The sequence below is a fragment of the Bradyrhizobium sp. LeoB3 genome (assembly GCF_055456055.1).
This window is the reverse complement of record NZ_JBVBEF010000002.1, coordinates 1-115,343: the sequence shown is the minus strand read 5'-3', so window position 1 is coordinate 115,343 and position 115,343 is coordinate 1. Positions and strand designations below refer to the sequence as shown.

Below are 115,343 nucleotides of genomic sequence, written 5' to 3'. Positions count from 1 at the left end.
GCGGAAGGTCGCCGGGTCTATGACCCTGCCTGAACTCAGTTTCTCACGAGATTGATTGCTGCGCTCAGTCAGCGGCATGTTGATCAGACTCCGCGGCCGAAGCCCCAGCCGCCGGTCGACGATACCGGGAGAGTCGCTGGTGATATCGGCCACATTTGGGGTCAGCGCACCTGCTTTTTCTTCTCGTAGATCAGAGCCTCGGTCTGCACATCCGACAGCGCACCGGCCCCCAATACTTGAACCGGACTTGTCTGATCGTAGTTGTAACTGCGCCGATTGTTCCTACGACGTTCTTCCTCCTGAGGCGGCTTTTGATCGCGTCGCGGCGTTTCCTGATCGCTCTCGCCGCCAAAGCCGAGCAGCTCGACGATGATGATCGACGGCCGGTCATTCGCGGGCTGCTGCGTCGCGTCCTTGACCGCGTCGGCCGCTGCCTTGTCCTTGGTTTCGACCGTCAGATTGACGGCCGGGGCCTGCACCTTCGGCACGCCCTTGGTCTCACCGCCAACCTTGATGTTGTCGGTGTTGAGCACATACATCGCCGCCACGGTGAAATTGCCGCTGACCCGGATTCCGGCGTCGCCCGCATCCACCGTGCCGACCGGAGCGATCAACGAGACGTCGCCGGCCTCGACACCGGTGAAGCCGATGATGGTGCCGATGCCGCTGCCGGAAATGTCAGCCTTTTCCATGACCTTCGTAACGGCGTCGGCATCGGTGGCGATTTCCGGCGCCGACGGCACGCGCGTGGTCTTGGCGCCGCGGCCGGCGTCGATATCGCCGAGCGTCGACCAGATCACCTCGTCGCCGCCGGCGAAGGTGAGGATGCGCGAGCGGTTCACCGTCACACTGTCGCGCGCAAAGATGTTGATGTCACCATAACCAAGCGTGACCAGGCCGGCGCCCGGCGGCACCACCGTGCCCAGCGCCGCCACCTGTAGTCCGCCGCCCGGTGTCAGCGTCTCGATACCGCCGCCAGCCATAGTGAGGAACGCGGTGTTGCCGATCTTGATATCGCCGCTCCAGTCCTTGCCGGGGAACAGCGTCTCGATCGCGGTGTAGCCACGCTTGTAGCCGCCGTGGATCGGCCGACCATCCGCATCGAGCGTGTTCTGATCGTCGCCGGCAGCCTTCAACTCCTGAATATACACCTGGCGCAGGAAGCGCTGCTGCGTCAGCGCAGGCAATGACTGGAAGCGCGTCCAGGCGCCGAGCGGCGACAAGGTCTCGCCGGTGATCTCCTGGATGAACGAGACCAGGCCGGACCTGACCTTGTGCGAAGATCCGCCGCGCGTTTCGAAGGCGTCGGTCAGGTAGATTGGCAGCATGACGCCATCGATCGTCGCCTTCAGGTAATCCGGCATCGCCGTGACATCGGCAGGATCGAGATAAGCTGCCGCCAGCGCATCGTAGGAGGGCTGCTTGCCTTTGAGGCCGGCCATCACGGAGATCGCGGCGCCGTCGCGCGGCAGTCCCCGAATCTCCGAGGTCTCGACCGGGCGGTTGTCGGCGTAGGCGTAGTAGTTACCACGACTGTTGATCACGAAGTTCGTGCTATAGACGTCTCGCCCCGCTGCCAGTGCAATCATGCCCGGGCCTTGGATATCGATGTTATAACCGATGATATCGTTTCCGGCCTCGAGCAGCGAAACATCAGAACGATGAACGTTACGCAGGTCGTAGCTGATATTGCGAATATCGGCCCCGGCACGGAACCAAGTCTGCTCGTTGGTGGTGACCTTTCCGAGGCGCATCACGTTGCCGGCAACGATCGGCGAGCCCGATATTGTGCCACTTCTTGCAAAGATACGGCTGGGCTCCTCGTCGCCCTCGTTAGCCAAATGATCCGGATTGCGAACGCCTTCGATATAGCTGCGATGCGGACTGTCGCTGTGACTGATCGGATTCTCGAACGTCATGGTATTGAACAGGAGAGCATGAAATCCACTGTTCGCAGGTGACTGGAAATCGAGCTCGAATGGATACTTCACGAGCTGGATAGCCGCACCTGCGCCTCCGCCCACAGGCCTGAAAGGCGAAGGCATCATCTCGAGGGTCGCCCGTGACATGGTTATTTCACCGAGCATCACATCAGTTTCGGCGAGGATACGGAGTTCGGGATGGCTTCCGGGAGCCGTGTAGAGACGATTGAGGTTGGTCACCGATCCGTTGAGAGCAGCGATGCGCGTCATTGAGGGATAGAGATTGGTCGCCATCAGACCGATGATCGAATAGTCGATATCGTCCGTGTAGACGCCGCCGCTGGACATATTGAGGTCCTTGGAGAGAAATCTCCCCTGGTTGGCCAACGTCACGTTGCCGCCTACCGCCAGCAGGTCGAGTGCCGTCCGATCAGTGTAACCGCTCATATGGGCGTTGTAGAAATCCTGACCGCCGAGCTTCAGGGAGTCGGAGCTGAGCAACAGGGGATCCATGACCGTCTGCAGGAGCAGGTCACCAGCGGTTCTGACCTTCATCGTCGCGTCGCCAAGCGCAATCACCGGTGCAATGGCATAGACATCGATCTGCGTCGCCGACTGCTGTGCAAACACCGTGCGTCCGACGGTGAATTCGCCCGCGCTGATGGTGCCGGCGCCACGTCCCACATAATAATAGCCTGCGCGGATCGCGCCGCCGGCTTCGACCTCCATCAGGCCGCCGTTGCGGATTTCGAGAAGCTTGGGCTCGCCGCTCGACATTCCGCCGCGGACGCGGCCGTTGGTGGGCAGCGCCACCAGCAAGTTGACCAGATCACCGCCCACATTGACCGACACGTTGCCGCCGCCGAGCGCACCGACGCCTTGCTGGAAATTGCCGTAATCGACCCACCATGAGCTCTGCTGGCCCGGCAGATAGACATAGCTTCCGTCGGTCGAGCCGACCTTCTTCAGCCACTCCACGAACAGCTGGTTGTCGTCCGGATTGGCCGGCAGCACCGACCCAACGCTGCCCTGCGCCGAGATTGTGAGATTACCGCCCTTGATGCCATAAGTCGCATTCACCGGCACGATGAAGTCGGCAAACGAGGTCTGGTCAGCTCGTCCCGCTGTGTAGATGACGGATTCGTTGTGCGCCAGAACCAGATCGCGGCCAGCCACGACACCGATATCACCGGTGCCGGTGCGGACGACCTTGCCGACGGCGGCATCGCCAACAATGAGCGAACCGCTGCCTGATGGCAGAGCCGCCAGCGGAGCGACCGCAAGCGCGCTTGCCGAGGTCAGATCGGCACCGGAGACGAGCCGCAGATCCCACGAGGCGGTATCCTGCAGTACACCACTCCGGTCCGCCGCCGAGAATCCATCGCTGAGATGGCCAAGGATGGTGAGATTGCCGGCCGCACGCAGCGTCAGTCCGCCGGCGCGGGCGTTGGCACCGAAGTCGGCAAACAGATTCCAGTCGGTTTCGGCGACGAGGTCGCCCGAGCTTCGGATCTCGATGCCGGGCATCACGGCAAGGCTGCCCGAGGCATTGAGGCGTGCAGCAATCGCCGCGGCACGGCCAGCGAAATTGTTGGCATCGGCAATCGCCGCCGCGCGGACCGCGTCAACCGAGCTGCTGTCATAGACGCTGACGCCTTCGAGCACGGCGGAACGTGCGCCGACAATATTGGCCTGGAGATTGCCGACCGCGATCTCGTCGTGACCGGCCGACTGCCGCGCGCGGAAGCGTACACGGCCCCCCTCGGCGCCGGAAACGTCGATGCTTCCACCGCGCAGATCCAACTGGCCGCCGCTGGCTTCCAGCGTCACGCGCCCGCCACCGAATTCGCCGTTGGCGCCGGCCTGCAGCCGGGCGGAGCTCAGCATCGTCAGCCCGTTGCCGGCGCTGACTGCGATCGTGCCGCCATATTCCGAGCGAGCATCGATCACGCCCGCCAGGGTGACTGAGCCCCGGTCAGCGACCAGCGCGAAGTCCGCGACGTTGGTGATGCCGTCGATCACCACATTGCCCGAGCGTATCCGGAACTGCCGCGACGCGGAGAAGCCCGACACGTTCAGCGTCTGGCTCATGGTGGCAAAGTCCGGCAGCGTCGCGATGTCCAGCGCAAACGAACCGCCCTTCTCGCCGACTTTCGCCTGGGCCTGGATGCGCCCGTCGAGCACCACGGTGCCGCCGTTCGATGCGGCCATCGAGAGCTTTCCTGCCGCGCCGCCATCGGCATGCGCGGCAAGATTGAGCGTTTCGCCCGAAGTCAATAGCACCGAGCCGACCGCCGTCAATGCGATGCTGCCTGCATCGGCGAACTGCGCGACGTCAAAGAACTCCTTCCTGGAGCCACCGACATCGACCAGGCCGCCTTGGCCGATCACGACATTGCCACCGGTCGCAGTCAGATTGACGGCACCTCCAAGCGCCACGATGCGCCCACTGAGATCGACGCTCGATCCTGTCAGCGAAAAGCGGGTGCCGAGGCTGAGTTCGGGACGATCGATGGCGCTATCGCCGCCGCCGATCACCCGAAGCGCGCCCTGGGTGACGATCGATTGCGATGCGCCGCCGCGCCCGGTCACCACCGGACCGGCTAACGTCACGGTCGCCATATCGGCTTCGATGCTGCCGTTGCCCTGCCCGACGATCTGGCGGCCCGCATTCAGCGTGACCGCATCGAAGCCCCGCAATACCTTGTTGCCGCCGCCAAGAACGATTTCGTCGGCGCTCAGTGTCAGCTGGAGATGACCGGCCCCGACGGGGCTGCTGAAGCTGCCGCCGCTGTTATCGAGCGCGATGCTGCGACCGCTGATCGCGATGGCACCATTGCCGTAACCAACCAGCCCGGCAGAATCCAGCGTCACCGCATTCAGACCGGCACCGCCAAGATTGACCGAGGTGTAGACGTCGATCGTGCTGTAGCTGCGCAAGGTGAGAGCCTGCGTATTGGCCAGTTGCGCCAGTGACACCGCATCGAGAACGAGGCCGGAGGTGCCGCCGCCGAAGCCGATCCGGCCGCTCGACAGTGACAGCGCCACGCCCGAAAGCTTCGCATTGCCGGCGACCAACGTGTTCTGAGTCGCATCGATCAGCAGCGCATTGCCACCCGCAAGTGTCGCATTGGCGCCGATCGTCACGATCCCGCCCGTCGTGATATCGACATTCTCGCGCAGCACCTTGACAGCATTGCCGGTGGAGACACGAAGCAGGGCACCGTAATCCCTCGACGGGCTCAACAGCACATCATTGTCGGGATTGCCATCGCTCACGCCGCCGAGGTCGCCGTAGACCGCCTTGACCTGCGGCGTCATCACGAGATCGACGCTGCTGCCCGGGGCTGTTCCGCTTGCGAGGATGACGCTGCCGTCGCCGACGCGAATCGTACCGCTCGCCGCAAAGAGGATTTCCGATCCCGTCAACGCACTCGTCGCATCGTTGCGAATGACAACGTCGCTCGCTGTCACATCGATACGCAGGCCTCTCGCGTCACCACTGCGAACGCCACCGATCAACAGACTGCCGGCGCCGAATTTGCTGAGCGCGTTCGCGTCGACCACCAGATAGCCCGTCAGATCGCCACGATCCTGACCGCTGCCGACGATCGCGATCCTGCTCCCGGCGATATCCACCAGACCGCCGCGACCGCCCGCAGCCGGTTGCGATTGCAGCAGACCTTCCAGCACGAGCTCGGTCGTCGCCTTGAACACCACCGATCCGCCGTCGGTTGGAAGCCGCGGCGTGACGATATTGACGCCGGTGAGACGGTATTGCCCAAGCTTGAACGCGTCGGATGCGAAGTAGGTGTTGGCGAAGGCTTCGTTGTACTCACTGTAGCTGCGCAAGGTCGTGCCCGACATCACCCGCCACGTCGAGCGGAGCTGCTCGAAGCCTCCGCCATAGGCATCTGCCCGGTAACCGCTCATCAGCAACGAACCGTCCGCCATCGGCACGGAATTGAGGACCTCCTTGCCCGCGGACTCCTTCACGACGGACACCGCGTACGCCCCGGGCAGCAAGGCGTAGCGCGCCGGCAGCAAGGCGTACCAGCCAGCGGCGAGGCCATTGCCCCCGGCAAGCCAGACTTGATCCTGTGAAGCCGTCGATACATTCAGCCCCGGCATGATCGCGTAAAGTCCTGCCTGGGTCAGCACGTCGTGCGAACCGCCCGGACCGGGGACATGCTCCCAAGCATAAAGATCGCCGCCACCGCGAATGTCGACAACCGAACCGGCCGCGAGCGTGACGCCGGGCGCATTGAGGACGATATTCTTTTCCGGCAGCTTGCTCAGCGTTGGCGTCGGATTGCCCGTGGTCGGCTTCGTGATCGGATCGTTCCAGAACTCGTCGTTGCTCAAGGTCCCGTAAGGGAGCACGAGACCTTCGCCGGATACCGACGTGATACTTCCTGCGCCCAGTGCGATGCTGTCCGTGGCGGTGAAGGTGATGCTGCCAAACGGCGCGCGCACCACGCCGTTCTGCGCGATCACCGGCGCCTCGAGGTTCAAAGTGCCGGCGGCTGACAGTGGCAGCCCTGTATCGCCGTTGCGCTCGATGACCAATTGCGTGCCGGCCTTGATCGAAGCAAGGATGCCGGTAGCCGGATAGACCTGCCCGACCTTCAGCTCGAGACGGCCGTCTGCATCGAGCGACGAGGTGCGGTTTGACCGCAGATCGGTCAGCAGGCCGCCCATCCGGAGATCGCGCGCCACCAGCTGCGTTTCAGCGAATCCGCTAAAGGCCGCTCTGGTGATGTCGATCAGATCGGCGGTCAGCACGACCTTGCCGACGCCGGCCGGGCCGGCTGAACCGGATCCGCCGAGGAGCGCGATATAGGGCGCGGTCAGCTTGGCCGTTCCTGCGCCGCCGCTGTTGATCGCGCCCTCGATCGAGATCGATTTTCCGAGCGACAGATTGATTGCCGGCGCAACTATGAATCCGCTGGTATTTGCCTTGAGATTGGCGAAGCCGCCGTTGTTCACGGTGTCGGCCGAAATCTTCGTGACCTTGACGTTGGCGGTCGGCAACTCCAGGCGTTGAGTGGCGTCAGGATCCGTGAAGAAGTATTTCGACAGCAGCGCGATCTGGTTGGTGAGTTGTGGCGTAACCGATGCCAGCGGCTGAGGGAGGCTGCTGGGCGTCGAGTCCGCGTTGAGATCGACGATGGCCAATCCCCCGCCGCGCGTGAGAGCGGTCGTCGCGTTCTGAAGGTCGTTTCGTACGATAGCGAACTGAAAGGCCAGGTCCGAACCGGAGCTGTATTCCGCGTAGATGTCCAGGTTCCTCCGCGGGTTGACCGCGACGATCGCCCCGGTGTCCCTGTCAACGTAGTACAGCGCCGGAAGCGTGAAGCCCGGCGTTGGCTCCGAAGAGCTTCCCACCGAGATATCGATCGTGCCTCCGACCGATCCAGCGCCGCCGGCATATCCCTGGAATGATCCTGCGACGACATCATTGGCGGCGCCGCTCAGCTTTAGTGCAATCGTACCGCCGTTACTGGCGAGGCTGTAGGTCCAGACCGCGCCCCGTCCCATCGCCAGATCGAAACTGCCGCTCGCCCCCGAGACATCGATCAGCGAACCGGCTTCGATCTTCATCACCGCCGCATCAGCGAGGCTGACACCGCCTCCGGCCAGCACCGTCCCGGAGCGCAGACCTCGCGCATCGATCTCCGTCACCGATGTGCCGCGTGCCAGCAGTTGCGCTCCTGCCGTGAGCGCGAGCTCGCCATTGGCGGACACGGAGATCGAGCCCGCCGGCGCGTCGATCACGCCACGCACGATCACGTCGCCGGGGATGGTGGTATCGGTCAGATCCTTATGACCGATGGCAGCCAGCGAGACGGAGCCGCGGACATCGGTCCGCACCACGGAGCCGGCGCCAACGGCGACGTTGTCGCCGATCAGGGACAGAGAAGTTGGCTTGCGATCCAGCCGATCCGCCGTCGGGAGCAACGCGAGCTTGCCAATTGCAGTGATCGGTGTGCCCGATGCAAAGGCGGAAACATCGACGCCGGCGAGATCGACATTCAACGGAAGCTGCGAAATCGTGGCGCCGTCCGCGACGGTAATGTTTCCCGTACTCGTCAACGACAAGCCGCGGAAGCCACGTTCGCTGTAGAGCGTCTCCGACAGCCGCAACACGGCGGGATCCGCCGGAGCGGTGCCGCCTACCTGGACCGATCCTGACGTAATAATCGTGAGTGAGCCACCCGAACCTGCCGCGTAGCCGCGCAGATCGAGTTCCGACAACTGATTGGCATCCGTGACCGACAGCGTGATGGCGCCGGCATCGCCGAGTTTCAACTTCGGCTTCGCGCCGCTCGTGTCGTACCAGCCGCCGCCGGACACGTCCAGCGTGATGCCCGGCGCGAAGTCGCCGGTGAGCTGGATCGTGCCGCCCTTGATCACGGGAAGCCGCGCGCCATCTGGGCCATTGATCCATTCACCACTGACATCGATCGCGGCGCCGCGACCGAAGGTCGCCGTCTCCGCGCCGGCAAACCAGACATTACCGCCAGCAATGCGAATGCTGCCGTCAACTCGAAAGCTGGCCGGATTTACAGTGCCAACATTGGCAATCACGTTGAACGTCGTGCCCGGCGCGAGCTCGAGTTTCTCGTCCTTGTCCAGCGTGAAACTGTTGGCGACATAGAAGGCAAGCTTCGACATGCCGGCGTCGGCCAGCACATCAGAATCGAGGTAGGTTGTCTTATCGCGAACCGATGTATCTCTATCCTGGGTGCCGTGGTACCATTTCGCATCCAACGGGCTGCTCGCGGTAAAGTTGGCAGGCAGCGTCTCCGGCTCGGCAGCGATGATGAGATTGCCCAGCAGCCACTGGCGATGCTCGTCGGCGTTGCCGCCAATCGTGAACGTGCCGGCGGTGGCGAGTTGGCCGGACGCCGCCTGCCGTTCCCCCGTGATGACCCCGCCCCAGTAGCTACCCTCGAGCACCATGGCTTCTGCAGCGAAGAACTGGATCGAACCGGCATCGCGGCCTTCGGTATAGCCCCGTTCGAACCGCGTGCCGTTGCTGCGATCCAATGGGTTGCGCCAGGTCTCGGTGATGCCGGCACGCTCATGCCTGCGAGTGAAGCCACCCGCGAGACCGACATAGAGACGATCGGGCGTCGCCGCACCGATATCGTAGACTCGACCGTCCGCCCCCAGAATCTTGGTCGTGGTGATCCAGCCGTCCGCATAGCGCACCGAGCCGCCAGAGACGTCGAGCAATGAACCTTCGCGGGTTACGATCGAGCCACTCGACTTGATGAAGATCGAGCCTGCCTTGGTGGATAGCTCACCCAGCGTTGTCTTGCCAACTCCGATCCAGCCGGAGAAATCGCCTAGCGGCGTGCCAACCCATTTGCCGGGCGAACCTGCGATCCAGTTGACGTCGGCCATGGGCCCGTCCCCGAACAAGCCGCTGACGCGCTTGTCGACGCTGACTGTCAGTCCGCGCAGCCACGAGTCACGATACAAAGGCGAATCGCGCAGTTCGTTGATACGAAATTCACCGGTGACGACGTTGCTCTCCATGGTGAGCAAGACGTCCTGCAGACCCGCGACGCTGAGATAGGCATCTTCGCCGATATACACGCGGCTGCCGTCGCGCCTCACCGGCTCCCCTGTGATGGGAACATTGCCTGACAGGGCCGATGTGCTGGCAACGATGCTGATGGTGCCGGCCGGCACGATGACGCTGGCTTGGGCCTCGATATCGATGAATTTCCCGCGCATCTCGATGCGACCGGGACTGTAACGCGTCGCCAGCGACGTCTGTTCGATGTCACTGGTATCAGTGAGGTCCGGCATCGCCGTGGTGACGCTGCCGGGGCCCAGAACCAACGTGCCAGTCGACCAGTAGCGCAGCGGCGGCCCCTCCGGCATCGAGCTGCCATAGGACATCATGCCCTCGCCCCAGGCGCGCAGCCGGATGGAGCCTTCGCGGTTGTTCAACGCGGTCGAGGCCTCGAGCGCGCCGTTCTGCACGATCTCGCGGGACATCAGGGTGATGTTGCCGTGGTCGGCCCGCACCATGCCATTGTTGACGACGTTGTAACCGACCGAAGCGCCACGCGCCGCCATCTCCGGGAACACGACGTCCTTCAGGCCCAGCGTGTAGTCGTTGTCGCCGACCCAGTTTCCCTGACCGGTCACTGTCGCCATATGGTAGTAGTCGAACATCCAGCGCATCGGCGCCGAGACGGCGACGTCGAGACCGCGAACGCCAGACTGATCGGTCGTGAGGTAGATCTGTTCGGCCGCCGCCATGATGACCTGGCCGTCGGGCGCCGAAATACGGCCGGAGTTGAGGACGTGCGGCGCAAACATCAGGGCCTTGCCGCCGCTCGCCATTGTGATCTGCGCCCCGGCCTCGATCCGCACATCGCCTGGAGCGTCACCGATGATCGCGCCTGCGACCTGGCTGGGATCGTTGAGCCCGACAAATTGGTTCGGGTTTTGTTGTCCGAGATAGCCGAATTGCGGCTTGGCAATACTGCTGCCCGATGGATCGTCGAAGACCATCAGCTGTTTGTTGATGCCGGCGCGGAACTGTTCATCCGACAGGCCCAACGACGAGGCGACGAAAGTGTTGACGTTGATCTGGCTCGATCCGCCGAAGATGATGCCGTTTTTGTTGATGACGTAGACTTGTCCTTCGGCCTTGATCGTGCCGAGGATCCGGCTTGGAGCCAGCGTCGGATCGGTGACACGATTGAGCGCAATCCAGTTGGCGGCGTCGGCACGACCGGCGGTCTGGTTGAAATACAGATCGGTCTCGCGGCCGACATTGAAGCTGGACCAGTTCAGGATTGCTTTTTGCTCGGTCTGCCTGACGGTCACCGTGGTGCGGCCTCCACCCTGGGCCTGCGTCGGCAGATCGGCGCCGGTCCAGACGCCCGGGACGGCTCCGGCCCCCGGCGCCGTCACCAGTCCTTCGGGCGTCAGTCCGTTCGGGACCATGCTTTGTGCCGCCAGCGCCGCCGCACGCACGGCGGCTTGACCGTCGCGCAGTGCCTGCAATGAAGCCGCCGCGCGCGCCATCGACTCCAGCGCCTGCTTGGCCGCGAGCGACGACTGCTGAGTGGCCAACTGCGCGGCCGTGGCAGTAGCTGCCGCAGGCGAACCCGAACCCGTGCTTGTGCTCCCCAGGCTGCGCGCCTGCGCCCCCGCAATGCTGCCGAGCAGCAGCGCAGCGGCACTAACCCCAACGAGCAAGTTGTTCTTGAGGGTGGCGCGGCGGGATCGGTCGGCGGCAGGCTGGACGGACATGGCTTGATCTCTCGGCAAAGACTTTGACGTGAAGCTGATTTCACGTGGATGACGTCACTCGAAGCGACGCTTTTCCTCTGCGTAGAGACATGCCGAAGCGCGGCACCGAAAAAAAAATAAGAAATAGTTCGAGCTCAGGAATTCCCAAGCAATCGACGGCGTTTAGCTCAGCAGGACGATGCCGCCCGGCAAGGATGTGACGGTCGCGCCAAACAGTTTCTCGACTTGCTCAAGGATCGCATCGACGTTGCGAACCCGGAAATTGGCGCTGAACAGCCGCGCGCCGAGCGCAGAATTCACGACGATGATTTTTCCGGAACGATAACGATTGATTTCGGTGATGACTTCACGTAGCGGCTTGGAGTGGAAGATCAACAGATCGTCTTGCCAGGCGGTCACGATCGCTGCATCGACGAACGCGGGCTTCCCCAAGCCTGATCGATCGTAGGTGATCTGCTCGCGGGCGCGCAACGACGCTGTCGCCGCGCCGTACGAGACGTGAACGTTCCCCTCGATGCAGGTCACGCAAACCGCGTGCCCATCATTCCGTATGTTGAATTTCGCTCCAATTCCGCTGGTTTGGCCTTGACGGGACGTCACGACAAAGGCCGGCCCCGCACCAGATGGCGTCGCGACCAGCGCCTCGCCCGAGATCAGCTCGATCCCCGCGGCCTCCTTCGCGACCTGGCGCAGCGCAATGCTGGTCTGGGTATTCATCTCGACGAAAGTCGAGTCGGCCACCACAATACGCCGCCGCTCGCCGGTGTGCGTCCGATAGTCGGCCGCCATTTCCGACCAGGATGGCCAGAGGCCGAGCGGCGGCTGCACGACGAGATATGCCGCGCTCGCAGCGATGGCGGCGGCGGCCCCGCCGCCGAGCACGGCACGACGTGACATCGAGATAGAGGCGAACGTCCGCGCGGCCGGGCGATTCCCCTCAAATACCTCGGGCCCCAAGGCCTCCCACATCCGGGTGGCCTTCATAAACGCGGTGCGATGCGCCGGATCGCGCTCGCACCACATCTTGCCTTCCCGCACGTCAGCAGGTCCTGCTTCCCCCGAGGTGAAACGGACCAGCCAATCGTGCGCTTCGCGCTCGATCCGCTCCAACTTTTCGCGTGGGCTATCGGTCATCCCTGTCATCAATACGCTTGCCGGCCCCCTGTCCATGCGATTGCTGAACGGGCTGAGGGCCGAATCTTTGCACGAGTTTCCGATCCAGACGAAGCGCGCAATGGGCTAACGCATGCTTCAACTCGATCTCAACCAGTCTTTGTGATATCTCCAACTGTACTGCAATTGCGTGCAGGGTTTTTCCTTCAACGCGCGCTGCATGCAGGATAGCGCGCCGTCGCGGGGTTAATTCCCGGATCGCCTGTTGAAAGGCTTCGAGCTCGATCTTCGCTTCCAGGCTTCGTTGGGGACCGGGCGCTTCATCGGCAATGTCGAAGGCGATCTTCGCGTCATCGAGCGAAACCGTGTATTTTTCCGAGTGCAGTTTCCTCAGGGCGATATTTTTGGCCATGCGCAACAAGTAAGAGCGCGGCCGCTGCACCGGCGGCAGATCCGCGCCCCGGCAAAGCTCCATATACGTGTCCTGCAAGGCGTCACCTGCAAGCTCCACCGAATTCAATCGACGGGCCAACCTGGCTCGCAAATCATCATAGCAGAGTGTCAAAAAACGGCGCAATTCGGCGCGGCTGCTGTGGGTCATGCGGGATCGCGACGCTGGACCCTTGTCCCGCAAGCGTCGTACGCGCCTCCTGCCTCGCGCACCGACATACTAGCGCCCGGCCTTCTGGTCGACGGGTGATGCGCAGAGCCTCGCATCGGCCGCTGCTCCCGGCAGCGCAACCATGGTGATCGGTTGCGGCATCTGCGCCGGTGGCGGTTCGGTCATGCGTGACTTGCCAAGCGTCGCCAACAGCATCCGGTGACTTGCCTGTTCGCCGGCCGATCCGTCCAGTTCTGCGTGCTGCACCAATCCCGACGAACTGATCCACAGCTTGATCACCAGCCGATAACTCACGGGACGCATGTCGGGATACCGGCACAGAATACGCAGGATATCGGCTTGCACCACAGCGAAATAGCGCTGGTATCGGCCATCCTGGGCGATCCGCGCCGTAGCGAACGCATGCGCCGCATCATCGCCGGGATGAATCAGCAAGTAGCTGTTTTCGCGCGCGCGCAGTGGGACGAGTTCTGTCCCTGCGAGCAGGTCTCTGAGAGCATCGTCACGCGTAAGGGCGCCGGTGACCGCAGAGGATCGCTGTCCGATCGCCGCTGCGCCGTCGTAATATACCTCGGTCCCGGTCGCCGCGCAGAACGCGTCTATCGCAGACGCCAGAGGTTGCGCGGGGATGTCGAAGGAAGTCGCTCCCGCCGGCGATGCATGCGACAGAGCCAAAACCATCATCAAATGCGCGACAACAACGGCAAGATCCCGTGTGATCACGCACTTCCACCAGCTGACGATGTTCATGAAATGCTGGTTCACCTTGGCAAACACGTTACTCACGGATGGCTGCGGATCGATCCGTTACGAATTAAACCGGAGGCCGGTCAATCAGAAACTCCTCCCAACTTACGACGCTGCGCAAGACGGTATTGTGACACGCCTCGACTACGGATCTGGCGTCACCAAATGCTAAACGCCGTCGTTTACTCGACAGGCGTCGTCTCATCCGAACCAATCATCGATTTGGGTGCTTGACGCGCGGCGCAGTATCAAGCCTTGCGGCGGTAAATTTGCACCTCTTGCGCGAGATATGCTGACATGATGCTGCCGCAACGGGCCTCACTGATCCCGACATGGAGCGATTGTTTGGAGCACCTTAACGACATAGCGCTGTCGTCGAGGTCTTGAAGATCGAGAGCTTCCGGCGATACGGCGAAGGCGATCGGCGAGACTCACGAAGTCAAGTGTGATCCGGCCGGGCGGATCATCAGCCGCGCGAGGCTGTCGAAAGTTGAAAGAGGAAAGCCGAACCATTCCGATCGCGGGCAAGATTGCTCGCGGGCTCGGGCTAAGCCTTTCTTCGATCGTTGGAGGCGCTGAAGCATCCGGTGACGCGATCCGGGTAGTGCCATCCAGCGCTCGATTGACGTTCGTAGACAAAGCAAACGGCTTTGAGCGCGAGTTGCCTCCACCGCCTTCAGATATTCCAGGTATCGAAGTGCTGCGCCACGAGATCGCGCGTGAAAAGGCTGGTGTAGGTCGTACACCTCGACCTCGATCCGAGACCCAACTGTGAAGTCTCAAGCAGAGGGCCGGACGCAGAATCCCACACCACGAACTGTATGAATGATTAAGAGTCTGCGGCTTGGTCATTTGACCAAGCCGCTCCATGACAATCCGATACTATTTCTTCAATGGCGCATAGAACGTTCCATCGACCTCGGCGATGTCATCCTGATCGAGCTTTCGAACCTCGAGAACAGTACGTGGCGGATAGGGCCCTTTATCCCAAAGATCTTCCTGCACCTTATTCACCACAGGGCGTAAACGCACGACATCAGATACATAGATGGTCAAGCGTACCGCATCTCTTAGTGACGCACCCTCGGCAGCGGCGACCTGCTGCATATTGACGAACATCTGGCGGATACGTGCCTCCTCGCCTTCAACGAGCTTGTTGGTGGCAGGATCGATACCGCGCATGCCGCCGACAAACACAAAATCGCCAGCGCGAGCACCTGCGCTCCACGATCCGGTCGGCTTCACACCTCCGTCGACGGACGGGATGATCTTCACTCCGTCAGCACAAGCCGGGCTTCCTATGAAAACACAAGCCAGAACGGTGGCGAGCAAGCGTGAATCAACAGTCATACATATCCTCCAGGTGAACAAAGAAAACTTGGCTTTCGCGCCTCAGCAACTGAGAACGACTGCATCGATCAATTTTCCAACCACGGACCTCGTCGTCGCTGCCAGAATGGCGCGTCAATAAAGCGCTGCTCGGAGGCATACATCGCCGTTTGTGCAGCAAGGTGCGATGCGATGCCTTGCAGGAACTGCTGCTGATACCGAACCGCTTTCGTCCCGTCGTTTTGCGTAAGAAGTCCGACAACGCTTTCGGCGGCCTGAATTCCGCTCCACAGGGCGGTAGCAAGTCCGTTCGCGCCGAGCGGATCCAACGCACTGGCAGCATCGCCAGCTCGAATGATGAATGGTTCAACAAGCTCCGACGCTGTTACGGTGCTGGCTGCGGCGAAATGCAGTTCGGGCGCCGCGGCCAGATCCATACCAAGACTCGACAAGCGCGGAGAGATCGCTGTTGTTTGCGACGCCAGGTCGGCCCACAGGCCGGCATTCTTGCGCAATCCTGCCGGCAGCAGATCGGAATCAGTAAAGAGTCCCACCAGCATACGGCCCCTGGGCAGCAACGACATATACCACCATCCTATCGCCACTGCCTCAACAAGCGTAACCGGGATGGCCTCAACGTCCTCATCAAGCGTGAAGACGCCGTAGCAGGCCACGAGCTTGTCGAGGCGACGGAGCGTCACCGCCGAACCTGCGGTCACAGCGGAGCGGCCTGAACAATCGACCAACAGCCGCGTATTCACCGATGATCCGTCAGCAAGCTCAACGGCGATTCCGGTTTCAGATCTCGAGAACTGGCGGGCTTCACAGAAGTCGCGACTTACGCCATCGGCTTCGAGTGTTTCCGCCATCCGAGCCTCAAGCCGATAACGATCGATGTGCCAGCCCGACATTTCTTCCTGGTGGAACAGACCACGACGCAGCGCTCTATTACCCCACACGGAATAGCTGCCTTGACTGACTAACGCCGTCTCTGCATCAAGCAGGCTATGCCACCCAAGTGTTTCCAGATGGGGCCCGGCCCGAAACGACAGCGTTTCGCCCCGACTGGCAACATCCGACAATGGGGCGACAAGAAGGGCATCAATCCCGCGACGCGACAGGATGCGGGCACATGCCATTCCGGCCATGCCCGCCCGCAAAATGACGGCCTGACGTTCTGTCACTACTTCAGTTCTTTGTTCGCGGCCAAATCCGTCGAACCGCGCTGCACCTCGACGAAGACTTCTGCAGGAACGCCAGGAATATCCTTGGGGCCACTGCGACGCACGACAACGCCCATCTGCGTCCAGAGCTCGATCATCCGGCGCAGGCCGTCTGTATAGCTTGCATCGACGTGCAAGCCGACGCCGGCCGCGCCGCGCGACCAGGCGACACGCGCGTGATAGAAGCGCAGGCGCTCCTCCATCGGAAGGTCGGTACGCATCATCTGCTTGTAGAACCCTTCCGGCAGAACATCGACGGGCAAAAGCGCCGGCCACCACACTGGCGTCGGGAACCCCTCGCCCGTCAGCACAGATTGGCAGCTGAACGCATCGCCCTGCCACGGAACACCCATCCAGCGCGTGAGGTCGCCAGGCGCCTGCGGTCCAACGGGAGCCCCATCCTGCGGTCGCTGCGGATCGCCTGAGAACACATTCTGCGGATTGAGTTGTAGTCCGATGTTTTGAACCAGCTTCTTCCGGTTCGAAATCGCGATACGGAACGGTAGCGACGTCTCCTTCGTCGAGCGGTAGAGCGCCGCATGACGGATAGGCCAGGTGATCTCTACGCCGGGATGGAAGGCTCCGCCGGAACATGCATCGAGCGCAGCGCGCGTCAATGCTTCCGGACGCAACGACAATGGCATGTCATCGAGCTGCTTGACGGCATCTGCTGCAGGATCATCGAGATCATTGATAAAGTCGCCCTTCGCCCAGTCGCTCAGAATTCCGTATTGGGTGGATGTAAGCGTGAGCCAACCGGTCGGGCTGCCCGGGAAATTGACGCCGTCACCGAGCATCGGAGGCAGGGCGTCCGAACGGGTATCGTCCCCACCGGGCTTACGGAACGCCGCGAGCACCTTCTCTCGGGCAGGGCGTGCCTTTGCTCCCGTATCCGCCAACGACTTGATCACCGCCGGATCCGAAAGATCGTCGAGGTCCATCCAGGCCTTGCCGAGATAGGAGGCCTGCGCGACCCACTGCATCATCCCGGAGCGCCGCAGAATAGGCAGCACGTCGCGACGGAAGGAAACCTGACCGGCGACCGCCTTCATATGTCCCGTAGCGATCATCGCTTCGCGCGCGGCATCATAAAGGCTGACGATCGGTTCGATCTGGGGAGCGAACTTCGGTCCGCAGCACAGGACCCACGCCGGTTCGCAATCGATATCTGTATCGCCGACGCGTACTGTGGCTTTCACCCAGCCATCGCACCAATCGTCGTGCCATCCATCGTTGTTGGTGAAGTCGCGCACCGGATTCTGAGCCAAAGCACTGTTGGATATTCCGTCTCCCGGGAACACCAGCAGGCGGCCTGCATCGTCAGTACGGAGATGACCGAGTTTCACCGGCAGCTTTTTCCAGAACTGACCTGCCATTTGATAGGCGGTATCCCGACCATCCGTATTCTTCGATGCGCCATCGATGCGGACTGCCCCCGCGTCAATCGCCAGCATTTGTTCGCGACGTGCCGGTTCGATGAAGGCATTGCGTTGTGCGCCGGGAATACCGGGAGCCTGCGCTCCTCCATCCATGGCATTCGAATAGCCATACCAGGCAGCCTTGGTGTTCGCGACGTGCACCGTCCAGCGCACGCCGTCGGACGCTCCCAGCTCGCGCACCACGCGTCCCTGATCGTCATAGCCGTACACGCGGAAGCGCTGGACCTGTTTCTTGATGCTGCCTGGTCCCTGCTTGAATCCTCCCGGAGGCTCGTTCATCAGACCGGGAACCTCGGGCGCCAGAAATCACTCGTCACCGTTGCCGACACGTGAGAAGCCAATCGCGGGAAAGATTGCGGCGCGAACAATGCGTGCTCCCGCGGGTGCGGCCTGCTGCGCGTCCACTGGCGATACGGCGGCCCTAAAAAGCGCAGGCGCAGCCAAACCGAAAGCGGATGCACCAATCAGAAAATCGCGACGCTTCATATATGACAGTCCTTCTATTCCATGTAGCTCGTGCAACTGCCTGCGACGGCGCGGCGACGAAATTTCGTTGCATCGCAACCGACAACGATGCCGCAACACCTCAATCAAATGCCGCAGTGATCGATCGCCTACATGAACGCCGAATTCTTTAAAATGTGATTGCCGCGAGCAGCCGAGCGGCTTTCACGACTGCTCAGCGAGAACCAACACAAAGAACTTCGCAAAGTAATTCCCAAGTAATGACCCTACATTGAAGCGCCGGAGTCACATCTTTCGTTACATTTCGTTACGTTATGTCACATTCGTTGCATTTAGCTGCGCGCGTTTGCCAAACAGCATGCGACAATTTTTCCGATAACAATTTGAGAGATGTCGCTAACGCGGCCTAATTTTCGAGGCCGCTGCTCAAAGCCGATAGCGCGCCATGACAAACCCTCTCACGCAGCGCGTATCGGCGCATTGCCGAATGGGCGCGGCAGAAACAGTTCGACGAGCTCCCTTATCCGGGCAAAGGCTGCGGTATTGGTGCTGCGGGAGTAATAAAGACAGAACTGCCCGTCATCGACGTATTGACGTGGGCCCACAACACTTCACTCGAGAACGTCAGGTTCTTCACTGGGGTCCAGCGCGCGAAACCAAACGTTGGGCACAACTGCAACCGGGCTTTGGGCCGTTAAGCGCCGCATGAATATTGGGCCTAAGGCCAGAGCTACTCGGCAGCTTTATTTGGCATAACGGAAAAATCCTTCGACCTCTGGCCGTCTACGGCTTCCGCAAATCCTTCGGCGGCCAAGCCCCGTTTGAGCAGCTCTCGGATTGCGGCGGCCCTGCTCGGCATCCGCTTTGCGAATCGCCACGTATCGATGATCCGCAGTTCCGCTGGCGTCAGCATAATTTGGAGCCGCTCGGCCCTGTTGAGCTCACCCATGTGACTTTCCCCGTCAGCCGCGTACTCCTTCAACCCATGAAGCCTAAAATAAGTTCCTAGCTCATTCTACTCACTTAATGCCGAGCGGGGATTAGACAGTCATAGCTACAAAGACTTTCTTTGAGGAAATAACCTATTGAACTTACTACAGTTTTGTTGATTTCCAACGTCCTCAGGCGCACGCTATCGTTTGGAGGACGAGAAAGATGTCAATTCTGATTCAACATGAGTTTGTCGGGCTGGCTGAGGCCGATCACCGGATTGGCAACAACTTAGCTAGCTTGAGCGGGGTTATTCGCCTTCAGCGCAACACTATCTCAAAGGGCGGCAAGACCTTTACGACTCCGCAAGTCTGCATGTTGCTCGATGACATCAGTGCGCGCATTGAGGTCATGGCGAAACTCCACAAATGCTTGGCTCTGACCATAAACAGCAACGGAGTAAGACTCGGCGATTTCTTGCGAGAAATTTCCGAAACGATCAGCACGCTTGGCTCGGAAGGAAGAATGGACCTAACGGTCGAAAACGCTTGCGACGGCGACATCGACCCGCGTCATGCGCTTCATGTCGGACTTATCACCGCAGAGCTCCTGACAAATGCCAGCAAGTATGCGCATCCGTCGGGTCTAGTGGTTAAGGTCAATGTACGCTGCGAAACGAGGAACGATGGCTCATTGATCGTTGAAGTGACAGACGACGGGGTCGGTTTCCCGGAGAATTTCGATCCGTCCACCGATGGAGGACTTGGATTTAAGCTAATGCGATCTTTAGCAAACGGGCTCAATGCAGAACTTCAATTTGAACACGACAGCCTTGGTGTTCGTGCGCGGCTGGTAAAGCCGAAGCAAATGCAATGCCAGTCCAAAAACTGATCGAGCGACTGCAAGCTTCGATCGGTTTGTCCGAGGACGACCGAAGCAAGCTAGTGAACATGCCGGAGACGGTGAAGACGTTCGCTGATAGCGAGTATGTCTTGCGCGAAGGCGAAAGAGCATTCCACTGCGCAGTCGTGATGAACGGATTTCTTGTTGGTCAAAAGATCGTGGGGACTCGAAACCAGATACTGTCAGTTTACGTGCCGGGCGATATGCCGGACTTACATACGTTGCATCTATTGCGCATGGACCATGACCTATGTAGTGCCGGCCCATCTACGATTGCCTTTGTACAGCACGATTTTCTCAGCCACCTACTGATGAATTCTCCGACGCTGACGCATGCTTTCTGGCGTGAGACATTGGTCGATGCCGCAGTCCGCCGCGAATGGGTCGCCAACTTGGGATCGCGCGACGCGTTATCCAGAGTGGCGCATGTGTTCTGCGAGCTTGCAACCCGACTCGAAGTCGTAGGGCTTTTGCAGGACGACCAGTTTCGTCTTCCGTTCACTCAGCAGAATCTCGCTGATATTTGCGGCCTTTCGACTGTGCGCATCAACCGCACCATACAGGAGCTTAGGCGTGGCGGCTTGATCGAATGGAAAGGCCGCGTCGTGACCCTGTGCCGGCGCAAGGAGCTTGAGCTCGTGGCCGAGTTCCTGCCGGACTACCTTCACCTGTCGGAGGCCAAACAACCTGAGAGTCGCATGCGACATGCGCATTCTAAGACGGGGCCAAAGCGGGCAATGCTCTGATCGAGCAGAACGTTCTGCATATCGCGGAAAGCCCCGTAAATGAACGGGGCTTCCTCGGTTCTCATTGCTTGTCGGTGGCTCCAGGCTTCGAGCCGCCGCTCTGGGAAGAGCCAGTGCCACTCAATGACGTAGGCCCGCCGGAAGTACCGTTTGCTCCGCCGGGCCCGGTGGACGAGCCTGCGGTGCCCGTTCCTTGTGAGCTGCCCGTGGTGCGGCCAGCGGAGCCAGCCGTGCCGCCCGTTCCAGAAGACGAGCCGGCAGATGCACCAGCGGAGCCGCCCCCCGCACCCCCACCACCGCCTCCGCCTCCCTGAGCGAACGCGATCGACGTTGAAAGCGCGAAAGCGGCAGCCAAACCAATTGTAGCCAACTTCATGTCGATGTCCTTTCCAGTTGATGTCCTTTCCAGTTAGAGGCGCGTCAACTGCTTGCGCATGACAGCGTTCCTAAGCGCAGCGGTCGCTAATGGTACCGCCGGCCGTTCCCCAAGATCAGATGAACGGTTTGCCGCCTGTGACTGCGATGGTGGTGCCGGAGGTGTAGCTCGACAGGGGATCGGCCAGCATTACATAGGCGGTAGCGAGTTCAGCCGGCTGCCCTGCCCGCTGCATCGGCACCTGCTTGCCGAAGTTCTTCACCGCCTCTTCCGGCATGGTGGATGGGATCAGGGGAGTCCAAATCGGACCGGGAGCAACCGCGTTCACGCGGATGCCCTTTTCAGCGAGCATCTGCGCCAGTCCGCCAGTGAAATTCTGAATTGCTCCCTTGGTCGTCGCATAGGCCAACAGCATGGGATTCGGCATGTCAGAATTCACCGACGCCGTGTTGATGATTGCGCTTCCTGCCTTCATAAGCGGCACCGCCGCCTTCGCGAGATAGAACATAGCGTGGATATTCACTTCAAAGGTGAGCCGCCACTCCTCGTCACTGATATCGCCAATATCGTTGAACGTCGCCTGGTGCGCGGCGTTGTTGACGAGGATATCGACGCCGCCGAGTTCGCTTGCAGCGCGGCTGACTACTTGCCTGCAGTGCTCCGCATTTCGGAGATCGCCTTCGACAAGGATTGCCTTGCGCCCCTCCTTCTCGATGAGTTGTTTTACTTCTTGAGCGTCTTCCTTCTCGTTGAGATAAGCGATCAGGATATCTGCCCCCTCGCGCGCGAACGCGATGGCTACCGCGCGGCCAATACCGCTGTCGCCGCCGGTTATGATGGCCTTCTTTCCCTGCAGCCGGCCCGACCCTTTGTAGGTGGCCTCGCCGTGGTCCGGAGGAGGCTTCATAGCCTGCGTGGACCCCGGCATGGATTGCTTCTGGATGGGATATGGTGGCTTTGGATAGTCGATCATGTGTATCTCCGGTCGAGGCGTGCTTGGTCCTTGAATCCAACCAGGACGATCTGTGGCGCGCTGAACTGTGGCCGCGAAATTCCGCCTTACGCGTCGCTACGATTTCGCCGTGCCCGGCTCCGCCATTTTGCGATGTTGCCGCGCCAGCACGCCAGCGGGCAGCACGTTGGCAACGGCCGATTGGATCCTGTTCTTGATGCCTGTGACGATGTCGCCCTTGCCGCTCATCATCGCCTCGAAGCCGGCCTTCGCGACCCCAGCCGCATCGTCCTTCTTGGCGGTGCCGACGCTGGTATCCATCATATCGGCGCGGCGGAAGAACTCGGTTTCGGTCGCACCCGGCATCAGGCAGGTCACGGTGACGCCGGTGCCGCGCAGCTCCTCGCGCAGCGCAAATGAGAATGAATCCAGAAATGCCTTACTGCCATTGTACACCGCCTGGAAACTGCCCGGCATGAAACCCGCGATCGAGCCGGTGATCAGGATGCATCCAGCGTTGCTGCGGCGCATATCATTGCCAACGCGGTGGATGAGATAGACGGTCCCGGTGATGTTGGTATCGATCACCCGTCTGACCCGGTTGAAATCCTGATCGAGGAACGCATGGCCGAGCCCGACGCCGGCATTCGCAAGCAACGCATCGACCCGACGCCCCTTGGTCGCTGCATAGAGCCGGTCGACGCCCTCTGTGGTCGACAGATCGGCGTCGACCGCATCCACCTTTCCACCATGGCCGCGAAGCTCTTCGGCCGCGGTCTCAATCGCGGGCTCGTCAGCCGCGATCAGGAGATCGAAGCCTGCGCGGGCGCAGCACCTGGCAAGTTCCAGACCAATGCCGGTGGAAGCGCCGGTGACGACGGCAAATTGTCCCTGAGACATGTGAACTTCCTCAACTTGCGCGTTTGCCAATCAACCACCATCGCGAACCGCCGTTCCTATTACCTCCGCAGTGCGCCCAGCCGGCTCAGCAAAAAACTGAAAGGCAGCTAGCAACCATCGTCGGTGATCCGACTTTGGAATTTCGTTCGGATACCGGAGGCAAGGCATGAGAGCGCTGGTCTGGCACGGCAAGGAAGATATTCGTTGCGACACCGTCACCGATCCCGAGATCGAGGATCCGCGCGATGCCATCGTCAAGGTCACGAGCTGCGCGATCTGCGGCTCCGATCTTCACCTGTTTCACAACTTCATCCCGGGCATGCTGCCGGGCGACATCATGGGACACGAAATGATGGGCGAAGTCGTGGAGGTCGGCCACGGCATGGATGGAAAGCTGAAGAAGGGCGACCGGATCGTGGTGCCCTTCACTATCGTTTGCGGACAGTGCGAGCAGTGCAGACGCGGCAATTTCTCGGTATGCGAGACCACCAACCGCAAGCGGCATCTGGCCAACAAGGTATTCGGTCACACGACTGCCGGCCTGTTCGGCTACACTCATCTGACCGGCGGCTATCCCGGCGGCCAGGCCGAGTATCTGCGCGTTCCCTTCGCCGACACCACGCACATCAAGATCCCCCCGACGCCGTTTCCGACGAGCAGGCACTTTTTCTGGGCGATATCTTCCCCACCGGCTGGCAGGCCGCCGCTCAATGCGACATCGAACCTACCGATACGGTGGCGATCTGGGGATGCGGCCCGGTCGGTCAGATGGCGATCCGCAGCGCGCTTCTACTCGGCGCGAACCAGGTGATCGCAATCGATTGCGTCCCCGAGCGGCTGAGCATGGCGGAAGCAGGCGGCGCGACCACCATCAATTTCGAATCCGAAAGCGTGGCCGAGCGCCTCAACGAATTCACCGACGGCAAAGGTCCGGAGAAATGCATCGACGCGACCGGCATGGAAGCGCATGTGATGGCCTCGCAGCCGGATACGCTGCTCGACCGCGCCAAGCAGATGCTGATGCTGGAGAGCGACCGCCCGCACGTGCTGCGCGAGATGATCTATGTCTGCCGGCCCTGCGGGGTGATTTCGATTCCGGGCGTCTACAGCGGTCTTTCCGACCACGTGCCGATGGGCGCCCTGATGAACAAGGGACTGACGGTCCGGTCCGGCCAGACTCACGTCAACCGCTGGACCGACGACCTGCTGCGGCGGATCGAGGAAGGTCAGGTCGATCCGTCCTTCGTGATCACCCACACCGTCGATTTGGCGCAAGGGCCCGAGATGTACAAGGTATTCCGCGACAAGCGCGACAGCTGCGTCAAGGTCGTGCTGAAGCCCTGAATATAGCGAGGCGAGAACATGTATTACGTTGCCAACATCATGCGATCCAAGGGTGACCCGAAGATCGTGCGCAGCGGCCCGAGCTCGATCGAGCCGGCCGACCGCCTCGCGCGAAGGCTTGGCTGGTTCAGCATCGGTCTTGGTGCGATGGAAGTGCTCGCGTCGCGGCGGATCACGCGCGCATTGGGGATGCGGGGAAGCGAAGGCCTCGTCCGCGCCTACGGCTTCCGCGAGCTGTTCAGCGGCGTCGTGTCGCTTTCCGTGGACAAGCGTGCCGGCATGTGGAGCCGCGTTGCCGGCGACGGGTTGGACGCCGCTACACTGCTGTCCGGGTTCAGATATGACAACCCTAAGAAGCACAATGTCGCGCTCGCGCTCCTGATGGTCGGAGGGATCGCCTTCCTCGATTACAAGGCTGTTCAGCAGACGGTGGCGCGCTCGCCGAGGCGTGGCGGGGGACGGCGCCTCTATGCCGACCGGAGTGGCTTCCCGAAGGGGTTAGAGGCCGCACGAAGTTCCGCGAAGAACCTCCTTGGCCGGGCAGCCGTCGGAGCGTCGTAGATGAAATGGGCGTGACGCCTTGCGGCAACACCCGGACGCGGACGGCACGCAGAACGAAATCGCACTGGCTCGCGGCGGCCGAACTTGGCCTGATCAGCAGCACGTTCTCGACCATCGTCAGCCAGCTGTTCGCCGCTCGCATCGGCCGCGATGCCTCGGTCGACTGGATGACGGTGGCTGCGATCCCCGCGCGAGACTGGGCGATCGGCGCCGAGCCGTCCTGGAGCGCGATCCTGGCTGGGATCGCGTTCCATCAATGGGCGGACTTCTCGTGGGCGATGGTGTTCTTCGGCCTGCTCGGGCGCTGGACGGCCGAGCTTCGGCCGCTGACCATCCTCATGCTCGCGCTACCTTGGGCACTGTTCTCGTCAGCGACGGAATGGTTCGTGCTGGTCCCACTGCTTCCGTTCTGGCAGCCGCTGTTCACGTTGCAGCAACCCTACTGGATTGGCCTGCTCGTTCATGGCGCTTCCGCCTTCATGTATCCACTGTTTGCTTGGCTGCGCTGGCCGCCGGGCGAAGCCCCCGAGAGCGATGCTCGGTTCGGCAAAGTATGGCTGAGCGGATCACTGGCGATCGTCATCGTGCTGGCCGGCATAACACTATTGTCCAGCCTCGGCCGCGAGCTGCCTTGGATCGGCCGCGACAAGGTGTCGGATCAAACCTACATCCGGCACATGACCGCCCATCACGCACAGGGCATCGAGCTGGCCCGCTTGGGCATCAAGCGCGCCCAGGACCCACATCTGCGGTCGCTTGCCATGCTGATGGTCGCGAGCCAAACCGGCGAGAACAGGATTTTCGACAATTGGTGGCAAAGCTGGTTCGACACGGCCATGCCGGGCTGCTCGGCCGAGGAGCGCTCCGACATGCCGGGCTACCTCACCTCCGTGCAGATGCAGCAGGTCAGCGCCGCTTCACCGGACCAGTTCGATGCACTGTTCGTTGAAATGATGACCCTGCATCACAAGGGCGCGGTGAAGATGGCCGATCAGCAATGGCGCAGCGACGGCGACCCGCGCCTGCGCACCATGGCGCATGCGATCCGCCACGAGCAGCAAGGCGAGATCGCGCTGATGCAGGGCGCAGCCGGCATCGCGGCCGTCACTGCGGCGTTTCGAAACATGTTCGCCGACAACGTGAACTAGAGCATTTTCTGTTCTGATTGAATCAGAACCGAAGCTCTAGATTCTTGTTTTGACGCGTTTTCTTCACGCGAACCGATGTCCACTTCGCAAAAACGCTCTAGCGTAAGGCTCCGGCTTGCGGCGCGACGGTTTGATGACCTTGTCAGTATTGCGGTCGGTATCGTCGAGCGGCGGGCCATCATCGGGCCTTGGCGGCATATGGTGGCCGCCCTGCTTCTCCTGGATGCGCTTCTGCTCCTCTTTGTCGGACATGATCACCCTCCTCACGCCGCACGCACATCGGCCCTGACCCGCACCGGAATCGACTTCGCCGCCGGCGTCTTGGCCTTCTTCTCGTGATGCCAAAGCGGCAATAGCGGATTGCATTCGGGATAGTAGCCCGCAATACACCCTTCCGGGATGTTGTAGGCGACAACCCGAAGCCCGCCGACCTCCCGCTTGACGCCGTCGTTCGCGGCCGTGGCGAGCGTGACAACGCTTCCCTCCTTCAACGCAAAGCGATCGATGTCGTTGGGATGCATCAGCACGACATAGCGCGATCCGTGGATACCGCGGAAGCGGTCGTCGTAGTTATAGATGGTGGTGTTGAACTGGCCGTTGCTGCGCAGCGTGATGAGCTGGACGATGTCGCGATCCACGGGCCGAGTATCGATATCGGTTGCAAGCGAATCCGGCGTGATGAAGTTCGCCTTGCCGGTCTTCGTGTTCCATCGGCGCTCGCGGGCGCCGAGTGGGCGATGAAAACCGCCAGGCTTCCAAAGCCGCGTGTTGAAATCGTGGAAGATGTCGGGATAGGTCGCCGCGATTGCCTCGCGAACCCGGCTATAGTCCGCCACCCATGCATCCCATGGAATGGTCGAGCGGGTGGGCGCCGCGGCCTTCGCCAATTCGGCGATGATCCTCGGCTCGGAGAACAAGTCGGGGCTTGCCGGTTTCACCTGCCCCCAGGAACCGTGCATGCAGCCGGTGGAATCCTCCATTGAGACCGCCTGCCGCCCACTCTCCTGCTCGTCGATCTCGATGCGGCCAAGGCATGGCAGGATGTAGGATATCTCGCCATGCACGAGCGCCGTGCGGTTGAGCTTGGTCAGGATGTTCACCGTCAGGCGCAGCCTGCGCCAGGCAGGCTCGACCCGTCGGTGGTCGGGAACGGAACGAACCAGGTTGCCGCCGAGCAGCACCACAGCGCGCACAGAACCGTCGATGATCTTCTCGCAAGCTTCGACTGTCGTCGTACCTTTCTGCGCAGGCACATTGATGCCGAACAATTCCCTGATCTTGTCCTTCGGCACCATGTCCGGCTTCTCGGTGATCCCGACGGTGCGCTGCCCTTGGACGTTGGAATGCCCGCGTACTGGGCAGATGCCGGCGCCAGGACGTCCGATATTGCCGCGCATCAGCGCGAGGTTGACCATGGTCTGGACGGTTTCGACGCCCCGTTCGTGCTGGGTCAGGCCCATGCCGTAGATGAACATCACTGATTTGGCATGCGCATAGACTGTGGCGGCAGCTTCCAGTGCATTGCGTGTCAAGCCAGAGCGGCGCTCGATCTCTACCCACTCGCAATTCTTCACGGCGGCGGCGAATTCATCCCAGCCATGCGTATGCTCGCGGATGAAATTCCAATCAATGACCGGATCGGAAGGGCCGGCCTTCTCGTCAAGCGCCAGCAGCACCTTGGCAATGCCGACGATTGCCGCGGTGTCGCCGCCGGTCTTGACTTGATGATATTGCGAGGTGATGCGGGTTGACGATCCCATCAGCATTTCGCCGGGCGCCTGAGGATTGACGAACTCCTCCAGACCCCGTTCTCGCAGCGGATTGAACGTCACGATCGGCACGCCACGACGCGAAGCCTCCTGCAGCTCGTGCAGCATCCGCGGGCTGGAGGTGCCGACATTCTGTCCGAAGAAGAAAATGCAGTCGGTCTTGCTGAAGTCGTCAAGCGTACAGGTGCCGACCGGTACACCAATGCTCTCCGGCAATGCCACCGACGTCGTCTCGTGACACATGTTGGAACTATCGGGCAGGTTGTTGGTGCCGTAGGCACGTGCGAACAGCCCGTACATGAAGGACGCCTCCAGTGAGGCTCGGCCGGAGGTGTAGAACACCACGCTATCGGGCTGCAGCGCCTTCAGTTCGCGGCCAATCTCGCGGAACGCCTCCTCCCAGCCGACCGGCACATATTTGTCGCGCGCAGCATCCCAGCGCATCGGGTGGGTCAAGCGGCCGGCAGCCTCGAGGTGGTGATCGTCCCAGGCCTCGAGCTCGGCGAGCGGCTTGTCGGCGAAGAATTCCGGTGTCACGCGTTTGTGCGTGATCTCCCACGTGGTCGCCTTGGCGCCGTTCTCGCAGAACTCGAACACGCGCGGATCGGCCGGCTTCGCCCAGGCACAACTGACACACATGAAGCCGTCTGGTTTGTTCTGGCGGAGCAGAACGCGCGGGCCCGTGAACGGCACGTGATCGCGCGCGAGACTCCGAGCAAGGGATCGTACCGACCCCCATCCGCCAGATGGGTGCTCATACGGCTCGACTTCGAGGTCTGCGCTTAGTTTGCGTTTGGTGGACATGGCTGTTCCTTGGCAGAAGCTTGTCTCGCGAATTTTCCATTCAAGCTCCATCGGCGAGGTTCGTTCCTAACCTCTTCACTCCCTTGGCATTTCCCGGCGTCGTTTACAGGAACTTTGCTCCACGACATCGATTACGAGTCCGAGGTTTCCTGTATTCTCAGCAGATTGAACCATGCGGATGGCCACGCTCCTGATCGGCATCGCGATAGCTGTGGCCGGATGTCAACGGGAGGAACGACAACTCCGGCTCGATCCACCGGTCGCGGAGGCGCTCGACAAAGTAGCGCTGATGCCGAACGGCATCAGCGGTGCGCCACCTAATGTGTATTTTGCGCTGGAGAAACCTTACGAGGCCAATGCCTACAATCTCAGCCAGGGCAAGCGGCTTTATTCATGGTTCGGCTGCAAGGCCTGCCACCGCAATGGCGAAGGCGGCATCGGCCCCGGCTTCCTCGACGGCTGGTGGTACTACGGCCCCGAGATGGTCTCGATCTTTGCCTCGATCCGCGATGGCCGGCCACACGGCATGCCGGCCTATCGCGACAAGATGACCACCGATCAGATCTGGCAGCTCGCGGGCTACGTGCAGACGATCGGCTCTTATGCCGGCAAGACTGCCGCCCCGAGCCGCAACGACGAGAAGCATACGCGGCCTGCGGAAAACCGCGCGCCGGCGAAAATCCTGTTCGACCCGGGACCGACGCCGCTCCATCCGGATCAAGGGCCGACGCCGTGATACGACACGCGACCAGGCTTGTATGCGTCGTTACACCTGCGCTCCTGCTGGCCGGCTGCAGCGGCTGGCAGTCGGCGCTGGATGCGCATGGCGCACCAGCGATGAGCCTGAAGCAATTGATCATCTTGATCGTAGCGGTGTGCTCCGTGGTCTGGATGCTGGTGATGATCGCGCTGATCATCGCCTTGTCGCGCAATCGCCGGGAACGTCCGTTGCCGATCGCACCGCAGCCTTCGACGCAACGGCGCATGACAATCACCATCGTCGCCGCGGTCGCGGCCACGACCGTCGTCATCAGCGGATTCACCGTCATGAGTTTCTTTGCGACGCGCGCGCTGGGCGTTACCGCCAACGACGAGTTGACGATCAAGGTGCGCGGCCTGCAGTGGTGGTGGAGCGTCGAATATTTTGGCACGAGCCCGGAGGAACGGTTCGAAACCGCCAATGAGATTCACATTCCCGTCGGTCGCAACGTACGTCTCCGGCTCGAGGGGCTCGACGTCATCCACTCCTTCTGGGTGCCTAGCCTAGCCGGCAAGCAGGACCTTGTCCCGGGCCGCGCCAACGAGCTGCTCATTCGTGCCGAAAACCCTGGCACCTATCGCGGGCAATGCGCGGAATTCTGCGGAATGCAGCATGCGCACATGGCGTTCCTGGTCATTGCGGAAAGCGAGGCTGAATTCGACAGGTGGACAAGCGCACAGCGGCAGCCGGCCATCCAGCCATCCGAAGAAGAGCTCGCCGCAGGCCAGCACGCGTTTCTCGCGAAGCCATGTGCGGCTTGCCACACGGTTCGCGGCACGACGGCATCGGGCACGACCGGTCCCGACCTGACCCATATCGGCGGCCGCAAATACATCGCTGCCGGCCTGTTCGAGACAACACGCGGATCGCTCGCGGCGTGGATCGCCGACCCGCAAACAATCAAGCCAGGCAATAATATGCCCACGGTTCCGCTCACGCCCGAGGAGCTGCGCGCGGTGTCGGCCTATCTGGCGAGCCTGAAATGAAGGCGAACATAACCGGACCGGATACGCGCGACACCGATCTCGAGCGAAGCCAGCTGAAGGCCAAGCTCGCGGAAACCTGGAAGACGCCTCGCGGATTGTGGGGTGCGCTTGGAACGGTCGACCACAAGATCATCGGCCGACGCTACATCCTGACGGCCTTCGTGTTTCTCGCACTTGGCGGCATTCTCGCCGCGCTGATGCGCATCCAGCTCGCACAGCCGGAAGCGCGCTTGATCGGGCCGGACCGCTATAACCAGATCTTCACGATGCACGGTGCGAACATGATGTTCCTGTTTGCTGTGCCTGTGATGGAAGCGATGGCGGTGTATCTGGTGCCGCTGATGGTCGGCACGCGCAACATCGCCTTTCCTCGGCTGAATGCGTTCTCCTACTGGATCTATCTCGCCGGAGGTGCGCTGCTCTGGCTCTCCTTTGCGCTCGACATGGCTCCCGACGTCGGCTGGTTCGCCTATGTGCCACTCTCCGGCCCGCAATACGGCGCCGGCAAGCGTGCCGATATCTGGGCACAGATGATCACGTTCACCGAGCTCTCGGCGCTTGCCGTGGCCGTCGAGCTCGTCGTGACGATCTTCAAGCAGCGCGCGCCGGGCATGACGCTCGACCGCATTCCCGTGTTCGTCTGGGCAATGCTGGTAACCGCGTTCCTTGTCATCATGGCGATGCCGGCGATCATGGTCGCGAGCACCAGCCTGATTCTCGACCGGCTCGTCGGCACGCACTTCTACAATCCCGCGGAAGGCGGTGACGTGCTGTTGTGGCAGCATCTGTTCTGGTTCTTCGGCCACCCCGAGGTTTACATCATCTTCCTGCCGGCGGCCGGCATGGTCTCCACGATGATCGAGCCGTTCGCCCGTCGTCCGGCATTCGGTTATCTCGCGTTGGTGATGGCCCTGATCGCAACCGGCATCCTGTCGTTCGGGCTATGGGTACACCACATGTTCGTCGCTGGATTGCCGAGGCTGGGCAACAGCTTCTTCACAGCTTCCAGCATGGCCATCGCGATCCCGGCCGGCATCCAGATCTTTTGCTGGCTCGGGACATTGTGGGATGGCAAGCCCCTGTTCGCGACGCCGTTGCTGTTCATCATCGGATTCATCGTGACCTTCGTCATCGGCGGACTGACCGGCGTGATGGTGGCCTCCGTGCCCTTCGACACCCAGGTCCACGACACTTATTTCGTCGTGGCGCATTTCCATTATGTGCTGATCGGCGGCGCCGTCTTCCCGCTGCTCGGCGCCGTCCACTATTGGTTTCCCAAGATCATGGGACGGATGATGAGCGAGACACTCGGGAAATGGTCGTTCTGGCTGATCTTCATCGGATTCAACCTCACGTTCTTTCCCATGCATATCCTTGGCCTGCAGGGCATGCCGCGCCGGATCTATACCTACCAGCCGGACATGCCATGGCATGGCATGAACCTGTTTGCCAGCCTGAGCGCAATCATCCTGGTCGCCGGTTTCCTGCTTTTCTTTCTCAATGCCATTGGCAGCGCCCGCTCCGGGGCGGCAGCTCGCGACAATCCGTGGGACGCGCCGACGCTGGAATGGGCGACGGCTTCGCCCCCGCCGAGCTACAATTTTGCGCGCATACCGGCCGTGAGCAGCTCCCATCCGCTCTGGGATCGCAGCGACATCCTTGCCGTCGCGAGCGGCTTGCGCACCGATCGGCGCGAACTGGTCGTCACCTCGCTGGTCACCGCCGAGCCGCAGGCGCGTGAGGCTTCGCCGCGGAATTCGATCTGGCCATTGTGGGCGGCGATCGCAACGACGGTGATGCTGATCTGGTCGATCTTCTCCTCTTGGGCGGTGGTCTGGGGTTCGATCCCGATCGCGATCACCCTCATCGGCTGGTTCTGGCCGAAGGGCACGCCGGAGGACGAGTCATGAAGGAGAGAGTTGCACTCGATCTCTCAAAGCTCCCCCTGCACGGCATGGGCACCGCCAGTGTCACTTGGTGGGGCACGCTCGCCTTCATGCTGATCGAGGGCACCGGCTTTGCGCTCGTCCTCGCGGTCTATCTCTATCTCATGAGCCTGGCTGCGATCTGGCCGATCGATGCGCCGAAGCCCGACCTGCTGCCGGGCACGCTGGTGACGCTGATCCTGCTGGCAAGCCTCGTCCCGAACGTCTTGATGTCACGCTGGGCGGAGCAACAGGACCTCCGCAAGATCAGGATCGGAATGGTTGTGATGTCGCTCTTCGGCGTTGCGCCGCTGATCGTGCGTATCTTCGAATTTCCCGCACTCGGGATTAGCTGGGACGCCAACGCTTATGGCTCGATCGTCTGGACGCTGCTGGGCCTGCATACGACCCACATCATGACCGATCTCGTCGATACGCTAGTGCTCGCCGCGTTGATGTTCACCCGCCACGGCAACAATGCAAGGCGGTTCGGCGACGTCCAGGACAACGCGATGTATTGGAACTTTGTCGTCGCCACCTGGCTTCCGATCTACGGCTGCATCTACTGGATCCCGCGGCTATGAGCACGTCAAGGATTGCATCCCATCTTCTGCTCTGGGCCGGCCTCTGGCTCGCGCCGCTCGTCTGGGCCGTGAACATGCAACTCGGACAAATCCTGCCCTATGCTGACTGCCGCTCGCAACTGCATGCATCCGCCATTGCCTCGTTCATAGGTTCCATGATCGCTGCCCTTGCGGGGCTTGCCTCATGGCGATCAGCGAGGCCGGCATCTGCGGAGACTGCGGCATCCGGCGAGACGGCTTCCTTCGTCGGCGTGCTCAGCAGCCTTGCCGCGCTTGTCTTCACTTTTGCCCTGCTTATGCAGGGCATCGCTTCGACGGTGCTGACCGGATGCGAAAGATAGTCTCTTCCCTGCTCATATTGCTGTTGGCAACCCCGGCGGATGCCCATGGCGTCGGGCAGTCTCTCGACGGCGCGAGCTGGACCTTCGACTGTTGGATCATTGTCCCTCTTCTCACATTCGGCGGAATGTACGCCATTGGTGCGCTTACGCTCTCGCAGCGGCGAGGATGGAACGGCGGCGCCCGGAACTGGCGCGATATCGCCTGCCTCGTCGGCTGGCTTTCCCTTGCTGCCGCCCTGGTTTCTCCGCTGCACTGGCTCGGCGAACGTCTTTTCACGTTTCACATGGTGGAGCACGAGATCATCATGGCCGTGGCGGCACCGCTGATTGCCATCGCCCGGCCGGTCGGGACATTGTTGTGGTCGCTGCCGCGACGGACACGTCTGAATATGGGTCGCCTGATGCGGCATCCAGTCACCCGTACGACATGGAACTGGCTGAGCGCTGGACGCAACGCCACCTTGCTGCATGGCGTTGCGATCTGGGCATGGCATGCGCCGGTGCTGTTCGACGCCGCGGTCGACAACCTGCTGCTGCATCGACTACAGCATTTCAACTTCTTTGTGACGGCGGTGTTGTTCTGGTGGTCAGTATTTCGCCGCAGCGAGACAGGCGCGGCGGCCTGGCACGTGTTCGTCACCATGCTGCACACTAGCTTGCTCGGCGCGCTGATGGCGCTGGCACCGCGGGTGCTCTATCAGCAGCAGACGGCCGCATCCGCGGCTTGGGGCCTGACGCCGCTGGAGGATCAGCAACTCGCCGGGATTATCATGTGGGTGCCGGCAGGTACGATCTATGCTGGCGCCGCGCTGGCGCTGATCGCGATCTGGATCAAGGGAGCGGGAAAGACTGCAGGACAAGCCGATGTCGTCGCTCCCTAGACCTCGCGTGTGGGTACTCGTACTAACAGCAATCTGCGTCGCTGCAGCTACCGCGGCTCAGCTTGCGTGGAACTCCCAACATCAGACGGAGAGGGTTGCCCGTGCGATGACCGGTGGCGATCCTTCGCACGCGCCGGAAATCATGCGCCGTTACGGCTGCACGGGATGCCACACGATCCCGGGTGTTGCCGGCGCCGACGGCCAGGTCGGCACGCCGCTCGCAGGTCTGCGTGGCCGTGTTTACATTGCCGGCGTCGCGGCGAACTCGCCCGACAACCTGGTTCGGTGGATCGTGGCGCCGCAGGCCTTTTCGCCGCGCACGGCGATGCCGGCCACCGGAATCACCGAGGCTGAGGCGCGCGATGTCGCCGCCTATCTCTACGCCCGGTAACATGAGGAAGAGTCATGGGATCGGCGTCGGCCGTGTCGGCAGCGATTTGATGTAGAACGCGATCGCCTCGCGATCGTCCTCGGGCAACATCGCTGTGTTGGTGACGACATCGGCCATCGACGACCCGACGCGGCCATGGCCAGGCGTTTTCCCGGTTCGGAGCATCTCGATCAGATCCTGTTCCGGCCACTGGTCGAGGCCTTTTGGCGTGACGTTCGGGTAATAACCCGCCCCCTCCGGATCCTGACCGCCGGCATAGCGTGTCTTTGCCTTGATGCCGCCGAACATGTCGCGCGAAGAGTGGCACTCGGCACAATGTGCGAGTGCTTCCACGAGATATCGGCCCCGATTCCATTTCTCGTCGCGAGCAGGATCAGGCGCGAGCGGACCAGGCCTGAAATAAAGAATTTTCCAGAATCCGATGAAGCGGCGAACGCTAAACAGCGAGACCAGCTCGTGCGGAGGCGGCCGCCCTTTGACCGCCGGCAACGTCCGCAGATACGCCATCAGGTCCGCGACATCTTGCGGGTGCATATGCGTAAAGCTGGCATAGGGAAATACTGGATAATAGTGCGTTCCGCCCGGGGAAACGCCGTTGAGCAGCGCGTCAGCCAAGTCCTTCGTTTGCCAATTGCCGATGCCGTCCACCGGATCCATTGAAATGTTGGGCGCACGAAACGTCCCATAGGGCGAGGCGAGAGCAAGTCCTCCGCCCAGGTGCAGTCGATCAGCCTGACCCGGGGATGCGTGGCACGAGGCGCAATCGCCCGCAGCAAAAATCACCTTACCGCGGACGGCATCCCCAGTTTTCTCCTGAAAACGGGCAAGGTCCGCGGAAGCGAAAGGCTGTGGCGCGGTGATCAACCAGGCGCCAACAGCGAGAACCACTACGGTCGCAATTCCTGCGCTAAACCATATGCGCGCGCGCATCTAACCCTTACATGATTGTCTTCCCGGCTGCACTAACGCGCCCGATTTCCTCGCCGTTCCCTGGCGTCTCGATCTGCCACTATGGCGGCACCGAAGCGATAGCCCGTTGTAGGGGTAAATTGGCCTGGACCTGTACGCCTCACCGGTAGAAAGGGAACGGCAGGTCCATATGCGCGTTCACGCTCTCGTCATGCCGCACTACTTCTTTCATATTTCGAATGGTCATCCATTCAAAGACACATCAGGCGAAGAGCTGCCGGACGACAATGCCGCTTGGCAAGAAGCGCTGAGGACCGTGCGGGATATCGAGGTGAATTTGGATCTCGATGGCGCGAACGTCTGGTCCGTTGAAGTCAAGCGCGAAGACAGGTCGATCTTTCAAATCCATGTATCCGCGCGCAGGACTGATCTTGATCCAAGTTAAAGATCGGGGTGTTGATGCAGATAGGTTGGGTCGAACCCAGCGAGCTGCTCCAATTTCTTCCGTTCTAGGAGATGGAAATTGGCCCGGTTGACAGTGAGAAGCCCCTCTTTCCGCAGATCCTGAAGCACCCGGTTGACATGCACGGTCGAGATGCCGAGGCAATCGGCCAGCTCTACCTGCGTAATCGGAAGCTCAAATCCTCCGTCTCGGGTCCGGCCTACAGCCTCGAGGCGCCGGAAAAGCTCAATAAAGAAGTGCGCCATTCTGGCAGTCGCCGATCTGCGCCCGACGTTGACGATCCATTCCCGGAAGATTGCCGCGTCGATCAATGTTTCCCGCCAAAGCGCCGACGCCACGTTCGGGCGCTCTCGGTTCAATTGCCTCAAAGCATCATGCGGAATGAAGCCGAGCTCACAAGGCGTGAGCGTTACGAGATCATGGTCCATGACCTTGAGGTGGAGGCTCTGGAGATCGGGAATCTCACCGGGAACATGCAATGACAGGATCTGCCGTAGCCCGTCGAAAGTCGTTTTCGAGCGAAATGTAAAACCTTCAGCGAGCAGGCAGCATTCTGCCGGACGCTCGCCATCGGCGACGATGATCTGACGAGCATCAAGCTCCCGGAAGCGAATCGGCAATCTCTGAATCGCCTGGATGTCCTCCCCATCCAACACGTTGGAGGTTGTCAACTTCGTGAGGAGCGCGGTCGCTACTGGTGCCATCATCAATCTGTCCAGCGAAAAGGATGTCAAACCAGGTGCACGCTAAACCTGTCTCTGGGCGGTGCCTGAGCGCAGCTGCCGCGGCGGCGGTCCCGGCCGATCTCCGACTAACGCTGGTTATGAAAGCGAGTCTTTAACTTATCATCGTTCTTTCAATCGCGAGCTCCGGGGAACTGCATCAATCTTAACATGAGTTGGAATCCGAAGGTTCCGAATGGGGGCCGGGAAGGATTTGGCCGCAGGTATCGGTCCAAAGATGCCATGGGATTGACCAACTCGCCCGTCTATTCAATCCACTTCGGAAAAAGTATGTCGCGAACATAGCGCGAGGTCGGCGTCAAGCGGGCGGCTCCCGGCTTGAGCCACGCCACTCGATCGATTTCCTTCTTGTCGCCGATCGTCAGCTTGCCTTTCGCGTTCTTGGCAATAAAGATTGCGTCGCTCATCCTCCGGCCAGACCGCTTGTTCTTGGCCTTCAGTTCTTTCCAGAGCCGCAATCTGCCGACTTTGAGACCCGGAAGCTCCTCCTTGATCTCCCGGCGCAGGCATCCTCTTTCGGTTTCGCGCGGCCGCTTACGCCCACCGGGAAACATCCACAAACCATCGGACCGACGCCTGACCAGGAGAACGCGGCCGCGCCTGGTCGCAACAAGTTTGGATGACTTCGCCATTCCCAGCTATCCCGCTCCTGCTGCGAACCGTCAATCAATTCTAGCGGGAACGCTACCCTGGAGGGAACAAGCAAAGACGAGAGCGCGAGACTTTGCGAGCGACGGCATCGACAGCCTCGACAATCGGGCGCGAAAGGCCCCAGCTCAGGAGCTGGGGCCCCAACACGGCGCTCTCGTGTGCCTAGCCTTGGATAAGACCAGACCGAGCAACCTGGCCTGCTCCGCTAAGCCACGCATTATCATTTGTTGGGTGATGAAACATCGATCCCGCGATCGAGCCGCATTCCACAGCTTTTGCTGAAGAAAAAAGCCCCCGCCGCGCGGCGGAGGCCACCACCACATAAGTTAGGCTCGATAGTTCCTTTAGGCCCACACTCAACGCCGCGGAACTACTCGATCCGGACGAGTTTGAGTCAATCGCAGCCGGAAGTTTGTTGCGTCCCCTTTGCGCCATTGCTTCTTCAAGAGGCTGCGAGAGGATCTCCGATATGAGATGGTGCGCTCGTTGCTGCAATTGCCACTGGATTTGCGAGAACCATCCGATGAAGCCGTGGCTCGGTCGACTGGCGTGCAACTGCGGCGGCCCTGGTGCGCCCTGCCCGGCTTGCAATTCGAGCGATGACGCTAGCAGGCCTGAGATGCCGGAGGGCTTCGAGGCCAGCATGATCAAAGACGACGATCACGACTGAGATCAACAAGCGTCGTTCTGCGGAGCAAAATCCGGTCAAGTGACAACGGCACAGATCCGGAGACTATCCGGAGCCGGTGGCGGGTGCCCTCCCCAGCGGCAACGGGCTGACTAGGCTGATTTGAGCTTACTCCTGAGGTGAACGAGAGCGCGACGCCTCACGTACGTTGGCGCTCCGAGCGTCGTCTTGCCGCCGCGCGCAGCCTGGATAAGCTGCTCGGCGATATATTTCCGGCTGGTGTGGTCGCCGCCATTCGGCAGTTCGGCGCAAATAGTCTGTTTTGCGCGATTGCGCCTGCGCTTGACCCCGCCTATAGCGAAACCATTCGCCAGGGCGGCAAGGTACATTCAACTATGTAAATACCCCTTAGGCGCGAAAATGTGCCACCTGGGCTGATCAGCGAAGGGGCGCGGCGCGTCCGATGTCGTTGGTCCCGATGGAAAATAGGAACTTTGATCTTCATCACGAGTCGCTTTGCAACGGACTCGTTGTTCACCTTCGGGCATCACAGGTTATCCAGTCAGCCACGAGCCGGTGCGGAACGCGGTAGTCATATGCAAACCGGATTTTCATTTTCGAAATTAGTCGACCGCCTTGCGAGCATTGTCGAACTGTCACCCGATGATCTCGACTTGCTGGCGAGAATGCCGAGCAGCATTAGCCATCTTGGCCCCCGCCATCATCTGGTCCACAGGGACTATCAGCCCGGCCACTGCCATCTGCTTCTGCAAGGCTATCTTTGCTGGCGGGATCTCGAGAGCCCCGATGGCCAGATCACGTCGATCTACGTGCCCGGTGACGTACCCGACCTTCACACCATCTATGACGGCCGGGTCGATCGCGAGCTGCTCACGCTTGGCCCGGCCGTTGTCGCATCCGTGTCTCACAGGTATTTTCGAGAGATATCTGCGCTATCATCGTCGCTGTCGCAGGCGCTGCTGCGTCTGCTGGTCACTGATGCCTCTTGTTTGCGGAACTGGATCGTCAATCTGGGCAGCCGTGACGCACTGACGCGGGTCGCGCACCTGCTTTGCGAGATCACAATCCGCCTCCGCGCGGTCGGTCTGGCAAAAGACTTCCGAATTCCTTCGCCCTTCACGCAATCGGATCTGGCCACAGCCTGCGGCATTTCCGCCGTTCATGCCAACCGGATCGTTCAAGAACTGCGCCGAAGCAATCTCCTGCAATGGCATTCCAAGACGATCACGGTCACTGACTGGAACGGCCTTGTTCGTCTGGCCAGCTTCGATCCGGATTATCTACGGCTACGCGACTACGACAGCATCGAGCAGCAGTCGGCACCGACCGTTGCCATGGACCGCATCGGGACCGACACGTTAATGACCTAAGCTCGGGGATTGGCCAAGTACGGCCGGTTTCGTTCCTTCGCGCTTGCCAGATCGGCGAGCGCGAGCCCGACCTCTTCGATGACGCCGGACCATTCTCCGGGAGCCGACTGGTGAAACAACCGAAGGCTCGGATACCAGAACGTCTTTTTGCCGAAGGCAGGCCATCGCCAGTCGCAATCGCGGTGCAGCAGCACCCAGGCGTCGCAGCCAAGCGCCCCCGCGAGGTGAGCAATCATGGTGTCGACGCAGACGACCAGGTCCAATTGCTCGATCGTTCGGCCAAGCATGCCGATATCCGGTGTACTGATGTCCACTGCACTGATGCCCGCGGCCTGCGCGGCCGCCGGACCTTGCTGCAGCGAATAGAGGTTCACGCCGTTCCCATTGAGACGCTGTAGCAAGGTGGCTGGGATCGCACGCCGCTTGTCCCACTCGCCAACTTCCCAGACCAAGCCAACCGCCAGTCGGTCGCCGGTCCGGGATATCGCTCGGCTATCACGGCCATCCGACGTCAGATAGGGCCTCCGCATCGCGATCGAGTCATATTCAGCCCTGATGGCATGGGGCACTTCCATGATCTCGATGTCGACGTCGAACTCGGCATCGGGTGTTCCATCATTGAGCGGCATGGCGCGGTCGACGCCGTCCATGCGCTCCAACAGTGTCAGCAGCTCGGGCTGGCACCAGAGCGTCACTTCACGCGCAACGGCGCGAAGCGCCGGCATGAAGCGAACGAACTGGATGGTATCGCCGAGACCGTGGTAGCAGCGAACCAGCACCCGCTTGCCGCACAGCTGCTCGCCGCGCCAGATCCGTTGCAGATGGCGCGGCCCGGTATGCTTCTCGGGCCAGATCTGGCAGAAGCGCGCCAAGTCGCGATCGTTGATCGCCCAGGCACGTTTGAAATCGGCCGCTCGCATCGCCTCGATCCAGCTGCCTTGCGCCATGTCCGCGGGCAATGAACCGGCCGCATCAATTGACGCTGCGGATGCAGAACTCATCCGGCGGAGGAGCGCCGCACGAATTTATGAAACCGGCTCGGCTTGCCGTCGCTGGTCTCGTCCTGGTACAGGAACGCCAGTTCGGACTCGTCGAACTTGCGGAAGAACTCGTCCCAGCTGATCTCGTCGAGCCCCTCATCCTTAGGGGCGAAATCGATACGCAAGATGCCGGCGTGCCCGTCCTCTTCGGTCGCCTTGACCGTCGCCGGATGGCCACCTCGCTCTTCCGCCCAGTCACGGATCACCTCGTGATCTGTGGTCGTACGCGCTTTTCCTTCCGCCGTCCTGGTATGGCTTGTAGTCATTGGCAGCTCCTCATTTGTCGAACCCGGCGGACAGGGCCGGCTTCCGCATCAGGCTGTTCGCCATGAACTCTCCGATCGCGGATTGGTTCTTCCGAGTACGCGACTGCGGCTCATCGCGGACGATGTCTCAGGATCATCTTCTTCATCTTCATCCAGGATACGCTTCGTTCCTGCGCGATCCTAATCTGGGTTAAGCTTTCTCGATTTTGTTTGACCGAAACCGTGCTCGTGTCGCACCGACAGCTTTGCGGCAGGAACGAACATACCTTTCACACGTTCGCCGACCTGCTTACGTCCGCGCCACGTAGCGGCTTGCTCCCCGGAGGATCGCGATCCATGCATTCACGTCTTCAAGACAGGCGGCGCGTTCGCGTCGGTCTCGTGGGAGTTGGAAATTGCGCAAGTTCCTTCGTCCAGGGTCTGAACTACTACCGGCATGCCAAGTCGAACGAGCCGGTCCCCGGACTGATGAACGCAGATGTCGGCGGCTATCACGTCAGCGATATCGAGATTTCTTCAGCCTTCGATGTCAACGCTAACAAAGTCGGACGCGATGTGTCAGACGCCATCCTGGCAATGCCAAACAACACCCACCGCTTTTCGGATGTTGCAAGAACCGGCGTTATCGTGCAGCGCGGTCCCGTGCTCGACGGCGTCGGCCGCTACCTGGAAGATGATATTCCGATCGCCGACACGCCTGTGGCCGATGTCGCCGACGTTCTCGCGAGATCGCGCACGGATGTTCTGGTCTCCTATCTGCCGGTCGGCTCGCAAGCGGCGAGCGAGTGGTACGCGGAGCGCGCTATCAATGCCGGCTGCGGTTTCGTCAACTGCATTCCCGTCTTCATCGCGTCCGACAGCATCTGGCAGCGCCGCTTCGAGGAAGCGGGTCTGCCGATCATTGGTGACGACATCAAAAGCCAGGTGGGCGCCACAATCCTGCATCGCGTGTTGGCCAACCTATTCCGGGACCGCGGCGTGCGGCTGGATCGCACCTATCAGCTCAACGTCGGCGGCAATACTGATTTCAAGAACATGCTCGAGCGAGAACGCCTGACCTCGAAGAAGATCTCGAAGACACAGGCGGTCACCAGCCAGTTCGAGGTGCCAATGGATGCCGACAATGTGCATGTGGGGCCAAGCGATCATGTTCCGTGGCTCACGGATCGCAAGCTCGCCTTTATCCGTCTGGAAGGCACGACTTTTGGCGGTGTTCCGTTGACCGCCGAGGTCAAGCTTGAAGTCTGGGATTCGCCCAACTCCGCTGGAGTGGTGATCGACGCCGTCCGCTGCGTCAAGCTCGCAATGGACCGCGGCCTCTCGGGGGCACTGACCGGACCGTCGAGCTATTTCATGAAATCTCCCCCCTGCCAGTTCACCGACGAGGAAGCACGCCGCCAGACGCGTACTTTCATCGATGACAAGGCGTGAGCCAATGGTGCAGACCATTCACCTTGTTCGCCACGGTCATCATGCGCTGCTCGGGCAAGTGCTTTGTGGCCGGATGGCCGGCGTTGAGCTCGATGACTTCGGCTGTCGGCAGATGGCGTGCTGCGCCGAGCTGATCCGGCACGCCCCTTCCGCGGTTCAGGCGAGCCCGCAGCCGCGCGCGCGACAATCAGCGGCTATTCTAGCCTGGCGTTTCTGCCTGCCGGTCGAGATCGTACCGGCGGTCGACGAGATCGACTGTGGCGACTGGACCGGTCAACCATTCGCGTCACTCAAAAACGATCCGGGCTGGGCGCGGTGGAATGAGAAACGAGGTGCAAGCTGTCCGCCAAACGGCGAAAGCATGCATATCATGCAGCAGCGGGTCGTCGAGCATGTGGAACAGCTCGGTCGCGACCGGACCGACGGCACGGTTGTCATCGTCAGCCACGCCGAACCGATCCGCGCCGCACTCCTGCATTATTCGGGAACTCCGCTCGATAACTTTCTCGCGATCGAGGTCGATCCTGCCAGCGTCAGCACCCTGGTCGTCGACAAGGCGGGAATCCGCATCGCGCAAATCAATCAACGGGTGCCGGCGTGAAGATCGTGATTTTCGGCCTGACGATCTCATCGTCCTGGGGCAATGGCCATGCCACGCTGTGGCGTGGCCTTTGCAAGCATCTTGTGCGATCCGGCCACACGATCGTGTTCTTCGAGCGCGACGTCCCTTATTATGCCGGCGCAAGAGACATGTTCGAGTTGCCGGGCGGGCACCTGGAGCTGTTCTCGGCGTGGGACGATATCCGTGCCAAGGCGCGTGACCATATCCTTTGCGCCGATGCGGCGATCGTCACCTCCTATTGTCCCGATGCCATCTCGGCGACCGAGCTGATCCTGGATCAGAGCCACGCTATTCCAGTGTTCTATGATCTCGATACGCCCGTCACGCTCTCCAAGCTGCAGGCGGGAGAGGCGGTACCTTATATCGGTCCGGGTGATCTCGGTAGATTTGAGCTTGTCCTGAGCTTCACAGGCGGACCCCGTGTATTGGAGGAGTTCCGCCACAAGCTAGGCGCGCGCAATGTACAGCCGCTCTATGGGCACGTCGACGCCGACGTGCATCGGCCAGTGCCGCCGCAACCGCATTATCGCGCCGCCCTCTCCTATCTCGGGACCTATTCGGAAGATCGCCAGCTCGCGCTAGAAACCCTGTTCGTCGAACCGGCACGCGCAAGGCAGGACCTTCGATTCCTGATTGGCGGCGCGCAATATCCGGACAATTTTCCGTGGTCACCCAACATCTACTTCGTTCGGCACCTGCCGCCGTCCGAGCACGCGCCGTTCTTTGCCTCGTCTCGGCTGACGCTCAACGTCACACGCCGCGCCATGGCTGAAATGGGCTGGTGTCCGTCAGGCCGCTTGTTCGAAGCGGCGGCGTGTGGCGTACCTCTGCTCAGCGATAGCTGGGACGGTTTCGAGGCATTCTTCGCTCCGGGCGAGGAAATCCTGATAGCGCATGATGAACGCGACACCGTTGCCGCGCTCGAGGCGGACGACGCGGAACTCCTGCGCATCGCCAAGCGCGCACGCGAGCGGGCGTTGGACCAGCATAGCTCCGGGAAACGCGCCAGCGAACTCATTGCGCTACTGGAGCAAACGGGGCGCCGAGGCGCACGCCAAACGGAAGCCGAGGAGACCTGAGATGTGGGGCATCGTTCCGGCCGCCGGCCGCGGCAGTCGCATTCAGCCACTGGCGTTTTCGAAGGAGTTGCTGCCGGTCGGGAGCCGGCGCGACAACGGCGCCGACCGCCCCTGCGCCGTCTCCGAATATCTGATCGAGCGCCTGATCCTCGGCGGGGCCGACAAGATCTGCTTCGTCATCTCCCCCGGCAAATCCGACATCCTTGAATATTTCGGCGACCATTACGACACCGCTCAGCTCGCCTACGTCGTGCAGCCGGAAGCTTCGGGACTTTGCGACGCGGTGTTCAGGGCGAGCACCGTCATCGGACATCATGACAGTGTCATGGTCGGGCTGCCCGACACCGTGTGGTTTCCGAAAGGGGCGCTGAAGACGCTGCCGGATGTCGATCTGTCCTTCCTGCTGTTCCCGGTCGAATGTCCCGAATTCTTCGACGCGGTGGTGCTCGACGGCGACAACGTACGGCAGATTCAGGTCAAGCAAGCCGACGCGACTTCGAACTGGATCTGGGGTGCATTCAAGATGTCAGCTACCGGATTTCGCGATCTTCGGCTGCTCTGGAAGCAGCGGAGCTGCCGCGACGAATATTTTGGGACACTGGTGAACGCCTATCTCGATGCCGGCGGGCACGGCATCGGCGTTAGATCGGGAGAGTCCTACGTCGATGTCGGCACTGTGAACGGCTACCGCGCCGCGATGGCATTGCTGGCAAACGGCGACGGGGGCGACGGCCGATCGAAACTATCGGCCGGTTCACCGAACGATGCCGTTCGATCATACGTAAACGCGAACAGTGAAGGGGTCTTATGACCAGCGACACGCTCTCTCAAGAGGAAATCCGGCGCCGCGTCGACGCGCTTGGCCCGTGGTTTCACAACCTTGACCTAAAGGGCATCAGCACGGCGCCGGCGCATTTCCTCGGCGATTACCCCGCTGTGAAATGGCGACGATTCTCCCGCGTCATACCGGAAAACCTCGAAGGAAAGACCGTACTCGATATCGGCTGTAACGCCGGCTTCTATGCCATGGAGATGAAGCGACGCGGCGCCGATCGCGTGCTCGGGCTCGATACCGACGAGGAATATCTGGCGCAAGCCCGGTTTGCCGCGGAAGTAAATGGGCTCAAGATCGAGTTTCGCCAACTATCTGCCTATGACGTCGGCCTGCTCCGGGAGAGATTCGACCTCGTGATTTTCATGGGCGTGCTCTATCACCTTCGCCATCCGCTGCTCGCGCTGGACCTGATCCATGAGCATGTCGCTAAGGATCTTATGCTGTTCCAATCGATGCTACGCGGCGACAATCGGATCGATCCCGTGGACAAGAACTACGATTTCTGGACAGCGGACCAGTTCGATCGTTCGGGGTATCCGAAATTGCACTTCATCGAGAACAGCTACGCTGATGATCCAACCAATTGGTGGGTGCCGAACCGCGCTTGCGTCGAGGCGATGCTGCGCAGCACCGGGTTCGTCATTGTAGCCCATCCCGAAGATGAGGTCTATTTCTGCCGGAGGGCGACACGGCCCCAGGACGAGGGTCCAGTCTATCCATCGCAGGGCGCAATCCGATGATTGAAGCGGCGAAGATCTGGAACGAGCCGAATAACAAGTCGCATTGGGATATCCTGATCGATCCAGACTGGGTGAAGTTCGCCGAGCTCGCTGTCGCTGCGGGTAAGGCGATCCGCGCCGTTCATCCGGTACTGCCGCGGGTGCTCGGCGGCATTTCGCCGATCGACCCCTCCTTTATGCGCAACATGCAGACGCGCGGCGTACTTGAGCATTTCGAGGCGGTCGCCGTACACGGCTTTCCGCTTGACTGGAACCTGTGGCAGATCGACGAATGGCCGAATAAGCTTGCCGAAATCAAGGCAATCGTCTCGCTGCCAGTGTGGGTGACGGAAGTCGGCGTCTCCTCGTTTGGAGCCGAGGAGGTGCAAGCCTGGGGGCTCAAGCGCACCGCGGAACTACTGATCGGCCGCGCGCCGCGGATCCACTGGTACAGCCTCTACGATCTGCCCTCCACCTGGGAGGCGACGACGCGGCACAGGGAAGCCGAAGGCTCTTCTTATTACCGGCATTTCCACATGGGGTTGCTGCGCGAGGACGGCACGCCGAAGGCAGGACTGGAGCTGTTCGCCGACTATTCGCATGCGATGGGACTATGCCAATGGTTTCACTTCAACGATCATCGCCTCCATGACGCGGTGCGCTGGATGCGCCGGCTCGGCGTCAGGCATCTGCGGACCGGCCTGTCCTGGGCTGACAGCTTTCGGCCCAACGCGACTGACTGGTTCGATTGCCAGATGGACGCGCTGGCAGAGTTTGACGTCACCCTTACCTTCTGCTTCACGCCGCAACACCGCGGCATCGCCCCGCACCATACCAGCCCGCCACTTGACCCAAACGAATTTGCCGACTTCTGCGCTGGAATGGTCGAGCGCTATGCGGCCAAGACGGGGCTCAAGACAGGGCTCATGGCTTCTCCGGCACTCATCGAAGCAAGAGAGCAGACATGCGTGCCCTGATCCTCGTGATGGACTCCGCCGGGATCGGTGCCGCTCCGGATGCGAGCCTTTACGGAGACGAAGGAGCCGATACAGTCGGCCATATCGCACACGCCTGTGCACTTGGTCACGCCGATAACGACCGACGCGAAGGCCCCCTTCGCATACCCAACCTCGTCGATCTCGGGCTCGGGGAGGCATGCCGTCTTGCGACCGGCCGTGTGCCGCCTGGGCTCGATGGCATCGACGCTTCGCCTCGGCAGTTTGGCTGCGCCAGCGAACTGTCTAAGGGCAAGGACACGCCCTCCGGCCACTGGGAGATCGCCGGCGTACCGGTGCCGTTCGACTGGGGATATTTTCCAAGGACCATCCCCTGCTTTCCTTCAGATCTCGTCGAACGTCTGTGCGAGGAAGCGGCCCTGCCCGGCATCATTGGAAACCGACACGCCTCCGGGACCGAGATCATCGATTCGCTCGGCGTCCAGCACATGCAGACCGGCGAAGCGATCTGCTACACTTCCGGCGACAGCGTCTTCCAGATCGCAGCCCATGAAGGATCCTTTGGAGTCCAGCGGCTCTACGAGGTGTGCGCGATTGCGCGTCGGCTGCTCGATCCCCTGAACATCGGCCGCGTGATCGCGCGCCCCTTTGTCGGCACGTCGAAAGGCGACTTCAGGCGAACGCCGCATCGGCGGGATTTCTCGGTTCCCCCTCCCGAACCGACCCTTCTCGACGCCTGTGTAGCAGATGGCCGTGATATCGTCTCGATCGGCAAGATCGACGACATCTTTGCCCACCGCGGCACCGGCCGGAATAAACGCGGCGACAACAACGACGCGCTGTTCTCTTGCACGTTGGACAGCTTGAACAGCCTTGCGGACGGCGGGCTTCTGTTGCCAATTTTGTCGATTTCGACACCGTCTACGGGCACCGACGCGATGTCGCCGGCTACGCGGCGGCGCTCGAGGCATTCGATGCCCGGCTGCCCGAGCTGACGGCGCGGCTGAAGAGCGACGACCTGCTCGTGATCACCGCGGACCATGGCTGCGATCCAACCTGGAGCGGCACCGATCACACGCGCGAGCAGGTGCCTATCCTGCTCCACAGCAGCACCCAAAGATCACCGATCGGCAAGCGCGTCGGCTTTTCCGATATCGGCGCAACGGTCGCGGCGCATCTCGGGCTAGCTCCGCTTCGGCATGGCCTTCCGTTTTGAGCAATCCGCCCACGATTTTCACTCATGTTATTGATCGAAGTTAGAGAAAACATTGTTTGTACATTTTTGAGGAACGAACATTCGTTGCACCGCTTCTGACTCCAAATGTGACTGGCGCGTCGGTCGATCGGCCATCGGAGCGCGCACCCACTTTCATCCCTGGCTGGTCGCAAGACCCAGTCTGACATTTGGCAAGGAAGCGAAGGCGAATGACACGAGTATTGATTACCGGTGGCGCTGGCTTCATCGGCTCCCACGCGGCGGACGCGCTGCTTGTCGCTGGTTACGAGGTCAGACTGTTCGACAACCTCTCGCCCCAGATTCATGGTGCGCAACGCGAGCGTCCCTCCTATCTCCATCGGGAGGCTGAACTTCTCGTCGGAGACATCACCGACGCGCTTGCCGTCGAACGTGCCTTGCGCGGCGCCGATATAGTCCTGCACCTGGCCTCGGCAGTCGGTGTTGGCCAGAGCATGTATGACATCGACTCCTATGTGCGGACCAACGAACTCGGCACCGCGACCTTGCTGCAAGCCTTGTCGAGACGTCCGGTCGAACGTCTCGTCGTCGCCTCCTCCATGAGCATCTATGGCGAAGGCCTTTACCGCGCCGTAGATCATCATGCCGAGCTGGCGCCGGATGAACGGCCGATTGACCAGCTCCGAAACGGTGAATGGGAATTACGCGACGCCGCAGGCCACATCCTCGATCCCGTGCCGACGCCCGAAACCAAGCCGCCCTCCTTGAGCTCGATCTATGCGCTGAACAAATATGCGCAGGAACGCATGTGCCTTATTACAGGCAATGCCTATGGCATTCCGACCATCGCTCTGCGCTTCTTCAATGTGTTCGGCCCGCGCCAGGCATTGTCGAATCCGTATACAGGCGTGCTGGCGATCTTTGCCGCACGCCTGCTCAATGGCCGCCGTCCGCTGGTGTTCGAGGATGGTTTGCAACGGCGCGATTTTGTTCATGTGAAGGATGTCGCCCGCGCCTGCCGGATCGCGATCGAGACCGATCGGATGAATGACGTGTTCAACGTCGGCTCGGGCCAAAGCCGCACGATCGTCTCGGTCGCGCGGGATCTCGCCCGGGTCATGGAACGCTCGGACATTGCGCCAGAGATCACCGGCAAATATCGCGCCGGCGATATCCGGCACTGCTTTGCAGATATAGCCAAGAGCCGCGCTCTGCTCGGCTTTGAGCCAAGCGTCAGATTTGAAGACGGCCTTGCGGAGTTGGCTGATTATCTGGCGGACCAGATTGCCGATGACCAAGCCGAGCAAGCCGCGGCGGAACTGTCGCGACGAGGATTGGTCGCATGACGAACAGAGACAACAGGCCTGTGCTGATTACCGGCGGGTGCGGCTTTATCGGCTGCAATCTCGTCGACCGGCTCGCTGACCGCGGTAATAGTGTCCTCATCCTGGACAATCTCGCCCGCGCCGGCGTCCGCGAGAATGCGCAGTGGCTCAAGTCCAGACACGGCGACCGGGTCAACATCGTCGTCGCCGATGTCCGCGATCCTATTCCTGTCATCGATGCCGTGAGGGAAGCTCGTGCCGTGCTTCACCTTGCGGCCCAGGTCGCCGTCACCGACAGCGTGGCGGATCCGGTCGGAGATTTCGAGATCAACGCCCGCGGCACCATCAATGTGCTCGAGGCCGTGCGCCTTCACAACAAATCCGCGCCGATGCTCTTTGCGTCGACGAACAAGGTGTATGGCCGGCTGATCGACGACACACAGATCATGCGAACCGGCGCCCGCTATGCGCCCGTCAGCAAAACGCTCTCGGACGGAATATCCGAAAACGCTCCGCTCGACTTTTATAGCCCCTATGGTTGCTCCAAGGGAACGGCCGATCAATATGTCCGCGACTATGCCCGCGTGTTCGGCCTGCAGGCTGTCGTCATGCGCATGAGCTGCATCTACGGACCGCGACAGTTCGGGACCGAGGACCAGGGCTGGATCGCGCATTTCCTCCTGAGCGCCATCCGCGGCACCCCGCTGACAATCTATGGCGATGGCCTTCAGGTCCGCGACGCGCTGCACGTCTCGGATGCCGCCGATGCTTGGCTGACGGCGCTGGACCGGATCTCACTGGTGCGCGGCCGCGTGTTTAATCTGGGGGGAGGGCCGTGCAACTCAGTGAGCCTGCTTGAGCTGATCGATCACATCACGCAACTGACCGGTCGCAAGACGAAATACACATTTGCGGATTGGCGACCTGGTGACCAGCCCTGGTACGTCACCGATACGCGAGCGCTCTCCACCGCGCTTGGCTGGATGCCGAAGATCTCCCTACAGCAAGGGCTGTACACCCTGCACGCATGGCTTGACAGCCGTTTTGGACAATCGATGCCGAACAGGGAGGCCTCAGCATGAGGCGTGTCGCCCTGATCAATCCAAACTGGAATTTCGACGGCAGCATCTATTTCGGTTGCCGCTCTCCGCACCTGCCCCTGGAACTCGGGATCTCCGAGCACTATCTGCGCGAAGCCGGGCATCCGACGCTATTGCTCGACGCGCACATGTTCGGCCTTTCGCTCACGGGAATCGAGGCCGAACTCCAGGCGTTCAAGCCGGATATAGTCGTGGTCACCACGGCGCCAACGTATCTGTTCTGGCGCTGCGCGCCGCCCGAACTGCGCGTTCCGCAGGAGCTTACACTTTCACTGCGGGGACTTGCACCGAAGTTGGTCGCCGTCGGGCCGCACGGCTCGATCACGCCGAGGGCGGCGCTGAAGAAGCTTGGCGTCGACGTCGTCGTGATGGGCGAGTGCGAGCACTCGCTTCTGCGGCTCGCCAATGGTGAGCGCGATTTCGCTGGGCTGTGCTTCACTGACGGCACTTCAATCCGCATCAACGGCGGACCTCAGGCGGTCAACTTCAAGGACCAGCCGTCGCTGCGCTGGCCGACCGAAATGATCCGACGGCATCATCATCACCATCATCGCTTCGAGGCGGAGCCGACCGGCCCCGGCGCCGAGGTAGAGGCATCGCGCGGCTGTCCGTATAACTGCACGTTCTGCGCCAAGGAAAATTTCCGCAACGCCTATCGCAAGCGCCCTGCCGCCGTCGTTCTGGAAGAGATCGACCGCTTGCGAAGCCAGGGCATCGAGTATCTCTATTTCATCGACGAGATCTTCCTGCCGAATGCCGAATTACTGCAGGGCCTGACTAGCCGCGGGCTCAAATTCGGCGTGCAGACACGGATCGATCTGTGGCGTCCCGAAATGCTGGAGCTGCTCGGCCGTGCCGGCTGCGTGTCGATCGAGGCGGGCGTCGAGAGCCTGACGCCGGAAGGACGGGCAGCGCTGGCAAAGAACTGCAAGATGACCACCGACCAGCTTGCCGATCAGCTGGTCGAAGCGCGCCGGCATGTGCCGTTCGTGCAAGCCAACCTGATCGAGATGCCGGAGGACGAGGATCCCGTCGTCCAGCGCTGGCGCCGCCGGATGCAGGATGCCGGCGTGTGGGCCAACGATCCGGTGCCGCTCTATCCATATCCCGGTTCGCCGGATTACCGGAAGCTTTGGGGCGAGCCTGATGATTTCGCCTGGGAGCGTGCCCACCAGCACTACCTTGCGATGTTCGACCAATTCAGCGACGTCCAGGAGGAACGTCCCGTTCCACTCGCCGCGCTCGAGCTGCAGGTTGCATCATGAGCCGATCCGCGAATCTCAGGATTCTGATGACGTCGGATACCGTCGGCGGCGTGTGGACCTATGCTTCCGCGCTTGCGACAGCGCTCGCCGCTTCCGGCGCCGAGGTTCATCTTGTGACGATGGGGCCGCGCGCGAGAGTGGACCAGCGCGCAATGCTGAAGGATGATCGCGTGCACCTGATCGAGACCGACCTTGCACTCGAATGGCAGGATCCGGAAGACAGCGATCGAACGGTCGCCCAGCGCGCCTTTGCCGAGCTGGAGGAAGAGGTCCGGCCTGACGTCGTTCATCTCAACAGCTTCCGTGAGGCGGCGTTTGAGTGGCATGCGCCGGTGCTCGTGGTGGCGCACTCCTGCGTGAAGTCATGGGGTCTCGCCTGCCACGATACCGCATGGCTCGACGGGCCGGCCTGGCGACGTTACACGGCCGCTATCGCCGCGGGCCTGAGCCGGGCGCAAGCGTGGGTCAGCCCGAGCTGTGCGTTCTATGACGTCATTTCCGATCTGTACCACCCCAGCGCGCCCGGCTTGGTGATTCGGAACGGCATCGCACCTGCTTCTCCACCAGACAAGAAGGAAGACTACATCCTTGCGGCGGGCCGGCTATGGGATCGCGCCAAGAACATCGCGACGCTGACCGACGCCGCGAAAGGCGTCCGTTGGCCGCTAAACATCGCGGGCCCCGCCGATGATGCCGCCTCAGCCAGCGTTTCTTGGCTAGGCCATCTTTCCCACGACGAGTTGCGCGCCCGCATGCAACGTGCGGCGATCTTCGCAAGTCCGGCGCTCTACGAGCCGTTCGGCCTTTCGGTCCTGGAAGCTGCCTCCGCAGGATGCGCACTGATCCTATCCGACATTCCAACCTTCCGCGAGCTATGGAGCGGCGCTGCCGTATTCGTTGATCCAACGAGCAGAAAAGGCCTACGTCGCGCCCTCGATGCGTTATGCGCGGACGACGACAAGAGAGCACAATTGCAACGCGACGCCTGGGCGCGCTCGCAGCGCTACTCCCTGGCGAGGACGGCGAGCGCCTATCTGCAACTGTACACGAATCTCGTGGCCAACGCGCGGCGGCCCGTTTCAAGGCATGAGCTGGAGATGCACGCATGAAATGCATCCTCTTCTGTCATGCGTTCACATCCTGCTGGAACAATGGCAATGCCCATTTCCTCCGCGGCATCGCCCGCGAGCTCGGCGCGCTCGGTCACGGGGTCGTGGTCTATGAACCTGCTGACGGCTGGAGCCGGACGAATGCGATCCGTGACAGTGGTTCGAATACCCTTCACGAGGTAGCGGATCTTTTTCCCAGCATCGATATCCGCCAATATGACGCCTCACTCGACCTCGACGAGGCGCTGGATGGCGCTGGGCTTGTGATCGTCCATGAATGGAATCCGCCGGAGCTGATCGAAGCGATCGGCCGCCGCCGTGCGCTCGGCGCACCCTACGCGCTTCTGTTCCATGATACCCATCATCGCGCCGTCACCGCCCCCGACGAGCTTGCGCGGTTCGACCTCAATGGATTCGACGGCGTACTCGCCTTCGGCGAAGCGCTTCGTCAGATCTATCTGCGGCTCGGATGGGCCGAGCGTGCATTCACCTGGCATGAAGCGGCTGATACAAAGCTCTATCGCCCGCTGCCGCATATCACGCGAACCCATGACGTGGTCTGGATCGGCAATTGGGGCGATGGCGAGCGCGCTGCCGAACTCAACGAGTTTCTGGTTCGGCCAGTATTGGAGTTGAGCGCCCAGACACGGATCTACGGCGTCCGCTATTCGGAAGCCGCGCACCGCGCGATTGAGCAAGCCGGCATCGAATACCGCGGCTGGCTTCCGGCGCATCGCGCGGCTGCGGCCTTAGCTACCGCGCGTTCCACCGTGCATGTGCCGCGTGGCCCCTATGCACGATCGCTGCCAGGCATTCCAACGATCCGGATGTTCGAAGCCATGGCCTGCGGCATTCCCATCGTCTCGGCCCCTTGGGACGACATTGAGAATATGTTCCCGCAGAACGCCTATCTGCGAGCCGAGAACGGAGCGCAGATGACCCGCGTGCTGGCGACGCTTCTGAACGACCAGGCGTTCGCGGCTGAAACCGCCGAAATCGGTCTCCGAGTGATCCAAAGCCGTCACACCTGCGGCCATCGCGCTATGCAGCTTCTCAACATCGTCGATGAGATTCAAGGCGCGCGTCCGTCATCGCAGCCCGCCGAACACGAGGGAGCCATCGCATGAAGATCTGCTTCTTCGGTTCGAGCCTCGTCTCGTCCTACTGGAACGGCGCCGCGACCTACTACCGCGGCATGCTGAAGGAAATCGCAGCGCTCGGGCATGACATCACCTTCTTCGAGCCCGATGCATTCGAGCGACAGGCTCATCGCGATATCGACGATCCATCGTGGGCCAAGGTAGTCGTCTATCCGGCGACGCCGGAGGGATGGCAGCGCTCCCTGGAGGTCGCCGCTCGTTCCGCGGACCTGCTGATCAAGGCGAGTGGCGTCGGCGTGTTTGACGTCGAATTGGAAAAGGCGATTGTTGAGATTCCATCAAGCGCGATCCGCATCTACTGGGATGTCGACGCGCCAGCCACGCTGGATGCGATGTCGAGCCATCCACGCCATCATCTGCGCAAAGCGATCCCGCGTTATGACATCGTACTCACCTACGGCGGCGGGGATTGCGTCGCGGCAGCTTATCGCGCGATGGGCGCCCGGGACTGCGTTCCTATCTACAATGCGCTGGATCCGGCGACGCATTTTCCGGCGCCGGCCGACACCAAATTCGAATGCGATCTCGGTCTGCTTGCCAACCGCCTGCCCGACCGCGAGCAGCGCATCGATCAATTTTTCCTCGATGTCGCGACCCGGACGCCCGGCAAGACCTTTACTCTGGGGGGATCCGGCTGGGAGAGCAAGGAGGCACCGTCCAACGTTCGCAAGGTCGGGCACGTCGGCACCAGCGATCACAACGCGTTCTTCGGCTCTGCTCTTGCGACGCTGAACGTCAACCGCAACAGCATGGCCCGTTACGGGTTCTCGCCGCCCACCCGTGTGTTCGAAGCGATCGGCGCTGGCGCGTGCCTGATCACCGACGACTGGGAAGGCATCGACCATTTTCTCGAACCGAATCGTGAAGTGCTGGTGGCAGCCAACGGCGCCGAGGTGGCAGAGCACCTGAATTCACTGAGCCCGGAACGCGCACATGCGATCGCGGAGCGCGCAAGGGCACGTATTCTCAGCCTTCATACCTACCGCCACCGGGCGCGCCAATTCGATGACCTTTTCGCGGGAATGGACAAGAGAATCGAGGCAGCAGAATGAATCTCAACATTGTGGTCATCGGGCTCTCGGTCACGTCTTCCTGGGGCAACGGTCATGCCACCACCTACCGTGCCTTAATCGACGCCATCGCGAAGCGCGGCCACCGCGTCACATTCCTCGAGCGGGATACACCATGGTACCGCGATCATCGCGACCTTGCAAAGCCGTCGACATGGACCGTCAAGCTCTACCAGTCGCTGCCGGAGCTTCCCCGACGGTTCGGCAAGCTGATCCGCGATGCCAATCTGGTGATCATCGGCTCCTACGTGCCGGACGGAATCGCGATCTCCGAATGGGTGACGACGCATGCGCGGGGAATAACGGCCTTTTACGACATCGATACGCCGGTCACGCTCGCTGGACTCGATCGAGGACTAGGCTACATCTCCGGCGCCATGATCCCGCGCTTTGATCTCTATTTGTCCTTTAGCGGTGGACCGGTGCCGAAAATGATCGAGGATGACTTTGGCAGTCCGCTCGCCCGCGTCCTCTATTGCAGCGCCGATACGAGCCTCTACCGCCCGCGGGAGGCGCAAATAAAGTGGTCGCTGGGTTACCTCGGCACCTATAGCGAAGACCGGCAGCCGCTGCTGGAGCGACTGCTGCTTGCGCCTGCCGGAATACTGCCGGATCAACGATTCGCAGTCGCGGGACCGCAATATCCAGAGCATCTCGCCTGGCGTGAAAATGTCGAACGGATCGAGCATCTCGCGCCGACCCTGCACGCACAATTTTATTCGGAGCAGCGCTTCGCCTTGAACGCCACCCGCGCTGACATGCGCACGCTCGGTTTTTCACCGAGCGTGCGGCTATTCGAAGCCGCCACCTGCGGAACGCCGGTTATCTCCGATCGATGGCCCGGCATCGAAACGATTTTCATGCCATCGACGGAAATCCTCCTGGTCTCCGAAACGCGCGAGGTGGTCCAGATCCTTCGCGAGATGCCTGAAGAACGCCGGCGGACGATCGCCGAAAACGCGCGCAGGCGCATCCTGGCCGATCACACGCCCGAACATCGCGCCCGTCAGTTGGAAGCCCATTATCTCGAGGCAACTGCGCGGCGCTGCCGCAAATCGACCCGGCCGTCCATCAGCCCGCAGATGCAGGTCACCGAGATATGAGAGAGGAGATGCCATGACGTTTCAGGTCCGCCTTCGGCCTTCCCGCCACACCAAAACCGTGCTGATCGCCGGGGGCGCCGGCTTCATCGGTTCGCATCTCTGTGATTCGCTGTTGCAGCGGGGCGCGACTGTGATCTGCGTCGACAATCTGCTCACCGGCACGGTCGACAATATCCGCCCATTGCTCAATCATCCGAACTTTCGGTTCGTCGAATGTGACGTGCGCGATCCGCTTAGTATCAATGACGACATCGATCAGATCTATAGCCTTGCCTGTCCGGCTTCACCGCGTCACTATCAGGCGGATCCGATCGGTACGATGAAGACCTGCGTCGTCGGCACCATGAACGTGCTGGAACTCGCGCGGAAGAAATCGGCCCGCGTCCTCCAGGCCTCGACCAGCGAGGTCTATGGCGATCCCGAGGTGCACCCGCAACCCGAATCCTATGTCGGCCACGTCAACACGATCGGTCCGCGTGCCTGCTATGATGAGGGAAAGCGTGCTGCGGAGACGTTGATGTTCGATTATCAACGGACCCATGGCCTCGAGGTGAAAGTCGCCCGCATCTTCAACACCTATGGGCCGCGCATGCTGGAGAACGACGGGCGCGTGGTGTCGAATTTCATCGTGCAGGCCCTGCGCGGCGAACCGATCACGATCTATGGAAAGGGAACGCAGACACGAAGCTTCTGCTTTGTCGACGATCTCATTCGCGGGCTCGAATTGCTGATGGAGAGCCCGCCCTCCATCAGCGGGCCTTGCAACCTCGGCAACCCGCAAGAAATCACCATCGAGTCCGTGGCGCGTGAAGTTCTCGCCTATACCAATTCGGCCTCACCGCTGCGTTTTGAGCCGCTGCCGAAGGATGATCCCAAACGGCGCAGGCCGGTGATCGACACTGCCGAGCGGTCGCTAGGCTGGCGTCCGCGTATCGCGCTGAAAGAAGGCCTGCAGGCAACCATCGCCTATTTTGCGTTGCGTGTTGCGACGGCGATGCCAGTGCTGGTGCCGGCAAATGCCTCGCGGAACATATCGCGTGCAGCGCGCGCTCGATTGACCATCGCTGCCCAGCAGTAACGCCGACGGCAGCTTGAACAGGTGGACGGCAACGGCCGGGGAGCAATACCGAAGACCGGACCTCGGCTGACGCGCACGTTGGGATAGGAATCATCACAGCAGCGGCCGACTGCGACTGCTCCGCCATCGGCACCTACGCCGAGCGCCGGAGCGCAAGTTGCGCTACGCCTTTCTGGACGGCGCCAATCACCTTTCCGATGATGTTGGCGGTCGTCTACCTCTCGGCTCTTCCACCAGAATAGGCGTTCAGGAACGATGTCGGTCCGCCGCGATTGAATCGGAAACGTTCTGATGCGCCATGTCCAGTATTCGCTTTCCAGATCGGCCGAGAGACAAGGCAGGTCAAGCACGAGAAGCCCGCGATCGGCTCGGAGGGCCGTCGGCGGAACAGGATCATCGCGGCCGCGGCGCGACATCTCCCTGGCAAATTCCGTGGGCGGGATGGAAGGACATCCTGCTCAGGACCTACGAACAGATCAACAAGGACAGGGTTCTCGCCGTCGCGGCGGGCGTCGTGTTCTACGGACTGCTTGCGCTCTTCCCCGCGATCACGGCAATCGTATCCTCCTATGCGCTGTTTTCTTCGCCAACGACCATCAATGACCATCTGGCCGCGTTGGCCGGCCTCCTACCTCAGGGCGCCTTGGACATCGTGCGAGATCAGGTCGATCGCGTAGTTGCGAAGGGGGATACCAAGCTTGGGTTTGCCTTTGCGTTCAGCTTCCTTCTCGCGGTGTGGAGTGCAAACGGGGGCATGAAGGCGGTCATCGATGCGCTCAACGTCGTGTATGAGGAGGACGAGAAGCGCGGCTTCTTCAAGCTGAACGCCGTCTCGTTGGCGTTCACCTTCGGCGGCATCATCGCCGCACTTGTTGCCATCAGCGGCGTGGTAGCTCTGCCTATCATCCTCGGGACATTCGGGGCGAGCTCGGTTGTCGATAACCTACTACGCATTGGCCGCTGGCCTGTCCTCGTCCTGGCCATGCTATTCGGACTGGCTATACTATATCGGTATGGGCCAAGCCGGCGTTCCCCACAATGGCGGTGGCTGACGGTCGGAAGCGTCTTCGCGACGTTGAGCTGGCTGGCCGGATCTGCGGCCTTTTCCTTCTATCTTGCAAATTATGCCAACTACGGCGCGACCTACGGCTCGCTGGGGGCAGCGATTGGCTTGATGATGTGGATGTGGATGTCGGCCATCGTCATACTGGTGAGCGCAGAGCTCAACGCTGAAGTCGAACATCAGACGGCACGAGACAGCACCGATGGTTCAGGCAAGCCGCTCGGCGCGCGAGGCGCACGCATGGCGGACACGGTGGGAGAACAAAAGACGAGCTGACATCTGCGTAGCAGCGGACGCCTCGTTGCTAGGAACCTACGACCATCGCTGGCAATCTCCTAGTCGTTACGGTCTCGGCGCCCGTGCACGGGCGAGTTCAGCGACCACCCGCTCTCGGCCGCCCGCGTCTCCTAGATCCTCGCGCGTCGCGTCAGCCTTCGCGGATGCCCCCTGCTCCGCTGCGTCGACCACGCGCTCGAACTTCGCGGCCATCTCGTTTGCCGCCGACCTGGCTCCCTCGATCGTAAGACCCTGCTTGCGCGCCTCGTCAGCCGCAGCGTGAACTGCCTTTCCGGCTGCTTCACCCGCTCGAGCTACCTGCTCGGCCGTGAACTCGTGAGCTTTTTCCTTCACCGCCTCGCTCGCTTCGCCGAGGTACTCCGCTTCGGCCTTCGTTGTCGGGAACGCTGAAGCGATGCACGCGCCCGCGGCAATACCGACAGCCCCAAGCGCAAGTGGTTGTCTTCGAAACAGATCAGCCAGGGCGGACCCCACGCTTTCGATTGTCCCAGCCGCCCCATCAGGAACCGTCTTCGCATATCCGGAAAGCGTGTCGGCCTGCCGGCGGCCCAGTTGCGCGGTGCGATCGATCACTCCGGCAGCACTGTCCTGAAGCGTTTCAGCGGCCGAGCCGACGCTGGACCTAACGGTCGACCCGGCGCCTTCCAGCACACCTTGTGCAGTATCCGTGGCACGATCAAAACCCGAACGCACTGCGTCCGTCGCACGACCCACTTCACTGCGGCTGAATAGCCATACCACACCCATGCCGATCAGCGCAGCCGAGAGCGGGTTCCGGCTCGCCGCGTCGCCGAGGTCGCGCAGAAAATCCGATCGTGTCTTTGAAACGTCCCTCATCGCATCATCTCCTTCGCTGCCGCCTTGTCCCGTTGAACCTGCTCTATCGTGACCGTTGGCTTGAGGGCATCACCCGAGAGCCTGCTCAGCCCAATCCAGACTAGCCCCGCCGAGACTAAAGCTGAGACGCCTCCGACGAGGAGATAGGCAATCGGGTCGGAAAGCCCGGCATGCATCAGGCCAGCAGCTGCTGACATCAGCAGCAAGACCAGGGCTGGAATGAAAATGACCGCTCCGGCGCCGATCATCGCTCCTGCCCGACCCGCCTGGCTAATTTTTTCCGAGAATTCAGCCCGGGCAAGCTCGAACTCATTGCCGATCAACTTTGCAAGCTGGCTGACGGCATCACCGACAAGATCTGGAATCGAACGGCTAGCTTGAGATGCCATCGCCGTACCCTCGAGCTTCGGACTGGCGGCTTATTCCATCCCGTTGACCAATGCCGGACATTACGCGGGGGCCGGTGTCCCCTGAATGTTCGGCTGAGCTTTTCAGAAACCGCACCACGCCGAACCCCGCGAGCGCGGCTATGCCGAGGAACGCCGTCGGCTGCCGGCGTGCAAAAGTCCTCGCGTTGCGCAGGAGATCATCGAAATCGCCGTTCCTCAGCGAGGCCGACACGGTTTCGACCTGCGACGCCGCCTTGCGCATGTAAGTGCCGGCAACCGGCAGGTCGCCGTCAAATTCGCTGGCGGCCCTTCGCATCGCTTCGGCAATGCTGCTGATGTATTGGGCGCCGGCATCTTTCCGATCGTCGACCTTTTCCTTGACCCGATCGGCAGCCTGCGATCCCAAGTCCTTGGCGGCGTCGACAAACTCCGAGGCCTGGTCCTTGATGGCATCCGCCGAGGAACTTGCCATCTCCGCCGCCCGATCCTTGAGGTCGCGCCCGGCAGAGGCAGTTTGCTCGCCCGCGCCTTTTGCGGCGCGGCCTGCTTCCTGGAAATCCTGTTCCGCGGGATCGGAACTCTTTTCGATGAAAACCTGGTCAGCCATGACTATCTTCTCCGTGGAAATCTGATGATTGATTGTCCTCTGGCGGCTCGAAGGCTGTGGTCACGGCAGCCTCTGCCACTCGGCGGACACGTTGCCCCAGGTCATTCGCTCCCTCACGCACGCCTTCCGCGCTGAGCCCCTCCGCTTCGGCCTGCTCCGCCGCGCGCCGGGCAGCTTCTCCGGCAGCATCTTTTGCGGCTTCGAAACCGCGGGAAGCAGCGGTTTGTGCGCGACGCTTGACCGAGCTGCTGGTCTCACCGAGCATGTCGTCCTCCAGCTCCGTTCGCGGAAGCGCGCTGGCGATCACGCCGCCGATGAGCAGCCCGATGCCAGCGACCAGAAGCGGATTCTGCTCAATCGTCTCGCGGAACGTTTTGGTTACGCGATCTCCCAAATCGGAGGCGGTCTCCCGTCCCGATCTCAACGTCTCGCTTGCCGAATCCTTGGCCGCCCCTGCAAGCCTCTGGCCTGTCGAGGTTACGCCGTCTGCAATGTCCCTCACGGAACCAGCAGCAGCACCAACCTTTCCGGCGATCTGATCTCTCAGTTCGGCTCCGCCGCTCCTGACCGAGGCGGTGGTCGATTCTGCTGCCCCGCGTAGCTGCTCAGAGTCCGACATCAGCGAGGCCTGAGCGGTGCTGCCCGCCTCGCGTGCGTGGTCGGCTTCGGCGGAGGTTACCCGATCAAGATCGCCTATGACGGCTTCTTTAGCGCTATTAGTGGCGTCGCCGATTTGGTCGCCGAAGCGGCGTGCGCGACGGACAACGTCGTCAGACAAATCAGCGGCGATGGCGGAAGCCTTCTGCGTCGCTGCCTTGCCGCTGTTGGAACTCGCCAGGTAGAGGCCGGCGCCGATCATCCACACCGGGAACGGCACGGTTCGAGCGAGGCGAAACAACGGATAAGCAAGACTGGCGCCTACGGCGACTGCCTGCATCGGGTTCTCCCGTGCCGCGGTGGTGATATCGCCGAGCAATTGCTCACCGCGGGAACGGACGAAGCCGGAAACGTCGGCTTTGATAGCGGCCGGACTAATGCGCTCCCGTATGTCCTGAGCCGTGTCCGTGACACTATGGCGAAGCTGTTCGACCGTCTGCGTAAGACCGGCCCGGGTCTGCTCGGTCTCCCGCCTGATCTGCTGAAGCGAACGCGTGTCAGTTTGAGTCATGTTTGTACACCTAAATTCATCTGGAAGCCGAACCTGTATTCACCGCGTTGGTTCCTCAATTAGCAGCTTTATCTCGTCGCGAGCGAAGCGCCGATCGATTGGCAAATGCCGCGGTACGAGCAAAAGACATTGACCAGCTCGCTCTCTCCAAGCAGTCCCAGCAGGGTAGCCGAGACTGTCTGGTCGGAGGGACTCTCGACAACAAGGAAGCCGAGAGAACGAACGACCTTACTCGTCGCCGGCCCTTTCGTTCCTATGAGTGCGATCGCGGGGAGGATCACGTTGAGGATGGTTGAGCACACGATCGGCCTGATGCTCCGTTGAGCCGCCGTAAGTGACAACAGCATTGTCCCAAGACCACTCGGGTGCCGATCTATCCTTTGAGCTCGTCCAGAGCTGAGCAAGATCAGCAGTCCGACTGACGTTCAGGAACACTCCGCGGTTGTCCGGATTTTCATCCCATGTCCATGCCCGAAAGGACGCCGCGCGCCCGCGATCAGTCCGCGCGATCGAGACGGTGAATCACCGGCCGAAGGCCGCTTGCGGTTAGCTCAAGAATGGCCAGAGTAACAGGCAACTTAAAGCGCCGCGGCCCAGCGCTTCCGGGATTGAGATAAAGCACTCCGTCAATGGTCTCGATCTGCGGTCGATGCGAGTGGCCGCAAACGACCACGTCAATTCCGCACAAACCGGGATCGAACCGTAGTTCCTGGAGGTTGTGCAGGATGTAGATGGACCGCCCGCCGAGCCTTACCGTCTGGGTGTCAGGATAGTGCTCCGCCCAGTCGCCGGTATCGACGTTCCCTCTGATCGCGGTCACAGGCGCAATCCGGCGGAGCCGGGCGATCACGTCCGGGCGACCGATATCTCCGGCATGAATGATATGCGCCACCCCCGCGAGCCGTGGCTCAACCTCGGGACGCAGCAGGCCGTGGGTATCCGAGATGACTCCGATCCTGAGCAATGCGTCAGTGTCCTCGTGCGGTGCCCTTGTTCGGGTCGGATGACGTGGCGCTATCCTTGCCGTTGTAGAACAATGCGACGCCAACGACAGCCAACACAAAGCAAGCATCCGCCTCGCTCAGCTTCGTCGCCAGCCCATTGTCATCGATCGGAACGAGCATCACATCTGCCGTAAGAGTGCGAACGAAAAGCGCCTGGCTTGCCGCATGCTCGAGCGGACCGATCACCTATCACCTCTGCCGGCGCTTCGATCCTTGCCGGGCTCATTGTCCAGGTCGAACCGCCACGGAAGGTTGATCACGGTCACATCAGGCTGTCCGAGTCCGATGAGTCGAGAGCGCAGCCGGAGGGCGCGATGCGTATGCAGCAGGTGTTGATACCAACGCCGTTTAACCACTTCTGGGATCAGCACCGCGAGTCGCCTACCGGGAAATTTGTCTCTGATCTCATCGATCACCCTCAACATCGGCTGCTGAATCGCGCGGTATTGCGCCTGGAGAACGACCAGGCGTGGAGGCAGGAGTCCCGCTTGCTCTGCCGGCACCTCGACATCTCTTCGCCATTGGTCGCGAAGAATTCGCTGTTCATCCGCGACCTCTGGACCTGATAGCTGTAGGAGATGAACGGCGACGACTTCCGGCGAGATGCTCAACGCAAATTTCAAAGCGTTGTCGCTCAGCCTGTTCCAACGCTCGAACGCGACAACGACAATAGGCGGAGCCAATCCGCTGAGATCCAAAGGGGCGGGATCGCGGAGCTGGGTGGCAAGCTCGTCATAGTAGGCGCGTATCGTTTTGAGCAGAACGATGACGAGCGGAAGCACCAAAATGGTGATCCAAGCTCCCTCCATGAACTTGGCGGCGATGATCACGATGAGAGCAGTACCTGTCGTGATCGCGCCGATCGCATTGATCACGAGATGGGCTTTCAGTTCCTTCTTGGATGCCTCCTCCTCGGCAATGGCTCGGCGCCAATGCCATACCATGCCAGTTTGCGAGATGGTGAAGGTGAGAAATGCACCGATCGCAAACAGTGGGATGAGCCTGTCAGTTATGCCGCCAAAGACCGTCAGGAGAAATCCCGATGTGAACGCCAGATACAGGACGCCGACGTCGAAGACCAATCGTCGGCCCGCAACTGCGAAGGATTTGGGCAGGAAGCCGTCCTGGGCGACTACGCGGCAAAGGCGAGGGAAATCCACGAAGCTCGTATTGGCCGAAAGAGCCAGCACGCACAGCAGTGAACCGATCGCGACATAATAGAGCGCGCCGTTACCCACAATGGCGGCCGCAAGCTGGGACAGAACACTGCGGTAGCCCTCCTGCTCCTGATCCATAGCGCCGATGCCATAGGCGCGAGTGAGAAAGGCGATGCCGATCAGTAGCGTGCCGAGGATGACGACGATCGCCGTCAACGTACGGTGACCGTACTTAATCGTCGGCTCACGAAAGGCGGTCATGCCGTTGGACACAGCCTCCACTCCCGTCATCGCCGTGCAGCCGCTTGCGAAGGCGCGCAGCAGTAGCCAAAGACTCGCGGTTTCGATTGCGTGTCCCAACGGGGGCGGCGGGACAGCCGGCTGGGGCGATCCGCTGGAGATCATGACTTTATACGCTCCGACAGCGAGAATGATGCCGAAGGTGGCCACGAACAGATAAGTAGGCAAAGCAAACATCCGGCCAGCATCGAGCGTGCCGCGGAGGTTCACAATCGTCACGAGCGCGAGAATACCGAGACACAGCGGGAGAATGTAGGCGTGCAAGATCGGCACCGCCGAAACCAGCGCGCCAACTCCCGCCGCGATGCCGACGGCAACGTTCAAGACGTAGTCGACCATCAGAGCCGCCGCGGCGAGCAGACTAGGATTGGTACCGAGGTTGTCCTTGGCAACGACATACGCACCACCGTTGTTCGGGTAGGCTCGGATGGTTTGCCAGTACGAGGCAAACAAGATCGCAAGGAGGACCACGATCGGCGCCATGACCCAGCCGATAAAGGACGTCGCGGCTGCTCCGAGCGGAATGAGGATGGTGAGGGCCGCTTCAGGACCGTAGGCGGATGAGCCAAGTCCATCGAGTCCCATTGCCGGAAGGCCCTCAAAGGCCCCGATCTTGCGCTCCTTGAACTCCCGGTTGGCCAAGCGTCGTCCGAGAAGAAGATCAAGCGCGCTCACACTCACTATCCCGACCAACAAGATACATCATACCATTCTTCAGCTTACCCACCGAGGGACACAGCCGAAGTCGAGGGCGCCCCACGGCCTGCCGTATTCGCAAGGTCAGGCGCTCCGAACACCAAGACTTGTAAATTCCGTAGGTTCCTAATGGGTGGAGTGTTGCTGACTCTGAGAAGAGCAGCGCACGAATCTCGAGATGGCGCTTTGCGGCCGTCGCAGGTGAAGACAGCGCTGCTTTTTCGAGGACTTGGTTAGCGAGATTTTTCGCCCGTTCCGGAGGGCGAAGTGCGGCTCGTGCTACTGGTGGATCCCGTCGTCGGCTGGTCGGCGGGTCGTCCAGGGGCGTGGGCGGAAGCACCCGGCTTCTCCTGCTCACCGACATAGCCTGATTCGCCGGACTGACGGGTCTTGGCGCCCTTGTCCGCCTCCTCCTGCATCTGCGGGTTCGGCACGGTCTGCTGCTGCGCCATGGTCGGCAGCGCGACCACGGCTCCCAAACCGACGACTAGCGCGAAAATCGAGGTTCTCATGAGATATCCTCCCATACTGGGCTCCACGCTCAAACCCGCAAAGCGGCGATCGTTCCCGGGAGCTGGAGCTATTTGCGACGGCACGGCAGGCCATTTCGACGACGAATGATCCGGCGTAAACTAGGACCGATCCGCGCCGTAGTTTCTGGGCAAAAACCGCATCGCGGCGGGGATCCCGGATCACCTGTCGTTGTCATGTTCTTCAAGCCCAGCGCCATTGGCCAGCCGCGCGGATGCTCTCAGGAACGGGCGCAACGCGGGTGTGTTGAGCTCCCATTCTGGGAGTGACGCCCTCAATGGAGGATTGTAGTCGCCCTTGGTAGAGGCCGAGAAGTTGATGCCGACGGAGTACGCCGCTGACCGCACTGACGATCCCGGCGAGCCGCTCAACTGGCTTTGCCCCCGGGCACCCACAACATCATTGGAAGAAAAATTAGCGCTGCTCGCTCCGCGCGCGATGCCAGCTAGGAGAGCCGGCGATATCGGCGCAGCATCAGGTCAGACGCTATTTCAGCTTGCCGAGCTTTGCGAATAAGCTGCTCTCTCTCGCTGCCAGCTGGCCTGCTTTCGGCCATTTTCCGCGGATGCTGCACCTCGCCCGCGAGCAACTCTTCCAAGGTGGTGTTCTTAAAACGACGCCGCTTTAACATGGCGCAACTCCCTCGTACGCAGGCGGGAGCGCGATCGGTCTTTCGACCACCGGCGCCCACCATGCGTAGTGTCATGCCAGTGATGGAGGATAACTCGCGAGCCGCCAGTTTGTTCGCATGGCGGTACGCCAAAAGACCGCGCGGCACATCAGCGCGTCGAGCTGGCAACCTGAGAGACCCGGGCCCGATCGCGTCTCAACGGTCAAGATCTCGTTCAACTTGCCCGCTCTTTCATCTACTGCGCCTCGAGCGCGCGCCGCTCATTCGGCGTCAGCTTTTGCGCCTGATCTGCAGTGAGCTTCCCGATGCCGACGAATTGAACCGGATTTCCAGGATCGTAAGCCGGCGACTGACCGCTGCGTTCGGGCGCCCGACGCGACCTCTTGTCATCGTCCTGCCGCGGCTCGCCGTCACCGCCGCCGTAGCCGAGAAACTCAACAATGATCACCGAAGGCCGATCCGAGGGCATTTGCTGGGTCGCATCCTTGACCGCGTCCGCTGCCGCCTTGTCCTTAGTATCGAGGGTCAGTGGCGCGATCTTGACGTCGTCCTTTGGGACCCCCTTCACCTCTCCCTTCACGGCGAGATTGTCGATGTTGACGACGAACCGCGCGGCGACGTTGAAGTTGCCCGACACGCGAACACCGGCGTCTCCGAAGTTCACGGTGCCGACCGGCGCGATCAGGTTGACTGCGCCGGGCTGGACACCGGTAAAGGCTTCGACGGTGCCGATGCCCGATCCGCTCATGTCCGCCCTCTCGATCGCGCGGGTCACCGCGTTGGCGTTGGTGCCGTTCAGGCCGGCGATCACGTCGATCGAGGCGCGGTCGGCGGGAAGGCCGCGGATGTCCGTTCCCGTGATCGGGCGGTTGCTGCTGTCGAACCGGCGATTGCCGATGCTCACCGTTCGCGGATTGTAGACGTCGCGTCCGGCGGTCAGCAGCACCGAGCCGGGCCGCTCCACCGAGAGGTCGGCATTGATGATGTCGTTGCCGGCCTCCAGCCATGTCGTGTCGGTTCGGTGAAGGTTGCGCAGGTTCAGCGTGACATTGCGGATGTCCTTGCCGGCACGTAGCCAGGTCTGCTCGTTGGCCCACATCGTCGCGCTTCGAGATGTCGTCGTGGTGGCAACCGGGCCGATGATCGAACCCGAGCGAGCATAGATCCGGCTCGGCTCGTAGTCGTTCTCGTTGGGAAGATGCGCCGGATTGCGGAAGCTGGCGAGGTAGAGGTCGTAGGCGCCTAGACGATTCGATCACGTCATCAACTCGGATAAGGTTTTCGGTACACACACGCAACCAAATCCGCACGGCAAGCCCGTCGGCGTTAGCTGGTCGGCAAGCGCGCCACGGCATCCTTCAAGGCGACTCCGCTGGTACCTGCCTTCAGCATATCCAAAACCAGCGACACGACGGCATCCGCGGCGTTGTCGGCGCTCAGCCCGCCGTTACGAATATTCGAGATGCAGTTCCTCCTTGAATCGGGCGTACCCGCCTTCGGCAAGCATGTCATGTAGGCGCCTAGACTATCCGCTGAGGAAAGGCCGGGTCGCTCTCCGATGAGCACAATCGAAACCCGAGCACGGATGATTTCCGCCACGGGATCACCGAGCGCGACGCGCGCGAGCGATGCCAAAATCAACGGTGCGATGGAAAGCTGCCGAGATGAAAGACGTTCGACGATCGCTTGCACCAGCGGCACGGCATTGATGTTGATGGCGCTGGCCGACAATCCATCCGCCACCACGATCACGACATCACAACCCGGATGGATACCTGCGAGGCGCTCCGCGGACTCCGGAGAAAGTTTTCGGCCCAGATCAGGGCGTCGGATATAGGTGCCGCGATCGCCGGCCTGGCTTTCGACATCGACCGTTTCCGGACTTAGATCAGCAAGCTTGGCTCGAAGTGAAGCCCAATCGACTGCAGACCAGACGGCCTGACGCGCGCGTGCATGATCGAGTAGAAACAACTGCGCGGCGCGCGTTGGCAGCCCGGCACCAAATCGACCCAGAAGCACGCGCGCTTCCGTCATCTGCCGCAAGTCGACCGACCCTGCCGTTTCCTTTGCCAGATCATCCTTCACGTCACGCTCCGAGCAGCCTGGCATCCGCAATGCGATCAGCGAGCCTCGGCGGGGCGTCCAAGAGGCGGCCGGCCATGTCGGTCAACCCGATATCCACCAGCCATCGCTCGAACTCCGGTGCCGGCGGACGCTTCAGGATTTCTCGGCAATAGACCGCGTCATGATGCGCGAGTGACTGGTAGTTCAGCATCACATCGTCCGCGCCGGGAACGGTGATGACGAAGTTGACGTTGGCCGCGCAAAGCAGGGTCAGCAGCGCGTCCATGTCTTCCTGATCGGCGTCGGCGTGGTTGGTGTAGCAGACGTCCACTCCCATCGGTAAGCCGAGCAGCTTACCGCAAAAATGATCTTCCAGGCCGGCACGAATGATCTGCTTTCCATTGAAGAGATATTCCGGGCCAATGAATCCAACCACGGTGTTCACGAGCAAGGGTCTGAATTCGCGCGCAACCGCATAGGCGCGGGCTTCCATGGTCTGCTGATCGACGCCGAAGTTCGCCTCGGCCGAAAGTGCCGCCCCCTGTCCGGTCTCGAAGTACATCAAATTCGCATCGATCGCACCGCGCCCGAGGTCACGTACAGCCTCATGTGCCTCCTTGAGCAGCGCCAAACTGACGCCGAAACCGTCATTTGCCTTCTGCGATCCGGCGATCGACTGGAACACGAGATCCACCGGAGCCTTCGCAGCGATTGCCTTGATGGCAGTCGTCACGTGACCCAGGCAGCATGTTTGCGTCGGAATCGAAAGGCGCACGCGCAGTTCGTCGAGGAGCGAGACAATGCGCACATAGTCATCCATGGTGTCGGTTGCCGGATTTACCCCGATCACCGCATCCCCCGACCCCATCAGGAGCCCATCGATTGCGGAGGCGGCAATGCCGTAGGAGTCATCGGTCGGATGGTTTGGCTGATTGCGCGTCGAAAGCCGCCCCTTCAGTCCAATTGTCGACCGGAAGCGGGTGACGACCTCCCGCTTGGACGCCACTGAGATCAGATCCTGCAAGCGCATGATCTTCGAGACCGCGGCCACCATCTCGGGCGTCAGGCCGAACGTCACCGCCTCAAGCTGCCGCTGGCCCGTTTCCGGCTTGAGAAGCCATTCGCGGAATTCACCAACGGTCAGCGACGAGATGATCTCGAAAGCCGCCGGGTCATGGCGATCGACAATCAGGCGCGAGACCTCGTCCGTTTCGGCGGGGATCAATTCCTCGGCGAGGAATGTCTTGAGGGGAACGTCCGCCAGCGTCATCTGCGCGGCAAGCCGCTCGACCGGTCCGTCCGCAGCGATGCCGGCAAGCTGGTCGCCCGATCGCTCGGGCGTCGCCTTGGCCAAGAGATCCTTGAGGTCAGCGAAACTGAAGACCGTCTGCTCGATCGTCGTCTTGTAGGGCATGATCGCTTGCTATCGGTTGATGAGGGCCAGCGCTTCCGCGTGAAGTTTCGGCGTGGCAGACGCCAACACGCGCCCCTCGGAATGAATTGAAAGCGGGCTTCCCTTCCAGTCAGTGATGCATCCTCCCGCCCCCTGCACGATCGGAACCAGGGCCATATAGTCATATGGCTGCAGTCCCGTTTCCAGAACGATGTCACAATGTCCCGACGCGAGCAGACCATAGATGTAGCAATCGCCCCCAAAACGCCGCAGCTTGGCGCATCTCGAAAGCCGCTCGAACACTTCTGCGTCCTCGTTCGCGAACATATCGGGTGACGTCGTATAGAAACGGGCATCTGCGATGGCTTCGCAGGCGCTCGTCCGAACCAATCTGCCGCCGAACAACGTCAGACCGGGCTTCGCCATCCACCGCTCGCCGGTGGCCGGCGTGTCGATCAAACCACAGAAGGGCTGCCCCTCATAAGTCAGCGAGATCAGCGTACCGAACAAGGGAAAGCCAGTGATGAAGCTCTTGGTGCCGTCGATCGGATCGATGACCCACGTGAAGGCGTTGCCGCGCTTGACTCCAATCTCCTCACCGATGATGCCGTGGTCGGGATAACGCGCCTCGATCCGTTCCCTGAGGTGCAGTTCGACGGTTCGATCGGCAATCGTCACCGGACTCGCATCGGGCTTGGAAATAACATCCAGCGGCGTGCGGAAATAGGACAGCACGATGGGCCTGACCGCATCAGCGAGCTCGGCGGCGAAGGAAAGGTAGACATCCGCATCGTCTACCGCCACGGCAAGTTTGACCATCACAGCGCCTTCAGGAATGACGGCCAGCGGGGGTCATAGATGATGGAACGCGCGCGCATGTGCTTCCATATGCCATATTTGTAGAAATCAAAATCCAACGTCGAGATCCGGTTCTGCACCAGCGCCCAGGTGCTCCACTTGATGTCGGCGAGCGCCTTGTGGACGATGAAGCGCGCGTGCCATCGCTTGTCATAACGGCCGAAATACTCCTCGATGATTTCCTGCTCGACATCCTCCGAGAAGAAGTGCTCGCTGCTCCAGATGGCCAGGTCATAAAGCCGTTCGTTGTTGGATGCATATTCGAAGTCGATTAGCTTGATCGACTTGTCGTCCCCGACCAGGAAATTCCCCGGCATTGGATCGTTGAAGCAAGGCACGAGATCGAGCCCGGACGCCTCAAGAGCCGCCCGGGCCTGCTTATACTGACGGTAGAGCCAGGCATGATCTTCGGGCCAGTAGCCGCCGAGCTGCTTCACCTGCTCATAGTGCTCCTCGATCATGTCGAATACGGTCTTGGTCAGCGGAAGTGGCGGCGCCTCGTGCAAGCGGCGATACATGCTCACCACGGTGGCGCGAAAGGCGGGATCGACAAAGTCGCGATGGGTGGAGGCTCGCCGGTCATCAAGGAATTCGGAAATCTCGATGTCCAGGTGGTCGAGAAAGTCAAACGTCCTCGGCCCGACATCCATTGCCTCGGCCTGTTTGCTTGCCGCCCGCGCCGCGCTGCGATCGATGAACATCTCGGTACCGCGCCCCGGTATCTTCACAAAGTATCCGACAGGGTCGCCATCGACCCTCACGAGGAAATTGGTGTTGCTGATGCCGCCGGATACCGGCTGATAGGACAGGCGGCAGGGCTTCCAGGCCTCCACCTGAACAATGGCCGCCTCGAGCGTTCGCTCGGCATCTGACCTAGCCGCACCGATTTCAAGCATAACCTTGTCTCACTTTCTCTGGCTCGAAAACGCTCTAGAGAGATCGGACCCGTTCCTCGAAGCCGGGGTGCCCGAGCAGCATCCGGCAGCGCAGGAAACGCCATCCCGCATATTTCAGGAATTCGAGACCCTGGCGGGGTGACCGTGCATCCTGCAGCAGGCTGCGGAGCGCCCAATAAAAGTCGTCGGCAGCGGCGTAGATCCTGCACCGGTTGAATGCCCTCTCACTGAAGTTGCCGTCATGCATCTCCAAAAGTGGCTTCATCTGGCTTTCGAACTGGTAGAGCTCATTCATCTGCACGCCGAGCTGGTAGTAGGGATCGATGTCACCGGCCATGTCGAAGTCGACCAACATCATCGCTTCGTTCGGACCGAGCATGACATTGGACGAATGGGGGTCTCCGTGCGCTGGTTTTAGTTCGACGCCCGCCGCAGCGATCGCGTCACGCATCGGAGCCATCCATGCCAGCATCCATTCCACATCGCCCGGCAGCATGTTGCCGGCCTCCGAAACCAGCGGCCAAAGCCGATCGATGCCATCGAAGACAGACCAACGCCGCCCGAATGGCTCGCCTGTGGCGATCGTCTTCTGCATCTCGATGAGACGGGCAGCCGCGCTCTCGTGCATCAGGTCGTCGATCTTGGCAGTTCGCCAGCCTTCGCCGAGCCGCGCGAACAGCACGGCCCTTTCGTCCAGCACTCGTGCGATAGGCTCCGGCGACAGACCGAGTCTGTGAAGACGACGCGCCGCTGCAAACGCCGCGTCGTCGTCGACCAGCTCTGCGACCTCGTCACCTCCCAGCCGAAGAAAGAAGCTTGCCTCCTGGCCATCAGGGGCTACGTCGAACGAGGTCGATTCGACCGCGTGATAGGACGGCGATGCAACCGGCGCCGCAGATGCTGCATAGGTCGCGCTCGCGGCATCGATTATCGGAAAGCTCTGGATGGCTCGCTCGGCGCGCGCCTCCAGGGCCGTCTGCGGCTTCCCGAGCGCTTTCATGCGGCAGCTCCTTTTGGATTAGCCGCCTGCAGCCCTTCGCTGGCAATCGCGTAGAGCATGTCCGCCAGCACCTGCGTCCCAAAAGCCTGATCCTCGGCGCTGGTGAACTCGGTCGGATGATGGATCACGCCGTCGCGCGAACGCACTGCCAGGACAATTGAGGGGCAGACACTGGACATTGCCACTGCATCATGGCCACCGATCGTATCCAGATGGCGCGCCGTTTCGCCGTAATTCGCGACCATTCGTTCGGCCAGCGAAATCAGTCCCGGGAAGAAGCGGCCCGCCTTGCGCCGATCAATCGCCCTGATTTCATAGGTCACACCGGCCTTCTTGGCCGCCGCCTCCATCCTGATCTTCATCATCCGCTCAGCCTCGGCGAGGACGTCGGGCAAGCCCGAACGCAACTCGATGAAGAGAACGGCTTCCGATGGAACGGTGTTTGGGGAGTTGGGAAAGACCTCCAGCCGACCGACCGATGTGTGCAAATCCGACCCGTGCTCGCCGGCGATCTCCTTCAAATCGGCGATCAGATAGGCGGCGCCGAGCAGCGCGTCCCTGCGCTCAGCCATCGGTGTAGGCCCCGTATGCGCCTGACGGCCGAGGAAAGCGAGACGGTACTTCGTTGCGCCCCAGAAACGGGTGAAGATGCCGAATTTTTCACTCGCCTCAAACAGCACCTTGTCGCCTTCGATATGAAGTTCGATAAGAGCGTCGGGCAGCGCAATTTTATCTCCGCCCGCATAACCGATCTGCTCAAGCGACTGGCGAACGGTGACGCCATCTCCATCCGCCCGGTCGAGCGCCCATTCAAGCTCGGCCGCTCCGGCGAACACGCTGCTGCCCAACAGGCTTGGCTGGAAACGCGCGCCCTCCTCGTTGGTCCAGTTCACCACCCGAAAATTGCAGGCCGATAGCTTGTTCTCTGCCTTCAGACGCTCTGAGACGGCAAGCACGGCCTCACAGGCCGAGACGACACCGAGAGCGCCGTCGAAGCGACCACCATTGGGCTGGCTGTCGACATGTGAGCCGACCATGATGACCGGCGCATTCGCGCCGGCAAGCGACAAGCTGCCGAACTGATTGCCTATGGCGTCGACGGCCTGGACAAACCCGTTGCTCGCGAACCAGCGGCCAAGCCAATTACGCGCTGCGCCGTCCTCTTTCGAGAGGGTCAAGCGGTTCATGGATCCATCCGGCCCACCGCCGAACGCCGACAATTCCTCCATCATTGCCTGAAGACGCGATGGATTGATGGGAGTGTGCTTGGAGACAACGTCAGGCATAGATGATTTCCAAGTTGGATTTGAGGAATTGGTCGGAAAAGTCCTTGGTCAGGACGGCCCCGGTGATGACAGCATGTACGTCGCCCAACCCGAATGTATGGATCGAACCGAGGCGGCCGAATTTGGAGCTGTCGGCGACGATTACCGATCGCTTAGCCTGTGCGCGCGCAACGCGCCGCGCGATCGCTTCGTCCTCGCCATAATCCATAAAACCGCGTTCGACATGGACGGCGCTGATTGCGATGATCGCGAGATCGAAAAAGTGCTCCTTCATCGCAGTCACGGTTTCTGGCCCAAACGTCGCCTGATAATCAGGGCGCAGCCGTCCTCCAAGCACGCGCACGCTGGGCGTTGACAGATAATAGAAGTGCGCCGCTACCGCGAGCGAATTGCTCACAATCGTAAGATCCTTGCGAGCCTCAAGGTGCTTCACGCAGGCAAGGGCCGTCGTCCCCTCGTCAACAAAGATCTTCATGCCATCCTTGACCAGAGCCGCGGCTGCTTCACCGATCCGCGCCTTCTCCCTCGCGCCAACGCGCAAACGCTCGGCAAAAGGCTGATCGCTCTCCTGCCGGTCGATCACCGCACCGCCATAGACACGGCGGGCGAAACCTTGCGTCTCGAGCTCCCGGAGATCCCGCCGTATCGACTCCTGACTGACCTTGAGATGATCGACCAATTCCCTGACGTGGACCCGCTGCTTCTGCCGCAGCATGTCGCGGATCAATTCAAGACGATGCTCCGTGAAGCTCATGAACGTTCCCCGATTCCCACGGCACTGCTGGCCGCTTCCAAAGCCGACTTGTTGTTCACGACCCCCTCATCACACGCTGGCGTGCATCCCTTCGGAAGCGCCGGAGAACGCGACCGACGGCATCACCAGATGACACGCAGCGAAGTCCTGCCGCTCCCGCACCGTCAGGCTCGGATGAAGGCGGCTGCATTTGTCGATGGCCTGCGGACAGCGCGACCTAAAGCTGCAGCCCGCGGGAACGTCGAGCGGGCTTGGCGGCTCCCCCTCCAGCAGGCACTCGTCCGGCTGATAGCGACGCCGCTCAAGCGTCGGCATGGCGCTCAGAAGTGCCCTCGTGTACGGGTGTCCCGGGTCGAAGAATAGTCGCTCATTGTCAGCGAGCTCGAAGACCTCGCCGAGATACATCACCGCCACGCGATTGCAGGCTTTCCTCACCATCGCCAGATCGTGCGAGATGAAGATGTAGGTCAGATCGTATTCCTTCTGGAGCTTCTGGAACAAGTCGAGCAGCTTGAACTGCTCGGTTTGATCAAGCGCGGACAGCGTTTCGTCCATGATGAGAATTTCCGGCTCCAGCACCAGCGCCCGAGCGACATTAACGCGCTGTCGCTGTCCGGCGCTCAATCCGAGCGGAAGTTCCTCGTAAAGTTCGGCCGGCACCCCCACTTCGCCCATCACCTTCAGGACGCGTTCGCGAATCCTGCCTTTGTCGCGCCAGCCATGCGTACGCAGCGGATCCTCCAGCATCCTCCCGATCGAGGTCCGGGGCGGCAGCGAGCCGAACGGATCCTGTAGCACCATCTGCAGCTTACTTCGGAACTCGAGCAGAGCCCTCCCCTTGAGCGTTGCGATGTCCTTGTCCGCGCAGAGGATTTGTCCTGAGCTCGGCAGTTCAAGCCTCGACAGAAGCCGCATCAGGGTCGACTTTCCGCAGCCGGACTCGCCGACAATGGCAAAGCTGTCGCCGCGGCGCACGTCGAAGGTGACGTTGCGAACGGCGCGAACCAGGTTGAAGCCACCAAAACCGCTTTTCTTTCTAACCTTGTAGGTCTGCGAGGCGTCGCGCAAGCTGAGAACCACCTCCCGCTGGTCGTCAAGGCGGGGCGTTGCGGCCGCCTCGACCCATATTTTCGGGGTCTGGCGCACCAGTTCGCGTGTATAGGGATATACGGGCCTGCTGATCAGATCTTCTGTCGACTGCTCCTCGACGATGCGCCCTTCATCCATCACCAGGATCCGCGAGCAGGCTTCACGCGCCACTGGCAGGGACGATGAGACGAACAGCACCGCGGTGTTGAAGGTGACCGTCAGCTCCTTCATCAGCCGGATCACCTGAGCAGCGACCGTCACATCGAGCGGCTGCGTGACGTTGTCGGCGACCAGAAGTGCGGGATTGGTCACCAATGCATCCACGATCAGCGCTCGCTGCATCATGCCGCCCGAGAACTGGGAGGGATAGTCGTGAAAGCGATTTCGCGCCGATGGGATGCGAACCGCATCGAGGAGTTCGATGACACGACGTTCGGCATCCCGACGTAATGTTCTGGGCACGACGGCCCGCATCTTCTCGACAATCTGGGCGCCGACCGGCAGGGTTGGATCGAGCGCACCCATGGGATTGGCGCCGACATAGGATATCCGCTGGCGCAACAGGCGCATCTCCGCGCCGCGCATGGCATAGATGTCGCGTCCCTCGAACAGCACCTGACCCGATCGCTTCGTGAGCGGCGGCTCGAGCCAGTTGACCACGGCCTTGGAAAGTACGGTCTTTCCGGAACCGCTGGCGCCCACCACGCCGACGATCTCGCGAGGAGCGAGGCTGAGGGACACATTGTCGAGAATGACTTTGGCCGTGCCGCCGTTACCCGCGGCGACCGTCAGGTTCTTGAGGTCAAGAAGCGGCTGCGTCATGCTTCGGAGCCTCCGTGAATCGCATTCCGTGCACGTTCGAGGGAAGCGCCGATCAGGTTGACGCTGGTGAGTGTCAGGCCGAGGAAGAGACCCGGCATGGTGGCGATCCACCACGCGTTCAGCAGATATTTCCGTCCGTCCGCTATGATATTGCCGAACGTCGGCGTCGGTGGCTGCACGCCGAGCCCTAGGAAACCGAGCGTGGATTCGAAGATCATCATGCGCGCAACGTCGAGCACCGACGTGAACAGGACCGGCGGCAGCAGCAACGGCAGCAGCAGCGCGAGGATGATCCGAAGATCGGTCGAACCGCCGATCTTTGCGGCGCGGACATATTCGCGCTGCCGCTCGGTCATCACGATGCTGCGCATGATGCGGGCATAGACCGGCCAGTTCGAAACTCCGAGCACCAAAACGATCGCGGGGATGGTCGGCCGCGAAACGCCGAGCACGGAAATGGCGAGGATAATCATCGGGATCGATAGCTGGGCATCCGTCAGCCTCATGACGATGGCATCGGTTCGTCCGCCGAAGTAGCCCGAAATCGTGCCAAGCGCGCATCCGATCGCCAACATGACGATGACGGAGGCGACGCCGATCAGGAAGGAGTAACGCAGACCGACCAGTGAGCGGACGAGCATGTCGCGGCCGATCTGATCCGTGCCGAGCGGGTGCGCCCAGCTCCAGTTTCCGCCCAGAAACAGCGGTGGCAGAAGGCGCGCCTTGACGTCCATCTTCGTCGGGTCGATGCCGCTCAGTTCAGGATAGAAGGCGGTCGCCAGGGCAAGGACAACGAACAGTCCGAGGCCGACGCGAAATCCCGGCGTCGATGCAGCCTTGTCGAAGATGCGTCGGATGACGGAGCGTTGGGCCGGCGTGTGCGCCATTGGTGCGCCGGTGGCGGTGGCGATAGACATCAATATTCGAGCCTTGGATCCATCGTGGTGGCAATAAGATCGACAATGATGTTGATCAGCACAAAGATGGCGCTGGTTACGATGGCGATCCCTTGAATCAACGGGAAGTCGCGCTGCAACACCGCGTTGATGGTCAACAGACCAAGCCCGGGATAGTCGAAGATGTATTCGACGATGATCACCCCGCCGAGCAGGCTCGAAAACTGCACCCCGAGCAGATTGAGCAGCGGCACCGAGGCATTGCGAAGGGCATGGTTTGCAATGATGCGGCTGCGGCCGAGGCCACGGACATGCCCCACCGCCACGTAAGGCTCCATCATCTGCGCCGAGACGGAACTGACGAGCGTCCGGATCAGGACCGGCGACAATTCGACCGCAAGCACGATGGCTGGGAGAATCGTGTAGGCAAACCCCTGATATCCGATCGCCGGCAGCCAACCGAGCTTGACTGAAAACAGCAGCGCGAGAACGATTCCCAGCCAGAAATTCGGCAACGATATGAACACCGACGAGGTGTAGAATGCCAACTTGTCCGGCCAACGCCCGACCGCGAGGCCGCCGGCAATCCCTATGATCCCGGAGAAAACGAGGGCAATCGCCAACGTCACTGCGGCAAGCTGCAGCGTCATAGGCAAGGCTTCGAGGATCAGGCTTAGCACCTTGGCCCGTTCACCGCGCGTCGTATCGTTGAAGTTCGCGCCGCCTGTCGCAGCGCCGTTCGCGGGACGAACGAAGGACTGCCCGAGATTGCCCCGAACGACGCTGCTCATATAGCGACCGAACTGAACGATGATCGGGTCTCGCAACCCCATGTCGGTCGCGATCTTCTCGATCAGGGCCTCGGGAGCCATGCCGCCGGCCATCAGTCGCACCGGATCTCCCGGCACGACCCTCAGCAAGGTGAAGATCAGCAGCGAGACAAGGAATATGATGATGACGCCTTGAATCAGGCGCCGCATCAGGAAGTTCAGGACGAACATTCTTCAGCTCCGCGTCGGAGGACATGTCGGACCGCGCACCGCCTGCTCGCGGCGCGCGGTGACCGTCCATGGTCAGGCAACGGGCCTCGAAGCATCCATCGAACCATCCGGATAGATATAGAGACCTTCGAAATTCTTCTGCATCGCGTGAATCATGACGGACGTGAAGAGCGAGAGCGCCGGCATCTTGGAGGCGATCAGGGGCATCGTCTCGGTCTGGAGGATATTCTTCCGTTCCTCAAGCGTCGGTGCGCTACGCTCCTTGTCGAGACTTGCGTCGATCGCGGTATCCTCGATGCCGCAAATGCGATGCGACGAGGAGTGGAAATGCGTGCGCAGAATCAAATCGGGCTCGGGCGAGCCGGTCGACCATCCGCAGTCCACCATATGACCGGGTCCGCCGCCGGGACGATGGTACAGGCGTTCATTCCAGGCGGCTGGCTCGAGCACGGTCAGGCTGACATTGAAGCCCTGCTCGTTGAGCATCGCGGTGATGATCTCGCCGTATTCCTTGGTCTTGGGATAGAAGCCCACGGACGTGATGTATTCGAGCGGCGGCAACCCCTTGCCGTTCGGGAAGCCGGCCTCGGCGAGCAACGCCTGGCACTTCTTTGGGTCGAACTTCGGATAATTCTCGAGATCGATGTAACCGAACTTGACCGGCGACACGAAGTTGGACGACGCGTGCCCCGCGGATCCCAGCACTTCGAGGATGACGTCACGGTTGATGGCGTGACAGGCGGCGAGGCGGATACGGGGATCATTGAACGGCGGCTTCGAACAGCGAAACCAAAGATACTTGTTCTCGACCGAAACGACCTGGTTGATGCGGATGTTGGGATTGCCCTTGACCGCATCCACCTGCTCTGGCTCAAGGCGTTCGACGATCGAAGCCTGACCATTCATGAGGGAGAGCATGCGCGTCGTAGAGTCGCCGGTGAAGGTGAAATTGATCCCCGCAATGGCCGGCTTGCCCTTGAAGTAGCCATCGAACGCCTTCATCACGGTGTCGTTGCCGCGCTGCTCGACGAATTTGAAGGGACCAGTGCCATTCAGCCGCTGCGAGAGCACGCCCCCAGGTCCGCCCGCGATATCCTTTGCCGACATGATCGGCAGGAACGCCGCAAGGAACATGAAGAGGTGCGCCGGGTAACCGCCTTTCGACGTATCGACGATCACCGTGTAGTCATCAGGCGTCTCGATCTTCAGCGTTTCGGTGGGGCCAGGATACCATTGTGCGGGGCGATCCGGCTTGGATCCATATTCGAAAGTGGCCTTGACGTCCTCCGCCTTGAACGGTTTGCCATCATGGAAGACGACGCCTTGACGCAGCTTGATTTGCAGGCGGTTCGGATCGAGCAGCTTGATGTCGGTTGCCAGTTCATAGACGACCTCGCTCGGGCTATCGAGCTTCATCGGTGTGCGGGTCAGAAAACCCATCACGAAGCCTTCGATGTTTTTCTGCGAAAGCGTGGTGTGAGCGGTCGGATCCCAATTGCCCGTGATGTTCTCGGCCGACAGGAAGGTCATGGTCTTCCCGGCCTGCGCGTGGGCCTGTGAGATGAAAAAGTCTGGATTGATCTGCATGTAGCCTGCGGCGACCGCAGCTCCCGCCGCCCCCTTTAGAAAGTGGCGACGGTCAAATTTCGGATGCATCGACATTCCCCTTTTCCACACGAACCGACAAACCGGTCACAACGGTCATGCAGAAGGCGTGCCATGCGCTTTTCGAGCTATTTTTGACTATCCATGTGTGGATTTTGACCGATTTGACAGCAGATACGTCTCGGCTGCGATGAGCCTGGACGAGATACTGCCTCTTGGTGAGCGGTTCGCCTACGGCGCAGGCAAGCGGATTTGCCACCTAGCGTGAGGTGCACGACGGCTGCGGTCGCGCTGACTGTTCAGTCAGCACCGATGATGCCCTTATGGCGTCACGCTCGGCAGATCGAGCCCATTCGAGCGGGCACATGCAATCGCGCTCTCATAGCCCGCGTCCGCGTGCCGCATGACGCCGCTCGCCGGATCGTTCCAGAGCACGCGTTCAATGCGGCGGGCGGCCTGCGGGGTTCCGTCTGCAACAATCACCATTCCGGCGTGTTGCGAATAACCGATGCCGACGCCCCCGCCGTGATGCAGCGAGACCCATGTCGCGCCGCTGGCACAATTTAGAAGCGCATTGAGCAGCGGCCAGTCTGACACCGCATCGGAACCGTCGCGCATAGCTTCCGTTTCGCGGTTCGGACTCGCAACCGAGCCGCTGTCGAGATGGTCGCGGCCGATCACGATCGGCGCCTTCAGTTCGCCGCGCGCCACCATCTCGTTGAAGGCGAGACCCAGCCGGTGGCGGTCGCCGAGACCTACCCAGCAAATCCGCGCCGGCAGCCCCTGAAACTTGATCCGGGCTCTCGCCATATCGAGCCAGTTGTGCAGGTGTTTATCGTTGGGCATCAGCTCCTTGACTTTGGCATCCGTCCTGAAGATGTCATCCGGATCGCCTGACAGCGCGGCCCACCGAAACGGCCCAACGCCTCTGCAAAACAGTGGACGGATATAGGCAGGGACGAAGCCCGGAAAATCGAATGCGTTATGCAGTCCCATATCTTTCGCCATCTGGCGAATGTTGTTGCCATAGTCCAGCGTGGGAATACCCTGGGCGTGGAAATCCAGCATGGCCTGAACGTGATCGACCATCGACGTCTTGGCCGCGGCTTCAACCGCCTTCGGATCGCTGGCGCGTCTTGTCTCCCACTCGGCAAGCGACCACCCCTTGGGCAGGTAGCCATTGATGGGATCGTGCGCGCTGGTCTGGTCGGTGACGATGTCCGGCCTCACGCCACGCCGCACCAGTTCCGGAAAAATCTCAGCCGCGTTGCCGAGCAAGCCGACCGAGACCGGCTTATTACCCTGCGCGCTCGCCGCCACGATCGAAAGTGCCTCATCAAGCGTGTTCGCTTGTCGATCAAGATAACCCGTGCGCAGCCGCATCTCGATGCGGCTCGGCTGGCATTCGATCGCCAGCAGCGAGGCGCCCGCCATGGTCGCGGCGAGCGGCTGCGCGCCGCCCATGCCGCCGAGCCCCGCCGTAAGGATCCACTTGCCTGCAAGACTGCCGCCGTAGTGTCGTCGTCCGACCTCGACAAACGTCTCATAGGTTCCCTGCACGATGCCCTGGCTGCCGATATAGATCCAGGACCCGGCGGTCATTTGCCCGAACATCATCAGGCCTTGCCGGTCGAGCGCGTTGAAGTGATCGAGCGTCGCCCAATGCGGCACCAGGTTCGAGTTCGCGATCAGAACGCGCGGCGCGTCCGGATGCGTGCGGAAGATCCCGACCGGCTTGCCCGACTGAACCAGCAAGGTCTGGTCGGCTTCCAGCTTGCGCAAGGAGGTGACGATCCGGTCGAAGCTATCCCAGTCGCGCGCGGCACGACCGATTCCGCCATAGACGACGAGTTCGCTTGGACGTTCCGCGACTTCCGGATCGAGATTGTTCATGAGCATGCGGAGCGGTGCCTCCGTCAACCAGCTCTTGGCACTGATCTCGCCGCCCCGGGGCGCGCGGATCGTACGGTCGTTGTCTACTCGACGGCTCATGACAGATCGCCCTTATCGGCAAGATTCGAAACAAGGATCGGGAACGGGATGTCCGGCAGCGCGGAGAGCGCCGCAGCCGGCAACGCACCGGATTCGACCAGCGCGGTCGCCTTCGCAAGATCATTGGCCATGTAACGATCAGCGCTCAAAGCCGGCACATGCGCGCGCAATTCAGCAATGACCGCTGCGAGCGGGGCGCTGGTCGAATGCGGCGTGCGAAGCGTGATGCCTTGCGCTGCGACCGAGAGCTCGATACCTAAGATCGTCGCCAAATTGTCCGCCATATCGGACAGCCGGCGCGCGGCGTGCGCAGCCATCGAGACGTGATCTTCCTGATTGGCGCTGGTGGGGGTTGAGTCGATCGAGCAGGCCGACGCACGCTGCTTGTTCTCGGCATAGAGCGCGGCCGCCGTCACTTCGGCGATCATGAAGCCGGAGTTGATACCCGGCTCCGGCGTGAGGAACGGCGGCAAGCCGAAATTCAGCGCGGGATCGACCAGCGTCGCGATCCGCCTTTCGCTGATCGCACCGATCTCCGAAAGCGCAAGCGCAATCTGGTCCGCGGCGAAAGCCACTGGTTCGGCGTGGAAGTTGCCGCCCGAGACGATCTCGCCAGTCTCGACCAATACCAACGGATTGTCGGTGACGGCATTGGCCTCGATCTCCAACGTTCGCGCCGCTTGCGTAAGCAAGTCGAGCGCGGCGCCGGCAACCTGCGGCTGACAGCGCAGACAATAGGGATCCTGCACCCGCTCATCGCCCTCGAGATGCGACTGGCGAATGTCGCTGCCGGCAAGCAGCGCCGTCAGGGCGGCGCCGGCAGCAGTTTGGCCGGCATGTCCGCGCAACTGCTGCACCTCCGGCCGGAACGGCGCGGTCGAGGCCATGGCGGCATCGACCGAAAGAGCGCCTGTCACCAAAGCCGCGCAGGCCAGGCGATGGGCGCGCAGCACGCCGGAGATGGCGTAGGCCGTCGAGAACTGGGTGCCGTTGATGAGGGCGAGCCCCTCCTTCGGTCCGAGCGTCAACGGCGCAAGACCGGCGGCGGCGAGCGCGTCGCGGCCCGGAACAAGCCGTCCATCGAGGATCGCCTGCCCCTCCCCGATCATGACGGCCGTCATATGCGCAAGTGGCGCCAGATCGCCCGATGCGCCGACCGAACCCTGCTGCGGCACCAGCGGACAAACGCCGCGCGCCAGCATCATCTGCAGTTGCTCGATGACCTCGCGGCGCACGCCCGAAGCGCCTCGCCCGAGTGAGACGATCTTCAAGGCCATCATCAGCCGCACGATCGGCTCGGGCGAGGGACGCCCTACCCCGCAACAATGAGAGACAATGAGATTGCGCTGAAGCAGCGCGGTCTGCTCGGGCGCAATGCGTGTCGATGCCAGTTTTCCAAATCCGGTGTTGATGCCGTACGCCGGCACGTCCGCGTGAGCGGCCCGCGCAACAATAGCGGACGCTGCTTCGACCCGCGCCCAGAACGATGGCTCGAGCACGACTGCGGAACCTGCGAGCACCTCTGCGCAATCATCGAGCGTGACCTTTCCGGGCGTAACGACGATCGGCGCAGCCGGATCGCTCATCGCCCCCTCCAGACCCGGCCATGCAGCGGGTTGAAGCCGATCCGGTAGACGAGCTCGGCAGGCCGTTCGATGTCCCAGATCGCGAGATCACACCATTTGCCAGCCTCGAGCGTGCCTGTTTCACCCAGGATGTGCAGCGCGCGCGCTCCCTCCCGCGTCACGCCGGCAAGACATTCGGCAACGGTCATCCGGAACAGCGTCGCACCCATGTTCATCGTGAGCAGGAGCGACGTCAGCGGCGAGCTGCCGGGATTGCAATCGGTCGCCAAGGCCATTTTGACTCCGTGGGCACGGAAAAGCTCGACCGGCGGTTTCGTCGTCTCGCGAATAAAATAGAACGCGCCTGGCAACAGGACCGCGACCGTCCCTGCCGCCGCCATCTCCTGAGCCCCGGCCTCGTCGGTGTGCTCCAGATGATCGGCGGACATAGCTGAATACTCGGCCGCAAGCGATGCACCGCCGAGATTCGACAATTGATCGGCGTGAAGCTTGACCGGCAAACCCAGGGCCTTCGCCACCTGGAACACGCGCGCTGTTTGATCCCGCGAGAACGCAATGCCTTCCATGAAAGCATCCACGGCGTCTGCAAGCCCCGCCTCCGCCACCGCAGGCAGCATTTCCTGGCACACGAGATCGATGTAACGATCCTTATCGCCGGAAGCTTCCGGCGGAAGTGCATGTGCACCAAGAAAAGACGTCCGGACCGCGATCGGTCGGACACGGCCAAGCGCACGCGCGGCCAAAAGCTGCCGCATCTCGGTCTCGGTGTTGAGGCCGTAGCCGGACTTGATTTCGATCGTCGTGACACCCTCGCGGATCAGCGCGTCGAGCCTCGGCAGCGCACCGGCGACAAGCTCGGCCTCGCTCGCGTTGCGAGTCGCCGCCACGGTGGACACGATGCCGCCGCCGGCACGCGCGATCTCTTCATAGCTTGCGCCCTTAAGCCGCAGCTCGAATTCGTGTGCGCGGTTGCCGCCAAAAACGAGGTGGGTGTGACAATCCACCAACCCCGGCGTGATCCATCGACCGGCGCAGTCGATCCGCTCGGTCGCGTCGGCATCACGCGGGAAATCGGATTGCGTGCCGGCATAGACGATCCGGCCATCGCGAGCCGCGATCAGGCCGTGCTCGATGACGCCGAGATCCGGCAGATCCTCGCGCATCGTGGCGAGCCGCGCATTGTCCCAGATACGATCGTAGCGCTCTGCCATGTGCCTTCCCCCGGGTGCCGGAAGCTTGACATATATGTCTAGACATATAATCGTGTTGACGCTCTGTCCAGTCGGCACGAAACATGACAAATCTGCACTTCGCATCCGCGCTGCTGCCGTCGGGCTGGGCCGATGACGTGCAGGTGGTCATCACGGATGGGCTCGTCGCCAAGATTGCGGTCGGCGTGGCGCCGGGAGCGCGGGATGAGCAGCATCGGGTGGCAGTTCCGGGGATAGCGAGCCTGCACAGTCACGCGTTCCAGCGCGCCATGGCGGGCGTTGCCGAGACGCGTGGCAACACGGCGGATACCTTCTGGACATGGCGCGAGACGATGTATCGCTTTGCGCTCGAAATGACTCCGGAAGACGTCGAGAGCGTCGCGACCCTGCTTTATGTCGAGATGCTCGAGCAGGGCTATACGCGGGTCGGTGAGTTCCACTATCTTCATCATGATCGTGACGGCACGCCCTATGCCGACCTCTCCGAGATGGCGACACGAATTGCTCAGGCTGCCGAGGGCGCAGGCATCGGCCTCACGCTCTTGCCGAGTTTCTATGCGCACAGCGCCTTTGGCGGCGCCGCGCCGCATGGAGGCCAGCGCCGATTCATCTGTTCAATCGACCAGTTTGCTACGCTGATTGACGCCACGCGCAAGGCGGTCAGTACGTTACCCGGAGCCAATGTCGGTATCGCCCCGCACAGCCTGCGCGCAGTGACCCCGAACGAACTATCTGCGATCGTGCCGATGGCCCAAGGCGCGCCGATCCATATCCATGCCGCCGAACAGGTCAGGGAGGTCGAGGATTGTGTTGCCTGGTCGGGCCAGCGGCCGGTCGAGTGGCTGCTTGACCATGCGCCCGTCGATCAACGCTGGTGCCTGATCCATGCGACCCACACATCGCCGGCGGAAGTCGGTTCGCTCGCGAGCACCGGCGCAGTCGCCGGCCTCTGCCCGGTGACCGAAGCGAGCCTCGGCGACGGCATTTTCCCCGCGCGCGAATTTGTCGATTCCGGGGGCCGGTTCGGCGTCGGCACCGATTCCAATGTCCTGGTTGGCGTTACCGATGAATTGCGCCAGCTCGAATATGGTCAGCGCCTGAAGCACCGCGAACGCAATGTGCTCTCCGGCGGACTCGGCAACTCGACTGGCCGTGCGTTATTCGAGAGCGCGCTCGCGGGCGGTGCACAGGCGCTGGCGCAGACCGGCGCGGGAATAGAACGAGGCGCGCGCGCCGATATCGTGACCCTCGACATCACGCATCCATCTCTGGCCGGACGCCGCGGCGATGCCATCCTCGACGGCTGGATTTTTGCGACCGGCGGCGGAGCCATCGATTGTGTCTGGGCGGGGGGAAACAAGGTCGTCGAGGGCGGGCGTCATCGGCTCCGCGAGCGAGCCCGCGCACAGTTCAACGCGACCGTCCGGAGGCTTCTGGCATGAGTCTCCACGCTTACAACAACGAGCTTCCGGCCGCGGACAAGCTAACGCTCTACAAGCAGATCCGACACGATATAGAACGTCGGATCCTGACTGGTGAATGGCCTCCGGGTCATCGCATTCCCTTCGAGCACGAGCTGATGGCGCGTTATCGCTGTTCGCGAATGACCGTGAACAAGGCGCTATCGGAATTGGCGCAAGCCGATCTGATCGAGCGAAGACGGCGGGCCGGCACATTTGTACGTCGCCCGCAGCATCTGTCGGCGGTGCTCAAGATCGCCGACATTCGCGCGGAGATTACCGCGCTTGGCCGCAGCTATGCTTATCAGCTCATCCATTGCTCCCGCCGCGCCGCGAACACCGCCGATCGCGCGCGTCTTGGCGTCCGTAGGACCGGCAAGGTAATCGCGATCGCTTGTCGTCACAGCGCCGACGACGTGCCGTTTGCCATTGAAGACAGGCTAATCGATCTCGACACGGTGCCGGAAGCCGCCGCGGCGGACTTTACGACCGAGCCACCCGGCTCATGGCTGTTGCACCATGTTCCTTGGACCGAAGCCGAGCACACCATCAGCGCCACGGTGGCCGATAAGGGCACCGCAGCCGAACTAGACATTGCCGTCGGCGCGCCCTGCTTAGTGATCGATCGATACACATGGCGCAGCGCACGAACGGTCACCGCCGTGCGCCTGCTCTATCCGGGGGATACCCATCGGCTGGTAGCCCGTTTCAAGGGTGGCTGAAAGAATGTCCGGCACGGCACAATTCATGCAACGCGATGCACACGTGACTCGTGCGGGAGCTCGTCGCAGCGGACCTGAAGCAACCAATGGGACGCAATCCATAGTACGGCAGGAGGGAAGAGCATCATGCGTAGTTTAAGAGCATTCACAGCAGTTTTTGCCCTGCTGGTGTCCGCACCGGCGGTTGCCGACGATGTGAAGGTCGGCATCGGCATCTCGGGATGGACCGGCTTTGCACCGCTCACGCTTGCAAGCCAGGCCGGCATTTTCAAGAAAAACGGGCTCGACGTCACGCTGAGGAAAATTCCGCAGAAGGATCGGCATCTCGCCATCGCGTCCGGTGACATTCAATGTGCGGCGACCACAGTCGAGACCTGGATCTCCTGGAATGCGAACGGCGTCGCGACCAAGCAGATCTTTCAGCTTGACAAGAGCTTTGGCGCCGACGGCATGGCCGTGCGCAACGAGATTGCCTCGATTAAGGATCTGAAAGGCAAGACAGTCGCGGCGTCCGCGCCGGGCACCTCACCCTACTTCGCACTGGCCTGGATGCTTCGAAAGAACGGCCTCTCGGTTAAGGACGTCACGATCGTGAATCTGGAGCCAGCCGCGGCGGCACAGGCGTTCGTTTCCGGCCAGAACGATGCGGCAATGACCTATGAACCTTACCTCTCGACCGTGCGTGGCGCACCGGACAAGGGCAAGATCATCGCCACCACTCTCGACTACCCGATGGTGATGGACACCTTCGGCTGCACACCGAAATTCCTGACCGACAATCCGAAAGCCGCGCAGGCCCTGGCCGACAGCTATTTCGAAGCCCTCGACATGATCGCAAGGGATCAAGCGAAGGCGTACGAGATCATGGGGGCCGACGTGAAACAATCGGGTGAGCAGTTCGGCAACTCGGCAAAATATCTGCGCTGGCAGGACAAAGCAGCGAACCAGAAATTCTTCACGGGCGAGTTCCTGACCTTCAACAAAGAGGCGGCAGACCTGCTGCTCGAGATCGGCATCATCAAGTCTGCCCCGAAGATCGAAGATCTTTTTGACGCGAGCTTCATCAAATAGAACCGCTGCGCGCCCGCGCCAGTTCCGCTTCGCCGCTTGTGGAGCAAAACTGGCGCAGGATCGACACGTCGCCTGGAAATACCGCCGTGATGCGTCCCCTAAGTCCTGTAACGTCGAAGCAACGCGTGGCCTATGGCCTGGCATTCTTCGTGCTGTTCGTTGCCCTGTGGGCCTGGGCGACCTTCGGCGGCTATGTTTCGAAGACATTTCTCGCCAACCCACTGATCATGGTGCAGGAAGGCTTCGAGCTGCTCACCAGGCATGGATTTCTGTTTGATATCGGCATGACGATCTGGCGTGTTGTCGGCGGCTTCGTGCTGGCGGCTCTCGTTGCCGTGCCGCTAGGCGTTCTCATGGGCGCTTACAAGCCGATTGAAGCCTTTCTCGAACCATTCGTTTCGTTCGCGCGTTATCTCCCAGCCTCTGCCTTCATTCCCCTTTTGATCCTGTGGGCCGGTATCGGCGAGTTGCAGAAGCTCATGGTGATCTTCATCGGCTCGGTGTTCCAGATCATTCTGATGGTCGCTGTGACCGTAGGGAGCACGAGGCGCGATCTCGTCGAAGCGGCGTATACGCTGGGAGCCGGCGACGGCGGCATCATCCGCCGCGTGCTGCTGCCCTCTTCCGCTCCCGAGATCGCCGAAATTCTTCGATTGGTTCTAGGGTGGGCATGGACCTACGTCATCGTCGCCGAACTCATCGGGTCCTCGTCAGGGATCGGCCACATGATTACGGACAGCCAGGCCTTGCTCAACACGGGCCAGATCATCTTCGGCATCATCGTTATCGGGCTCATCGGCCTGATCTCCGATTTCCTCTTCAAGGCCTTCAACGCATGGCTGTTTCCCTGGAAATTGGCATGACCGCGCTGAAGATCGATCAGGTTTCACGTATCTTTCCTGCGCGCCCGGGCCATGCGCCGACGCAGGCTCTCGAACCGACCGATCTCAGTGTCGGCGACAATGATTTTGTCACCATCCTTGGTCCCTCGGGCTGCGGAAAGTCCACCCTGCTCCGCATCATCGCCGGGCTCGATCGGCCGACCAGCGGGCGCGTCATGCTCGACGGGTGCGAGGTCACCGGACCTGGCGCGGATCGCGGCATGGTGTTCCAGTCCTATACGCTCTTTCCCTGGCTGACGGTGCGGGAGAACATCGCATTCGGCCTGCGCGAGCGCGGAATTTCTCAAGCGGATCGGTACAAGATCGCGGACGGTTTCATCCACCGAGTCGGATTATCGGGCTTCGAAAATCATTGGCCGAAACAGCTCTCCGGCGGCATGCAACAGCGCACGGCGATCGCGCGCGCCCTTGCCAACGATCCGAAGATCCTGTTGCTGGATGAGCCGTTCGGCGCCCTGGACAACCAGACCCGGGCGCTGATGCAGGAGATGCTGCTTGCGATTTGGGAACGCGACCAGAAGACCGTGCTGTTTGTCACGCACGATATCGAGGAGGCGATCTTTCTCGGCAGTCGAGTCATCGTCATGAGCGCGCGTCCCGGCCGCATCAAGGCCGCGATTGCGATCGACCTGCCCCACCCGCGTTCCTACAAGATCAAAACCACGCCCGAATTCATTAGACTGAAGGAACGGCTCGTGGAAGAGATACGCACCGAGGCCCTGAAGGTCGCTGCTGACGCCTGACAAACATGAGCTGGCCGCTAGTCTAAGCCCGTCGTAGCGATGGGGAGCCCGGCACTTATGTCATGCACGGACAGCGGTAAATACCCGTGTCTTCCGAGTCTTGCTCTAAGACAGTTGGGTCTTGGGCTGCTCCTCCTCATCATGCGCGCGGAGGAGTTCAAGTAGTCGCTTGCGCATGATCATGCCCGGCCGGTCTGACGGCATGTGCATCTCGATCTTCCGGCTCATGTCCACGATAGCGTCGGGGTCGGTCGATTCGAGCATGTCGCGGTCCTCGGCGATGATCGCGGCGTCCCAGTCGATCAATTCCTGGGTTGAGCAGTCGCTCTCGGTATCGTTACGGAAGAGGATCTGAATGACCTGTATTTGGCCGTCGGAGATCGGCGTCGCGCAATTAAAGATGATATGCCGGATGCCTGATGGATACTCCATGTCGAGCCGCCGACAGAACGGCATGAACCATTTGTTGCGCTGGTGCCGCTTCGTGCTCGGATCGGTCGTGCCGCTGATCCGATAGGCATTCGGCGGATTGCGGACGGTGATGATGGTCTCGGCGTCGAAACCGTCGTCGGTCTCGACGATCTCGTATTTCTCCGGCTTCGGCTGATTGATGTCGCCGAAAGTACCCTTATGCACGAAGGCGAAATGGGCGTTATCGAACGAGTTTTCCATTAACCTGAGCGCGGCTGTGTTCCATTTTTCGTAGAATTGATGGATACGGCGATAGCCCGGCCGGGTCTCCTCGGGAATTTCCGGGATGTCGCGCAATGGTTCGTCGAGCGCGACCCAGACATAGCCGTATTTGGCCTGGGCCCGGAATGACCGCGCCTTGGCGTCGGGCACGGGCTGCTCGAACGGAAATTGCGGGATCATCACGAGCTTGCCATCACGATCATACTCCCAACCATGATAGCCGCAGACGATGTTGCCGTTGTTGCACCAGCCCTTCGACAGCTTCGCGGTGCGATGACAGCAGCGGTCTTCGAGCGCCGCCGGCTGTCCCTCTGCATCGAGGAACAGCACGATCGGTTCACCGAGCAGGGTGAATGGTCTTGGACCATCCTTCAGATGCTCGAGCGGCACGGTCGCATACCAGAAGCGGCGAAGTACCGGTTGTTTGGTGCTAAGCACGATTTCCTCCGCTGTCAGGCCGCCATCCGCTCGACCACGCGGAGGGCATCGGATCTGAGTTTTGCTATATCGAGGCCCGGAATAGCGCCGTCCTCGACCACGATGCGACCGCCGACCAAAAGGTAGCGCAAATGCACGCTGCCGGCGCATGTGACCGGCGCGATCAGCGGATCGTGCATGCCGAAGTGCCGCGGCTGGTTCAGGTCGAAGATCGCGATGTCGGCCTGCTGTCCAGGCGCAAGCGTGCCGATCTCGGGGAAACCGAGAACGCGGGCACCGCCGGCCGTTGCCCAGTGCACGACGTCTTCGGCTGTCACCGCATGCGCGCCCTTTACGGCGCGATGGGTGTGCCAGCAGCTATGCATCTCGCTGATCATGTCAGCCGCCTCGTTGGAGGCCGCGCCGTCGACACCGAGCGACACCGCGCCGCCGAGTCGCGCCATGTGATCGGCCGGCGCGACACCGGAGCCGAGGCGGCAGTTGGATTGCGGGCAATGCGCCATGCCGGTACCCGTGCTTGCGAGTATCTCGACCTCCCCCGGATCGAGATGGACGAGATGCGCAAACCAGATGTCGGGCCCGAGCCAGTCGTGGTCGGCGAGCCATTCCACCGGTCGCTTGCCGTGGACCGAGAGGCAGAAATCGACATAGTCAGCGGTCTCGGAGAGATGACTGTGCAGCCTGAGCTTCATCCGCCGCGCTGCCGCGATCACTTCCCTCAACTCGCCGGGGTCGAGCGACCAGGTCGGCGTGGTCGGCGCCAGCGCAACACGTGTCAGGCTTCTTGGCGACGGATCATGGAAGCGCTGCGCGCAGGCCTCGACCGACTTCAGCATGGAGTCGAGCGTTTCCACCGGCATCGGCGGAAAGTCGTCAGCGTTCATGTGACGGTCCTTGGTGGCGCCGCCGCGGCAGAACACCAGGCGGATGCCCAGGCTGCGCGCAACCTCGAAGATCACATGGGCGGGATCGAACCTGAAGGTGTCGCTGAAGAGATAGTGGTGATCGGCGGCCGTCGTCGTTCCCGACAGCAGCAGTTCGGACAGCGCAATTCTTGCGGCAACCGCCAGCGCCTCCTCGTCAAGCTTCGACCAGAGCCTGTAAGGCGCCGCGCGCAGCCAGCCCGCGAGCGGAAGGTTGATGCCGGCGGTGACGCCCTTCATCACGCTCTGGAACATGTGATGATGGGTGGAGATCAGGCCCGGATAGATGACGCAACCGCGCGCGTCGATCCGCTGCTCATCCGGCTGCGGCTCGAGCGCGCCGATCTCGGCAATGACGCCGTCGCGGATGCGGATGGCGCCCGTCGCGCGCATGGCGGCACCCGGCAGGCCGGTGAAGATCCCGACGGCGTTCTCGATCAGCGTCGCAGTCATGTCTCGGTCCTTATTTCGCTTTCGTGCCAGTTCGACAAAGCGAGCCTGGAGAGCACCACCATCGCGGCGAACAGCACGACGCCGGTCAGCGTGATCAGGAACAGCGCCGCGAACATGCGGGGAATATCGAGCGTGAAGCCGGCGTCGAGGATCTCATAGGCGAGACCCGACGAGCGGCCGCCGGTGCCGGCGACGAACTCGGCGACCACAGCACCGATCAAGGCGAGCCCGCTGGAAATCCGCAGCCCGCCAAAGAAATAGGGCAAGGCCCCGGGGATTCGCAGCTTGACCAGGGTCTTGAGCCGGCTCGCGCGGTTCATCCGGAAATAATTGGCGAGCCCTGGATCGACGCTGCGCAGGCCGAGCGTGGTATTGGAGATGATCGGGAACAGCGCCACCAGCGTGGCGCAGATCGTCAGCGAGAGCTGCGTGTTCTTGACGAGAATGATAACGAGCGGCGCGATCGCGACGACCGGTGTCACCTGCAGCAGCACCGCATAGGGAAAGAGGCTGATCTCGATCGCGCGGCTTTGCACGAACATGAACGCAACCAGCGTTCCGATGATGACCGCCGCGGCAAACGCCTGCAATGTCACGCGCAACGTGACCAGCAATGCGCGGAACAGCGACGGTCCATTGTTGACGAAGCTTGTGAAGATGTCGCTCGGCTTCGGAAACAGATAGACCGGCACCGCGGCCAGCCGAAAACCGACCTCCCACAATACGAACAACGCGATCCCCACACCAAGCGGAGCGGCGATCCGGACAAAGGCCTCCGAGTGCAGCAACGGCTTCATGAGACACCTGCCGATGCGGAAGGCAGCGACGCCTCCGCGAGCCAGGTCGAAAGCTCCCGACAATACGCCGCAAATTTCGGGCTGTCGCGAAAGCCCTCGCCGCGCGGCTGCGGCTCGTCGATGGTCATGGTGCGAAAGATGCGGCCTGGGTTTGCCGCCATCACGATGATACGCGTCGACAGGAACACGGCTTCATAGATCGAGTGGGTGACGAACACCGTCGTCAACTTGCCTTCCCACCACAGGCGGATCAGGTCGGCGTCGAGCTTGTTGCGCGTGAACTCGTCCAGTGCGCCGAACGGTTCATCCATCAGCAGCAGATTTGGCTTCGTCACCAGCGCACGCGCGATCGAGACCCGCATCTTCATGCCGCCGGAGAGCTGGCGCGGGAAATGCTTGCTGAAAGCGGATAGGCCCACCTGTTCGAGTGCCTCGGCCACCCGCGGCGCAGCCTTGGTCTTGGCAATGTTGGACAGCTCCAGCGGAAGCCGAACATTGGCCTCGACCCGCGCCCAGGGCATCAAGGTCGGCTCCTGAAAGACAAAGGCGAACCGCCTGCCCTCCTGCCCGACCTGCGAGAAATCTCCACGCCACCACAACAGCCGGCCGTCCGATGGCTCGATCAGGTTCGCGATCAGTTTCAGCAGCGTGCTCTTGCCGCAGCCGGACGGACCGATCAGTGTCAGGAACTCGCCGTCGGCGATCGACAGATTGATCGGCGCCAGTCCGCGCGTGCCGTTCGAGAACACTTTCTCGGCCGACAGCACTTCGACCGCCGGCGGACGTTCGCCGCCCGTCACCATCCGCTGTCCGCCTTCATCAAGCGGGGTGCCCGGCAAGAGAGCGTTCATCGGCCCGCTATTGCACTCCGATCTTCAGGTCCTTGACGAAGCGATCATCGTAGGCCTTGTGCCAGTTCACCTTCGGATCGAGCAGACCACCCGCGACCAGGAAGTCGTAGATCTGCTTGTAGCGATCCTCCGTGATCACGCCGATGCCGCGCTTTGCGGCGTCACCGCCGTCGATCGCCTTGCTCTCCTTCAGCTTCTCGATCGCGAACGCGATCTGTCCGTCAGTCATCTTCGGGTTGTCGGCCTTGATCAGCGCATTGGCCGGCGCCGGATTCTTCAGATAGTCGCGCCAGCCCTCGAGCGAGGCCTTGACGAAGCGCGCCACGACGTCGGGCTTCTCGGCGATCATCTTCTCGGTGGTGACGATTGTCGAACCATAGGGCGGATAGCCGCCGTCGGCGAGCAGGAAGAACTTCACCTTCTCGTGCTGCTGCTCGGCCTGGTAGGGCTCGGAGGACGGATAGGCCTGCTGGGCCATGCTCTTGTCGGCGAAGAAAGGCTGCAGGTTGAACGTGTAAGGTCGGATCTGGTCGTCGGTGAATCCGTATTTGGCCTTGAGCCAGGGCCAGAACGTAACGCGGGAGGAACCTGCGATCAGGATCGGCCTGCCCTTGAGCGCCGCGATGTTGGCGACATCGTCATGCGTCATCAGTCCCTGGAGGTCGAATTGAAAGGACGAGGCGACGGTCACCAGCGGCAGGTTCTGCTCCCGCCCCTTCAGCACCTGGATGTCGTAGCCCATCAGGAAATCGGTCTCGCCGGCGAGCAGGAGCTGCGAGCCGTTGACCTGCGGACCACCCATCTTGATGGTCACGTCGAGGCCGGCCTTCTCGTACAGGCCAGTCGCCTTTGCCTCATAGAAGCCGCCATGTTCGGCCTGCGCGAACCAGCTCGTCAGGAACGTCACCTTATCGGCAGCGAACGTCGACACTATCGAACAGAGCAGCGCACCGACGCTGACCAGGGTCACCGCGATCGTTCGCGGCAGGAATTTCGTGGCCATTGCGGCTTCCCCGTTATGGCCGGCGTTGCGCCCGGCCCCACAATCCGGGAACGGAATTGCAACGTGACAATTCGTCCCCAGTAGCACCAAGGATGCACAGCCGCCTTGTCGCCTGAAAGCATTTTTATTCGAGCAATCCGTTGCCTTTGAAGCAACAGCAGCGATCCGAATTTTTCCAGTGTGTGTAGTGGAAGTGGCGGGCGATCGGCGTTACGTTTTGCGTTTTCAAATCAGTCATCGGGGGTGACGTTGCGTGCGCTTTCTCCAGCTTCGATCAGGGCGCCCTTTGCGCGCTACAGCCACGGCATCGCGGTTCCGGCGAATCACCGGCTCGTCGTGACCTCGGGGCAGCTCGGCATCGCTGCCGATGAAACGATCCCCGAGCAATGCGAGCAGCAGGCCGATCTGTGCTTTGCCATTATCGCCGCCATCCTCGCCGAAGACGGCATGACGCTCGCAAATGTCATTCGGCTCAATGCTTACGTGACTGCCCGCGAGCATATGCAGGGCTATATGCGCTCACGCGACCGGCACTTTCAGGGAACCCCGCCGGCTTCAACGCTGGTGATCGTGTCCGGCTTCACGCGTCCGGAATTCTTCGTCGAGATCGAGGCGATGGCCGCGGCGCCCGAGCGCGGTTAAAACCGCGCCATCTCACGCCGTATCTTGGCGAGGAAGCGGCCGCGCTGTGCATCCGTCGCGACATTCATGTGATAGAGCGCGTAGTAGCTCACCGACGCTTTCGAGCCGGTGAACCAGCGCAGGTAGCGCTTGATGATCCGGCGCGGCGGGTCGGCCATGCCGATCGCCTGCCAGCGTGGGCGGCCATAGGTCGAGATGCCCGTGATACGGCGGAGATGCATGAGCGTCGGCTTGGCATGCGACGGATCTGACAGATCGAGCGCGATGCCGGGACCGAACATCCGGTCGAACCAGCCCTTCAGCATCGCCGGCGGCCCGAAGGACCAGGTGGGGAATTGCACGACCAGCGCGTCCGCGGTCATCAGGCGGGCGGCATAGGCCTCGTTGTTGGCGCGGTTGCGCGCGGGGTCGTGATAGTCGCGCCGACGCTCGGCCGTCAGTACCGGATCAAAGCCCTCAGCATAGAGGTCGAGCAGGTCGACGGCGTGGCCCGCCTCAGCCAGCCCGGCCAGCGCCTCTTTCCGGATCGCGGCGTGAAAGCTTTCGCTCAGCGGATGGCAATAGACATAGAGCACCCGCATCTCACGGCCGCTCCGGCACGAAGCTGCGCATCTTGCCGGGGTTGAGCAGGCCGTACGGATCGACCTCGTGCTTAAAGCCGAGCTGATCGGCATCGGCGCGCTTATAGCGGCTGCCGTCCTCCACAGTGAAGACATGCGGATTGGCGATATGGACGCCATGCGCCTCGTGCAGGCTGATGATCTCGTTCAGCCTGTCTGCATTGGTATAGCGCACGACGGGCAGCCCGCTGCAGGTGACGCGGCCGCCGAATCGAATGAACTCCAGGTGCTGCAATACCTCGTCCGGAAACAACTTGCGCATCTCGGCCACCTTCTCCATCAGCCGGTCATGCGGATAGAGACACTGTAGATAGGTGACCGAACGGTCGGTCTTCAGGACCTGCAGCGTGGTGTGGTTCCAGGTGTATTCGTAGAGCGGCACCTGGCCCGGGCTCTCGTCGGTCGGCGTCTCCAGCGTGATGGTGCCGCGGCCGGCCAGCAGCGACTTGAAACTCTCGAGCGAGGGCTCTGCGATCATCGCGATCAGGATGCTCTTGCCGTCGGGACAGTAAGGCTTCAGCGCACCGAAATAGGACGGCAGCGGTGCGGTGATCGGCGACAGCAATTTCTTGACGATCCCGTCTGCCAGCGCGGCCTCGTAGCCGAACGCGGCGGCGTCGACGAAATCGTCGAACGCCACCACGACATCGATCCATCGCCAGGCTGGCGCGAGCGGCATTTCGAGTTCGGTGATGATGCCGGTGGTGCCGTAGGCACGATTGATCTTCTGCGCCGCATCGCCACGCAACTCGATGATGCGCGGCTCTTCCTCGACCGTGACCACGCGCGCGGCGAGGATATTGCCGGGCTCGCGCAGGCCGCCATGAACGACCGAGCCGATGCCGCCCGATCCGCCCGCCACGAAGCCGCCGATCGTCGCCGTGCGCTTGGTGGAGGGGTGCATGCGCAGCTCCCAGCCGCGGGGCTGCAGCTCGGCATCTATCGTGTTCAGCTTCGCGCCGACACCGACCCGGATCAGGCCGGGCTTGACCCATTTGGTACTGTCGAGCGCCAGAACGTCCAGCAGCACGCCGCCGCGCAGCGGCACGGCCTGGCCGTAATTGCCGGTACCACCCGCGCGCACTGTGATCGGCACGCGATGACGCGCGCAGGCGGCGGCAACGCGGATGACGTCGGCTTCGTCCCGCGGCGAGGCGACGAGATCGGCCGACATGCCGTTCAACTGCTCGTTCAGCACCGGGCTGTACCAGAAGAAATCGCGCGAGCGCCGGCGCACGACCTTGGGATCGGTAACGACAGGAACGTCGCCCAAATCGTCGAGGAGCCGTGCGAGGATATCGGACGCAAGCTCGTTCATGGCATGATCTTCGCTGCTTGCTGCCCGCCTTCGCCGAGCCGAGCGACGATCGTCTGCGAACTCATGACAAAGCCGAAGCATTGGCGCACATTGTAGAGGGTCGCCGCGAGGCAATAGTCCGGTGAGGTGGTGGCGGCGCAATCCTCGAGCAGCAGGCAATCATAGCCGCGGAAATTGGCATCCTGCAGCGTGCACAACACGCACTGATCGATGTTGACGCCGGCGAACATCAGCGTGGTGACGCCGAGATTGCGCAGGATGCTGTCAAGCTCGGTGTCCTGGAAACCTGACATCCGATACTTGGCAACCTGGATGTCGGACGGATCGGCCTCGAGCTCGTCGACGATCGCGGCCGACCAGCTCCCACGCTCGAGCACCTTTGCGGCCGAACCGGGCAAGGGATCGCCGAGACCGATGCTGCGACCATCGGGGTTATAGACGTGGAGAAGCGCGGGGCTGAGATTGAGCCGGTCGGGCCGGTTGCCCCAGTTGACCCAGATCACCGGCACATCATGTTTGCGCAGCAGTGGGAGCAGCCGGCGCAGCGGGGCGATCGGCCGCCGTGCCGGCGCGACATCCACGCCAACATGTGCGAGCCAGCCGTTCGGATGGCAGAAGTCGTTCTGCATATCGATCACGATCATCGCCGTGCGAGCGAGATCGATAGTGATCAGCTTGCCGTCTGCCTGCAGGGTGACCGGCTCTGGCGGTATCGGATCGCGCACCAGGTCGGCGCGGGCCGCTGACACGCGCCAGCGATTGCGCGCGCTCGATCCGAGCGGCCAAAGCGCGTCGTCCTCGCCGGTGTGGCGTGGCACCGAACTCATCGGCTATTGCCCCTGCAGAATGCAGATATCGTCGGGCGCGAGCGCAACGCGCTCGCCGCCACGGATCAGTTCGGCGAAGCCCTCGTTCGGGGTCATCACCGTGAGCGTGTACAGCTTGCCGGCGCCGGTGTTCTCGATCACGTGCTCGGAGCCCGGATGCAGCAGCAGCGAGTCGCCCTTCTTGATCGGCAGCCTCTTGCCGTCGCAATACGCGACGCCCTCCCCGTGCAGGACGTGGAAGAATTCGTGCGCCCGGCTGTGCTCGTTCGGCGGCGTCGCTCCACCGACCTTGAATATCTCGATGACGAAAATGTTGTCGATCCGGTCGGTCTCCTGATCGAACAGCATCACGAAATAATTGGTGTCCTTCGGCGAAATCCGGAAAGCTTTCGCCTGCGCAAGGTCTACGGCACTGAATGCCATATGTTAGAGCTCCTTATCGTCATCCGCGCCGCGATCCATCGAACGCCGTGTGGGTCGCGATGCGCGACAATGGATAGCGGCTGATCTCCTCGATCAGCTTGATAAGCCGCGCGGCAGAGCGCTCGACGGCGAGCCGGCCAAGCTCGGCAGTCGCCTTGGTGGCGTCGCCGCAGGCGCCCTTTGGATGCAGATCCTGCGCCTGCCAGCCGAACCTGGCGCCGGCTTCCGGACCGAGCATTTGTGACTCGCGTTCGATCTCGACCGACAGCGGGACGAAGTTCTCAGCGTGATGCATCTCCACGAGCTCGGGGTGCAGATGCAGCATCACACTGGTCTCGCTCTGACCGCCATGAATGCCATGCCGATTTTCCTCGGGCGGAAACAACGCATCCAGATCGATCAGCCGCGGCCACATCACGCTGACGGCGAACATGCCGAGCTTGACGCGCAGATCGCGGCAGACGATCTCGAGTAGCTGCGGCTGCCCGCCGTGCGAATTCACGAACAGAATCTTGCGGGCGCCAGCGCGATGGACGCACTCGCCCAGTTCGTACCAGACGCGCCCGAGTGTTTCGTGCGACAATGTCAGCGTGCCCGGAAATGCCAGATGCTCGTCGGACTTGCCGACCGGCATCATCGGCAACACCAGTGCCATCAAATCCGGCGGCATCAGTTCAACGGTTCGGGCCACGATGCCCGCATTGATGGCGGCATCGACCCTGACGGGCAGATGCGGCCCATGCTGCTCGACGGCGCCGACGGGCAGGATCGCAACCACCCTCTCCGCGTCGAGCTCGGCGAAATCCTTCGTGCTCAGATCCCACCACCAATGCGACTTCAGCTCCATTCTTTCATTCGGCTCCAACGGCTGATTGCGCCGGAGGCCTGCAAAAGAGTCCGGCGCCGTTTGCCTGCTATTCAGGCTTGCGATTGTGCACGCTCCACCATCACTTGAAAGCGCTTTAATTCGGCAAGTCCGTTGCCTTTTGGGCAACGCGAGATCATCTGCTCCGAAGGCACAACCGAGTAGAAGGGAAATGCTTCACGGTCGGCTGTTGAACTATATCGACGAGGTTGCGCGGACGGGCTCGATCCGAAAGGCCGCCAGCCATCTGAACGTCGCCGCTTCCGCCATCAGCCGCCAGATCCTGGCGCTGGAAAGCCAATTGGGCACGCCAATTTTTCAACGGCTCCCAAAGAAGCTGGTCCTGACCGCTGCTGGAGAAGTTCTGATCGGCCATGTCAGGCAGACCCTGAAAGAACTGACGCGCGCACAGACCAAGATCGAGGAGCTCAAGGGGCTGCGGCGCGGCGAGATCACCCTTGCGATGATGAGCGGGCTCGCGTCGAACCTGGTCCCTGGAACGGTAAAGGCGTTCCGGATCGCCAATCCAAGGGTCAAGCTCAACCTGACGCTGTTCAACACGGGCGAGGAGATTCAGTTCGCTGTCGCCAACGGCGAAGCCGATCTCGGCATCGGGTTCGACTTTACCAAGGACGGCAATCTGAAGGTCCTGGCGCGCGCCGGCGCCAAGCTCGGTGCCGTCATGGCGCCGAACCATCCGCTTGCGAAGCGAACCGGCATCCGGCTGAGCGACTGCATCGACTATCCACTTGTCGTTGCCGACGACACGAGCGCGATCAGGCCTTACTTGAACACCGCGTTTACGCGCGTCTCACTGGATCTGCAGCCGATCATCGAGACCAATGCCATCGAGATCATGAGGCACTCCGCGATGGTCGACAACGGGATTACCTTTCTCACGCCGTTCGATATCGAGTTTGAGCGGCGGGCGGGACGGCTCGTCTACCTGCCGGTCCGCGAACTGTCGCATGAGTCCCAGACCTTGATGCTGATCGGTCACGAACGGGGAAGCAGCGCGATCGCAAGCGTGCTGGCGGAATTGCTCAAGACGATGATGCGCGAGGCGAGCGGATGAAAGCTGGTCTATGCCGGCCCATCAAGGACGAGTTGGCCCTATCGGCCGCCCTACAGCGCAAAGTGCAGGTGGTCTCGCCGCGAGACACCCGCACTTCGTTCGCTGACCTCTCGCCCGACCGATGGTTAAGGCCTTATTTTGGAACGGTACCCTCGACCCCTTCAACGTACCAATTGAGCGAGCTGAAAGTGGCCTCGGACATCTTGCCGCCGGCTGGAACCATCTCCTTGCCGGTGTTGTCCTTGATCGGTCCGGCAAATGGATTAAGCGTGCCCGCGATGATCGCCGCCTTCTTTTCCTCAAACACCTTGACGACGTCTGGCGGGATATCGGGATTGAGCGGAGCCATCACCACCAATCCTTCCTTGAGTCCCCAACGGATGCGCCGATTACCGGTCCAGGTGCCATCGAGCACCTTCTTGGTCTCGTCGATGTAATAACCGCTCCAGTCCTCCGTCGAACCAGAGAGCTGGGCTTTCTTGCCGAAGCTCGACATATCGGCATCGATGCTGAACGCATAGGTGCCCTTCTCCTGCGCCGCCTGGATCGAGGCCGGCGAGTCCGTGTTCTGGGCAACGTTGTCCGCACCCTGCGCAATCAACGTGTCTGCCGCCTGGCGCTCCTTGCCGGGATCATACCAGGTGTTGACCCAGATCGGCTTCACCTTGATCTTCGGATTCACGGCTTGAGCACCAAGGGCCATCGCGTTGATATTGCGCATGACGCTCGGGATCGGGAACGAACCGATGAAGCCAAGCGTGTTCGTCTTCGTCATCAGCCCGGCGATCGTGCCGATCAGGTAGAAGCCTTCCTCGAAGCGCGGCTCGTAGACCGTGATATTGGCCGCCGTCTTGAAGCCGTTGACGTGCTCGAACTTGACGTCCGGAAACAGCTTGGCGACCTTCTGAAGCGGCTCCATGTAGCCGAACGAAGTCGCAAAGATCAGCTTGTAGCCGTCGGCTGCGAGTTGACGGAAGACGCGTTCGGAATCCGCGGTTTCCGGCACGTTTTCCACGAAGGTGGTCTTGATCGCAGAACCCATCGCCTTCTCAAGCGCCAGCCGGGCCAGATCGTGTTGCTGCGTCCAGCCTCCGTCGCTACGCGGTCCCAAATAGACGAAAGCGACCTTCAGCGGCTCGGCAGCAGGAGCCGCGGCCGGTGCGGCCACTCCCAAGCCCACCGCGATCGACATGGACCACACTTTCAGAAACGTTCTTCGTTGCATAACGCCTACCTATGTCTGGAGCTTGAATTGTTGAAACCGCACCGCGAGGCCCCTGATCACGCGGCCGAATGGAAACTCCGGCCAAGGGAAGCCGGTTGGTTCAACAAGATGGTCTTGGGATCGCGGCAGATGATCACCAGCACGATGATCGTCGCCGCGTAAGGCAGCATCGACAGGAACTCGGTCGGGATCGGCAGACCGAAGCCCTGCGCGAACAGTTGGAATTGCGTGACACCACCAAAGAGATACGCACCGACAACGATGCGTGTCGGCTTCCACGTGCCGAAAACCACGAGCGCAAGCGCGATCCAGCCCTTGCCGGCGGACATGCCCTCGACCCACATCGGGGTCTGGACCAGCGACAGATACGCACCCGCGATGCCAGCCATCGCCCCGCCGAACATCACAGCTAGGTAGCGAGTCTTCAGGACGGACTTGCCGATCGAATGCGCGACACTCGGCGACTCGCCGATCGCCCGCAGCGTCAGGCCGGTGCGCGATTTCGTCAGAAACCACTGCACGCCCACGAACAGTGCAATGGAGAGATAGACCATGATGTCGTAGTGAAACAGGAGATCGCCCACCACGGGGATGGCGGTCAGCCCGGGAATGGTGATCGGCGTCAGCCGGTTCACCGGCAGGCCGGCGTAGTTGTAACCAACGAAGGCCGACAGGCCGATGCCGAACAAGGTGAGCGCGAGGCCGGTAGCGACCTGATTGGTCTGCAGGTTGAGCGTGAGAAAGCCGAAAAGCAGGGACAACGCGACAGCGGCGCAGGCCGCAGCGAGGAAACCAAGCGCAGCGCTGCCGGTCGCATATGTCGTGGCGAAGCCGGTCACCGCACCGATCAGCATCATGCCCTCGATGCCGAGATTGAGGACGCCGGACCGTTCGACGACGGTTTCGCCAAGAGCCGCGTAGATCAGCGGCGTGGCCGCGACCACGGTGCTGGCGATCATCGGGACAATGGGATTCATGCGGCGGTCTCCGCCTGTACCGGTGGTTTCAAGGTATTGACCTCGACCGGCGCAACGCGTTTCAGCCGGAACGTGATGAACAAATCGGCGGCCAGGAGGTAGAACAGCAACAAGCCTTGGAACAGCCCGGTGATCGCGGACGGCAAGCCCATGCCCATCTGTGCCGCCTCGCCGCCGAGATAAAGCAGCGACATGAGCAACGCGCCGAACACAACGCCGATCGGATGCAGCCGGCCGATCCAGGCCACGATGATGGCGGCGAAGCCGTAGCCGGGCGATATCTGCTGTTGCAGCCGGCCGATGGGACCGGCGACTTCGCACACGCCGGCGAGCCCGGCGGTGGCGCCACAGATCATCAGCGCAATCCAGATGTTGCGCTTTTCCGAGAAGCCGGCATAGGCCGCCGCGGCAGGAGCCAGCCCCGCGACCTGCATGCGGAAACCGGCAAAGGTCTTCTGCGAGAATATCCAGGCCACCAGTGCCAGCCCGAGCGCATAGACAATGCCCCAGGTCACCCGCGTTCCGCTGATGAGGATCGACATCGTCTCGGCATCGCCGAAGCCTTGCGATTGCGGATAGTTCAGCCCCTGCGGATCGCGCCATGGCCCGTGCACGAGCCACGACAGCACCAACTGGGAAATGTAGACCAGCATCAACGTGACGAGAATTTCGTTGGTGTTGAACCGGGTTCGAAGAAAGGCGGGAATCGCGGCCCAGGCCATCCCGCCGAACACTCCGGCCAGTAGCATCAATGGCAACGCAAACGCAGATTCGTTGCCGCCGAACCAGAGCGCGACGCCGCCGCCGGCGATCGCCCCCATGGTGAGCTGTCCTTCGGCGCCGATGTTCCAGACATTGGCCCTGAAGCCCAAGGCGAGGCCCAATCCGCAGAGCAGCAAGGGCGTCGTTTTCAGGAGCAATTCCCCGATGCCGTAGGTGGTCGACACCGGCTTGACGAAGAACAGATAGAATGCCTCCACCGGATCCTTGCCTAACACCTTGAACAGCACGAATCCGGTTATGAGCATACCGACCGCCGCCAGCAGCGGCGAAGCGACGCTCATGATGGACGACGGCGTCGCGCGCCGCTCAAGCTTGAGCATTGGCCGTCTCCAGATGTGCGTTTGCGGAAGCCGCGCGGTCGTCCGCCCGATCGCCGAACTTGCCGCTCATCCATGTCCCGATCTGCTCGATCGATGTCTCCGCAGGCTTGACCGACGGCGAAAGACGTCCGTCGGCGATCACCGCGAGGCGGTCGCTAATGGCGAAGAGCTCGTCGAGTTCTTCTGAAATCACCAGAATCGCCACGCCCTGATCGCGCAGATCGATCAGGGCCTGCCTGATCAATTGCGCCGCGCCGACATCCACGCCCCAGGTCGGTTGCGCCACGATCATCATCCTGGGCTGCAGCATCGTCTCCCTGCCGACGATGAACTTCTGCAGATTGCCGCCGGACAGGCTGGAGGCGACCGATTGGTCGCCGCCGCATTTGACCTTGAAACGCTCGATCACGTTCTTTGAAAAAGTCTTCATGACCGACGGATGGATGATGCCCCTCTGCACCATGCCCTTTCGCGCTCCGGTCAGGAGCGCGTTCTGAGCCAAGCTCATCGGAGGCACAGCGCCACGTCCAAGCCGCTCTTCCGGAACAAAGGTCAGACCAACCGCGCGCCGCTGCGCCGGATTGAGGTTGCCGGCCGGCTGCCCCAACAGCTTGATCATGGAAGCCGGGCTCAAGCGCTCGCCCGAGAGCGCCGTCATCAATTCCTTCTGGCCGTTGCCCGAGACACCCGCGATCCCGAGGATCTCACCGCTGCGCACCGTCAGGCTGACATCCTTGAGCGACGTCCCGAATGGATCCGGCGAAGTCAGCGACAGACGTTCGACCTTCAGCCTTTCTTCTTTGGCTTCGCGCGGCGCAAGGCGACATTCCGCCAGTTCGCCGCCGATCATCATTCGCGCCAAGCTTTCATTGGTCTCGTTGCGCGGAATGGCCGTGCCGCTGACCCGTCCGCCGCGCAGCACAGTTGCGGTGTCACAGAGGGCGCGGATTTCATCGAGCTTATGGCTGATATAGAGAATGCTGCATCCTTCCGCCGCCAGACGGCGAAGCGTCTTGAACAGGATGAGGACGGCCTGCGGCGTCAACACTGAAGTCGGCTCGTCCATGATCAGGAGCTTCGGCTCCTGAAGCAGGCAGCGAACGATCTCAACCCGCTGTCTTTCGCCCACCGACATGCTATGAACCAGCCGGTAGGGGTCGATGGGCAGTCCGTATTTCTCCGATACTTCTGTTATCTGCGATGCCAGCTTCGCGGTCGGAACGGGCTCATCCAGCGCAAGCGCGATGTTTTCCCAGACCGTCAGCGTCTCGAACAGCGAGAAATGCTGGAACACCATGCCGATGCCCATCCGCCGCGCCTGTGCCGGCGCGGCGATGGCTTCATACTGCCCGTTCCACATGATGGTGCCGGCGTCCGGCTTGGTGACGCCGTAGATCATCTTCATGAGCGTGCTTTTACCGGCACCGTTCTCGCCGAGCACGGCGTGGATCTCGCCGGGACGGATGCTTAGCGAGACATCGTCGTTGGCGACGACACTGGGATAGCGCTTGGTGATACCAGTCAGCACCAGACGCGGCTTCAGATCGGCAAATCCAGACTGGTCCATGTCTCCAATGAGCCTCGATCCGGTAAAAGCACGGGGGTGGCCGCGCTCCTAGTGAGCACAAGCAAGCCGCGCGCCAAGTCGCCGCAAGGCGCAGTCCGGAGAACGGCGGATCGACAACCGACAGGCGCCTCGCTTACCTGCCACCGCCGCGAGGTTGACGGCCGGGCACCGCACTTCGCTGAGCGATGTCGCGGCGGTGCCTTACCGCGGAATGAGCTCGATAGTGTCTGGCATCCGTCTTGCTCTCCGACCGATCGGATTTTGCGGAGTTCAAGAATGCCCTGTGTCGAACGCCGAGCTGTTTCTTGCAACGGAATCAAACCGCTCGCTCGCGCACAAGAAGCCGGTCTAGCGGTGCTCATCCGATGAAGACCTGGATTCGCGATCCGATTGCCATGCTGGCGGATGGCGGCAAGCGCGGGCTTGTCATTGAGGACGGAAAGATCATCGAGCTGGTCGGACCGGACGGCCCGACAACGCCATGCGATGAGATATTCGATGCACGCCGGCACGTGATCATTCCTGGCCTCGTCAATGCGCACCACCACTTCTTCCAGACACTGACGCGCGCCCATCCTCAGGCGATCAACAAGCCGCTGTTTCCCTGGCTGAAGCAGCTCTACCCGATCTGGGGGTCCTATCTCGACCGCGACCGCTTCCGGCTCGCGGTTCGTGTGGCGCTGACCGAACTGTTGATGTCCGGCTGCACCACCGCGTCCGACCATCTGTTCGTTTTCCCACAAGACATGGCTGACGCCGTCGACATCGAAGCCGAAGAAGCCTCCCGGCTTGGAATGCGGATGACGCTGACGCGCGGCGCCATCAATCTCGGCTTTGCGAAAGGGGGCATTGCCGACGAACGATTGATGCAGGATCACGATACGGCGATCGCCGATTGTGAGCGGGTGCTGGCGAAGTATCACGATCCTCGCGAAGGCTCCCTGCTGGGCGTTGCGTTGGCGCCGTGTGCGCCGTTCAACGTTACGCGCCAGATGATGATCGACACGGCAGCACTTGCTTCGAAGCATCACTGCCTGCTCCATACTCATCTCGGCGAAACGCATGATGAGGATGATTACTGCCTCCACCATTATGGCTGCCGTCCGCTCGATTATCTCGAACAGGTCGGCTGGATGAACGAACGCGTCTGGCTCGCACACGGCATCCACTTCAATGACGCCGAAATCTCGCGACTGGGCGCACACGCCATGGGCATCTGTCACTGCCCGACCTCCAACATGGTGCTGTCATCAGGCATCTGCCGGACCAGGGATCTGGAAGCTGCGGGCGCGACCGTCGGCCTCGGCGTCGACGGTTCTGCCTCGAACGACAGTTCGAACCTGATGGAATCGGTACGCCACGCATTCCTGCTTGGACGGCTCGCCTACGACGCATCCGAGGTCACTCACCTCGATGCATTCAGGTGGGCGACGGAAGGCTCCGCCCGATGCCTTGGACGCAGTGATATCGGCAAGATCGAAGTTGGCCGTCAGGCCGACCTTGCCTGCTTCACGCTCGAAGAACTGAGATTTTCAGGAGCCGGCGACCCGATCGCGGCTCTGGTTCTCTGCGGCGCGCATCGGGCGGATCGCGTCATGATCAAGGGCAAATGGCGCGTCACGGACGGAGCACCGGTCGGGATCGATATCGCTCAGCTGAGATACGAGCATGGCAGGGCTGCGGCGGCATTTCTGACCAGCATCTAGCTGCCGAATAGCGACGCATGAAGGGACCGGCCGCATGCAACTGCACACAATTTCGCGTCTTCATGCTCAATTCCTGACCACTCCATTCGCTAGCGCGCGAAAAACTCTGGAAGAGTCGGCTATCGCACTGCCCAACCGTTCAGCTTGACCACCGATCTTCGCGAACACTAGTGTCAACGACGCTTCCGGCTGCAATGGGTAAATGCCTGGCGTCGGATTCCAGCACAATTTTGCGGAGTCCTTGCATGGCCAAAGACGGAAACGCCTATCTTTCTAGTTTGCGCGACGATCGCTCGATCTACATCGACGGACGAAAGGTCGCGGATATCACGACCGACCCCAGCTTTCGTAACGTCATCGAGACCGTCGCCGGACTGTACGATTTCCAGGCCGCGCCGGAAAACCTTGATCTGATGACGTTCCAGTCACCGACCAGCGGCGAGCGGGTGAATCTGGCGTGGCAGCTTCCGAAGACCTATGGCGACCTCGTGAGGCGGCGACACGCCATCGAGACTTGGTCGACACTGTCGTGCGGCATGATCGGCCGATCGCCCGACCACGTGGCGTCCACGCTCGCAGGCTTCCGGATGGGACTTGCCGCCTTCCGCGATCATCATCCCGCCCGCGCAGCCGCACTGGAATCCTATTTCCAGCACGCCCGGGACAACGATCTTTTCCTGTCCTACGTCATCATCAATCCACAATCGGACAAAGGAAAATCAGCAGGCGAGCAGCCGGATCCACATCTCGTGGCTTCCATCGTCGACGAGGACAGCGGAGGCATCACCATCCGTGGCGCCAAGATGCTGGCGACCAGCGGCGTGATGGCGAACGAGCTTCTGATCTCGGGCTTTCAGGCACTGCAGGCCGGCGACGAAGCCTACGCTTTCACGGCTGTCGTGCCATTGGGCATCAAGGGATTGACGCTGATGTCCCGCCGCAGCTACGAGCAGAATGCCACTTCGACGTTCGACTATCCACTCTCTTCCAGGTTCGACGAGAATGACGCCGTCGTCCATTTCGACGACGTCAAGATACCCTGGGACCGCGTCTTCGTGTTCAAGGACCTGAAGATGGCCCAGGCCCAGTGGCACGACACCCGCGCGCATGTCTTCCAGAACTATCAATGCATGGTCCGCCTGATGGTGAAGCTGCGGTTCCTGCTGGGAGTGGCGCGCAAGATCGCCGAGACCAACAACATCATCAACTTTCCGCAGGTGCGCGAGACTTTGGGCCTGATGGCCGCAAAGATCAGCAACATCGAAGCGCTCGTGATCGCGATGGAGATGAAGGGCGAGACTTTCGGCGAGTTCTACGTGCCGGACCGCTCCCTGCTCTGCACGGCCCAGGTCATCGCGCAGAACACCTATCCGGAGATCGTGGAAGCGATCCGTTCGCTCTCGGGCGGCGGCTTGATCATGGTACCTTCGTCCTATGCCGATTTCGTAACCCCTGAAACCAATGCCATCATTCACAAGACGCAGCGTTCGCCCATCACGACGTCGGAGCAGCGCGTCAAGCTGATGAAGCTTGCCTGGGATGCGGTCGGCTCCGAATTCGGCTCGCGCCATCTGCAATATGAAATGTTCTATTCCGGCGCGCCGTTCGTGACGCGCGGAAACAGCTTCCGGTTTTTCGACTGGGATAGTGTCAAGGGCCCCGTCGACCGGTTCATGAGTTCCTATGATCTGCCGAAAGGCGATTTGAAGCTTTCGGATGCCGCAGAGTAGCCGGGCAGTGCGATCGATGGTCAGCATGGAAGAGATCAGGCGTCTGGCATTCGTGGAGCATGGCCCCTCTTCGCTCAGGCTGGTCCAGCATGGACCGCTCTCGGACCTGTCTTTTGCGGCCAAGGATCTGATGGATGTCGCCGGATACAAGACGGCGTGGGGAAATCCGGATCGGCTGCGGGACTCCGATCCGGCCGTCACGACCGCGCCGGCCGTGCTGGCCCCGTTGATGGCTGGCGCGCACCTCGTTGGAAAGACGCACACCGACGAACTCGCCTGCGGCATGTTCGGAATGAATCCGCATTTCGGGATACCGATCAATCCAAAGGCACCGGCGCGCGTACCCGGCGGATCTTCCAGTGGTTCGGCGTCTGCCGTCGCAGCCGGCTTTTGCGACTTCGCGCTTGGCACCGACACGGGCGGTTCGATCCGTGTGCCCGCAAGCTTCTGCGGCCTCTACGGCCTGCGGACAACTTACGGCCGTTTGTCGGTCGCCGGCATCATGGCGATGGCGCCAAGTTTTGATTCCGTCGGCTGGCTTGCGCGCGATGCGGCGACGATGAAGCGCGTCGGCGAGATCTACTTCGGAGCGAGCGGCCCATTCAAGCCGGCCCGCCTGCTGCTCGCGCGCGACGCGTTCGACGTGCCCGTGCGCGAGATCGGCGAGGCGCTTCTACCCGTGGCAAAGTCGCTTGGCGGCGCGACTGAAGTTACGTTGTTCGAGGAAGGTGCCGAGTTCTGGCTTGACACGTTCAGGCCATTGCAACTCCAAGATCTCTGGTCGACGCTCGGCGCGTGGGCCACAATGCCGGGCCGAAACTTGAGTCCCGCAGTGGCCGACCGGATCGAGCTTTCATCGCGCGTCGATTCCGCAAAGTTCGCAGTCGCGGTGGCGCGCCGCGAACAACTGACGGACCGGCTGGTATCGCTGCTCGGAAACGACGGTGTGCTAATGATTCCGACTGCGCACGACCTTCCGCCACTTCGCGAGGCTCCGGTTTCAGCGCAGATCGAATTCCGGGAAAGGACGTTGGCCCTCACCTGTATCGCCAGCCTGTGCCGGCTGCCACAGGTCAACATCCCGGCGATCACCGTCGATGGCTGTCCGGTCGGACTATCGTTCATCGCAGGTCCGCGCGGTGATCAGTTCTTGCTCGATCTTGCCGCCAAGATCGGCGATGCCTTGCCGGCAGCTTCGGGCGGACAATGAAAGCCCACGACGACCGGGATTTCGTCGGTTACGGCAGAAGGCCGCCAAGACCGCGCTGGCCCAACGACGCACGGCTGGCAATCGCGATCGTCCTCAACATCGAAGAAGGCGCCGAACCATCGATTCCCGATGGCGACGGCGCAACGGAACTGGCGCTGACCGACGGCATCGCGCAGGAGGTCCCGACAGGAGTGCGGGATTTCGTCGCCGAATCGCTGTTCGAATATGGTTCGAGGGTCGGCTTCTGGCGGATCGTCGACACCATGGCCGAACGCAGCATCCCGCTCACCGTCAACGCCTGCGCGCAGGCCTTGTTGCGCAACCCTGACGCCGCGGAGGCAATCAAGACAGACGGTTTCGACCTGTGCTGCCATGGCAACCGTTTCGTCCGGCATTTTCTGATGAACGAAGCCGAAGAACGAAGCGCCATTGGCCGGGCCGTGGCCGGCTTCGAGCAGGCGGTCGGACGCCGTCCGCTCGGCTGGCAAAGCCGCTATTCGCCGAGCCGGCATACCCGCGCGCTTCTGGTCGAACATGGCGGCTTTCTCTACGATTCCGACAGCTATGCCGATGACTGGCCCTACTGGGTGAAAGTCGGGGAACGTCCCCATCTCGTCATTCCGCACAGCTTCACCAACAACGACAATCGGCTTGCGACCGCAAAGCTCGGAACGGCGAACGATTTCTTCGACCATCTTTCGTCGGCCATGCGCGTGCTCCATGAAGAGGGCCGCCGCCATCCGCGCATGATGACGATCAGCCTGCACAGCAGAATTTCCGGCCAGCCGGCCCGGTTCGAGGCCATCACCCGGTTTCTCGATTTTGCGGCGAAGCATGAATCCGTCTGGTTCGCCGGCCGTAGCGACATCGCCCGGCACTGGATTGCGACCCATCCCCCAGGGCAAGGTCAATGACGGCGCAGGAACGTCTCTTGCTATCGGGAGGCCTCGTCGTCGATCCGGCATCCGGAACGGTCGATCGAAAGGATCTGCTGATCGAAGACGGCAAGCTTGCCTGGATCGGAACAACCGGCGCGACACCTGCGCGTTCAGCAACGCGGCGCGATGTCAGCGATCGGCTGATCGTCCCCGGTCTCGTCAACTCCCACACGCATGGCCACGCCAATCTGATGAAGGGCATCGCCGAAAGGTGGACACTCGAGGCGTCGCTGACGAACGGACCATGGCTCGCCGGCCCGCGCGATCCGGAGACGATCTATCTGTCGACGCTGGTCGGCGCCATCGACATGCTGACAAAGGGCTGCACCGCCTGTTTCGATCTCGTCTACGAGTTTCCGCGGCCGACCGTGGAAGGCTTCACGGCGGTGGCGCGCGCCTACGCCGATGCCGGGATGCGCGCCGCACTCGCGCCGATGATCGCCGACCAAACCTTGTTCCAGTCGATCCCGGGGCTAGCGGACGCGCTGCCGCCGGATTTACGCGCGTCGGTCGGCAACTTCTCGCTTGCAAGCGGCGATAGGACGCTTGCGGCCATGGAAGAAATCGTGGCCGCGCAAGCGCAGCTCCCCAAGAGCATCTCGATGGCCATCGCACCGACGATCCCGCATCACTGCTCGGAGCCTTTCCTGCAACGCTGCATGGAGATCGCCGAACGCCACGGGCTGCCAATCCATATGCATATCGCAGAGTCGCGGCTGCAGGCAGTCGCGGCCCGCAAGACCTATGGCCGCTCCCAAGTCCGCTATCTTGCCGATCTCGGCATGCTCCGACCCAAATTCACGGCCGCGCACGGCGTCTGGCTCGACGATGACGACCTCGACCTGCTCGCGGAGCACGGCTGCTCGGTTGCGCACATTCCCGCAAGCAATTTCCGACTCGGATCTGGCATCGCCCATGTCAGGCCGATGCTGGCGCGCGGCATCAATGTCGGGCTGGCGACCGATGGCGCAAACTCCTCCGACTCCCTGAGCATGCTGCAGGCGATGCGGCTCGCCTCCTTCTCAGCCCAGGTTTTCGCCGGCCCGCGCGACGAGTGGCTGCAAGCCAGCGAAGTCGTCCGGCTCGCGACCCGAGGTGGCGCGCAGATCCTGGGCCTCGCGGCATGTGGCCGGATGGAACAAGGAGCGTGCGCCGACCTCGCCCTGCTTGATCTGAACCACATCGATTTCATTCCCGCCACCGATCTCGTCAACCAGTTGGTGACGAGCGCGGACTCCGCCGCTGTGACGGACGTCATGGTCGGCGGCGAATTCAAGGTCGTCGATCGGAAGATCGTTTCGGTCGACGCGGTGGAACTGCGTAGCCTGGTCGCTGAAAGCCTCGCGAAGCTCTCGGCCGCGACGCGCGACGCCCGCACCCTTGCCGGCCGGCTCGAACCCCATGTCGTGGCCTTCGCCCATTCGATGGCGCAGGAGCCGCTTCCGATCGAACGGCGCATTCCACTGGAGGCGAGATAGCCTGATGCTTGCGACGAACCAAGCAAGTGACGCCCTGATCGAGCTCGAACGGCGCGTTCGCTTTGAGCTAGATTGCATCGGATACCCGGCCCGGCAATGGACGATTCCCCATAACCACGAGGGCGAGCCCGTGCACGACGCGGTCATTGTCGGTGGCGGCCAAAGCGGAACTTCGATCGCCTTCCGCCTTCTGCGCGAGCGGGTGACCAACGTTCGCGTGCTCGACAAAAATCCTGTAGGTCTCGAAGGCCCGTGGCTGACATTTGCCCGCATGCACACATTGCGAACACCAAAAACCGTGACCGGCCCGGATCTCGGTCTTCCCAGCCTCTCGGTCCGCGCCTGGTGGGAAGCGCGCTACGGCGAGACTTCCTGGGCGGAATTGAACAAGATCCCGCGCGAACTCTGGCAGGCCTATTTGACCTGGGTGCGGAACGCCGTCGGCATGGAAGTGAGCAACGGGGCCGAGGTAACCGATATCGAACCGCTTGCCAGCGGCCTGCTCGCGGTCCACGCGCGCGTCAACGGGGCGGCCGAGAGGCTGCTTGCCCGCAACGTGGTGCTCGCCACCGGAATCGAAGGATCTGGCCGATGGGCCGTGCCCGACGTGATCGCGAAGGCTTTGCCGCGAGAGCGCTACGCCCATACAGCGGAGCCGATCGATTTTACCGCACTGGCCGGAAAAAAAGTCGCCGTGATCGGCGCCGGCGCCTCGGCGTTCGACAACGCCGCCATGGCGCTCGAGAACGGCGCGGCCTCGGTCCATCTGCTCGCTCGGAGAAAAAAGCTTCCGACCGTCAATCCCAATCGGTGGATGGAGTTCGCGGGCTTCCTGCGCCATTTCGGCGACCTCGATGATGCCCGCAAATGGCGCTTCATGAAGATCATCTTCGACATGAATCAGCCACCTCCGCAGGACACGTTCGACCGCTGCGTTCGTCACGGCAATTTCTGGGTGCACCTCGACTATCAGCTTGAGTGTGTCGGCTTCGATGCCGGGAAGATTTCGCTGACCAACTCGGGGCGAACGGAGAGCTTTGATTTCCTGATCGTTGGCACCGGATTCACCGTCGATCTCGCCACGCGGCCGGAATTGGCCCGCTTCTATGACAAGATCGCGCGCTGGTCCGATCGCTATCAGCCGCCGGCCGGCGACGAGCATCCGCAACTCGGCGCCTACCCTTATCTGTCACCCAGTTTCCAATTCACCGAGAAGGTCGCGGGATCGGCGCCCTATCTCGCCAACATCTTCAGCTACACGTTTGCGGCGATGCCGAGCCTTGCCTGCTCCGCGGGCATCTCCGCGCTCAAGTTCGGCCTCGATCGTATCGCTGCGGGCATCAGCCGCAACCTGTTCGTTGAGGACGCCGACGCCTATCTCCAGTCGCTTCTCGACTACGACGAACAAGAGCTTGACCCCGCTGCTCTGCTTGAGCGCGAAACTCGGGGAAACGTCGCATGAGTGATACCCGCCCCTGCAAGGCTACAAGGAATACACTGCCATGGTGAGCGTCGAGGACCGATCCAAGCGCATCCTGGAGTCAACGCTGAAGATACAGAGCCCTTTCGAGCTCGACCAAACGCTTTGTCTTTACAGTCCGCAGGACAATGTCGACTCGCTGAAGCATCCGCGCATCGCCGAATGGCTGCAGTTCATCCAGAACGAATATGAGCCTGAGCTGCCGTCGGCGCGCCGTCACGTGCTGCTGTTCATGCCCTGCACCAAGACCAAGCCGTATCCGTTTTCGACCGAACATATGGCGATCAACCAGCGGCTGCTGGATGAAGGCTTCCGTCCGACGAAGCGCACATATCTTCCGCAGGAATTGCAGGCTCGCCTCGAATCTCCATTTTCGCCGGAAGTCTTGAATCTCTCGCCGCTCGCCAATGACAGCGGCACGGTGCTGCACCGAATGGTGATCTCGGAGCCTATGGCCGTCGTCCCCTACGAGCATATCGTCGAATATCGCGGAAAACCTTCGCCGGCGGTAGCCTATGACGATCCCGGCCTGTTCGAGAACAGGGGCAATGCCGTGTCGCCCTGGAGGGCGGACTCGACCGCAGTGCAAGTCACGGCGACCCGCTGGAAATGGGGCGACGAAGAGCGCCGGCACTATGTCATGATGCACAACGAAATGGCACGCATCCTGGCTGACGTCGTCGCGCGGATCGGCCATCACTATGGCGACATTATTTCATGGGTCGCGCCGGGCCTCACCCATCGCAGCTTCGTTCTGTCGCGCGGCGAGCGCGCTGCTCACCACGTCACGACCTCGCGCAAGGTCGAAAGCAGGCGCCTCGAACTGATCGGTGCCAACGATCATCTTGCCGCAGGGCAGAAGATCGCCTGCCTGCCGATGCCGGACGACTGCAAGCTGGCCGTTCAGCGCCTGTCGCAGCGGCTGGGGATCGACATCTCTAAGGCAACCGCCATCTACGCACGCGGCGGCGCCAATGCGACGCCGCTCGCATTGCCGGAGCTGCTGGACGTTCTCGTCAAACGGCTGGCCTCCAACCACCTCGACGTCGAAGAAAGCAGAAAATATGGCAGCCTTGTCTCTTAAAATAGGGCTCAGCGATTCCGATCGCACCCGACCGATCGCGAACGGTGAAGTATCGATCGCCGGCGTCGAAGCCGACGTGACGTTGATGGGCGTGCAAGCGCTGTTCAACAAGCAGTTGACGGAACATACCTTCGACTGCTGCGAATTTCCGATCACTTCCTATCTGAGGTCGCTCGAACGCCCGGAGCGGCCTTATGTGGCGGTGCCGGTGTTTCCCTCGCGACACTTCCGCTTCTCGAACGTCTTCGTCAACACGTCAAAGCGGATCAGGACACCAGCCGATCTCGCCGGCAAGCGCATCGGCGTGCCCGTGTTCGACATGGCCGCCGCCGTCTGGCTGCGCGGCATCTTTCAGGATTATTTCGGACTGCCGCGCACCTCGCCGATCTACGTGTCGGGTGGCCTGGAAAGCGCCCGCAGTGGCGACGAGCATCCGCAATTCTATCCCGACCGCTTCAAGCACGAGCAAAGGAACGACAAGAGCCTCGCCGTCTTGCTGGCGGAGGGCGAAATCGACGCTTTATACACCGCGCGGGCACCGAGCACCTGGCGCACTCCTATGGTGACCCGCCTGTTCGAAAATCCCATGGAGGCAGAGCTCGCGTATTTCTCCAAGACCGGGATTTTTCCACCCATGCACCTCATCACCATCAAGCGAACCATCGCCGAGTCCAACCCGGGCCTGGCGATGGCCGTGTTCGATGGTTTCGCCAAGGCTCAAGCGATCGCCAGGGAGCGACTGTTCGATTCGGCGGCGCTGAGTACGATGCTGCCGTGGCAGCTCGAGAACCTGATGTTCACTGAGCAGCAGCTCGGCAGCGACTACTGGCCGGTTGGCCTCGCAAAGAATCGCTCAACGCTCGACGTTGTCAGCCGCTACATGTTCGAGGATGGCCTCATTTCCAGAAAGCTTTTGCCCGTGGAGTTCTTTCCTCAACCAGATCTCCTTACCACTTAGTAGTTCGTAGAGGGACGCATCGGGATATTGCCCGCGCCACTCGCCTCGGAGCGCGCCTTGCACTGAGCACGCCGGATGGCAGAACATCGTTGTTTGGCAGAGGATGTAGCGGAGGTCCGTCCGCCACGTCGCTAAACCCACTATTTCGGAAGCCTGTTTTCCTGCCGGAGGGTAGCTTTACTCGCGAGGCGGCGCGTTGAAAGACTGCCAAGAGCCTCCGTTCCTGCGCGATTCATCGCCGCTCAAGATAGTTCGCGGGTCCGAATCAGTTCTGTGCGTCAAGTTCAGCAAAATTGATCATGGGGTCCGGCCAAGCCATCCCCTCGGAGCCGCCGTCGCTCGCT

100 protein-coding genes and 2 pseudogenes (1 of these 102 running past the window's edge) are annotated in these 115,343 nt (G+C 61.5%); 46 read left to right on the top strand and 56 right to left on the bottom strand.

Translation table 11 applies throughout. The annotated features are described in order from the left end of the window. A protein-coding gene (locus ACZXDY_RS03300) for a GlxA family transcriptional regulator (RefSeq protein WP_464344477.1) crosses the window boundary here: on the top strand, positions 1 to 33 show its end. The gene continues 993 nt to the left of window position 1, outside the view; the window shows 33 of its 1,026 coding nt (coding positions 994–1,026); the start codon falls outside the window, past its left edge; the stop codon is at positions 31 to 33. A 128-nt stretch (positions 34 to 161) separates the two neighbouring features. Here the strand turns inward: ACZXDY_RS03300 and ACZXDY_RS03295 are convergent, their stop codons facing one another. The 9 genes from ACZXDY_RS03295 to ACZXDY_RS03255 form a co-directional block, all read right to left on the bottom strand. Next, positions 162 to 11,207, bottom strand: coding sequence for a filamentous haemagglutinin family protein (locus ACZXDY_RS03295; RefSeq protein ID WP_464344476.1), 11,046 nt, complete (start codon positions 11,205 to 11,207; stop codon positions 162 to 164). Positions 11,208 to 11,369: 162 nt separating this feature from the next. Further along, positions 11,370 to 12,341: a FecR family protein gene (locus tag ACZXDY_RS03290; RefSeq protein WP_464344475.1), complete on the bottom strand. Its 972-nt coding sequence runs from the start codon at positions 12,339 to 12,341 to the stop codon at positions 11,370 to 11,372. After that, positions 12,331 to 12,921 carry an RNA polymerase sigma factor gene (locus ACZXDY_RS03285; protein ID WP_464344474.1) on the bottom strand — a complete coding sequence of 197 codons (591 nt, stop codon included), beginning with the start codon at positions 12,919 to 12,921 and terminating at the stop codon, positions 12,331 to 12,333. The genes ACZXDY_RS03290 and ACZXDY_RS03285 overlap by 11 nt, the downstream gene beginning before the upstream one ends. 69 nt (positions 12,922 to 12,990) lie before the next feature. After that, on the bottom strand, positions 12,991 to 13,728 hold the full coding sequence (locus tag ACZXDY_RS03280) for an STN domain-containing protein (protein ID WP_464344473.1): 738 nt from the start codon (positions 13,726 to 13,728) through the stop codon (positions 12,991 to 12,993). Between the two features lie 843 nt (positions 13,729 to 14,571). After that, complete coding sequence (locus ACZXDY_RS03275; protein WP_028161959.1) at positions 14,572 to 15,039, bottom strand: RidA family protein; 468 nt, start codon at positions 15,037 to 15,039, stop codon at positions 14,572 to 14,574. A 68-nt stretch (positions 15,040 to 15,107) separates the two neighbouring features. Continuing rightward, positions 15,108 to 16,202 (bottom strand): NAD(P)/FAD-dependent oxidoreductase, encoded by a 1,095-nt coding sequence (locus ACZXDY_RS03270; protein ID WP_464344472.1) that lies wholly within the window; start codon positions 16,200 to 16,202, stop codon positions 15,108 to 15,110. Further along, positions 16,202 to 17,983 (bottom strand): CTQ-dependent glycine oxidase GoxA, encoded by a 1,782-nt coding sequence (goxA, locus tag ACZXDY_RS03265; protein WP_464344599.1) that lies wholly within the window; start codon positions 17,981 to 17,983, stop codon positions 16,202 to 16,204. Before goxA ends, ACZXDY_RS03270 begins: the two co-directional genes overlap by 1 nt. Positions 17,984 to 17,986: 3 nt before the next feature. Next, the gene (locus ACZXDY_RS03260) at positions 17,987 to 18,166 is read right to left on the bottom strand and encodes a hypothetical protein (RefSeq protein ID WP_464344471.1); all 180 of its coding nucleotides are present in this window, start codon (positions 18,164 to 18,166) and stop codon (positions 17,987 to 17,989) included. Between the two features lie 709 nt (positions 18,167 to 18,875). Further along, a complete protein-coding gene (locus tag ACZXDY_RS03255; protein WP_028161946.1) occupies positions 18,876 to 19,094 on the bottom strand; it encodes a hypothetical protein in 219 nt (72 codons plus the stop codon). 206 nt (positions 19,095 to 19,300) lie between these two features. Here ACZXDY_RS03255 and ACZXDY_RS03250 point away from each other — a divergent pair, with 206 nt between their 5' ends. Then, a complete protein-coding gene (locus ACZXDY_RS03250) occupies positions 19,301 to 19,966 on the top strand; it encodes a sensor histidine kinase (protein ID WP_464344470.1) in 666 nt (221 codons plus the stop codon). Beyond that, a complete protein-coding gene (locus ACZXDY_RS03245; RefSeq protein WP_464344469.1) occupies positions 19,948 to 20,724 on the top strand; it encodes a Crp/Fnr family transcriptional regulator in 777 nt (258 codons plus the stop codon). Before ACZXDY_RS03250 ends, ACZXDY_RS03245 begins: the two co-directional genes overlap by 19 nt. A gap of 491 nt (positions 20,725 to 21,215) precedes the next feature. Here the strand turns inward: ACZXDY_RS03245 and ACZXDY_RS03240 are convergent, their stop codons facing one another. After that, a complete protein-coding gene (locus ACZXDY_RS03240; protein ID WP_464344468.1) occupies positions 21,216 to 22,073 on the bottom strand; it encodes an SDR family oxidoreductase in 858 nt (285 codons plus the stop codon). A gap of 96 nt (positions 22,074 to 22,169) precedes the next feature. Continuing rightward, positions 22,170 to 22,952, bottom strand: coding sequence for an SDR family NAD(P)-dependent oxidoreductase (locus ACZXDY_RS03235; RefSeq protein WP_464344467.1), 783 nt, complete (start codon positions 22,950 to 22,952; stop codon positions 22,170 to 22,172). 166 nt (positions 22,953 to 23,118) lie between these two features. Here ACZXDY_RS03235 and ACZXDY_RS03230 point away from each other — a divergent pair. From ACZXDY_RS03230 to ACZXDY_RS03220, 3 genes and pseudogenes are all read left to right on the top strand, one after another. After that, positions 23,119 to 24,296, top strand: a pseudogene (locus ACZXDY_RS03230) (zinc-dependent alcohol dehydrogenase). Positions 24,297 to 24,314: 18 nt separating this feature from the next. After that, complete coding sequence (locus ACZXDY_RS03225) at positions 24,315 to 24,857, top strand: hypothetical protein (RefSeq protein ID WP_464344466.1); 543 nt, start codon at positions 24,315 to 24,317, stop codon at positions 24,855 to 24,857. A gap of 5 nt (positions 24,858 to 24,862) precedes the next feature. Continuing rightward, positions 24,863 to 26,005 carry a DUF305 domain-containing protein gene (locus ACZXDY_RS03220; RefSeq protein ID WP_464344465.1) on the top strand — a complete coding sequence of 381 codons (1,143 nt, stop codon included), beginning with the start codon at positions 24,863 to 24,865 and terminating at the stop codon, positions 26,003 to 26,005. 63 nt (positions 26,006 to 26,068) lie between these two features. Here ACZXDY_RS03220 and ACZXDY_RS03215 read toward each other — a convergent pair whose 3' ends face one another. Together ACZXDY_RS03215 and ACZXDY_RS03210 are read right to left on the bottom strand one after the other, a co-directional pair. Then, entirely contained in the window at positions 26,069 to 26,257 is a 189-nt protein-coding gene (locus ACZXDY_RS03215; protein WP_464344464.1) for a hypothetical protein, read from the bottom strand. Between the two features lie 11 nt (positions 26,258 to 26,268). Continuing rightward, on the bottom strand, positions 26,269 to 28,578 hold the full coding sequence (locus ACZXDY_RS03210) for an FdhF/YdeP family oxidoreductase (RefSeq protein WP_464344463.1): 2,310 nt from the start codon (positions 28,576 to 28,578) through the stop codon (positions 26,269 to 26,271). Positions 28,579 to 28,750: 172 nt separating this feature from the next. Between ACZXDY_RS03210 and ACZXDY_RS03205 the strand changes: the two genes are divergently transcribed. The 6 genes from ACZXDY_RS03205 to ACZXDY_RS03180 all read left to right on the top strand — a co-directional run bounded on the left by ACZXDY_RS03205 (position 28,751) and on the right by ACZXDY_RS03180 (position 34,446). After that, positions 28,751 to 29,314: a c-type cytochrome gene (locus tag ACZXDY_RS03205; protein WP_028161940.1), complete on the top strand. Its 564-nt coding sequence runs from the start codon at positions 28,751 to 28,753 to the stop codon at positions 29,312 to 29,314. Next, positions 29,311 to 30,324 carry a cytochrome c oxidase subunit II gene (gene coxB / locus ACZXDY_RS03200; protein WP_028161939.1) on the top strand — a complete coding sequence of 338 codons (1,014 nt, stop codon included), beginning with the start codon at positions 29,311 to 29,313 and terminating at the stop codon, positions 30,322 to 30,324. Before ACZXDY_RS03205 ends, coxB begins: the two co-directional genes overlap by 4 nt. After that, positions 30,321 to 32,234 carry a cytochrome c oxidase subunit I gene (gene ctaD, locus ACZXDY_RS03195; RefSeq protein ID WP_464344462.1) on the top strand — a complete coding sequence of 638 codons (1,914 nt, stop codon included), beginning with the start codon at positions 30,321 to 30,323 and terminating at the stop codon, positions 32,232 to 32,234. Before coxB ends, ctaD begins: the two co-directional genes overlap by 4 nt. Then, a complete protein-coding gene (locus tag ACZXDY_RS03190; RefSeq protein ID WP_464344461.1) occupies positions 32,231 to 32,833 on the top strand; it encodes a cytochrome c oxidase subunit 3 in 603 nt (200 codons plus the stop codon). Before ctaD ends, ACZXDY_RS03190 begins: the two co-directional genes overlap by 4 nt. Before the next feature lie 328 nt (positions 32,834 to 33,161). Next, positions 33,162 to 34,055, top strand: a complete 894-nt coding sequence (locus ACZXDY_RS03185; RefSeq protein ID WP_464344598.1) for a cytochrome c oxidase assembly protein — start codon at positions 33,162 to 33,164, stop codon at positions 34,053 to 34,055. Then, positions 34,039 to 34,446, top strand: coding sequence for a c-type cytochrome (locus tag ACZXDY_RS03180; protein WP_464344460.1), 408 nt, complete (start codon positions 34,039 to 34,041; stop codon positions 34,444 to 34,446). The genes ACZXDY_RS03185 and ACZXDY_RS03180 overlap by 17 nt, the downstream gene beginning before the upstream one ends. A gap of 12 nt (positions 34,447 to 34,458) precedes the next feature. On the opposite strand, the gene ACZXDY_RS03175 is transcribed toward ACZXDY_RS03180, so the two are convergent. Continuing rightward, positions 34,459 to 35,376 (bottom strand): c-type cytochrome, encoded by a 918-nt coding sequence (locus ACZXDY_RS03175; protein WP_464344459.1) that lies wholly within the window; start codon positions 35,374 to 35,376, stop codon positions 34,459 to 34,461. Between the two features lie 169 nt (positions 35,377 to 35,545). Here ACZXDY_RS03175 and ACZXDY_RS03170 point away from each other — a divergent pair, with 169 nt between their 5' ends. Continuing rightward, the gene (locus tag ACZXDY_RS03170) at positions 35,546 to 35,800 is read left to right on the top strand and encodes a DUF6894 family protein (RefSeq protein WP_051396473.1); all 255 of its coding nucleotides are present in this window, start codon (positions 35,546 to 35,548) and stop codon (positions 35,798 to 35,800) included. On the opposite strand, the gene ACZXDY_RS03165 is transcribed toward ACZXDY_RS03170, so the two are convergent. Both ACZXDY_RS03165 and ACZXDY_RS03160 read right to left on the bottom strand, forming a co-directional pair. Further along, entirely contained in the window at positions 35,797 to 36,525 is a 729-nt protein-coding gene (locus ACZXDY_RS03165) for a Crp/Fnr family transcriptional regulator (protein WP_028161931.1), read from the bottom strand. The two genes, ACZXDY_RS03170 and ACZXDY_RS03165, sit on opposite strands and share 4 nt — an antisense overlap. 281 nt (positions 36,526 to 36,806) lie before the next feature. Further along, the gene (locus ACZXDY_RS03160) at positions 36,807 to 37,193 is read right to left on the bottom strand and encodes an NUDIX hydrolase (RefSeq protein WP_028161930.1); all 387 of its coding nucleotides are present in this window, start codon (positions 37,191 to 37,193) and stop codon (positions 36,807 to 36,809) included. Between the two features lie 826 nt (positions 37,194 to 38,019). On the opposite strand from ACZXDY_RS03160, the gene ACZXDY_RS03155 reads away from it, so the two are divergent. Together ACZXDY_RS03155 and ACZXDY_RS03150 are read left to right on the top strand one after the other, a co-directional pair. Next, a complete protein-coding gene (locus tag ACZXDY_RS03155) occupies positions 38,020 to 38,241 on the top strand; it encodes a hypothetical protein (protein WP_464344458.1) in 222 nt (73 codons plus the stop codon). A gap of 93 nt (positions 38,242 to 38,334) precedes the next feature. Continuing rightward, the gene (locus tag ACZXDY_RS03150) at positions 38,335 to 39,231 is read left to right on the top strand and encodes a Crp/Fnr family transcriptional regulator (protein ID WP_464344457.1); all 897 of its coding nucleotides are present in this window, start codon (positions 38,335 to 38,337) and stop codon (positions 39,229 to 39,231) included. Here ACZXDY_RS03150 and ACZXDY_RS03145 read toward each other — a convergent pair. Continuing rightward, positions 39,228 to 40,151, bottom strand: a complete 924-nt coding sequence (locus tag ACZXDY_RS03145; RefSeq protein WP_464344456.1) for a hypothetical protein — start codon at positions 40,149 to 40,151, stop codon at positions 39,228 to 39,230. The genes ACZXDY_RS03150 and ACZXDY_RS03145 overlap by 4 nt on opposite strands. Before the next feature lie 77 nt (positions 40,152 to 40,228). Continuing rightward, complete coding sequence (locus ACZXDY_RS03140) at positions 40,229 to 40,537, bottom strand: hypothetical protein (RefSeq protein WP_464344455.1); 309 nt, start codon at positions 40,535 to 40,537, stop codon at positions 40,229 to 40,231. 336 nt (positions 40,538 to 40,873) lie between these two features. Between ACZXDY_RS03140 and ACZXDY_RS03135 the strand changes: the two genes are divergently transcribed. From ACZXDY_RS03135 to ACZXDY_RS03060, 16 genes and pseudogenes are all read left to right on the top strand, one after another. Beyond that, the gene (locus tag ACZXDY_RS03135) at positions 40,874 to 41,968 is read left to right on the top strand and encodes an inositol-3-phosphate synthase (RefSeq protein WP_028161927.1); all 1,095 of its coding nucleotides are present in this window, start codon (positions 40,874 to 40,876) and stop codon (positions 41,966 to 41,968) included. Between the two features lie 4 nt (positions 41,969 to 41,972). Continuing rightward, entirely contained in the window at positions 41,973 to 42,569 is a 597-nt protein-coding gene (locus tag ACZXDY_RS03130; RefSeq protein ID WP_464344454.1) for a histidine phosphatase family protein, read from the top strand. Continuing rightward, positions 42,566 to 43,669, top strand: coding sequence for a CgeB family protein (locus tag ACZXDY_RS03125; RefSeq protein ID WP_464344453.1), 1,104 nt, complete (start codon positions 42,566 to 42,568; stop codon positions 43,667 to 43,669). Before ACZXDY_RS03130 ends, ACZXDY_RS03125 begins: the two co-directional genes overlap by 4 nt. 1 nt (position 43,670) lies before the next feature. Further along, positions 43,671 to 44,480 (top strand): nucleotidyltransferase family protein, encoded by an 810-nt coding sequence (locus tag ACZXDY_RS03120; protein WP_464344452.1) that lies wholly within the window; start codon positions 43,671 to 43,673, stop codon positions 44,478 to 44,480. Continuing rightward, positions 44,477 to 45,244, top strand: coding sequence for a TIGR04290 family methyltransferase (locus ACZXDY_RS03115; protein ID WP_464344451.1), 768 nt, complete (start codon positions 44,477 to 44,479; stop codon positions 45,242 to 45,244). Before ACZXDY_RS03120 ends, ACZXDY_RS03115 begins: the two co-directional genes overlap by 4 nt. Further along, a complete protein-coding gene (locus tag ACZXDY_RS03110; protein WP_464344450.1) occupies positions 45,241 to 46,200 on the top strand; it encodes a glycoside hydrolase 5 family protein in 960 nt (319 codons plus the stop codon). Before ACZXDY_RS03115 ends, ACZXDY_RS03110 begins: the two co-directional genes overlap by 4 nt. Beyond that, positions 46,188 to 47,395: pseudogene (locus ACZXDY_RS03105) on the top strand (phosphopentomutase). The gene ACZXDY_RS03110 and the pseudogene ACZXDY_RS03105 overlap by 13 nt, the downstream one beginning before the upstream one ends. Before the next feature lie 209 nt (positions 47,396 to 47,604). Continuing rightward, positions 47,605 to 48,720, top strand: coding sequence for an NAD-dependent epimerase/dehydratase family protein (locus tag ACZXDY_RS03100; RefSeq protein ID WP_464344449.1), 1,116 nt, complete (start codon positions 47,605 to 47,607; stop codon positions 48,718 to 48,720). Next, positions 48,717 to 49,781, top strand: coding sequence for an NAD-dependent epimerase/dehydratase family protein (locus ACZXDY_RS03095; RefSeq protein WP_464344448.1), 1,065 nt, complete (start codon positions 48,717 to 48,719; stop codon positions 49,779 to 49,781). The genes ACZXDY_RS03100 and ACZXDY_RS03095 overlap by 4 nt, the downstream gene beginning before the upstream one ends. Further along, a complete protein-coding gene (locus tag ACZXDY_RS03090) occupies positions 49,778 to 51,064 on the top strand; it encodes a TIGR04295 family B12-binding domain-containing radical SAM protein (protein WP_464344447.1) in 1,287 nt (428 codons plus the stop codon). Before ACZXDY_RS03095 ends, ACZXDY_RS03090 begins: the two co-directional genes overlap by 4 nt. Then, on the top strand, positions 51,061 to 52,173 hold the full coding sequence (locus ACZXDY_RS03085) for a glycosyltransferase (protein WP_464344446.1): 1,113 nt from the start codon (positions 51,061 to 51,063) through the stop codon (positions 52,171 to 52,173). The genes ACZXDY_RS03090 and ACZXDY_RS03085 overlap by 4 nt, the downstream gene beginning before the upstream one ends. Next, the gene (locus ACZXDY_RS03080) at positions 52,170 to 53,300 is read left to right on the top strand and encodes a CgeB family protein (protein ID WP_464344445.1); all 1,131 of its coding nucleotides are present in this window, start codon (positions 52,170 to 52,172) and stop codon (positions 53,298 to 53,300) included. The genes ACZXDY_RS03085 and ACZXDY_RS03080 overlap by 4 nt, the downstream gene beginning before the upstream one ends. Further along, positions 53,297 to 54,385 (top strand): CgeB family protein, encoded by a 1,089-nt coding sequence (locus ACZXDY_RS03075; RefSeq protein ID WP_464344444.1) that lies wholly within the window; start codon positions 53,297 to 53,299, stop codon positions 54,383 to 54,385. Before ACZXDY_RS03080 ends, ACZXDY_RS03075 begins: the two co-directional genes overlap by 4 nt. After that, positions 54,382 to 55,506: a CgeB family protein gene (locus ACZXDY_RS03070; protein WP_028161914.1), complete on the top strand. Its 1,125-nt coding sequence runs from the start codon at positions 54,382 to 54,384 to the stop codon at positions 55,504 to 55,506. Before ACZXDY_RS03075 ends, ACZXDY_RS03070 begins: the two co-directional genes overlap by 4 nt. A gap of 13 nt (positions 55,507 to 55,519) precedes the next feature. Continuing rightward, a complete protein-coding gene (locus ACZXDY_RS03065; protein WP_028161913.1) occupies positions 55,520 to 56,584 on the top strand; it encodes a UDP-glucuronic acid decarboxylase family protein in 1,065 nt (354 codons plus the stop codon). 298 nt (positions 56,585 to 56,882) lie between these two features. Next, the gene (locus tag ACZXDY_RS03060) at positions 56,883 to 57,923 is read left to right on the top strand and encodes a YihY/virulence factor BrkB family protein (protein WP_464344443.1); all 1,041 of its coding nucleotides are present in this window, start codon (positions 56,883 to 56,885) and stop codon (positions 57,921 to 57,923) included. 66 nt (positions 57,924 to 57,989) lie between these two features. On the opposite strand, the gene ACZXDY_RS03055 is transcribed toward ACZXDY_RS03060, so the two are convergent. The 24 genes from ACZXDY_RS03055 to hutI form a co-directional block, all read right to left on the bottom strand. Further along, a complete protein-coding gene (locus tag ACZXDY_RS03055; protein ID WP_464344442.1) occupies positions 57,990 to 58,781 on the bottom strand; it encodes a hypothetical protein in 792 nt (263 codons plus the stop codon). Further along, a complete protein-coding gene (locus ACZXDY_RS03050; protein WP_463327185.1) occupies positions 58,778 to 59,170 on the bottom strand; it encodes a phage holin family protein in 393 nt (130 codons plus the stop codon). The genes ACZXDY_RS03055 and ACZXDY_RS03050 overlap by 4 nt, the downstream gene beginning before the upstream one ends. After that, positions 59,154 to 59,777, bottom strand: coding sequence for a YtxH domain-containing protein (locus tag ACZXDY_RS03045; RefSeq protein ID WP_464344441.1), 624 nt, complete (start codon positions 59,775 to 59,777; stop codon positions 59,154 to 59,156). Before ACZXDY_RS03045 ends, ACZXDY_RS03050 begins: the two co-directional genes overlap by 17 nt. After that, positions 59,770 to 60,945 carry a hypothetical protein gene (locus ACZXDY_RS03040; protein ID WP_464344440.1) on the bottom strand — a complete coding sequence of 392 codons (1,176 nt, stop codon included), beginning with the start codon at positions 60,943 to 60,945 and terminating at the stop codon, positions 59,770 to 59,772. Before ACZXDY_RS03040 ends, ACZXDY_RS03045 begins: the two co-directional genes overlap by 8 nt. Before the next feature lie 496 nt (positions 60,946 to 61,441). After that, positions 61,442 to 61,909 (bottom strand): metallophosphoesterase family protein, encoded by a 468-nt coding sequence (locus tag ACZXDY_RS03035; RefSeq protein WP_464344439.1) that lies wholly within the window; start codon positions 61,907 to 61,909, stop codon positions 61,442 to 61,444. A gap of 4 nt (positions 61,910 to 61,913) precedes the next feature. Then, entirely contained in the window at positions 61,914 to 62,135 is a 222-nt protein-coding gene (locus ACZXDY_RS03030; RefSeq protein ID WP_464344438.1) for a hypothetical protein, read from the bottom strand. After that, positions 62,132 to 64,081 (bottom strand): APC family permease, encoded by a 1,950-nt coding sequence (locus ACZXDY_RS03025; protein ID WP_464344437.1) that lies wholly within the window; start codon positions 64,079 to 64,081, stop codon positions 62,132 to 62,134. The genes ACZXDY_RS03030 and ACZXDY_RS03025 overlap by 4 nt, the downstream gene beginning before the upstream one ends. 254 nt (positions 64,082 to 64,335) lie before the next feature. Then, positions 64,336 to 64,614, bottom strand: coding sequence for a hypothetical protein (locus tag ACZXDY_RS03020; protein ID WP_155255009.1), 279 nt, complete (start codon positions 64,612 to 64,614; stop codon positions 64,336 to 64,338). Positions 64,615 to 65,078: 464 nt separating this feature from the next. Continuing rightward, positions 65,079 to 65,264 (bottom strand): hypothetical protein, encoded by a 186-nt coding sequence (locus ACZXDY_RS03015; RefSeq protein WP_028161910.1) that lies wholly within the window; start codon positions 65,262 to 65,264, stop codon positions 65,079 to 65,081. Between the two features lie 235 nt (positions 65,265 to 65,499). Further along, positions 65,500 to 66,363 carry a filamentous haemagglutinin family protein gene (locus ACZXDY_RS03010; RefSeq protein WP_464344436.1) on the bottom strand — a complete coding sequence of 288 codons (864 nt, stop codon included), beginning with the start codon at positions 66,361 to 66,363 and terminating at the stop codon, positions 65,500 to 65,502. Between the two features lie 227 nt (positions 66,364 to 66,590). Next, positions 66,591 to 67,349, bottom strand: a complete 759-nt coding sequence (gene eutC, locus ACZXDY_RS03005) for an ethanolamine ammonia-lyase subunit EutC (protein ID WP_464344435.1) — start codon at positions 67,347 to 67,349, stop codon at positions 66,591 to 66,593. Between the two features lies 1 nt (position 67,350). Further along, positions 67,351 to 68,742: an ethanolamine ammonia-lyase subunit EutB gene (locus ACZXDY_RS03000; protein WP_464344434.1), complete on the bottom strand. Its 1,392-nt coding sequence runs from the start codon at positions 68,740 to 68,742 to the stop codon at positions 67,351 to 67,353. 9 nt (positions 68,743 to 68,751) lie between these two features. Further along, positions 68,752 to 69,540 carry a histidinol-phosphatase gene (hisN, locus tag ACZXDY_RS02995; RefSeq protein WP_464344433.1) on the bottom strand — a complete coding sequence of 263 codons (789 nt, stop codon included), beginning with the start codon at positions 69,538 to 69,540 and terminating at the stop codon, positions 68,752 to 68,754. Further along, positions 69,540 to 70,475 carry a phosphotransferase gene (locus ACZXDY_RS02990; protein WP_464344432.1) on the bottom strand — a complete coding sequence of 312 codons (936 nt, stop codon included), beginning with the start codon at positions 70,473 to 70,475 and terminating at the stop codon, positions 69,540 to 69,542. The genes hisN and ACZXDY_RS02990 overlap by 1 nt, the downstream gene beginning before the upstream one ends. 34 nt (positions 70,476 to 70,509) lie before the next feature. Continuing rightward, complete coding sequence (locus ACZXDY_RS02985) at positions 70,510 to 71,475, bottom strand: phosphotransferase family protein (RefSeq protein WP_464344431.1); 966 nt, start codon at positions 71,473 to 71,475, stop codon at positions 70,510 to 70,512. Next, on the bottom strand, positions 71,472 to 72,761 hold the full coding sequence (locus ACZXDY_RS02980; RefSeq protein ID WP_464344430.1) for an allantoate amidohydrolase: 1,290 nt from the start codon (positions 72,759 to 72,761) through the stop codon (positions 71,472 to 71,474). Before ACZXDY_RS02980 ends, ACZXDY_RS02985 begins: the two co-directional genes overlap by 4 nt. Beyond that, complete coding sequence (locus ACZXDY_RS02975) at positions 72,754 to 73,515, bottom strand: DeoR/GlpR family DNA-binding transcription regulator (protein ID WP_028161902.1); 762 nt, start codon at positions 73,513 to 73,515, stop codon at positions 72,754 to 72,756. The genes ACZXDY_RS02980 and ACZXDY_RS02975 overlap by 8 nt, the downstream gene beginning before the upstream one ends. Positions 73,516 to 73,584: 69 nt before the next feature. Next, positions 73,585 to 75,426: an ABC transporter ATP-binding protein gene (locus ACZXDY_RS02970; protein WP_464344429.1), complete on the bottom strand. Its 1,842-nt coding sequence runs from the start codon at positions 75,424 to 75,426 to the stop codon at positions 73,585 to 73,587. Then, entirely contained in the window at positions 75,423 to 76,343 is a 921-nt protein-coding gene (locus ACZXDY_RS02965) for an ABC transporter permease (RefSeq protein ID WP_028161900.1), read from the bottom strand. Before ACZXDY_RS02965 ends, ACZXDY_RS02970 begins: the two co-directional genes overlap by 4 nt. Then, on the bottom strand, positions 76,343 to 77,323 hold the full coding sequence (locus ACZXDY_RS02960) for an ABC transporter permease (RefSeq protein WP_028161899.1): 981 nt from the start codon (positions 77,321 to 77,323) through the stop codon (positions 76,343 to 76,345). Before ACZXDY_RS02960 ends, ACZXDY_RS02965 begins: the two co-directional genes overlap by 1 nt. Positions 77,324 to 77,395: 72 nt before the next feature. Continuing rightward, entirely contained in the window at positions 77,396 to 78,979 is a 1,584-nt protein-coding gene (locus tag ACZXDY_RS02955; RefSeq protein ID WP_464344597.1) for an ABC transporter substrate-binding protein, read from the bottom strand. Between the two features lie 270 nt (positions 78,980 to 79,249). Then, entirely contained in the window at positions 79,250 to 80,920 is a 1,671-nt protein-coding gene (gene hutU, locus ACZXDY_RS02950) for a urocanate hydratase (RefSeq protein WP_464344428.1), read from the bottom strand. Continuing rightward, positions 80,917 to 82,506 (bottom strand): histidine ammonia-lyase, encoded by a 1,590-nt coding sequence (hutH, locus tag ACZXDY_RS02945; RefSeq protein ID WP_464344427.1) that lies wholly within the window; start codon positions 82,504 to 82,506, stop codon positions 80,917 to 80,919. The genes hutU and hutH overlap by 4 nt, the downstream gene beginning before the upstream one ends. Then, positions 82,503 to 83,717, bottom strand: a complete 1,215-nt coding sequence (gene hutI, locus ACZXDY_RS02940; RefSeq protein WP_464344426.1) for an imidazolonepropionase — start codon at positions 83,715 to 83,717, stop codon at positions 82,503 to 82,505. Before hutI ends, hutH begins: the two co-directional genes overlap by 4 nt. A gap of 83 nt (positions 83,718 to 83,800) precedes the next feature. On the opposite strand from hutI, the gene ACZXDY_RS02935 reads away from it, so the two are divergent. The 5 genes from ACZXDY_RS02935 to ACZXDY_RS02915 all read left to right on the top strand — a co-directional run bounded on the left by ACZXDY_RS02935 (position 83,801) and on the right by ACZXDY_RS02915 (position 88,615). Next, positions 83,801 to 85,159, top strand: coding sequence for a formimidoylglutamate deiminase (locus ACZXDY_RS02935; RefSeq protein ID WP_464344425.1), 1,359 nt, complete (start codon positions 83,801 to 83,803; stop codon positions 85,157 to 85,159). Further along, the gene (gene hutC, locus ACZXDY_RS02930; protein ID WP_464344424.1) at positions 85,156 to 85,899 is read left to right on the top strand and encodes a histidine utilization repressor; all 744 of its coding nucleotides are present in this window, start codon (positions 85,156 to 85,158) and stop codon (positions 85,897 to 85,899) included. Before ACZXDY_RS02935 ends, hutC begins: the two co-directional genes overlap by 4 nt. A 126-nt stretch (positions 85,900 to 86,025) precedes the next feature. After that, complete coding sequence (locus ACZXDY_RS02925) at positions 86,026 to 86,970, top strand: ABC transporter substrate-binding protein (RefSeq protein ID WP_028161893.1); 945 nt, start codon at positions 86,026 to 86,028, stop codon at positions 86,968 to 86,970. A gap of 89 nt (positions 86,971 to 87,059) precedes the next feature. Next, positions 87,060 to 87,833: an ABC transporter permease gene (locus ACZXDY_RS02920; RefSeq protein ID WP_028161892.1), complete on the top strand. Its 774-nt coding sequence runs from the start codon at positions 87,060 to 87,062 to the stop codon at positions 87,831 to 87,833. Further along, positions 87,830 to 88,615, top strand: a complete 786-nt coding sequence (locus ACZXDY_RS02915) for an ABC transporter ATP-binding protein (RefSeq protein ID WP_464344423.1) — start codon at positions 87,830 to 87,832, stop codon at positions 88,613 to 88,615. The genes ACZXDY_RS02920 and ACZXDY_RS02915 overlap by 4 nt, the downstream gene beginning before the upstream one ends. Before the next feature lie 105 nt (positions 88,616 to 88,720). Here ACZXDY_RS02915 and ACZXDY_RS02910 read toward each other — a convergent pair whose 3' ends face one another. Genes ACZXDY_RS02910 through ACZXDY_RS02890 form a run of 5 tightly spaced genes read right to left on the bottom strand, consistent with a single transcriptional unit; the run spans position 88,721 to position 93,773 of the window. Continuing rightward, positions 88,721 to 89,746 (bottom strand): aromatic ring-hydroxylating dioxygenase subunit alpha, encoded by a 1,026-nt coding sequence (locus ACZXDY_RS02910; RefSeq protein ID WP_464344422.1) that lies wholly within the window; start codon positions 89,744 to 89,746, stop codon positions 88,721 to 88,723. A gap of 14 nt (positions 89,747 to 89,760) precedes the next feature. After that, positions 89,761 to 91,122: an amidohydrolase family protein gene (locus tag ACZXDY_RS02905; protein WP_464344421.1), complete on the bottom strand. Its 1,362-nt coding sequence runs from the start codon at positions 91,120 to 91,122 to the stop codon at positions 89,761 to 89,763. Then, complete coding sequence (locus ACZXDY_RS02900) at positions 91,119 to 91,919, bottom strand: ABC transporter permease (protein ID WP_035688993.1); 801 nt, start codon at positions 91,917 to 91,919, stop codon at positions 91,119 to 91,121. Before ACZXDY_RS02900 ends, ACZXDY_RS02905 begins: the two co-directional genes overlap by 4 nt. Next, entirely contained in the window at positions 91,916 to 92,722 is an 807-nt protein-coding gene (locus tag ACZXDY_RS02895; protein WP_245287189.1) for an ABC transporter ATP-binding protein, read from the bottom strand. Before ACZXDY_RS02895 ends, ACZXDY_RS02900 begins: the two co-directional genes overlap by 4 nt. A gap of 55 nt (positions 92,723 to 92,777) precedes the next feature. Further along, complete coding sequence (locus ACZXDY_RS02890) at positions 92,778 to 93,773, bottom strand: ABC transporter substrate-binding protein (RefSeq protein WP_464344420.1); 996 nt, start codon at positions 93,771 to 93,773, stop codon at positions 92,778 to 92,780. A gap of 243 nt (positions 93,774 to 94,016) precedes the next feature. Between ACZXDY_RS02890 and ACZXDY_RS02885 the strand changes: the two genes are divergently transcribed. Continuing rightward, entirely contained in the window at positions 94,017 to 94,415 is a 399-nt protein-coding gene (locus tag ACZXDY_RS02885) for a RidA family protein (RefSeq protein WP_464344419.1), read from the top strand. Here the strand turns inward: ACZXDY_RS02885 and ACZXDY_RS02880 are convergent. From ACZXDY_RS02880 to ACZXDY_RS02860, 5 genes are read right to left on the bottom strand one after another with little or no spacing between them, the layout of a single operon-like run. Next, positions 94,412 to 94,996 carry an NAD(P)H-dependent oxidoreductase gene (locus ACZXDY_RS02880; RefSeq protein WP_464344418.1) on the bottom strand — a complete coding sequence of 195 codons (585 nt, stop codon included), beginning with the start codon at positions 94,994 to 94,996 and terminating at the stop codon, positions 94,412 to 94,414. The genes ACZXDY_RS02885 and ACZXDY_RS02880 overlap by 4 nt on opposite strands. A gap of 1 nt (position 94,997) precedes the next feature. Further along, positions 94,998 to 96,353 (bottom strand): FAD-binding oxidoreductase, encoded by a 1,356-nt coding sequence (locus ACZXDY_RS02875; RefSeq protein WP_464344417.1) that lies wholly within the window; start codon positions 96,351 to 96,353, stop codon positions 94,998 to 95,000. Continuing rightward, positions 96,350 to 97,180, bottom strand: a complete 831-nt coding sequence (locus ACZXDY_RS02870; protein ID WP_464344416.1) for a cysteine hydrolase family protein — start codon at positions 97,178 to 97,180, stop codon at positions 96,350 to 96,352. Before ACZXDY_RS02870 ends, ACZXDY_RS02875 begins: the two co-directional genes overlap by 4 nt. A gap of 3 nt (positions 97,181 to 97,183) precedes the next feature. After that, on the bottom strand, positions 97,184 to 97,603 hold the full coding sequence (locus ACZXDY_RS02865; protein ID WP_464344415.1) for a cupin domain-containing protein: 420 nt from the start codon (positions 97,601 to 97,603) through the stop codon (positions 97,184 to 97,186). Positions 97,604 to 97,622: 19 nt separating this feature from the next. Further along, positions 97,623 to 98,450, bottom strand: coding sequence for a creatininase family protein (locus ACZXDY_RS02860; protein ID WP_464344414.1), 828 nt, complete (start codon positions 98,448 to 98,450; stop codon positions 97,623 to 97,625). A gap of 190 nt (positions 98,451 to 98,640) precedes the next feature. Here ACZXDY_RS02860 and ACZXDY_RS02855 point away from each other — a divergent pair, with 190 nt between their 5' ends. Beyond that, positions 98,641 to 99,543 (top strand): LysR family transcriptional regulator, encoded by a 903-nt coding sequence (locus ACZXDY_RS02855; protein WP_464344413.1) that lies wholly within the window; start codon positions 98,641 to 98,643, stop codon positions 99,541 to 99,543. Between the two features lie 133 nt (positions 99,544 to 99,676). Here the strand turns inward: ACZXDY_RS02855 and ACZXDY_RS02850 are convergent, their stop codons facing one another. The 4 genes from ACZXDY_RS02850 to ACZXDY_RS02835 form a co-directional block, all read right to left on the bottom strand. After that, on the bottom strand, positions 99,677 to 100,750 hold the full coding sequence (locus tag ACZXDY_RS02850) for a BMP family ABC transporter substrate-binding protein (RefSeq protein ID WP_464344596.1): 1,074 nt from the start codon (positions 100,748 to 100,750) through the stop codon (positions 99,677 to 99,679). Positions 100,751 to 100,824: 74 nt separating this feature from the next. Then, positions 100,825 to 101,745, bottom strand: a complete 921-nt coding sequence (locus ACZXDY_RS02845) for an ABC transporter permease (RefSeq protein ID WP_028161877.1) — start codon at positions 101,743 to 101,745, stop codon at positions 100,825 to 100,827. Further along, entirely contained in the window at positions 101,742 to 102,848 is a 1,107-nt protein-coding gene (locus tag ACZXDY_RS02840) for an ABC transporter permease (protein ID WP_464344412.1), read from the bottom strand. The genes ACZXDY_RS02845 and ACZXDY_RS02840 overlap by 4 nt, the downstream gene beginning before the upstream one ends. Then, the gene (locus ACZXDY_RS02835; RefSeq protein WP_464344411.1) at positions 102,835 to 104,415 is read right to left on the bottom strand and encodes an ABC transporter ATP-binding protein; all 1,581 of its coding nucleotides are present in this window, start codon (positions 104,413 to 104,415) and stop codon (positions 102,835 to 102,837) included. The genes ACZXDY_RS02840 and ACZXDY_RS02835 overlap by 14 nt, the downstream gene beginning before the upstream one ends. 365 nt (positions 104,416 to 104,780) lie before the next feature. On the opposite strand from ACZXDY_RS02835, the gene ACZXDY_RS02830 reads away from it, so the two are divergent. From ACZXDY_RS02830 to ACZXDY_RS02795, 8 genes are all read left to right on the top strand, one after another. Then, positions 104,781 to 106,121: an 8-oxoguanine deaminase gene (locus tag ACZXDY_RS02830; protein ID WP_464344410.1), complete on the top strand. Its 1,341-nt coding sequence runs from the start codon at positions 104,781 to 104,783 to the stop codon at positions 106,119 to 106,121. A gap of 245 nt (positions 106,122 to 106,366) precedes the next feature. Next, entirely contained in the window at positions 106,367 to 107,851 is a 1,485-nt protein-coding gene (locus ACZXDY_RS02825; RefSeq protein ID WP_464344409.1) for a 4-hydroxyphenylacetate 3-hydroxylase family protein, read from the top strand. Positions 107,852 to 107,876: 25 nt separating this feature from the next. Beyond that, positions 107,877 to 109,061 carry an amidase gene (locus ACZXDY_RS02820; RefSeq protein ID WP_464344408.1) on the top strand — a complete coding sequence of 395 codons (1,185 nt, stop codon included), beginning with the start codon at positions 107,877 to 107,879 and terminating at the stop codon, positions 109,059 to 109,061. After that, complete coding sequence (locus ACZXDY_RS02815; RefSeq protein WP_464344407.1) at positions 109,058 to 109,975, top strand: polysaccharide deacetylase family protein; 918 nt, start codon at positions 109,058 to 109,060, stop codon at positions 109,973 to 109,975. Before ACZXDY_RS02820 ends, ACZXDY_RS02815 begins: the two co-directional genes overlap by 4 nt. After that, complete coding sequence (locus ACZXDY_RS02810; RefSeq protein ID WP_464344406.1) at positions 109,972 to 111,477, top strand: amidohydrolase family protein; 1,506 nt, start codon at positions 109,972 to 109,974, stop codon at positions 111,475 to 111,477. Before ACZXDY_RS02815 ends, ACZXDY_RS02810 begins: the two co-directional genes overlap by 4 nt. 4 nt (positions 111,478 to 111,481) lie before the next feature. Continuing rightward, positions 111,482 to 112,939, top strand: a complete 1,458-nt coding sequence (locus tag ACZXDY_RS02805; RefSeq protein ID WP_464344405.1) for an FAD/NAD(P)-binding protein — start codon at positions 111,482 to 111,484, stop codon at positions 112,937 to 112,939. Between the two features lie 40 nt (positions 112,940 to 112,979). Further along, positions 112,980 to 114,041, top strand: a complete 1,062-nt coding sequence (locus ACZXDY_RS02800) for a hypothetical protein (RefSeq protein WP_464344404.1) — start codon at positions 112,980 to 112,982, stop codon at positions 114,039 to 114,041. Then, a complete protein-coding gene (locus tag ACZXDY_RS02795) occupies positions 114,022 to 114,999 on the top strand; it encodes a substrate-binding domain-containing protein (protein ID WP_464344403.1) in 978 nt (325 codons plus the stop codon). Before ACZXDY_RS02800 ends, ACZXDY_RS02795 begins: the two co-directional genes overlap by 20 nt. Positions 115,000 to 115,343: the final 344 nt, after the last annotated feature.

Excerpts from the sequence above, each read along its gene's own strand:
- ACZXDY_RS03295 (WP_464344476.1), bottom strand. The coding sequence starts at position 11,207 with ATGTCCGTCCAGCCTGCCGCCGACCGATCCCGCCGCGCCACCCTCAAG.
- ACZXDY_RS03290 (WP_464344475.1), bottom strand. The coding sequence starts at position 12,341 with ATGACCGATAGCCCACGCGAAAAGTTGGAGCGGATCGAGCGCGAAGCG.
- ACZXDY_RS03285 (WP_464344474.1), bottom strand. The coding sequence starts at position 12,921 with ATGACCCACAGCAGCCGCGCCGAATTGCGCCGTTTTTTGACACTCTGC.
- ACZXDY_RS03275 (WP_028161959.1), bottom strand. The coding sequence starts at position 15,039 with ATGACTGTTGATTCACGCTTGCTCGCCACCGTTCTGGCTTGTGTTTTC.
- ACZXDY_RS03260 (WP_464344471.1), bottom strand. The coding sequence starts at position 18,166 with ATGAAGCGTCGCGATTTTCTGATTGGTGCATCCGCTTTCGGTTTGGCT.
- ACZXDY_RS03255 (WP_028161946.1), bottom strand. The coding sequence starts at position 19,094 with ATGGGTGAGCTCAACAGGGCCGAGCGGCTCCAAATTATGCTGACGCCA.
- ACZXDY_RS03250 (WP_464344470.1), top strand. The coding sequence starts at position 19,301 with ATGTCAATTCTGATTCAACATGAGTTTGTCGGGCTGGCTGAGGCCGAT.
- ACZXDY_RS03245 (WP_464344469.1), top strand. The coding sequence starts at position 19,948 with ATGCCAGTCCAAAAACTGATCGAGCGACTGCAAGCTTCGATCGGTTTG.
- ACZXDY_RS03240 (WP_464344468.1), bottom strand. The coding sequence starts at position 22,073 with ATGATCGACTATCCAAAGCCACCATATCCCATCCAGAAGCAATCCATG.
- ACZXDY_RS03235 (WP_464344467.1), bottom strand. The coding sequence starts at position 22,952 with ATGTCTCAGGGACAATTTGCCGTCGTCACCGGCGCTTCCACCGGCATT.
- ACZXDY_RS03225 (WP_464344466.1), top strand. The coding sequence starts at position 24,315 with ATGTATTACGTTGCCAACATCATGCGATCCAAGGGTGACCCGAAGATC.
- ACZXDY_RS03220 (WP_464344465.1), top strand. The coding sequence starts at position 24,863 with ATGGGCGTGACGCCTTGCGGCAACACCCGGACGCGGACGGCACGCAGA.
- ACZXDY_RS03215 (WP_464344464.1), bottom strand. The coding sequence starts at position 26,257 with ATGTCCGACAAAGAGGAGCAGAAGCGCATCCAGGAGAAGCAGGGCGGC.
- ACZXDY_RS03210 (WP_464344463.1), bottom strand. The coding sequence starts at position 28,578 with ATGTCCACCAAACGCAAACTAAGCGCAGACCTCGAAGTCGAGCCGTAT.
- ACZXDY_RS03205 (WP_028161940.1), top strand. The coding sequence starts at position 28,751 with ATGCGGATGGCCACGCTCCTGATCGGCATCGCGATAGCTGTGGCCGGA.
- ctaD (WP_464344462.1), top strand. The coding sequence starts at position 30,321 with ATGAAGGCGAACATAACCGGACCGGATACGCGCGACACCGATCTCGAG.
- ACZXDY_RS03190 (WP_464344461.1), top strand. The coding sequence starts at position 32,231 with ATGAAGGAGAGAGTTGCACTCGATCTCTCAAAGCTCCCCCTGCACGGC.
- ACZXDY_RS03185 (WP_464344598.1), top strand. The coding sequence starts at position 33,162 with ATGCGAAAGATAGTCTCTTCCCTGCTCATATTGCTGTTGGCAACCCCG.
- ACZXDY_RS03180 (WP_464344460.1), top strand. The coding sequence starts at position 34,039 with ATGTCGTCGCTCCCTAGACCTCGCGTGTGGGTACTCGTACTAACAGCA.
- ACZXDY_RS03175 (WP_464344459.1), bottom strand. The coding sequence starts at position 35,376 with ATGCGCGCGCGCATATGGTTTAGCGCAGGAATTGCGACCGTAGTGGTT.
- ACZXDY_RS03170 (WP_051396473.1), top strand. The coding sequence starts at position 35,546 with ATGCGCGTTCACGCTCTCGTCATGCCGCACTACTTCTTTCATATTTCG.
- ACZXDY_RS03165 (WP_028161931.1), bottom strand. The coding sequence starts at position 36,525 with ATGATGGCACCAGTAGCGACCGCGCTCCTCACGAAGTTGACAACCTCC.
- ACZXDY_RS03160 (WP_028161930.1), bottom strand. The coding sequence starts at position 37,193 with ATGGCGAAGTCATCCAAACTTGTTGCGACCAGGCGCGGCCGCGTTCTC.
- ACZXDY_RS03145 (WP_464344456.1), bottom strand. The coding sequence starts at position 40,151 with ATGCGAGCGGCCGATTTCAAACGTGCCTGGGCGATCAACGATCGCGAC.
- ACZXDY_RS03140 (WP_464344455.1), bottom strand. The coding sequence starts at position 40,537 with ATGACTACAAGCCATACCAGGACGGCGGAAGGAAAAGCGCGTACGACC.
- ACZXDY_RS03135 (WP_028161927.1), top strand. The coding sequence starts at position 40,874 with ATGCATTCACGTCTTCAAGACAGGCGGCGCGTTCGCGTCGGTCTCGTG.
- ACZXDY_RS03130 (WP_464344454.1), top strand. The coding sequence starts at position 41,973 with ATGGTGCAGACCATTCACCTTGTTCGCCACGGTCATCATGCGCTGCTC.
- ACZXDY_RS03120 (WP_464344452.1), top strand. The coding sequence starts at position 43,671 with ATGTGGGGCATCGTTCCGGCCGCCGGCCGCGGCAGTCGCATTCAGCCA.
- ACZXDY_RS03115 (WP_464344451.1), top strand. The coding sequence starts at position 44,477 with ATGACCAGCGACACGCTCTCTCAAGAGGAAATCCGGCGCCGCGTCGAC.
- ACZXDY_RS03110 (WP_464344450.1), top strand. The coding sequence starts at position 45,241 with ATGATTGAAGCGGCGAAGATCTGGAACGAGCCGAATAACAAGTCGCAT.
- ACZXDY_RS03100 (WP_464344449.1), top strand. The coding sequence starts at position 47,605 with ATGACACGAGTATTGATTACCGGTGGCGCTGGCTTCATCGGCTCCCAC.
- ACZXDY_RS03095 (WP_464344448.1), top strand. The coding sequence starts at position 48,717 with ATGACGAACAGAGACAACAGGCCTGTGCTGATTACCGGCGGGTGCGGC.
- ACZXDY_RS03090 (WP_464344447.1), top strand. The coding sequence starts at position 49,778 with ATGAGGCGTGTCGCCCTGATCAATCCAAACTGGAATTTCGACGGCAGC.
- ACZXDY_RS03085 (WP_464344446.1), top strand. The coding sequence starts at position 51,061 with ATGAGCCGATCCGCGAATCTCAGGATTCTGATGACGTCGGATACCGTC.
- ACZXDY_RS03080 (WP_464344445.1), top strand. The coding sequence starts at position 52,170 with ATGAAATGCATCCTCTTCTGTCATGCGTTCACATCCTGCTGGAACAAT.
- ACZXDY_RS03075 (WP_464344444.1), top strand. The coding sequence starts at position 53,297 with ATGAAGATCTGCTTCTTCGGTTCGAGCCTCGTCTCGTCCTACTGGAAC.
- ACZXDY_RS03070 (WP_028161914.1), top strand. The coding sequence starts at position 54,382 with ATGAATCTCAACATTGTGGTCATCGGGCTCTCGGTCACGTCTTCCTGG.
- ACZXDY_RS03065 (WP_028161913.1), top strand. The coding sequence starts at position 55,520 with ATGACGTTTCAGGTCCGCCTTCGGCCTTCCCGCCACACCAAAACCGTG.
- ACZXDY_RS03060 (WP_464344443.1), top strand. The coding sequence starts at position 56,883 with ATGTCCAGTATTCGCTTTCCAGATCGGCCGAGAGACAAGGCAGGTCAA.
- ACZXDY_RS03055 (WP_464344442.1), bottom strand. The coding sequence starts at position 58,781 with ATGAGGGACGTTTCAAAGACACGATCGGATTTTCTGCGCGACCTCGGC.
- ACZXDY_RS03050 (WP_463327185.1), bottom strand. The coding sequence starts at position 59,170 with ATGGCATCTCAAGCTAGCCGTTCGATTCCAGATCTTGTCGGTGATGCC.
- ACZXDY_RS03045 (WP_464344441.1), bottom strand. The coding sequence starts at position 59,777 with ATGGCTGACCAGGTTTTCATCGAAAAGAGTTCCGATCCCGCGGAACAG.
- ACZXDY_RS03040 (WP_464344440.1), bottom strand. The coding sequence starts at position 60,945 with ATGACTCAAACTGACACGCGTTCGCTTCAGCAGATCAGGCGGGAGACC.
- ACZXDY_RS03020 (WP_155255009.1), bottom strand. The coding sequence starts at position 64,614 with ATGAGAACCTCGATTTTCGCGCTAGTCGTCGGTTTGGGAGCCGTGGTC.
- ACZXDY_RS03015 (WP_028161910.1), bottom strand. The coding sequence starts at position 65,264 with ATGTTAAAGCGGCGTCGTTTTAAGAACACCACCTTGGAAGAGTTGCTC.
- ACZXDY_RS03010 (WP_464344436.1), bottom strand. The coding sequence starts at position 66,363 with ATGTGGGCCAACGAGCAGACCTGGCTACGTGCCGGCAAGGACATCCGC.
- ACZXDY_RS03000 (WP_464344434.1), bottom strand. The coding sequence starts at position 68,742 with ATGCCCTACAAGACGACGATCGAGCAGACGGTCTTCAGTTTCGCTGAC.
- hisN (WP_464344433.1), bottom strand. The coding sequence starts at position 69,540 with ATGGTCAAACTTGCCGTGGCGGTAGACGATGCGGATGTCTACCTTTCC.
- ACZXDY_RS02990 (WP_464344432.1), bottom strand. The coding sequence starts at position 70,475 with ATGCTTGAAATCGGTGCGGCTAGGTCAGATGCCGAGCGAACGCTCGAG.
- ACZXDY_RS02985 (WP_464344431.1), bottom strand. The coding sequence starts at position 71,475 with ATGAAAGCGCTCGGGAAGCCGCAGACGGCCCTGGAGGCGCGCGCCGAG.
- ACZXDY_RS02980 (WP_464344430.1), bottom strand. The coding sequence starts at position 72,761 with ATGCCTGACGTTGTCTCCAAGCACACTCCCATCAATCCATCGCGTCTT.
- ACZXDY_RS02975 (WP_028161902.1), bottom strand. The coding sequence starts at position 73,515 with ATGAGCTTCACGGAGCATCGTCTTGAATTGATCCGCGACATGCTGCGG.
- ACZXDY_RS02970 (WP_464344429.1), bottom strand. The coding sequence starts at position 75,426 with ATGACGCAGCCGCTTCTTGACCTCAAGAACCTGACGGTCGCCGCGGGT.
- ACZXDY_RS02965 (WP_028161900.1), bottom strand. The coding sequence starts at position 76,343 with ATGTCTATCGCCACCGCCACCGGCGCACCAATGGCGCACACGCCGGCC.
- ACZXDY_RS02960 (WP_028161899.1), bottom strand. The coding sequence starts at position 77,323 with ATGTTCGTCCTGAACTTCCTGATGCGGCGCCTGATTCAAGGCGTCATC.
- ACZXDY_RS02955 (WP_464344597.1), bottom strand. The coding sequence starts at position 78,979 with ATGCATCCGAAATTTGACCGTCGCCACTTTCTAAAGGGGGCGGCGGGA.
- hutU (WP_464344428.1), bottom strand. The coding sequence starts at position 80,920 with ATGAGCCGTCGAGTAGACAACGACCGTACGATCCGCGCGCCCCGGGGC.
- hutH (WP_464344427.1), bottom strand. The coding sequence starts at position 82,506 with ATGAGCGATCCGGCTGCGCCGATCGTCGTTACGCCCGGAAAGGTCACG.
- hutI (WP_464344426.1), bottom strand. The coding sequence starts at position 83,717 with ATGGCAGAGCGCTACGATCGTATCTGGGACAATGCGCGGCTCGCCACG.
- ACZXDY_RS02935 (WP_464344425.1), top strand. The coding sequence starts at position 83,801 with ATGACAAATCTGCACTTCGCATCCGCGCTGCTGCCGTCGGGCTGGGCC.
- hutC (WP_464344424.1), top strand. The coding sequence starts at position 85,156 with ATGAGTCTCCACGCTTACAACAACGAGCTTCCGGCCGCGGACAAGCTA.
- ACZXDY_RS02925 (WP_028161893.1), top strand. The coding sequence starts at position 86,026 with ATGCGTAGTTTAAGAGCATTCACAGCAGTTTTTGCCCTGCTGGTGTCC.
- ACZXDY_RS02920 (WP_028161892.1), top strand. The coding sequence starts at position 87,060 with ATGCGTCCCCTAAGTCCTGTAACGTCGAAGCAACGCGTGGCCTATGGC.
- ACZXDY_RS02915 (WP_464344423.1), top strand. The coding sequence starts at position 87,830 with ATGACCGCGCTGAAGATCGATCAGGTTTCACGTATCTTTCCTGCGCGC.
- ACZXDY_RS02905 (WP_464344421.1), bottom strand. The coding sequence starts at position 91,122 with ATGACTGCGACGCTGATCGAGAACGCCGTCGGGATCTTCACCGGCCTG.
- ACZXDY_RS02900 (WP_035688993.1), bottom strand. The coding sequence starts at position 91,919 with ATGAAGCCGTTGCTGCACTCGGAGGCCTTTGTCCGGATCGCCGCTCCG.
- ACZXDY_RS02895 (WP_245287189.1), bottom strand. The coding sequence starts at position 92,722 with ATGGTGACGGGCGGCGAACGTCCGCCGGCGGTCGAAGTGCTGTCGGCC.
- ACZXDY_RS02890 (WP_464344420.1), bottom strand. The coding sequence starts at position 93,773 with ATGGCCACGAAATTCCTGCCGCGAACGATCGCGGTGACCCTGGTCAGC.
- ACZXDY_RS02880 (WP_464344418.1), bottom strand. The coding sequence starts at position 94,996 with ATGCGGGTGCTCTATGTCTATTGCCATCCGCTGAGCGAAAGCTTTCAC.
- ACZXDY_RS02875 (WP_464344417.1), bottom strand. The coding sequence starts at position 96,353 with ATGAACGAGCTTGCGTCCGATATCCTCGCACGGCTCCTCGACGATTTG.
- ACZXDY_RS02870 (WP_464344416.1), bottom strand. The coding sequence starts at position 97,180 with ATGAGTTCGGTGCCACGCCACACCGGCGAGGACGACGCGCTTTGGCCG.
- ACZXDY_RS02865 (WP_464344415.1), bottom strand. The coding sequence starts at position 97,603 with ATGGCATTCAGTGCCGTAGACCTTGCGCAGGCGAAAGCTTTCCGGATT.
- ACZXDY_RS02860 (WP_464344414.1), bottom strand. The coding sequence starts at position 98,450 with ATGGAGCTGAAGTCGCATTGGTGGTGGGATCTGAGCACGAAGGATTTC.
- ACZXDY_RS02855 (WP_464344413.1), top strand. The coding sequence starts at position 98,641 with ATGCTTCACGGTCGGCTGTTGAACTATATCGACGAGGTTGCGCGGACG.
- ACZXDY_RS02845 (WP_028161877.1), bottom strand. The coding sequence starts at position 101,745 with ATGAATCCCATTGTCCCGATGATCGCCAGCACCGTGGTCGCGGCCACG.
- ACZXDY_RS02840 (WP_464344412.1), bottom strand. The coding sequence starts at position 102,848 with ATGCTCAAGCTTGAGCGGCGCGCGACGCCGTCGTCCATCATGAGCGTC.
- ACZXDY_RS02835 (WP_464344411.1), bottom strand. The coding sequence starts at position 104,415 with ATGGACCAGTCTGGATTTGCCGATCTGAAGCCGCGTCTGGTGCTGACT.
- ACZXDY_RS02830 (WP_464344410.1), top strand. The coding sequence starts at position 104,781 with ATGAAGACCTGGATTCGCGATCCGATTGCCATGCTGGCGGATGGCGGC.
- ACZXDY_RS02825 (WP_464344409.1), top strand. The coding sequence starts at position 106,367 with ATGGCCAAAGACGGAAACGCCTATCTTTCTAGTTTGCGCGACGATCGC.
- ACZXDY_RS02820 (WP_464344408.1), top strand. The coding sequence starts at position 107,877 with ATGGAAGAGATCAGGCGTCTGGCATTCGTGGAGCATGGCCCCTCTTCG.
- ACZXDY_RS02815 (WP_464344407.1), top strand. The coding sequence starts at position 109,058 with ATGAAAGCCCACGACGACCGGGATTTCGTCGGTTACGGCAGAAGGCCG.
- ACZXDY_RS02810 (WP_464344406.1), top strand. The coding sequence starts at position 109,972 with ATGACGGCGCAGGAACGTCTCTTGCTATCGGGAGGCCTCGTCGTCGAT.
- ACZXDY_RS02805 (WP_464344405.1), top strand. The coding sequence starts at position 111,482 with ATGCTTGCGACGAACCAAGCAAGTGACGCCCTGATCGAGCTCGAACGG.
- ACZXDY_RS02800 (WP_464344404.1), top strand. The coding sequence starts at position 112,980 with ATGGTGAGCGTCGAGGACCGATCCAAGCGCATCCTGGAGTCAACGCTG.
- ACZXDY_RS02795 (WP_464344403.1), top strand. The coding sequence starts at position 114,022 with ATGGCAGCCTTGTCTCTTAAAATAGGGCTCAGCGATTCCGATCGCACC.